We start from the raw sequence: 115343 nt of genomic DNA, 5'->3' as shown, positions 1-115343 counted from the left end.
CGTAGTTTACGAGAAGGTATGGAATTATTTGCTAAACTCAGTAAAGTGACAGATAGATTTCTAGATGTTGCATTGGAGTTGGTGGCAACCATTCCCTTTGATGAGAATTTACGTAAAGCAGTTCGTAAACAAAAACTAGTCGTTGAGGCTTATCCTAAATCACCTTCAGCTATTGCTTACCACGGATTAGCCAATAAAATTATGACTTGGCCTGTGCCACAGCAACCCGGTGGTCATTTAGAATTTTTTGTTGAACGTCTTGTACAACGTAAGCCGATACAAGAAGGAAGAACGGGTGAATAAAGCCGCAGCGTATACTCAGTTCGATAACAAAACGTCTATCATTGAACAGTATGCACCGTTGGTAAAAAGAATTGCTCATCATATGCTGGCAAGATTACCAGCATCGGTGCAACTTGATGACCTGTTACAAGCTGGAATGATGGGGTTGCTTGAGGCCTCATCAAAATTTGATAACAGCAAAGGTGCTAAGTTTGAAACTTTTGCTGGCATTAGAATTCGTGGAGCGATGATAGATGAAATTCGTCGTGGTGACTGGGTTCCACGCTCAGTTCACCGTAATAATCGTCGAGTTGCACAAGTAATTGATGAATTAGAGCAACAGCTTGGTCGTGATGCTTATGATACTGAAATTGCTGAAAAGCTTGAAATGTCGCTCGATGAGTACCATCATATCTTAAATGATGTTTCTGTTGGTAAAATCATAGGCATAGAAGATCTTGGTGTTTCACAAGATGTGTTAATCACAGATAATGAATCGCCAGATGAGGCCTTTGACTCGCTTGCTGAAATTCAATTCCAATCTGCATTGGTTGAAGCAATTAAGACATTGCCAGAAAGAGATGCGTTAGTGTTGTCGTTATATTACAACGAAGCATTAAATTTAAAAGAAATCGGTGCCATCCTTGATGTTAGTGAATCGCGTGTAAGCCAGATATTAAGTCAGGCAATGCTCAGATTAAAAGCTAAACTCAAGCATTGGACACAAGAATAATAACTTATTTAGAGCAAACGAGTGTCAGCTCACCGGAGGAAACCTTGGACAAGAATATGAAGATTCTTATTGTTGACGATTTTTCAACAATGAGGCGTATCATTAAGAACTTGTTGCGAGATTTGGGATTTAATAATACCCAAGAAGCAGATGATGGCTCAACAGCCCTACCTATGTTACAAAAAGGCGATTTTGATTTTGTAGTAACAGACTGGAACATGCCTGGAATGCAAGGTATTGATTTACTTAGAGCAATCCGTGCAGATGATTCGTTAAAGCATTTACCCGTATTGATGGTAACCGCAGAAGCCAAGCGTGAACAAATTATTGCTGCAGCGCAAGCTGGGGTAAATGGTTATGTGGTAAAGCCTTTCACCGCCGCAACGTTAAAAGAAAAGTTAGATAAAATCTTTGAACGACTCGCATAAGCAAGGATAAGTCATGCAGGCATCAATATCGGGGTTAATCACTCTCGAACAGGCCCAAGAACTTGTTGAATTGCTTACCTTAGGTCAGCAAGATAAAGCTGATGACGTCATCAGGGAGCTTGCTACACCATTGCAGCGTGAGCTTTTTGAAGAAGTGGGTAAGTTAACTCGACAACTTCATAGTGCATTAAAAGATTTTCAAATTGATAACCGTTTATCTGAATTAGCCAATACCGAAATTCCGGATGCTAAAGAAAGATTAAACTACGTTATCGATATGACAGAGCAAGCTGCTAATAAAACCATGGATGCAGTTGAAGAATGTCTACCTTTGGCCGATACCATTATCAGTAATATTCAATCAGTAACGCCAATGTGGGATAAATTGATGCGTCGTGACATCGAGTTGGGTGAGTTTAAATCACTTTGCCACGATGTTCAGCAGTTTATGCTACACAGTGAAAATGATTGTAATCGTCTTCGTGAGCTATTAAATCAAATTTTAATGGCGCAAGACTTCCAAGACTTAACTGGCCAAATGATCCGTCGAGTGATTGATTTAGTTCGTGAAGTAGAAAGTAATTTAGTTTCAATGCTAACGGTGTTTGGTGATCATATTACTGAGTCATCGCCAACGATAAACGATAATAAAATAGAAGCAGAAGGCCCCATCATGAATGCAGAACTGCGTGAAGATGTGGTGACAGGTCAGGATGAAGTAGACGATCTGCTATCAAGTCTGGGTTTCTAATTAGGAGTCAATTTAATGTCCTTTGATGTTGATGAAGAGATACTCCAGGACTTTTTAATTGAAGCTGGTGAGATTTTAGAGCTTCTACAAGAGCAGCTAGTTGCTCTTGAAAATAATCCTGATGACAGTGATTTACTTAATGCTATTTTCCGTGGATTTCATACTGTCAAAGGCGGAGCTGGTTTTTTAAGCTTAAAGCCGATGGTTGACGTGTGTCATGAAGCTGAAAATACGTTCGATTTATTGCGCACCGGAAAACGTGGCGTAAATGCAGAATTAATGGATATTATTTTGCAAGCGGTCGACGCCATTAATACTATGTTTGCTCAAACTCAACAGGGACAAGAACAAGACCCAGCAGATCCAATGCTACTTGCGAAACTCAAATTATTAAGCTCAGGTGCGCCATTACCCTCAGAGATGTCGGCTGCAGAACTTGAACCTATCGAAAATGTTGTTGAGGTTAACGAGCCTGAAGTTATTGAGGATGTGAGTCCTTTTACGGCAGAAACGTCTGATTCTGGCAGCATTGATGAAATTGATGAGTTAGAATTTGAAGCCTTACTTGATGCCTTACACGGTTCAGGTAACAGTCCTGTTGCATCTAAATCTTCTGCAATAAAGAAAGACAATATTGACTCAAAACCAGCACCAGCAAAAAGCAGTGACGAAATTACCGATGACGAATTTGAAGCACTCTTAGACGAGTTACACGGCTCAGGTTCATTTAAAGCCAAAGACGAACCTGTGGTTGCTGCTAAACCTGCAAGTACACCAGTTGCTCAACCCGCAGTAGACTCAGATGAAATCACCGACGATGAGTTTGAACGTCTTTTAGATGAATTACACGGTAAAGGCACTGCCCCAGTAGCGAAAGTGCAATCAACTCCGGTTGCTGCAGAATCTGCTAAAGTGGTTACTCCTCCACCGGCAGCAAAACCCGCTCCGACTCCAGTTGCTAAGCCAGTTATGCCATCGACTCCAGCCGTTGTGCCAAAAGTTGAACCCTTAGCAGATAAAGCCCCAGTCAAAGCGTCGTCTGTGCCACAAGGTGAAACCACAGTTCGCGTAGATACCGCTCGTTTAGATCAAATCATGAATATGGTTGGTGAATTGGTATTAGTCCGTAATCGACTGGTGAGCTTAGGCATTAATCGTGAAGACGAGGAAATGTCAAAAGCACTTGCTAACCTTGATTTGGTGACCGCTGATTTACAAGGTGCGGTGATGAAGACGCGCATGCAACCTATCAAGAAAGTATTTGGTCGTTTCCCACGGGTTGTTCGAGATTTAGCGCGTACATTAAATAAAGAAATTGATTTAGTGATGATTGGTGAAGACACCGATCTTGATAAAAATTTAGTTGAGGCTTTAGCCGATCCTTTGGTCCACTTAGTGAGAAACTCAGTCGACCACGGTATTGAAATGCCGGTGACTCGTGAAGCAAATGGTAAATCCCGAACCGGTACTATTACCTTATCGGCTAGCCAAGAAGGTGATCACATCCTGCTGAAAATTGAGGATGATGGCGCTGGCATGGATCCTGAAAAGCTAAAACAAATTGCGATAAGTCGTGGTGTGCTCGATGAAGATGCCGCCTCGAGAATGACTGATAACGAAGCGTATAATCTGATTTTCGCTCCAGGCTTTTCAACTAAAGTTGAAATCTCAGACATTTCAGGCCGTGGTGTGGGTATGGATGTGGTGAAAACCCGCATAAATCAACTCAATGGTACTGTCTACATTGATTCGATGAAAGGTAAGGGCACCACACTTGAAATTAAAGTGCCGTTAACCTTGGCTATCATGCCAACCTTGATGGTTGATGTGTCTAATCAAGTCTTCGCTCTGCCATTATCGAGTGTTAATGAGATCTTTAATTTAGATTTAACCAAAACCAATATTGTCGATGGTCAATTAACGGTTATTTTCCGTAATAAAGCCGTGCCATTATTTTATCTAGAACATTGGTTGCACAGTAAGAAATCGACATTTAAGCATGGTGATAAGAAGCATGGCCATGTTGTGATTGTTCAACTTGGTACGATGCAAATCGGTTTCGTTGTTGATGCATTAATTGGGCAAGAAGAAGTTGTCATCAAACCACTTGGCAGTATGTTACAAGGTACGCCAGGAATGGCGGGGGCAACAATTACATCAGATGGTGGTATTGCACTTATTTTAGATGTGCCAGGACTACTGAAACATTACGCCAAAAGCAAAAAATAAAAAAAGTTCCATTATTTAAGGAATTCAATGGCCATAAAAGTATTAGTTGTAGATGATTCTAGCTTTTTTCGACGTCGAGTCAGTGAGATTGTTAATAAAGATCCTGATCTCGAAGTCGTTGCTGTTGCTGTTAACGGTAAAGAAGCTGTTGAAATGGCTGCAAAGTTAAAGCCTCAAGTCATTACCATGGACATTGAAATGCCAGTAATGGATGGTATTACTGCTGTGCGTGAAATCATGGCTACTAACCCCACTCCAATTTTAATGTTTTCATCATTAACTCATGATGGTGCCAAAGCGACACTTGATGCGTTAGAAGCCGGCGCATTAGATTTTTTACCAAAACGCTTTGAAGATATTGCGACCAATAAAGACGATGCAATACTGTTACTGCAGCAGCGAATTAAAGCTTTGGGGCGACGCAGAGTATATCGCCCAAGTTCAGCATCAAGTTCATTATCGACTTCATCATCACCTGAACCTCGTAAAACATCGGTTTCCGCTTCGGATACCTATTCATCTCGTCGTCCATTTAGCAGCGGTTTAACTCCAACGCCTGCAGCAACCCACTCTAGTGCATCTCCCGATCGCCATACTCCCAATAACACGAGTTCATCAATATCGTCTATTCGGGCTAGTGGTAAACAATACAAAGTATTACTTATCGGGACTTCAACTGGTGGACCAGTGGCTTTGCAGAAAGTATTAACCGCTTTTCCTGCGAATTATCCTCATCCAATTGTATTGATCCAGCACATGCCTGCAGCATTTACTCCTGCATTTGCAGCACGTTTAAATACATTGTGTAAAATTGATGTAAAAGAGGCTGAAAATGGGGATGTTATGCGCCCTGGATGCGCTTATTTAGCGCCCGGTGGTATGCAGCTTATGGTTGAGCGAAATGGTATTACAGGCAGACTTAAAGTTGTTCCTGGTACCCCTGAAATGAATTATAAGCCAAGTGTAGATATTACTTTTGCGTCTGCATCTAAAGCTTTTGGTGGAGATGTTTTGGCTGTAGTGTTGACTGGGATGGGGGCCGACGGTAGAGAAGGGGCTAGAATGTTAAAGTCTGTTGGTGCAACCATTTGGGCACAAGATGAAGCGAGTTGTGTTGTCTATGGTATGCCACAAGCTGTAGCATCTGCTGGTATCTCGACTCACTCTATTTCGTTGGATAATATTGCTGAAGCTATTTTAAAAGAGTCTAGTCGTGGCTAAGTCGAGTTATTCCTCACAGACTAAGCACATGCTGGGTTTTTTTCTGTGTTTTATTGCCATCTTAGTACTAGCGGGTTTGTATGTTGATGCGAATAAAAAGATAACACTATTAAAGCAAGATGTGGCTCGTTTAACCGACTCTCAAGTACTTTTGATGGTTCCTGAGGAGCAAGCTGCTAATATTGCTAATTGGTTAACTCAGCATCCTGAACAAACTCAAGCAATTGTTGCGTCCGCAGGACAAGAGCAAGCTAAAAGTGTCTTGTTTGGACCTGGCGCTTTAGATGATGATCAGCCCACTAAACTTAAGCATCCCGAAGTTGTTAGTGAAGGCAATAATCAAGAAATCATAGTGTCAGAAGATGCTCAAGGGGTTAAGGTGATCCGTTTACCTAACGGCGGGATCCGTGTAACAACCCGTGATGATACACAACACAAGCAGTAGTCAATATTCCATAACAGCATCATTATAATGAGTTGAGAGGCTTTTTTTGAAAGTATGGACGGTAGCGAATCAAAAAGGTGGTGTCGGTAAAACAACCACAGTAGCCAGTTTAGCCGGAGCATTGGTTAAGCGTGGTCAACGAGTGCTGATGATTGATACTGATCCTCATGCTTCATTGGGTTATTACTTAGGTATTGATTCAGATGAAGTGCCATGTTCGCTTTATGATGTCTTTTTGAATCACCAGACACTGACTCAAGAGTTTATATTACAAAATGTCATCCCTACTCAAATAGAGGGACTGGATATTATTGCTGCTAATATGGCGTTAGCAACACTGGATAGATCCTTAGGTCATCAGGAAGGTATGGGCTTGGTGTTGCGCAATTTATTGGCGCTACTTGAAGATAAATATGATGTGGCTATCATTGACTGCCCACCTGTTTTAGGGGTGCTAATGGTCAATGCATTAGCTGCAAGTCATCACATTATTATACCGGTTCAGACTGAGTTTTTAGCCATAAAAGGCCTTGAACGTATGGTGAAAACCATGGAAATCATGGGGCGTTCTAAGAAAACACGATACAGTTTCACAGTATTACCGACTATGTATGACAAGCGAACTAAAGCCTCACCTATCGCACTACAATTTTTGCAGGATAAATATGGTTCATCACTTTGGCCAAGTGATGTGATTCCTGTGGATACTAAATTTAGAGATGCAAGCTTGGCTCATTTACCAGCATCACATTATTCAGCCAGTAGCCGAGGTGTAAAAGCTTACAATCGTCTGCTGGATTTTTTATTTTCTCAGGAGTTTAACCATGTCAAAATCGGTTGATGAAACTGTTTTTGATTATTTCAGTCTTTTACTACAGGAATCGTCAGAGTCGATTCCTGTGAATCCTGCTAATAATATTACTACTAAATCGCTAAATATTATCGAGGACAAGCTGGCTGATACCACCACAATAGCCGCATCTTCATCAGCTCATTATTCACCACCAACTTTGTCTAAGATTTCATCTGTTGTTGCGAGCCAGTGGGATTATGCCCAGCCGACAACCAGTGTAGATAAACTGGCGCTTGAAAAATTATTATCAGCAGTATCTACACCTAGTGCTGAAACAGATTTATCGCAACAGATCAAAAATAGCGCTGAACGTGTTCGTCAGGCAATTAGTGATATTGAGCCTAAAGCAGTCGTTAATAATACAAAAACACAAGAAATAGAGCTAACGGATAAAGAAATCAAGCCGTTAGTCGATATAAATAATAACGAAAGTTCACATGCTGTTATAAAAGACGCTATTATTAAGCATGAAGAGTTGGTGATGAATTCGGCGGAGCAAGTGCAAACGCCACCACAAACTCAGGTTGGGCATCAACCACCGAGTATCACCCATGATTTACAAGAAGTACTTGATGATGAGTTTCAGGTGCTATTCTTTAATGTTGCAGGGTTAACGTTAGCGGTACCACTAGTGAGCTTGGGGGGGATTATTAAAATTGACAAGATAAACCATCTTATTGGTAGGCCCTCTTGGTTTAAAGGGGTGCAAACCCACCGAGATACTAAAATTAATGTGGTTGATACATGTGCATGGGTAATGCCTGAAAAATATTCTCCAGCATTAGCACAAACGGTAAATTATCAATATCTTGTTATGCTAGAAGATAGTCAGTGGGGACTAACGTGCGAATCGTTAGTTAACGCCGTTAAAATAGATAAATCCCACGTCAATTGGCGTGAAAAACCGGGTAAGCGTCCTTGGCTTGCTGGAGTAGTAAAACAACAAATGTGTGGCATTTTACATGTTCAAGCATTAATCAAAATGCTTGATGCAGGTTTAGGTTGTCAGGATTCGATTGACCGAGGTTAACTATGAGCGATTCTAGAAGTGTAGCAGCGGTTGCTGCAAGTAAAGACGATGCAGTATTACAATGGGTAACATTTAAATTAGATAATGAAACCTATGGTATTAACGTAATGCAAGTTCAGGAAGTATTACGTTATACCGAAATAGCTCCTGTGCCAGGTGCTCCTGATTATGTGTTAGGGATTATTAACCTTCGCGGAAACGTAGTTACCGTTATCGATACTCGTTCACGTTTTGGCTTACAATCAGCAGAATTAGACGACTCGACTCGTATCGTGATTATTGAGGCAGAAAAACAAGTTATTGGTATCTTAGTTGATAGCGTGGCTGAAGTCGTATACTTGCGCCGTTCTGAAATCGATAACGCTCCTAATGTCGGCACGGAAGAAAGTGCTAAATTTATTCAAGGGGTGAGTAATCGCGACAACGAGTTATTAATCTTGGTTGATTTAGATAAACTATTATCTGACGATGAGTGGGTTGAATTAACTCAAATCTAGTCGTGTTGTAACCGAAAAGCCAACCGAATCACTGTTGGCTTTTTTGTTTGGCTTAGTGCTTTTGAGTAATAGCAACATAGGTATGTTAATGGGTGATGAATTTCTAATTGCAGCTTTAGTGTGTGCGATTGCATGTCTTGTTTTAGTACTTTACTTGCAAAAACAGTCGAGTAAATTAAAAACTAAAGTGGATGCCCTGACTGTGTTGGTTAAAGAAAGCGACCGTCAGCGTGAAGCTGTTAAGCGTGAATTACACGAATTACGCAGTGGTACTATTGGTGTTGGTAGGCGAGTTGTCGAACTAGAGAAAAAACTGTCTAAACAGTCTGATATGCTTGAAGAAGCTAGCCAGCAAGACCCACAAGCTAAATTATACTCGCGTGCGCTTAAAATGGTCGGTCTTGGGGCTGGTATTGAAGAGTTAATGCAAGAGTGTGAATTGCCAAAAGCTGAAGCGGAATTAATACTGCGGCTGCACAGAAAATAGCTCAATAGTGTTTGTCTGTGAACCATAATATAAAAGCCATCGAAAGATGGCTTTTTAGTGGAGCATTATTTGGCATTAGTGTTTGAGTCAGTGTGCTATTTACGACGCATCTTAGCAACAAACATCCCATCACTATCGGCTTGTTGAGGCCAAATCGTTAACATATCAAATTGCTCACCAGTAAAAGGATGTATGACTGGTTCAAGTTCAAACTCAGACGTTGCTGATAAAAAGTCTTTCACAATCTGTTCATTTTCACTTGGTGATAAAGAGCAGGTGGCATAAACCAATTTACCGCCCGATTTTACTGCAGCAGCGCTTCGACGTAAAATTGCTAATTGAAGTATAGGCTTGTCTGTAATCGCGCTAGCATCATCAAGCCAGCGCATATCAGGATTTCGACGCCAAGTGCCAGTGCAGCTGCAGGGTGCATCAACTAATACACCGTCAAAAGCATTAGCATCGACAGGCAATACCTCTCCTTTCCATGGCGCGACACTGATATGCTCAAAACCCGCACGTTTAGCTCTTTTACGCAGTTCTTCTAAAGGTTTATGGCGAATATCTGATGCCGTAATGCTACCGCTGAATTTTGTGCTTTGCTGTGACATTAATGAATGCAATTGCAGGGATTTACCGCCAGCACCACTGCACGCATCCCACCATTTTTCATGATTGTTTGGCTGGCAAATTTGGCCAATAACTTGTGAGGCTAAATCCTGAATTTCAAGATGACCTTGTTTATAAACCTCTATCTCATTTAGATTAATACTTTTATGCCCTAGACTAATGGCATCGGCAAAGTAGCCGCTAGTTTTAGCTTCAACACCCGCTTGTTTAAGTGACGTAATTAATTTGGCCGTTGATAATGTTTGTGCCCGAGCCCAAATGGGGGGGCGAGTCGTCATTGCGTTAACAAGCGCATATTGCTCTGTGCTATCTACTGGACAAAGTTGCCAAAACCATTGGGGTAATAACTGAGTGATTTGACAACTTTCTATCGCGCTTAAAGCAATATAAGCGGCTAATTTATCTTTTAATGTGGCTTGATTATCTAGGGTAGTTTGATCTGCGCGGGTTTGAGGCCAATCAGCAAAATCATTCCAAGCACCAGTGACATCATGCCATGGGTGTTGTTCTAACATTGCACAAGCGCTTAATTGTTGGAACCATGTACTGTGTTTTTGACTGGTCTCTAACTGGCTTAACCAACCCCACCAGCGAAATAAACCAAACAAACTTTCACGGATCACTCGTCTATCTTTAGAGCCATGTTTTTTATGCTCGCGAAAATATTGGCCAATGATTCTATCGGCTGGCATGCCGGTGTTCATCACTTGATTGAAGAGTGTTTCAATCGTTGTCGAGTAACTTAAGGCACGTTTTTGTGCTGGCGTGATCGCAGCGATTTCGGACGCAGATGTCTCAATTGATGGTGTTGTGTTAGACATGGCGGAAATATTATGGCTCATGAATTGACCTGGTAATAGGTGCAGCAACTAACAGAGTGCTGCACCGGAAACTATTTTTTGCTAGTTTAACACGGCTTATCTAAATAATGAGCTAAAACTATAACTGTGTAAAAATGAGTTAATATTTTCAACAACACCATGATTAACGTGTCGTTATGGTGCTTAAAGACTAAAAATCAAGCTCTAGGGCAAAACATAAGTAAGCCATTAATGCGCGAGTATGCTGATATTCTTGCGCACAAAACTCGACAAAATCAGCCTGGCATACTTGCTCAGGACTAATGGATTTTATGGCGATAAAGTCTTTACGCTTTAGCTCGTCAATCATGGGATGATGTTTATCAAATCCGCGTGGCGGTCTGGATAAGCTATCGCCTGTTAATTCAAATCCAGCCAGCCTCAATTGCGCTAATGCTTTTTGGTATGCATTAGGGTTTTCATCAATACAATGGCGAATTGCATTGAGCGTTTTTGATTCAGGATGCCAAATTCCAGCCGCAATAAAGCATTCATCATTGGCAATATGGACATAAAATCCAGGCGCATGCACATCTTTTGCTTGAAAGTGTCTAAACTGGATACCCACATTGGTTTTATAAGGCGTTTTATTTTTACTAAAGCGACTGTCGCGTTGTGGGCGCATTAGGCTACCCCCGACTTTTTTAGCCACAGCAACAAATCGTGGTGATAAGCCTAAAATGGGTCCTTGCATGGCTTCTATAAATCGTAATGCAGGGCTTCTAACCTGATCTTCGTATTGTTGCTGGTTGGCTTTAAACCATTCTCTATCATTATTGGCTGCTAGAGTGTTTAAAAAATCGAAACTAAGTTGACTGAGCATGACGATACCTTTTTACAATAGCGATGCAGATTATAATGTTATAATTTTACTAGTATGTTAAACAATGTCTGTAGTAAGTGACATGGCTAGGATTTATTTAAACTATTAAGATTGAATACCTTATGTTGACATCTCTATATTAACGCGGTGTTTTTTTGTGTTTTATCTAGAGTAAACATAATATTTTGATGCTTTTTAAATTACCGTATATCCATTGTAACTTACTGACATAGAAATTTTTTTTCTTTATTCTATGAATGTTAATTTGATATAAATAAAGTGTTGGTGTTAAAATCGCTTCAAAGGCTGGTTTATTGATGTAAACCTTGTGATTCATCTTTAATCAACAACATATATTGGTTGGCTAGTGCAAGACGTTAAACCGATTTTGCTATCTATTCAAACACTAATTCATTTAAAGATTACACTTTGGAATGAATAATTCCTCTACAAGAAAGGATTGACCATGACTGAACATTCCCTCGGTATTGTGGGTTGGCGTGAGTGGGGCACTTTTCCTGATATTGGCAACGAAAGAGTCAAAATCAAAGTGGATACTGGCGCAAAAACATCTTGTTTGCATGCGTTCAAAATAAAACCGTTTCAAAAAAACAACCAAAAATGGGTTCGAGTCTGGCTGCATCCTGACCAGGATTCTGACAGAGAAGTCGTGTGTGAGTTTCAAGTATTTGATCGCCGAGATGTCAGTGATTCCGGCGGCCATGTAACCAAACGTTACGTGATAAAAACCCCCATTCTTATCGGTACACAACTTTTTGACATCGAACTGACATTGACCAATAGAGATCACATGAAATTTAGGATGTTATTAGGTCGTCGCGCGTTAGAAGGGCGTTTTTTGGTTAATTCAGCAGAATCATTTTTAGCAGGAGAATAACAAATGCATATTGCAATAATGTCGAGAAATAAGAATTTATACTCGACCAGTCGCTTAAGAGAAGCTGCTGAAGCTCGCGGTCATACCATCAAAATTGTCGATCCATTAAAGTGTTACATGAACATCAACATGAATGCACCTAGTATTCATGTCCGCGGTGAAGAGCTGCCAAAATTCGATGCCGTTATTCCGCGAATTGGTGCGTCAGTGACCTTTTATGGCACCGCGGTATTACGCCAGTTCGAAATGATGGGCACTCATCCATTAAACGAGTCTGTCGCCATTACACGTTCTCGGGACAAATTACGTTCATTGCAACTGTTATCTCGCAAGAATATTGGTTTGCCCGTGACCGGTTTTGCCAGTAAGCCTGCTGATATTCCCGATTTGTTGGACATGGTCGGTGGTGCTCCTTGTGTGATTAAGTTACTTGAAGGCACTCAAGGTATTGGTGTGGTATTAGCTGAAACCCGTAAAGCCGCCGAATCGGTTATTGAAGCCTTCATGGGGTTAAAAGCCAACATCATGGTGCAAGAGTATATTGCTGAGGCTGGTGGCGCTGATATTCGTTGTTTCGTGATTGGTGACAAAGTGATTGCGGCGATGAAACGCCAAGCATTACCAGGTGAGTTTCGTTCTAATTTACACCGTGGTGGTTCTGCCAGCATTGTTAAACTCACTCCAGAAGAACGTTCAACGGCATTACGTGCAGCTAAAACGATGGGGCTAAACGTTGCGGGTGTAGATATTTTACGTTCTAAGCACGGTCCATTAGTGATGGAAGTTAACTCATCTCCGGGCCTTGAAGGCATCGAAAAAGCCACTGGTATTGATGTTGCGGAAAAGATCATTCAGTTTATTGAAAAAAATGTTAAATCTACTAGCTCGAAAACGAAAGGAGTTGGTTAATGGCAAGAAAGCACGAACCGTTTGTTATCGGTGATGTTAGCGTACCGGCAGGCACTCAACAAAGTGTTAAATTGCCCGCAGCAAAACTGTATAACGATACACCGATGGATCTGCACGTTGAAGTGTTTCATGGCACTAAAGCGGGACCTGTTTTATTGGTTTGCGCAGCGATCCACGGTGATGAGTTGAATGGCATTGAAATATGTCGACGCTTGCTCGGTCGTGTGAATGCTAAAACCTTAACCGGGACCTTACTCATTGTCCCTATCGTTAACGTATTTGGTTTTATTCAACAATCTCGCTATTTACCCGATCGTCGTGACTTAAATCGTTGTTTTCCGGGCTCAGCTAAAGGTGCGCTTGCCAGCCGTTTAGCGCATTTATTTAGCAGTATTTTAGTTAAACGTGCAACCCATATTATTGATTTACATACTGGCGCAATTCATCGCGATAACTTACCGCAGATCCGCTGTGATACCGACGATACAATGATGCTCGATATGGCTAATGCTTTTGGCGCACCAGTCATAATGTCTTCTAAAGCACGTGAAGGTTCAATGCGCGGTTATGCTAACAGCCTTAATATTCCTTGTATTTTATATGAGGCTGGTGAAGCACTGCGCTTTAGCGATATGTCGATTAAGTCTGGCGTAAATGGCGTTATCAATGTGATGCGTTGTTTAGGTATGACCAAAGGTAAAATTAACACTAAAACCACCAGTGTTAATGCAAGTCGCAGTTACTGGGTACGCAGTGAATCTGATGGGCTGGTAAATATTAAATTTAAACTGGGTGAGCGAGTATCTAAAGGCCAAGTGTTAGCCAATATTGTAAACCCTCTGGGCGGCGAGCCGATACCATTAAAGGCCCCAACAGATGGGATTATTATTGGCAACAGCAATATTCCGGTCACCAATGAAGGTGAGGGCTTGTTTCACATTGCACAATTTAGTGGTGATGAAATAGAAGTTATTAACGATAATCTTGATGATTTTATGCAAGAGTACGCTGAATAACGTTCTTGAATAGAAACCCTTTGAGAGTTTAATTGGATTGTTAATCAAGCTGTATAAAGCGATTATTAGCACTATGTTATTAGATAACTTAACCCTTGGTGATGACGAAGCTCGGGTTAAGTTTATAGATAGAGATGTGTTTTAAACTCGCAACAGGATGATTAACCTAATGTTGGATTTACTGTTTTAGGCTAAGTATCCTGAATTCAGCTCATTTTCAACTCGCTTCACGATAAGCCAATCAAGGTTAAGTTTAAAACGACGAGAGTAATGCTTGGTAATAAATCGACCAAAATTATTTTACAGATAGTTAATTAATTAATTGACAATTTTCAGATACATACCAAACTTATAATGACTTATCAAAATAAGTTTATATCTCGTTAAGTACAGTGATGTTATCAATCAACAAGCTCATTAAACGAAATTGTTATCTTTGCACCTTTGGTGTCAAAGATAATCTTAATGGATGCTTATTTTCCATACATTTAAAAGGATTTAGTGTCCATGCGCAATAACCAACCCGTTACTCTAAAGCAATATTACTTCGACGATGAAGTTCGTTTAATTTCAGGAACTGATCTACGCGGCCACATCACTTATTGTAATGATGCCTTTGTTGAAGTCAGCGGCTTTGAAAAAAGCGAGTTAGTCGGAAAACCCCATAATCTCGTGCGCCATCCCGATATGCCAAGTGAAGTGTTCAAAGAGATGTGGGCCTGTATTTCAGCTGGTAAAGTATGGATGGGGTTGGTTAAGAATCGTCGAAAAAATGGCGATTACTATTGGGTTAGCGCATTTGTCACCCCAGTGTTTGAAAATAATAAAGTAGCAGGATATGAGTCCGTCAGGATAACGGCATTACCTGCAGAAATTGCTCGAGCAGAGGCTGCTTATGCCAGGATTAAGGCCAATAAGTCCCCAAGGCCACTGCATGCTAAAATAACACATCGAGTACTTAAGTTGTTACCCGTTTGGTTACCTATGTTTGTTTTGTCAATGGTACTCTTTGAGTTCTGGGGGCTGATCCCTGGCTTGATAAGTTTAATCACACTCACTCTATCAGCTGCATGGTTAGGCTATAAACAACAGCAAGACTGGCTAGAAGTCGTCACACTCAATCCTAATTCGTTTACCGATCGCACTGTCGCAGAAACCTACTTTGCTGATTTTGGCGCCAAAGCACAGGCTAAATTAGCTCTTGGTTGTGAAATTGCTCGATGTCGTACCGCTATGACAAGGATCGAGGATGCAGCAGGATCTTTAGATGGTATTGTTGAGCATACCCAAGTTGAAGCAGAGTCAACCGCTAAAGCTGTTGGTCTTCAAAGCGCATCAATACAACAAATTGCTTCAGCCATTACAGAGATGTCTACAGCGATACAAGAGGTCTCTGCTAATGTCGAGCGTAATGCTGATAGTGCTAAAGATGCATTAGACAATGTGAGTGCAGGGGCTCTACTTGCAAATCAAGCCAAACAGTCTATTGATGAATTAAATCTCTCGGTTGCTGATATTGCGACTACCGTTCGCGAGTTATCGGAATCCACCAATGAGATTGGTCAAGCCGCCAGTATTATTTCCAGTATTGCCGATCAAACTAATCTACTTGCGTTAAATGCGGCCATTGAGGCAGCAAGGGCAGGTGAGCAAGGGCGAGGATTTAGTGTTGTTGCTGATGAGGTCCGCTCTCTGGCATTTAAAACTCGCGAATCAACCGATAAAATTCACAGTATTGTCAGTGTATTAACCAAACGTGCCAGTAACGCTGTCCAAGTGTCACTTAGGGGCGAGCAAGCGGCGAGTAAAGGTGTTCAAATTGTCGATGAAACTCGTAATGCATTAGCGTCGATTAATCAATCAGTCGAGCAAATTACCCAACTTACCTTGGATATGTCAGCCGCTGTAGAAGAGCAAGGCGCTGTCGCAGAACACATTAACCAACAGATTATTGATATTGCTGATTCAGCAGAGATAACTAAAATATCATCAGAAAAATCCTTACATAATAGTAGTGAGTTAGGTGAATCCGTAATGATGGTTAGATCAATTATCAGACGTTTTGCGGTTGGGGCCATAGGCAAGAAATAAATTAAACAGCAGATGTCAAAAAGGCCAGAAATTTGAACGTTTCTGGCCTTTTTATTCGCTTAATCATGATGGTATAAAACGTTCCACTGCACTGATACATGAAGTCAGTGGATCAGCTCATGGATCTAGCTGATAGTTTATTGAGTTATTGATACCGCCCCTCTGGCTTTTCCTCAGGTTTTTATTCGCTTAATGGTTATAGTTTAAAGCGTTCTACTGAGGTCGTCAGTGAATGAGCTAATTGGTTTAGTTGCTGGCTTCTTTCTGTCATTGATGCCGATTCTTGGGCATTTTGTTGCGCTGAGTCTGCAGTCTGAGTCATTGTTTGTTCTATTTGTTGACTGTAATTAACCTGTTCATTGGCCGCGTGAGTAATATTTTGGCTCATGCCACTAATGGTATTTAATGCGGTTTCTATATTTTCAATCGCATCATGTAAAGATTGGCTTTGTTCTACACATTCACTGGCTTGGTTTTGTCCTTGGGTGATCGCCTTAACGGCGTTTGTGGTTTCTTGCTGCAATGCATCTATCATGGTTTGAATTTCGGCTGTTGATAATTGAGTTCTAGAGGCTAATGAACGTACCTCGTCAGCAACGACAGCAAAGCCACGACCATGCTCACCCGCTCTGGCTGCTTCAATGGCTGCATTCAACGCAAGTAAATTGGTTTGGTCTGCAATAGCACTAATCGTTGTTAAAATCCCGCCAATATTGTTGCTATGCTGACTAAGCGTTGTCATGATCTTAACTGAGTCGTGCAAGCTACTTGATAAGGTCTCAATACGGATACGGTTATCATCGGCAATGGTTTTTATTTGTCCTCCTTGGACAGAGGCGGATTTGATATATTGTTCTGATTCAGAAGCTTGTTGATTAACCTGAGTTGAACTGTGATGTATTTGTTCGGCAAGCTGTTTGGCTTGGCTAATATTATCAATCTGTTGTGAAGCTGAATGAGATATTTTTTCGCTTTGTACTTGTGAGCGAATAGCAGATTCATCTAATTGATGGGCATCACTATTAATCGCTTGTAATAACTGGGTCAAATCATCAGATAACTTATTAGTGTTGTCTATCAATTCGCCAAATTCATCATTATTTCGTTTGCTTAATCGTTGCGATAAATCGCCACCCGCAATTCGCGATAATGCGATGTTTATTGCTTGTAGAGGGCCCAACATGGCTTTTGAGGTAAAGTAATAAATAAATATCGCCATCGATACAAATATCACTGCCATTGAAATGGCTAATGTTTGTGCTGTCGTCACTTCATCAACGGCCACCATCTGCAATAGGTGGAACCTTTCGTTAGCGAGTGTGACTAATTGATCTAACTGCTGATTAGTCGTATCAAAAAAGGTGTTAGCTTGCAGGTGACTTTGTTCTGCCAAGAGTTGCTTATTGATGACATTTTGTTGCGCGATGTACAAGTTACCAGGCTCATCTGTAAATTGTTTAATTGCTTGCAAGTGAGTGTTAAATTCTGCAAATAGCGCCGTAGCACCTAAGGGTTCAGCTTGTTGAGTTAAGTAGCTGCCATTAACGCTAATATTACCTAATAACATGGCAACATCTTGTTTGTGGATGTCTACGGCATCGGTAGAGGTTAATCGACCGAGTTCTGTCATGGTATTACCCAGAGTAAATAGCATGTCATCGATACGTACTCCACCACCAACCACTTCTTCTAATAATGAGGCCTCATTTTCTGGCGCTTCAATAAGCTCTAAATCAATCATGTTATTACTGGCGCTGATGCGCGCATCGTCGAACTGTTGTTTTAAAGTGGTGAAAGTGGCGCGGGTTTGCTCTATTTCGAGTTTTGCGTTGAACATAGTGCGAGATTGCTTAATGTACTGCTCATAAGCATTTTTGGCTTTGGTTAACGCCTGTTGCATCGTCGGCTGATCGGCGACTTTAACTAATAGTGTGCTTAATACGCTATCGAATTCTTGCTGTAATTGATTAAATTGTGTAAAGCTAAGATTAATATTGTCATTACCTGTTTGTGAATAAGCTAGGCTATCTATTTTTGCCATTTTTAATAAGGTAATTTGCAACCCGTTCGATTGATTTTGTACCGGGACGGCTAAGGTTTCAATATTATTATTTGCTGTTTGAATTTGATTTAGGGAACCATAGAAAAAACTACTTCCAACAAGCAGTAATAAGCCTATTGAGGAAAAACCTAGCGCTATTTTTTGTTTAATAGTGAATTCGAACATGGCCATTTGGTCTCTCTTATTGTTATTTACCTGACGTCATTCATACTATATTTATATGTGCTATTGCTTGTTTATTGTCTGATTAAGACTGACTCTAGACTAGAACGTTGTAAAAAAAATGTAAATGCACTTGTGCAAAAAATAGAAATATATCTTTGTTTTTATAGTAGTATTTCATTGTTTATAAGTAAGCAATATCTAGCTTGTAAGCAAGATGTGTATATTCTTGTTAAGTTTATATGGCTACTGTTCAACATCTATATCGTCAGTTAGCAGCAAGATTGATAGGCTATCGTCATGTTCACTAGACACCCAATAGTATTTTGCTTTAAGTCTAAAAAGTGTAGTTGTTTATATCGCTAAATCGATATTTTTTATCATTATTTTTCAACCATTCGAGGTTAATGTGAGTCAACAATCGGTAACGCTAATACAAGCCAGTGGCCAACAGAAAAATATTACGCCGTCGAAAGTGATATGTATTGGGCGAAATTATGCTGAGCATATTGATGAATTAGGCAATGAAGTACCCGATGATATGGTGGTATTTCTTAAGCCTAATTCAGCGATTACTGAGAACTTATTAAGCTATAAGGACGAAGTGTTGCATTATGAAACCGAGTTGTGTTTTATGGTGGCAGATGGTCAGTTTGGTGCAGTTGGCCTTGGGTTAGATATGACTAAACGCGAGCTCCAAGGTAAATTAAAAAAACAAGGCTTACCGTGGGAGAGAGCAAAAGCCTTTGATAGCTCAGCCCTGTTTAGTCAATTTATTCCAATCACTCCGGGCATGGATAATTGGTGTTTTCAGTTAACCATTGATAATGTCGTGACCCAACTTGGGCATCAGCAATTAATGATGTATCAGCCTCGAGCCATTTTTAATGCGCTTAGTGAGTTTATGACTTTAAATGATGGTGATATTGTTATGACGGGAACCCCAAAAGGTGTGGGAGCTGTCACTGCTGATACGCAATTTACGATCAGTTTATGGCCTAATGTGCCATTTAGTCAGTTTGAGACTGTACTCTCGGGTGCTCATTCGCTTGAACAGCTTTGTGGTAAGCCAATGATCCTCAAGCAGTGGCTTGCTCAATAATCTTAGTACTGGACATGGCGATAGTGCTGCATGTAAATAGATAGAGCGCGAAAAAAAATGACCATCTTGTTAAAGGTGGTCATTTTTTATTGGTCATTGTTGGCGAGTACTTACGCATTTATCTTTTCAATGAGTATTGCTTTTATGCGTACTATTTCATTAACGCTACCGCTTCCATGTCTAGCTCGATATCGGTGCAACCTTTAGCACAATAAATCCCAGGGGCTTTAGCTGCAGGTTTGGCCTGTTTAGTGTTAGGCGGCAATTGCAGTGTTAGCGGTTTATTGCAATCACTGCAAGTGGCATTATTACCTTTAAGCATGCGCTTAATCAGATTCTTTTGTTGATTAAATGACGCCAATGTAGGGGCATTAATCGCTGAGAAATCGAGTTTCTGGGTATCGCTCATCTTAGTTCCTATCTTTGTAGCTGATCTCGCGATGAACCGAGATCCACTTGAACAGCTATTTTATTTGATCAATTGGGCGCCAACGCTGTAATGCTACTGGAAGGCTAACGCCTTGCGCCGTCAATAAATTCACTCGGGCCAAATAAGCTGCCCCATGCATTAAATGTTTCGCTAAGTCTACTGCATGACGTAGGCTGTAGTCATCTAAATAACTATTTTTAGCCCAAGCGTTAAATGCACCTAATGCTGGGCCTGCCCAAATTTGATAATCCATTTCACGGCCGACTTCACCAGAGTTTGACCAGCGGCTTGATAAGCCAAGATACCAACGGAAAATCAAGGCCATTTTACGTTTTGGATTGTCTTTAGCACGTTCAATTTGCTTTGGGTCGCGCTCATTAAAATGCGCGACAGTACCAGCCCAAATATCATCTAGGCTTGAGCGGAATACTTGTTTTTCAAGTTTTTCGCGTTCGTCACTTGGAATCGCTTCTATTGAGTCATAACGGCTGTAAATTTCATACAACTTGTTGGCTCGCATCGGGAATAATGTGCCACGCTTGACCACTTGTAACTTGACCCCCATTTCGAACATATCAGCAGCGGGTGCCATAGTCACATCGGCCATTTCGGTCGTTGACAGTAATTTGCGCGTATGCTCGCTAGCCCCCGCTTCCACGCAGGCTTGGTTAATTGAACCGGTAACAATATAGGCTGCGCCCATATGAAACGTAGCCAGCGCGGCATCGGGTGTACCCACACCGCCACCCGCGCCAACACGGATAGGTGTTTTGTATTTGTATTGCGCTTGCACTTCATCTTTTAACGCCAAAATAGTGGGCAGTAACGTCACTAATGGACGGTTGTCGGTATGGCCACCAGAGTCGGCTTCAGCGGTAATATCATCTGCCATTGGTACAAGTTGTGCCAGTTCCATTTGCTCTGCGCTAATGAGGCCATCATCAACAAGTTGTTGCAGCATTTTAACGGGTGCTGGTTGCATAAACTTAATCGCGACTTCGGTGCGGCTAATTTTAGCAATCACTTTATTGTCGATTTGAATATCACCATGAGCATCGCGGCTTAAGCCTGCTGCGCGGTAATAGACTATTTGTGGGGTTAAGCCTAAAAAGGCTGAGGCCTCAACCGTGCGCACTTTATGTTTTAAAAATAGCTCAACACTGCCACGCTCAAGCGCTGGCTCACTCGGGCTGTGGATTAAGTTAAACGCATATGGCCCATTGGGCAGCGCGGCTTGGATGCGGTTTATCGCTTGTTCAACTCGAGATGGAATTAACCCAGCTGCGCCAAACGAACATAAAATACCCGCTTGGCCTAACGCGATAACCAATTCTTCCGAGGAAATGCCATTAGCCATCGCGCCAGCATAATAGGCATATTTTACCCCATGCACGCGGCGAAAATTACTGTCGCCTAAACTTTGGGTACCCAGTGCAGGTCCAAAAGCGCTTACAGGTAAAGTGTTAGGTGCATTAACTGCGTCGGTCACCACTTGAGCTTGTTGCGCCACGCCTAAGCCTTGTTGCGCGTCGTTAACCAAATAACACGCTTGTGATAAATCTTTGAGCTTTTTGTTCATCCCAGTTTGATCAAAGCTAACGTGTTGCTGGCTAACTTGCCATGGCCAAGGAGAAAGCTTTTCGTTGTGCACTTGTGTTGTCATTATTATTATTCCTTTTGGGCCTAAGCTTCTTCAATACAGATTGCGATGTCTTTGACTTCATAAATGCGTAGACCATCTTTACTGAGGTTTGCATCGCCTATTATGATGCGCTTACCGTCTTCATCTTTTACTGCACTGATATGCACATCAAGTGACATTTGTTTGTTAAGCGGATTAATTTGACCGCGATATTTCCACTTAATATCCGACAATATTTGACCAAATTTCGGATTGGTGAAACCTTTACCTAAGTCTGTAGAGATGGCGTAAGTTTGCATCAACTCGATCACGGCTTCAACACCTAATGAACCCGGCATAACCGGATCTTGATGGAAGTGAAATTGGAAGAACCAATCACTTGGGTCAATCGTGCGTGACGCAGCAAGATAGCCCTTAGCGTATTTGCCACCAGTGTTAACAATTTCGGCTTTATCGATAAAGTTAAGCTGGCCGCCCGCAAGGCGATAATGCGGTTGGCTCGCTGGTGCATTAAATACTCGCGACTGTTTATCCAGTAAGTTGACGCTAATGTCTGCCGCGACATTATTATCGATATGCCAAGGCTGGGTGATCCTGCCATTATCAATACCAAGCTGGTTCTTTAGCGCATCACCTTTGAAGTAACCAAATACCGCACTACCAGTGTAAAATGGCTCGTTATCAACACTTAATTCAAAGGTGAAGCTTTGAATAATGTTACTGCCAGCGATGACGGTTGATAATAGCTTTGAGTCATTGACTATGGTTTTACCGCGTAAATCCACATGGCGCAATAATTTACCGCTACCATCTAAATTACGGAAAAACAGCTCTTGCCCGGGGAAGCCAAGAGTGGTGCCCATATAGCCTGAGATAAAACCGTTAGGTTGTAGTGAAATTTCCATTAGCACTGAGTAAGGCATTACCGCTTGATGGCTGTTTTTTGCAAAGTACCAAGCATCTGCCGGCACTTCGTACTCTGCGATACACGATGATGGCTTTTTCAGTTCGCCGCGCTTACCGTTAATTTCAACGACGCGCGTGGTTAACTGTAAATCGCCACAGGGTGTACGCGGCGGGATCAATCCGCGGTAAATACTAAAGTCTGGGCCAAAGCACTTTTCGATATCGCCTGTGGCAAATTCGAACATATGGTATGGCGTAAATGGTACGGTATCAGGCACGCGATTAGCATACTTTGAATCGGCACTTACGATGGGCGCTTCAAGGTGTTTTAGCGGAATAACGCCCTTGTTACTCGGGGCATGTAAATCTGGAACTTGCGCCATTAATGGCGCTTTGCTGGCAATCACTTTACTGCTAGCGTCTGAATCAACGGCAGTGCTAGTGTTTGCTGTGTTTAACGAGATAAGTGGGTAACGGGTACATTCAGCCTCTTCTTTAATCATCACGCCTAAGTTTTGGAAATCGACCACAACTTTGCCATTAAGTAAAATATCAATATTAGCTTTGGCGTAAGGGCGAGGATGAATGCCTATTTCAGTCACTTCCATGCGATAAGTCAGTTCGGCGGTTTGTGGTAACACTTGGCCACGACAGCGGACTTTTTGTGAGGCGTTTTCCAGAGGCTGGAATCGGCCATTCTCGACGAGAGTATGCATGCCAATGTGGATCATATAGAACTGTAATAGTTGACCACAACCTTCTGCCATTAGCGAGCCGGCCATCACTTGGTCGCCTTGGAAATGACAAGGGAAATACCAATGATCTGGCGCAATATGCTTATGACCTTCGAGTAAGCCTAAGCCCCAAGCACCACCTTGAGTTTGTAATTGACTTACACGCTCAATCATTAAGAACTTTTCTGAGGCAAAACAAAGCGATTTTTGCATACCATTTTGTAACTGGTGGGCGACGTGTTCGCCGCCAAAACAGCTGCCAATATCGCCGGTCAGTAAATGATGAATTTGGCCATAATCAAATGCCGTTTGGCTACAGTGAAGTAATGGCGTGAAGGTCGGTTTGTTTGGATTATTGAGCACTTGTTGACGACGTTTTATTTCATCTTCAGTTTGAATAACCCCTTTACCATCGGCCAGTTCTTGGTCGGTAAAGAAGCCTGCGCAGCCGCCATCCATTTTGAGGATCATCTTGTCGCCTACGAAGCATTCGTAAGAGAAAAAGAATAATAACGTATCGCCATTGCTAGCAAAGTTATTGATTTTTATATCGTAACGCAGCGTGTCACCGCCACGAGGTAAATCTTCTAAGAAAGTCAAAGTACAATCTAATAAACGATAAACCCGTTCGCCCTTGTTTTCAAAATCGATGCCTAAGTAACTGATCAACATTAAATCACATTGACCCGATTCTACTGCTACAGCCCAAGGGATTTGACCATCGACTAAATACGGCGCATCGACTGGGATGTCGTATTCAGTGGTCATTGAACAGGGTTTGTATTGATTCATGGTCGCATCAAGTTTAGTGACGCGCGACACCAACAAATAATCTGTGGTGGGCAGTCTTACTCGACGAGAATAGCTGTCGATGATGGCATAATCTGGGCCAAATACCTTAGCGATATTGCCTTCGGCATACTCGACTAAATCAGCATAATTCCAAATACACGGTTTATCCGCTGGGATCGGCGCGGTGTAAGCTGGCACACAAGCATGATTAGGTTGAATTAATTCCACAGGTACAGCAGCTGAGGCGATAGGAGCTACATTTACAGCAGGCTGTGAAGCCTGCGACACATAAGAGATTTGCTGGCTGGTGAAACCGGCTAATTGTGAGCGTAATAAACTGTCGGCGACTTTTAACCCCGCATCTCGGCTGGATAAGTAGGCTAAGTGCGCTTGCTGCGCTAACCATTGATTTTGCTGAAATGCACTTAAATGTGCTGGCGATATGGTCGGGCTTGTCACACTGGCAACCTTAGGTTGCTCTGCTGTTGAAACGGTGTTTTCTGACATAAGAGACTCGGCGATATGCTCGCTATGATTGACACTAAAGTGGCTGCTGTCACAGGTGGTTTTTGGCTTAGTTCTGTCAATGATTTTAGCTATTGCTGAAGTGGTATCAGCACATTGATCTAGATTGCTGTCGGCCATTGTTGTGATATTGGCGCATTGAGCCACAATGCTGTCGAGACCTTCAAGTGAGCTATCAATAATATGTTGATAGATATCTCGGCCACCTAAACTAACTTGCTTAATTAAGCTTAACTTATTGCCTGTGGCTAATTGTTGCGTCAAATTGTTGCTCAGACGAGTACGCAATGCGTGTTGCTGCGGCGCCGAAACAGACAGATTAACCTGTGAGTATTGGGTTTCGCTGCTGGTGAATACACTGGCGTTGATGGCCGATTTATCAATATGGCGGCTTTGTACTAAAGCGTGCAGTAAACTGGCCATGCCAGAAGCGGCAAAGGTATGACCGAGAATATCTTGTGCTTTACTCAACAACGGCGCTGAGCTGACCGCTGCAGCAGCATCAGTTAATCCTTGGACAAACTGTTGGCCTTGAGTTGTTAATATGCATTCAGGCGATTGGTTTAATTCGATAAGATCTGCTGCAATGTTGGCCGGGCGTTGTGATAAGGAGTCAAAATCAATACTGTTTATGCTGGCATAGCTGTCAAGCTCTGGATGCGCAGCATTAGTTTGTTGCAACACTATTGCGCCAGCGCCTTCACCTACTTTCCAGTCGGTTGAGCTTAATCCTTTAGCATTAAGCTTGGCAGTATTGAATAACATATTTTCAATGCTGCCGGAAAGATCTACCGCGGCGATGATGATGGCATCCAAAGGCTCTTGTAACGAACCAAGAGCAAATAAGTTTTGCGCCACATCGATACAACGATTAACTGACTGTGCACCAGCTGAAATGGTAAATGCCGGGCCATTGAAATCCCATAATGAGGAGATCCGTGACGCCATAATGTTACCAATGAAGCTGGTATATTGATTTAGCTTGGCGGCATCTAAAACACTGTCCATCGCAATTGCTTCAAGGCTGGCATATTCAGCACTGGATAACTGGATCCCTTGGGCATTAAGGCTTTGCGCTATTTGGCTATGTAAGTTAACTCGACCGCGAAATTGGTGTAATTCAAGTTCGGTTTCCATGGCTACCAACACGGCTACTTTACTGCCAGGCGTTAGCTTAGCATTAGCAATGGCTTCATCTGCTATTTTGATTAATAACAGTTGTTGCGATATCAGGCGATCATCTTCATTAGGCGGCACTTTGAAACGTAAAAAATCAAAATCGAACTGTTCAATATACGCCCCTTGTGGCACCTGATGTATGCCATATTGAGCCAATAACTCAGGGTGCTTGTCTAAGCCTTTCCAGCGTTGATTGGGCAATGGGCTAAACAGTGGTTGCTTATTGATGATTTTATCAGCCAACGCATTGATGCTGCTGCACTGACCAAAGTGGGCTGCCATGCCGGTAATGTGCATTGGCGTTTCTGTACTGACTATTTTGCTGCGACTAAGCTGAGAGAGTTTACTGTCAGCATGGTTTATGCCTGCCTGATCTTGATAGGACTCAATCAGTAAATGGGCGTTACAACCGCCAAAACCAAATACTGATACACCTGCATGGCGGGCTTTATTACCGGCTTTATCGGGCCAAGGCAAGACCACATTGGGCAAAGTCGCTTGACCAAATAAGCCGTTAGGCGAGGTAATAGGGGAGCTGATATTAATACTCGGTGGCAACACGCCTTGGCGCATGGCAAAAATCATTTTCATGATCCCAGGCATGCCTGCAGCGGTGAGTAAATGGCCTAGATTAGATTTGGCTGAACCAATCAGTGGCGTCGCGCTGCCTTGAAGTTTATCTTCAAAAAAGCGTTCCATTGAGGTTAATTCTACTTTATCGCCTAATGGCGTTCCCGTGGCATGGCATTCAATCACTTCAATACTGGCAGGGGTAATACTTGGGTCTATTGCTGCCGCATCGCGATAAGCGCGCTCGAATGCTAGTACTTGGCCTTTGCTGTTCGGGCTTAACACAAACTGACCTTTACCGTCGTTTGATAAACCGATACCACTGACTAAAGCATAGATATGATCGCCATCACGCTCAGCGTCTTCAAGGCGTTTAAGCACTAATACACCCGCACCTTCGCCGGCGAATAAGCCTTTACTGTTACGATCAAAGGGCGCTGAAATTCCATGGTCTGGATAAGCATGAAATATTGAAAATCCCATATTGATGAAGAATGGATCTGCGCCAGACACAGCGCCAGCTAACATCATATCTGCCTTGCCAGTATGCAAGTAATCACAGGCGAGTTTTAAGGCGTAAACCGAGCTAGCACAGGCTGCATCTAAACTCAGCTGCGTACCGCCTAAACCCAAAGCATCGGCAACAATTTTCGAGGCATTATGGGCAATGGCACCATTACCTAAGTTAACCGTTTGAGCGGTGGCAGCGTGATTAGCTTGTGGCTGATCACAACTCTTGTTAAGGCTATTATTGAAACAGTGTAGGCTAAAGTTTGGCTGTTGCAGCTTGGTCTGTAAGGCTTTTTCGACCGCGCTGTGATACAGAGGTACAAACAGTTCATTAGATTTAGCCGTAGGGAATGATAAGGTTCCCATCACAATACCGGTGCGTTTAAGCAAGCTATCGTCAAGGCTAATACCGGCATCTGTTAACGCATTACGTGCTGTGTCGGTTGCCCACAAGAAGCTATCGTCTAAGCCATTAAATGCGCTGGGCTCAATGCGATAACCTTGAGGATTAAATTGAAAGTCTTGAATGTAGCCGCCTTTATCGCAATAAAAACGGTCCGATTCGCCTTGTATACCCAAGTAGTCACTCGGTGAAGCATTGAGTTTGCTGGCACTGATTTGGCTGCGCGAATCTTTTTTGTCTAATAAGTTTTGCCAAAATTTAGCGGGAGTATCCGCGTCTGGATACTGATTGGCTAAACCGACAATGGCTATTTTAGGGGTAGCTTGAGAACTCAATGAGGTTCTCCTTCTAATGATGTTTCACTATAACAAATGAGGGATGAGCCGTCGGCTAATGCCGCCTGCTGGGATAATGTATTAATGCTAGCGTCAAGGCTGCGAATAAAATGGCTTAATGACATGGGCACTCGATGAGCAATTAGTTGCCCTAGGCATTTAAGTAAACTGGTGACGTCATCGCCACCTTTAGCATTGACGGCCATTGCCATCGCTGAGACGCTATTGCTACTCTGCGCATTGATTTTGTCAATTAGGGTGGTAGTTTGCCGATCGGCACCTACTTCAACAAATAGTCGACAGCCTTGCTCTCGAGCATTAAGAATTAACTGAGTAAAATTGAGCTGATGACAAAAAGTATCGGCAATCGATTTTGCAATGGCTTGTGAGGTTAATACAACAGGCTGAGTCTCTGCTGCGGAGATAAACTGCAATTGGCTTGGTAAGTTTTCTACTAATGGTTGTTGATAAAATTGCCTTACTGATTCGCTGATGTTCAATGCCGCAGGCGTGTGCATTGCGGTGACGCGATTAGCGGCAATACCGCGTTTACCAGCTTGTTTTAGTAAGGCTTTACAACTGTTTTCACAGCCGGCAACAACACAGGTATCACCCTGAATAATAGCAATATAAGCCCGTGGGTAATTGGCTAAATGAGGCGCGAGTTCGTCAATGCTGGCTCGAGTAACGAAGCTATTCCATACAATGTTTTCGTCATCGGCTAATTGCCATTGTTGGCGAACACAGCGGAGCTCACCAGAAATATCTTGGGTAAAAATACTGCTGTTTTGCGTGGCTGCAATCATGCTGTGCGGTGTTTGCCATACGTTTAAACTCGCCCACATGGCCGCTTCACCCATGGAATAACCCAAAGCAAAACGAGGCTCAATGGCAAATTCTTGCTGCAACAGCTTGGTTAAAATATAACTGGCGCCAACACCAGCAATGGCTAATTGGCTCAGGCTCATCTGTGCGGCACGATTTTTATCTGCCGCATAGATAAAGTCCGTTTGTAACATCGATTGCATGTCACCTTGGTTTTCAAGTTCAGCATACAAATCTGGGAAAACCAGGCCTATTTGACTAAGCATGTTTGGGTACACAGTGCCAACGCCTGGATAAACAAAGCTCAAGCCATTATGACCCAGCGGCGCTGAATATAAGCAACTGCCCGCAGGCGTTTTATATTCTATCGGCGTATGACTATTCGCATCATGCTGCTGACGAGTGGCGATTATGGTCATCATCGCGCTGACTTCTTGTACTAATGCGCGGCGATCGGCTGCCATTAAGACTAGGGCTAGCGGTGCATCTGTTTGATAATCTAATAAACTGGTTTTGATAAGCTCGAGTAAGCTTATGTCGTTAATGGCTGAGTGTAACTGCGAAGAAAGGCCCATCAGCTTAGTGTGCAATTGCGCCAATGAAGCGGCGCTAAGCGGCAGCCATAAACGTTGAGTACTGATTAACGGCTTGGCGGCGATAAGTGCACGACCTTGGGTAAGGATGATTGCCTGAACACCTGATGCGGTTGGATAACATAAAGCTGCGACTCGACTTTGGTGAAATGCACTAAACCAATATTGACCGTTAGCCTTGTCTTGGGTTGGTATACAGCGACTCGCGATAGACTCGACTAGGTTGACCATTGCCGTCAGTGCTGTTTGTGCCGTCTCATTCGTATGGGGCGCACTCACATGAGGAGCGGACTCAGATCTAGAATCATTAGCTGGATCCGTCACTGCATCATCAGTGGCATTGCCATCAGAACTTGCACTAAAATTATAACAGCCATCTAGCGCGACTATCTGTGGCTGAGCATGCAGACGTTTTGCATGCTTAAGGGCAAGTGTTACCGCTTCAGTTTGGTTGTTACTCAGTGCAATACCATTGATATAAGCATGCGCATGAATACCGTTTTTAGCCGCAATTAACCCAGACATTATCCACAATCGATCGCCAATGTTGACCATGTCATTGCTGGTGGACGATAGGTGTTCGCAAGCGTGCAATAACGCCAATGCAAAGCCGTCGACACTATGAGTGTCGACAGTGGTCAGGTGTTCATTAATCGAGGCAATATTAGGCTTGCTGAGCAACAAAGCTAAACGCATAGGCTTAGTTTGTTGCTTTGCAATACGCTCACTCATCGTGTTTAGCGCCATGTTGCTTAATACCGTCACACTGTTTCCTTGCTGTGGTGAGACACACCAGTAGCCGCTTGATGTGGAATAAAGGCCCCATTCAAACTTTTACTGATAGTCACTTTAGCGTTGAGCATTTGGCAACTCAAGCGACCATCTTGATGGTATAAACTCACGTTAGCGATTAACATTCTGCCGCTGTGTTTAACAACATCCAGTTGAATATAACCTTTATCACCACTGGCAAATGGCCAAGCGGTAACGCATTCAGCCGTAGATGACGGTAAGCTTGCTGCACCGTATTTAAGTCTGGCCCATACCAGCATGGCTTGTAGCAGCAAATCTTCCGCGAAAACTTGGCTGCCACCTAATGCCGATGATGGGATAAAACGTTGACAGTCAGCGGTATTAATCTGCGGTAATTGCACTTGGCACAAGAGCTGAGCATCATCAAATGCCAACACTTGCTTAATGCCTTGCAAACGTGGGCCATGAAACAAGGTTCCGTTTTGATACAGTTCAACCCCTGAGCTCAACGGCGCTATATGCGACCACTTTGTCAGGCTCGCTGTATCAATCACGGGCTTGGCAATATCATCAGTCAAGACGGCGCGATTGATCACTAATGTTGCTTGATATTGCGGTTTCATTGCTGCACTTGGCTCATTTAACAAACGAGATGAGATCAGCGCGTTGATCCCAGCGTCAGTTTGCGTTAGTTCCAGTTGCAGCAAATGTGGCTCATTGGTGTCAAAAATAACCCCTTTAAGCAATTTATATTCAGCAATACTGACAGGCACATGACATAAGGTTTGTGCTGCATCACGCATCCATTGCATGGCACATACTGTCGGCAATACCGGATTACCAGCAATACAATGATCGCTAACAAAAGGCATTTCAGCCGGGGTTAAGACTCGAGTCACCGTCATGCTGATAAGATCAGAGGACTGTGTCTTAGCTGCAAACGTCAGCGAACCCTTGGCGATAAGCAAAGCGTCCGCATTAAGCTTTTTTACAGCATTACCCTGTTCTGATGAACCTTGCATATCAGAGCCAATAAGCAATTGTGCGCCTTGCTGACTTAATAAACTGTGGGCAAATAACTCGGCACCTGCTTGTAATGGAATCACGTAAACACCGCGATCAACAAACATTTTCTTTAATGCCGAACTGACCATTCCGCCATCCCAAGGGCCCCAGTTAAAACTCATTACTTTAGCATGCGCTAAGGTGTGTGCCAGTTTAAGGGCGGTTTTATTGAGGATTTCATTCGACATAGCATAATCGCTTTGTCCGGTATTTCCGTAGAAACCAGCAGCGGATGAAAACAAGGCAATCAGCTTGATCTGTTGTGGGTCGAGTGCATTAATTATGCTTGCAAGCCCGGTCACTTTGGTGTGGTAAACGCGGTTAAGTTCATCCAAGGTTTTGTCTTGAATATGCTTGTCGGCTAACACCCCTGCGCCGTGAATAATGCCATTAATGGTTAACGAGTCGCCCTTAGCATTCGTCAGGCTGTTAAGGCTGGCGGCTACCGCTGTGGCGTCGCTGACATCCATTGAGACATATTGCGCGCTGGCGCCGACCTTACTGAAAGCGGCTAACGCAGCATCGATTTCTAGGCTGCTGCTAATTGGCCACACTAATGCATCAATTTGTTTTGGCGTGGGTTTATTGCCTTTCGATTGAATATAAGCAATGGCCGCGGCTGTTAACTCAGAGGCTTGCTTGCCTTGTGCCCAAGCCGGTAAGTCGCTGCCAAAATGTTGGCTACGACCTGCTAACACAAAATGTGATTGGCATTGTTTGGCTAAGGTGAGGGCGCATTCAAACGTTACCCCTTTTGCGCCGCCGGTGACCAAAATAGTGTCATTACCATCAAGCGTTGCTGGCGCAAACTGCTCACTGGCATTGGCGGCGACTAAGGTTACTCGACCTTGCTGACTAATCCCCACTTCATTAATGCGATCTACGCTTGCATTGGCACCATCGATATCAAACAACTCAGCAACGATGGCATCGGCAAAGCTTGTCGCATCAATATTATTGCTAATGTCTAAGGCGCGGCAAAATACTTGTGGCCACTCATGGCTTAAGGTTTTGCTCAGCCCAGACAGGGCCGCTTGATTCAGTTCCGCTGTGGCTAATTGGTCATTATCTAAGTAGCCAAACCCGCCGTCTAAACGACTCACGGTAAAGTAGCACAGACGCGAAGACGTTGGTTTAGCAAATTCTGGGTGAAGATGCTTAGCCCATAAGAACGCGTTGTCGACAGCGGCTTTTGCAGCAAGAGTACACGACATTAATGGGTGATTATTTACTAGCGTTTGCGGCTGTAAATGAACAAAACCTGCAATGGCATGTTCAGCGCCCAAGTCGGCTTTAATATCGGCAATCACCTGAGCAATGTTCGCATCATCAATGCTGCTCAAGGTGTAGCTTTTAATATCACTGCTTAATGGTGAATGCGCTACGCTGATGGTTTGTGGGTTACGAATAACGGCGACGGTTAATCCCTTTGCAGTGAGTTTTTCAGCGAGTAAACCGGCGTTATGGCCATCATCTGTGATGACAATACAGTTTTTCGCTGAATAACAATCTACGAGTTTATCCGCCGCGGGTAACTTTTTTAGCGCTACCTCGCTGTGTGGCGGTAATGCTGCGGTGTTAACCTCAACCTTATTTGCCGTTGATGCTGGGGCGACAGCCGCAATCGCGGTTGAGGTCGCTGCAGGCAATTTGGTTTGCATGTAGCTGACGATTTCACCTAAGGTGCGACATTCGGCTAAATCTTCTGGGTTAAGCTCAGGTAAGCCAGGCAACTCATCTTGTACTGTGCCTAAAATCTCGACCCGTTTGATTGAGTCGATACCTAAATCCGCTTCCATGTCCATGCTCAGTTCAAGCATTTCAGCTGGGTAACCGGTTTTGTCGGCGACAACTGACATCATGGTGCTTAATACTGTATCAGCACTCAAGCCCGTTGTCGGTGCTGTAGATGAAGAGACGGTTGCTACTGGTGCCACGGTAATGGCTGCAGGCAGTTTGGTTTGCATATAGCTGACGATTTCGCCCAAAGTGCGACACTCAGCTAAATCTTCTGGGCTGAGTTCAGGTAAGCCTGGCAGCTCATCTTGCACTGTACCTAGAATTTCAACACGTTTGATTGAGTCGATACCTAAATCGGCTTCCATGTCCATGCTCAGTTCAAGCATTTCAGCAGGGTAACCGGTTTTGTCGGCGACGACTGACATCATAGTGCTTAATACCGTATCAGCACTTAAGCCCGTTGTTGGTGCTGTAGATGAAGATGAAGAGACGGTTGCTACTGGTGCCACTGTAATGGCTGCAGGCAGTTTGGTTTGCATGTAGCTGACGATTTCGCCCAAAGTGCGACACTCAGCTAAATCTTCTGGGCTGAGTTCAGGTAAACCTGGCAGCTCATCTTGCACTGTGCCTAAAATTTCGACGCGTTTGATGGAGTCGATACCGAGGTCAGCTTCCATGTCCATGCCAAGTTCAAGCATTTCAGTAGGGTAGCCAGTTTTATCGGCAACTACGGCGAGCATGGTGCGCTGGACGCTTTCTGCGCTTAAGCCCGTTGAGTTAACCGTTGCAGCCGCAACTGTTGGCAACGCAGAGGTTGCAGGTAATTTAGTTTGCATGTAGCTAACGATTTCGCCCAAGGTGCGACACTCGGCTAAATCTTCTGGGCTTAATTCAGGTAAGCCTGGTAGCTCATCTTGTACTGTGCCGAGAATTTCGACGCGTTTGATAGAGTCGATACCTAAATCGGCTTCCATGTCCATGCCAAGTTCGAGCATTTCAGTAGGGTAACCGGTTTTATCGGCAACCACAGCGAGCATGGTGCGTTGGACGTTTTCAGCTGTTAAGCCAGTTGATGCAGTTGCAGTGTTTGCCGCAACTGGTGCAGCAGACGCAACACTAACTGCATTAGCAGCAGGTAATTTAGTTTGCATGTAGCTAACGATTTCACCTAAGGTGCGACACTCGGCTAAATCTTCTGGGCTCAGCTCAGGTAAGCCTGGTAGCTCATCTTGTACTGTGCCGAGAATTTCGACGCGTTTGATAGAGTCGATACCTAAATCGGCTTCCATGTCCATGCCAAGTTCAAGCATTTCAGTTGGGTAACCGGTTTTATCGGCGACCACATTGAGCATAGTGTCTAACACTTGTTGCTGCGATAGTCCTGCTGTTGGGGCTGAAACTGCAAGCGAACTCACTTGCTGAGCTACAGGAGCCTGGACTGGTTTACTGGCAGTCTGTTGAGATTGAACCGCTTGAGCTGGTTGAACTTGAGTAGCAACAGGAGCTACCACAGTCGAAGGCGTCGTTGTGGCCTGAGCAACTTGGCTTTGGGGCACAAATGCAGGCTGCATAGATGCCGCAGCTACTGGTGCTGACGTCGACGCTGGCATTGGTGTTTGCCCTTGTAACATGGCTAATGCAGCTTGACTTGCTTGCGCTTGCAGCGTTAAAAATTGACTGTGACTTTGCAATGTTTGTGCTTGATGCTGGTGGAACAGCTCCATAGAACGTTGCAAGCTTTCAGGAATGGCTAATCCCGATGATGCCATTTGTGCTTGCGCTGTCATCAAATGAGCAAAGGTGTCGCCATATTGCTGTGGTATGGCTAAAAATTGCTGATGTAATTGCGCCGTTTGTTGCTGCGCAGCAAAAAATGCACCGATACTATCGGCCGACGCTGGCACATTTGCGCTAACTGGTTTAGCTGCTACGGCCGTCGTTGCCGCCAAAGGTGCGGCAACTGCAGAGGCTGGCGCTTGTGCTGATGTTGCAGGCACTTCAATGTATTCAGTTTTAATCACTTCTTTTTCCACAATTTTTTCCACAATTTTCTCGACCGGTACTTCTACTGTTTTGCTGGTAACTGTGCCAGTTTGTAGCGACTTGTTCATTTTGGCTTGGGTGGTGGCGCTAATATAATTACTCGCAGTTAACTTGACGTTCATCGGTGACACTTTTGCAAGTTCAGCAATGGGCGCTTGATAAGGATCAACCTCGGTTAATGCCAGCCCTAATACCGCAAGCTGGCAGGCTGCTTGACGCAGTTGAGTGTCGCTATTGCCTTTAGGATTTGGGTTCAAGCTCACTATGCTGACTGATTCGGCTTTGTTGCCCAAGGTCGCCTCAACCAATTTATGGAGGATGTTTTTAGGACCAAACTCAACAAATACTCGTGCGCCAGCGTCATACATAGCGGTTAATTGCTCGCTAAAACGAACTGACTGCAGCATATGATCAGTAAATGCTGCCTTGATTGCTTTAGGATCATTTGGATGTGCTTTACCTGTGCCATTGGCATAAAGGCTTAGTTTTGGCTTAGCAAATTTAACCTTATCGATGGCTGCAGCAAAGGGTTGTTGCGCATGCGCCACTAATGGCGTGTGGAATGCGCCAGAAACCGGCAAGGCGATTGCTTTAAAGTCAAGTTCAGCGGTGATTGCTTGTGCCGCTAAGGTACATGTTGCTGTTGGGCCTGCAATAACCAGTTGGGTTGGTGCATTGTAATTAGCCACTTTGACGCCCTCAAATGCACTAATGCACTGTTCAAGCTTTTCAACACCTTGGTCAGCAGCTTGAGCGGGGACAATAATGGCGTACATCACGCCAGCATCTTGATCTTTAGGCGTTGCCGCCATTGCTTGGCCACGAGCAAAGGCCAATTGATAATAATCAGCTTGGCTAATGACCCCCGCAGCACATAATGCTGACAGTTCACCAAAACTATGACCGGCCACCATATCGGCTTTAAAACCTGCTTGAGTCAATAATGCATATTGGCCCATGCTCACTGCACCAATAGCACTTTGGGCATTGGCAGTATTGGTTAATGCTGCGTGTTGTGCGGCAATATCTTCGGCTTCAAAAGCCGGGGTAGGGTACATTATTTGCGATAGTGGCATTTGTTTATGTTGCGCAAATACCTTATCTGCTTGCATCAATTGTTGACGCATTTCTGGATAAAAACAGGCTAAATCGACGCCCATGTTCAGATACTGCGCCCCTTGTCCGGCAAATAATGCCGCCACTTTATGGCTTGCTGATTCAGGATGAATTAATGCTGCTGAGCGATAACTGGTGCCAGAAGGCAGTTGCCAGCTGTCGGCAGTATTCGAACTCAATTGCGCCAGCGCTTGAGTCAGCTGAATGGTTAAGTCTGCTAATGATGCCACCACTAAGCCTATGCGCGCGGCTTTAGGGGCTATGGTCGTTAAGGCAAAACGTTTACCAAAATCAGCCAACACAATTTCTTGACGATTTTGCTGTGTGGTATCAACAGCACTAATTTCAGCTTGCAGTGCGCTTAATTGAGTCTGTAATGCAGCTTTATTTTCAGCATGGATTAACAGACTTTGCGGCACGGAACGTTGACGATATTTATCGCCTCGAACATGTTCTTGGCGGTATTCTTCCAACACAATGTGGAAGTTGGTGCCACCAAAACCAAAGGCACTAATACCCGCGCGGCGCGGCGTATTGTCTGTACGAGGTAACCATGGACGGGTTTCGGTGTTTAAATAAAACGGCGAGTCCTGAATGTTTAATTTAGGATTGGGTTTACTGACGTTAATGGTCGGTGGCAACACTTTATGATGCAAAGCCAAAGCAACTTTAATGACCCCAGCGGTTCCAGCGGTCGATTTAGTGTGGCCGACTTGTGATTTTACTGACCCAAGAGCAATGTGCTGTTGGGTATCATTATCTTCGGTAAACACCGATTTTAAACCATTGAACTCTGCCACATCGCCAGCGGCAGTGCCTGTTCCATGAGCTTCAATTAAGCCAACCGTGTGCGGTGCAAAACCCGCATCATCATAAGCGCGTCTTAATGCTTTAGCTTGGCCTTCTGGGCGCGGGGCATAAATACTTTTAAACTTACCATCAGATGATGAGCCAATCCCTTTAATAACAGCATAAATTCGGTCACCATCGCGCTCAGCATCGTCAAGACGTTTAAGCGCCATCATGCCAATGCCTTCACCTATCATCATGCCTTTAGAATCGATATCGAAAGGTTGAATGGTGTCATTAGTGGTAAATGCCGGTGTTTTTGAAAAGCTCATGTACATAGATGGTGAGTTATCGGTACACACACCACCGGTGATCATCATGTCACTGCGGCCTTCAACTAATTCTGTTATCGCCATGCGCATCGCCGCTAAAGAACCTGCACATGCCGCGTCAACCACGCAATTCATGCCGCCTAAATCAAAGCGGTTAGCAATACGCCCAGCAATCACGTTACCAAGTGAGCCTGGAAATGAGTTTTCTTCCCAGTGGATATATTGATCTTGAAACTTTTTGATCAACATCTCAGTGTCTGCGTCGCTTAGACCACTATTTTTAAATACTTTTTTGAGTATAGGATACTGTAAACGACCGCTGAGACTGTGATTGATTTTTTGACCACCGCCGACGCCTAATGTAATACCGATGCGATCGGTATCGTACTGCGCATCAATACCTGCATCGGCCAGCACTTCTTTGGCGACCACTAAAGATAAGAGTTGTGAGGTGTCTGTCAGTTCGAGGATATTCGGTGGCAAGCCAAATTCCATTGGATTGAAATCGACTTCGGGTAAAAAACCACCGCGTTTACAGTAGGTTTTATCGGCCATTGATTTATCGGCATTGTAGTAATCTTCAGCGTTCCAATGGGTTTCTGGAACGTCGATAATGGCATCAATTTTTTCGCTGATTAAATCCCAAAACTTGTTTAGGTAACGTGAGTTAGCAAAAATACTCGCCATGCCGACAATCGCGACTGGCATATCTTTTAAGCGTTTGTTTAAACGCTTATCTTTATTACTGGATTGGCTCATATGAGTCTCCGTTTGATAACTGAGGTTCAGTTATCTGGTGTTGGGATCCAGCTGCATCAATGGTGCTAGTAGATACTGCGGCTGGTTGACTTGCTCCAGGAAAACGAGCAAGAAAAGTGTGATAGTTGCGAACCAATAACTTACGTAAATGAAATGGCCCGTGCTTTAAGACATGGGTTATATAGCGATTACTCGCTTGGGTATGGCTGTCTTGATAAATATCGAGGTAAACCCAGTCAGACTTAAAATCAACGCCAAGCAAAACAGAATAGGCTTGCTGCTTTGTTAATTGAGGCGGAATACTTAACGACACCACTTGCACGACGTTGTCCGGATCTGGACTTGGCAGGGCTAAAGTATCGGCTAAGGTTTGCGGGTTAACGGTATAGGTTTGAATATCGGCTCCCTGAGTGATCGGCAGCTGATTGAAAAATTTTTCTGGCACAAAAGGAGTATCAAACTCGTCGAGTTTTGATACTCCAAAGCGCTTTAAACAGCGAGCTAGGCCAGATCGGGATACATTAGGGTTGATAAATTCTTGGGTAACTTTTAATAACCTGTCTAAAGGCATTTTTAATTGATAACGCAAGCCCAGCATCACGTACTCTTCCATCGGAGAGAGTGTTGTGTTGAGTTTGTGCGGGGTATTTGGCGTGTTATCGATGGAGTCACGTTTACGCCACTTACGAACGGTGGCCTCGCTAATATTCAGGATTTTGGATAATTGACTGACACTATAATCGGATTGCTGAATAAATTGACGCATTTCCGGCGTCGTGGTCGCATTACGGTGATAAACCGATTTTGGACGAGGCTTACTCTTCAATAGTTCAGGTGCTAAATGTGTGGTTATCTTTTTTGTCATCTAGACCGGTATTCCAAATAATCTATTGGGACTTTAGCGCATTTAAACTTACCTATACTTACTTAATTCATACTTAAATAAGCTAAAAAATGAGTCCAAATATCCATTTATGCTTTTTTTAGCACAAAGCAGATTACCTGAGGTTTCACTCCGATACAATCACCCGAGACTAAAAACAAGATCTGAGCGGTAAAAACGATTATTAAGGCTATGTTTCAATGCTTACATCGTCGCTGTAATTGCCCTGAAACCGCGTTATTTTGGCAATTATTTAGCCATCAATTAAGCGGTATATTATTTGAGTAAAAAGCCGCTAACGAGCTGTCTCATTAACGGCTTGGGAACAATTTTATCGGTTTTTAAAGCCAATTAACTTGGAAAGAAATCAATGGCCCAGATGGTGGTCATTACAGCGACACTTTCGGCAGGGAAGTTGATTAAACGCAATACTAAGGTTAATTGACGCTCTAACTTGGGGTTATTGAGTTCGCTTGATTTAATCGCCACTTTGCTGATGGTGCCATTGGGCAAATGCAGCGTTTGAGCTGAATAACGCTAACAATAATATAATGACTAGGCTGACTATGCGCATAAATGTTCAAGCTTTCGATGTTGTGGTCGTGATGATTGTTGATGAATTAGCACTAATCATCAACAGTAAAAGTTAACATAACGATTATCAGGTTAACTATACTGACTTGTACCCGTCGTGATACAGGGAGTTTGACAAATTCCTCGCTGAATCGAGCTTATTGAGGTAATTTAACGGTATTAACCTTTAATAGAGCCTTGTTTGTTTTAATGTCTGTTTCATCTCCTATAAACTCATCTCAGCCGCTTTTTCAGCCACATATTTATTTTGTGCCACTGGATGGCGCGCTTTGTGCTGCAGATTATGAGGCTGGTTTAGCCTTAAATTGGTTAACCGATGACGAGGTTGCTAAGGTTAGTCGTTACAGAAGTGAATCGGCGCGCAATACTGGTTTACAAGTGCGTTTAGCGCTTCGGGCTATTATGTCACTTCATAGTGATTTAAAACCTTTTGAGTGGCGTTTTAGCTATGGTGCTAAAGGTAAACCGGCGCTTAGCGAAGACTTATTGGTTCAAACTGGGCTGCATTTTAATTTGAGCCATAGCGGCGATTGGCTAATGATCGGCATTGTCAGTAATAAGCAAGCATATGCCGCTGAAACAGCCTTGTCATTTGGTGTTGATATTGAGCGTGAACGCAGCAGTACCAAAATAGAAGCTATTTTGAATCACTACTTTTCTGCTGTTGAAATAGAAGATTTGATGGCATTGCCGCTTGAGTTACAACGCCAACGTTTTTTTGATTTATGGGCGTTGAAAGAGGCCTTTATTAAAGCAACAGGCAAAGGGCTGGCGCAGTCGTTAACCTCTTTTGGGTTTACATTTGCTGCTAATAGCGTGTTTGAAGCTGTTAATGAGCAATATCCTACTATCGCAGCGAGTGATTATATCCATTTTTCAGCGCTCGATTATCACGAGCCGCAATGGCAGTTTTACTTTGGCCGATTAAGCCCATATTACCGCTTCAGCGTGTGTATTGGTGATATGCAATCTCAGTCTTTGCTGCACATAAAAGCGCCAACGATGTCGATAATATCCTTGGCGCAATTAATACCTTCTTCACACGACTAGTATTTTGCCGCTTGTTGTTCTGTTGGTAATGTGGAGTTAATAAATTGGCGCAAATCTTGATTTGATTGCTTTAAGTCATCGTGACGAAGATACATCATGTGGCCACTGCGATAGCCTTTAAATGATAACCTGTCTTTCATTAAGCCACTGCGGTCAAGCTGCCACATGGTGTATTTAGCATCAAAATAATTAGTTGCACCATCATAATAACCCGATTGGATCATCACATTGAGGTATGGGTTTTGCGCCATTGCCATGCGTAAATTTTCACCGGTTTTATTACCGCTTCTATCCCACGGATGAACTGGTCCGAACATATTGTATTTTATATCAGTTTTATAGTTCAGTTCGGTACGCAGGTAATCATTAATTGCTGGAGTAAAACTGTGAAGCCAAGAGGTAAGCTCTGCATTATAGTCAGGACTTGCGCCAACGACTTTTTCATCGATACCGATATAACGTGAATCTAAACGACCTATGGTTTGCTTGCGGTCACGCAATAAGGATTTCCAAAAGTAATCAGTGTCGATATCTAAATTACTTTGCAGTACATCCGTTAGGCTAAGCCCTGAATAATGAGCAATTTGTTGGGCAATGCGCAGCTTTTCATCTGGATCAATAAAACTGCCTTTGGCGAGTGCTGGTAGATATTGATTTAAGGTAAATTGCTCTACCTCAGCTAAAATCGGTGTTAAATCTTGTTGCTGTAAATCAGTATCAAGTGCTTTGTGGTACCAAGCTGCAGCGGCAAAATAGGGTAAGCGATTAGCTGCCTTTACAGGACCATTTCGCTCAATACCAAGATCTGTGGGTGAGACTAAGATAACCCCATTAGGATACATCCATTGATTGTTCTGCAGTTCAAGGGCTAAACCGGAAACCCTTGCAGTACCATAACTTTCACCAATTAAATACTTAGGTGAGCGCCAGCGTTCATTTCTAGATACAAATGTGGTGACCCATTCTGCTAAGTATTTTATATCGGCTTTAACTCCAAAAAACATTTTTTGTTGCTCATCTTTTGAAGGCATTTTGCCTTCATCATTTGGCAATACTCTTGAGTAACCGGTGTTAACAGGATTAACGTAAACGATATCGGCAATATCCAGTATTGAGCTGTCGTTATTTTTGACGCCATAAGGTTGTAGTGGGTAACCTTCGTCGTCCACATTTAATACTCTAGGTCCAGTATAGGCAATGTGCATCCACACCGAGGCAGATCCTGGGCCACCATTAAATGAAATAATTAACGGTCTTTTAGTGTCGTCTTTAACGTCAGTACGTTGGTAATAAGTGTAAAACAAGGTCGCGGTCGGATGACCTTCTTCATCCCATACGGGTTGAGTTCCTGTCGTGGCTTTATAGGGGATGGTTTTACCATTGATCTTCGCTTTATGCTCGGTCACTACTTTTTCATCAATGGGTATTTGTCTGATATCGTTAGCAAAAGCGTTTGATGAGATGCAGGCGCTTTGTAAAAAAAGCACGATTAAACCTGTATGTAAAAGTGATTTGAGCATAAGAACTCTCTGGTTATGTTAGTCATTTGTGGTCGAGTAGACTGCAGATTAGCATAGCGATTGTTCAAATGTGTTGTGAACAACAAGGCTATATTGTAAAAGTTTGTGCCATATTAAGTGATGTCTGTGATGTGTATTATCAATGTGTGTAGAAGGTATTATGCTCATGATATACCGATCGATTTAGGCCTTATATTCATTTAAACCTAGGCTTAATGGCATTGAGTACTGCTCGAAAAGTGTTATTAAAAAGAACCTAGTGCAAGTATTAACACCTCACTGAGAATGGCGAAGAATGAGCATATGGCTTAAAAAGATCGGTAGATTAATTAAAAAAGCCTTTATCAAAGATAAAGGCTTTTTTGCAGTCAATTCAAAAGCAATTACTGTCTTGCTAGACGGTTCGACTCTGGTGGATTTTCAAAATCACTGCGATAAGGGTTGATGTCTAAGCCGCCACGGCGGGTATAGCGTGCGTATACGGTTAGCTTAGTGCATTGGCAATATTTCTTTAAGTCGACAAAGATACGTTCAACGCATTGTTCATGAAATTCATTATGCTGACGGAAAGAAATTAAGTAGCGCAGCAGTTTTTCACGGTCAATTTTAGGGCCTTGATAACGGATCATCACGCTGCCCCAATCAGGCTGTGAGGTGATTAAACAATTAGACTTTAATAGATTAGAATTTAGTGTCTCAGCGACATTCTTATCTGCGTCTGTGCTGTCTAATAAATGATCTGGGTTAAAGGCGTACTCATTAACTTCAATGTCTAGCTCATCAATACAGCTACCCGGTAAATCAATGATACGTTCAAGATTAAAAAACTTAGGCTCAATGACTTTTACGCTTAGCTCACCTTGGGCGCAAGTGCTTAGGTCACGGCTTAAGGTTTCTTGTACGGCTTCTACACTGTCAAATTTAGTTTGGTTAAAACTATTCAAGTACAGTTTAAAAGACTTAGATTCAATCAAATTGACACTGTTGATATCTAACTGAACTTCCAAAATAGCAACAATAGGCTTGCCTTTGGCATTAAGCCAAGACAATTCATACCCTGTCCAAATATCGGTACCATGAAAAGGCAGTTCACCGCTTAATTCAATAGCATCTCGGTTAAGTTTTCGAGGAACCCCTTGCAGCAGTGACGCGTCATACTCAGCTTGATAAGCAGTTGCACGGCCTAATGTTAGGCCTTTTAATGCTGCAGCGTCACTATAAGGGTCGTGATTGTGTGTCATCTAATCGGTTTCCGTGTCAAAATATGGTTTTATTATAAACTACGAGTGGCTTAAGTGTCTTGTTCATCTGCATTAGATTGCTTCATTAAAAAATATCTTAATTCTTATCAAGATACCCTATCTGAATTTCCGCGCTATTATCCTTTGGGCGAGGATTCGGTATGTATTCAAGGTGCATTTGATACGAATAACGATAAAATCGTATTCTGGCAACCTGTTAAACGGGATGATACAGGCGACTTTAGTAATGTAGAGCATGCATTAAATATTCAGTTACACCAAGATATTCATGCATTTTATGGGCAATATTTTTCAGCGCCATTGGCGTTTACTGCATCGTTTGGCGAAGGTGAATTAATCCAAGCGTGGAATCAAGCTGACTTTGAAAATTTGCAACAAAATGTAATTGGTCATTTGATCATGAAGCAAAAGCTTAAACAACCAGCAACTTGGTTTATCGGCGTGTTAGGTGATGGTGACGAAATGCTAACCGTAAACAATGATGATGGCAGCGTATGGATAGAAATACCAGGCGAAAAACAAACTACTCAGATTGCACCATCATTAACTGAATTTCTGCAGCAACTCTCTCCGTTAATAACCCCACCAGTTAAACCCATAGAAGAAGCTGAGATTGTTGCTGAGCATCCTGGGATCTGGCTGCGGATCAAAACCATGGGACGACATTTTTTACGTAAAAAATAACCATCAGCAGTATTGAAATGCTCTTTTGAGTGTTTCAATACTTAATGCATCCACAGTGGTTAATCCTATAAATCATCCCCGCTTAGCTTTTCTCGTCATGGTAATAACAGCGTAGACTTTATTTTATCAATGCATGCTTGCTTATCGACAACCCACAGACCATAGCTTAGTGGCAGTATTTCAACTCCTGCTCTTTCAAATAACCTGTAGGTTGTCAGTTCGAAAAAATTAGCCCATGGTCCAGGAAAGCCAATAAGATCGATGGCAAGGTACTTGTTAGCATAACGGCATAAAATATCTATTTCTGTGCCAACAATGGCATAACCCGGCCATGTTTCTATTTGTTGCTCTTGTAATGCTGCAATGATTTGTTGTTGAAATGCGTCTATTTCTGAGGTGACGCTATGCTCGGCATGAAAAGTGGTCATTGATGCTATATAGCGCCGCAGTAGATTATTTTCTGGCAATTGTGAGTCATCAATTGACAGGTATAACGACTGTTTTTGACGTGCTCTGGTAATGGTGACATTAAATACATCGGCCTTGTTTAGGTAGGCTGCTGCATGTTTACTGTTATTATCAATTGCAAACGAAATCAACATAATATCTCGTTCTTCACCTTGAAAACCAAACGGCGTAGCAGCGCGAATACTGTGTTTAATGATATCGGCTTGAGGAATATGCTGTTCAATCAGTGCGGCAATCTGTTCTGCTTGAGCGCTGAAAGGTGAGATGACTCCGATACTGTGGGCTATGCCAGTGTTATTGTCGGTTGTTATTTGAGCTTGAATATCAGCTAGGATGCATTGTGCTTCTTGATGATTTACGCCGGATGTGTCGCGGATCCCCTCTAGTCGATGAAGGTGCAAATGGCCTGAGCTCGTACAAGGCCGGTGTTGCATGACTTTTAATCTTGAATGATAAAAAGACTGATTACTAAAATGGATGAGTTCAGGTTTACTTCTAAAATGTTCATCTAGAAAGGCCAGCTCTTTATCGGTTTTTAAGGTTTTTAGGGCTAAATCTAAGATAGAATTATCTCGATAACTGATGGCGCTCTGGTTGTTTTCAGGCACATTGTTTTTGCTTAATAATTGATTCTGCTTAGCTCTGGCTAAAAATGAATAGTGTTTTAATTGTTTGGTATCGCCAACAATCAGTGCCCGTTTTGCACGATATAAGGCCGGTAAACAGCTGCTAATATTGCATTGCGTGGCTTCATCAATAATCACTAAGTCAAACATTTCACTGTTAAGCGGTAATACTTTGTGCAGGCTATTTAAGCTCACCAACCAGATGGGAAATGCAGCAAATAACTTGGCATATTCAATCTTCGCAAACTGGGCGAGTTGTTTACTGGAGGTCCGACTGCGTATTGCTTGGTTAAATGCTTGAAGATACTTTCGGTGTTGGCTGACTAATGTTTTTAAGTTGTTTTTTTTAAGTGCATTGAGATAGTCAGAAGCAAGCGTTTCACGTTCAATGGTGCGTTTGTTAATGGTATCTAATGCATGCCATTGATGGTGCCATTGGTTTATTGATCCTTGAATAAAAAACAGATAAGCGCGTTTTAACCACTTTGATTGTTGTAACTCAAGTTGGTGCAACCGCAAGCCTCGGCTGATGGCTTTTTGGCTGAAAGCCATAAAACGATGTTCTAATTTACCTAGCAATCGATTTAGCTGGTTAATTTCCTGTTCATTTGCTTTGGGGCTGTTGTCCAAGTCATCTGCAAAGTAACCGGCTAACAAATCGGCGGTATAGTCTTTTAGCTGCTTTAAAAAGGCTTTTTGTCCGGCCTTAATTGAAACATCGCCTAAGGTAAAGTTACTCGCCAATTTGTCTGCAATAACATCAAGGGCCACTTCATTATTGGCCACAATTAACACCGACTCTCCGCGAGCCATATGTTCCGCTGCAACGGCAGCAATAGTATAGCTTTTACCTGTGCCGGGTGGGCCAGACACACAACCTAGACTGTTGTTAGCGGCGATAGCGATGACTTTCTTTTGTGGGCCAGATAATAGTCCAGGCAAAAAGTCGTACTTGAGCTTCGCAGGTTTGGAATCCTTGTTCGACTTTGCCATTGTATGGTTAAAGAGCTTACCGATAGGGGCTGATAGCTGATTAGCATTGATGATAGTGTCTAATTCGTGAAGTACGCCGCGGCTACTTTTTGATCTTTCAACAAAAATTAACATGGAAATGGGTAATAAGCTGGGGATCTTTTTTGTCAGTGCTTTTTTGATGTCACTGTATTGAGCAAGCTTCGGATATTGGAGTAATTCAAGCGAGCTTATTTCAATATGATTATTACTAAAATATGAGGTCCAAAATGATGCGGAGCGAGTCTCTTCAGTAAAAAGCGATTCTGCTAGCGCATTATCTTCTGGGAGTAATTGTTGCAGTAAGGCTTCATTGATTTCAGTTTCATCGGCTTGGGTAGAAAAATAGCAATTACCATTATCCTGCTCAATGGTGGCTTCGCTAAAGAGCAAAGGCGATACCACCGTTTTAAGCTCGCCTTTTATGGTGACTTTGCCGACAAACAAGAACCGTGCATACAGTAATACTCTTTCTCTTTGATACATTGCTACCCGTTTTAACATTGGGGCGGCAAATTCTTCGGGGATAGGTAGCCGAGGTAAAAAACCTGTGCCTAGTTCATCTTTACCTTGAAGAATTAAACGGTCTTCTTGTTTAAGTTTATTGACGTTCCAAAGATTAATGGAGGCACTATCTTCCTTGTAGCAATCTCGGTAATAAGAAATAATTTGTTTGTAACTCAATGAAGTAATTCCATTTACTGATGGTCCCAAGATATATTAGACACTATGCGGCATGGCTCGCAGCGAAAGTGAAACATGTCTAACAAAGGCTGTTCAAGTTTCCAATGATGTGAACCACAACGTGGGCAAGCTCGGTTTAATTCGCTTTCTAACGACTCACCACCGACACGATACAGATAATAGTAAGTTGGTATTTGCGTTAAAAACTCTATTCTGCCACGTAAATCCCAACCTCGTCTAAACAGGTCGCTGTCTACCCGAGTGATTTCATCTAATGCGGCAAATTCAGCTTTAGTGGCAGCCGCCATTTGTAGCTCATCACATGCTTGCCATTCTGTTTGCCATTTTATAATGCGTTTATGATCGCCATTGAAGGTCGCAGGTAATTGATACAGGGGGATAGGCAAGAGATTATCGCCATTACGTAGCGGTGAGCACATATGAACATAACTGGTATACAACACCTGCCATGATGGTGTCTCTGTGCTGCTAACTTCAGAGTTAATGTCTTGGCCGATGAACTTTTCTCTAGGAGCCAATAGTTTGGCCGCGGTTAATCCGGCTAAAGTGACCTTTACCCACGGGCTATGATAACGATTTGCCAGGCTGGTTTTTTCGGGTAACAACAGGCGAACTCTAAATTCACCATCATTAAAAGCGACGGCAAACTCCCTGCCTAAAATTTGTCCATTCGCCCTTAGGGCTTCAAGAAAAGCGTTGATGGCTTTTTCTACGGTATCAATTGTTGTGTCGGCAAAACATTCAAAGCGCAGTTCAGTAACAAACATCTATTGGTCTGCCTTATTAATAATGATATTGCTTTGAATGGCATTGTCTTGTAATTGATTTTCTAGCTGTTCGACTCGCTTAGTGAGCAGTGTGACGTGTTGTTGCAGACTCATGACCTGCTGAATAACATCGGTAAGATCCACGTTATTATCTGCAGGTTGGTCAGCCACAGCGGCAATATCGGCTAATTCTGGTATGTGTTGCCACTCGGATTTTGGCAACGCCTTAAACTGTTGTAAACCTTGGATTAGGGTAGGCATTGGAATGCTATTTCCTAAACGGCTTTTAATCAGTGCCAAACAGGGAGTATTTCCATTGTTAGCAATCGATTTAGCCGCGGCAAGTACTTGCTCAATTGGACTCATTGTTGGTTAAATTCCTTAATTCGGTGGTGTGAGATTAACTAATTCTTATTAAATATAAAAATAAAGATATATAAATCAGCGTTTTAATTTTTGGCACGATTCTGGCTTAAAGGAACTGTAAATACAATGCGGATTTTATTTTAACAAAAAGGATGCAACATGAAATTAAAACTTATCACAGCTGGATTAATTATTGCCACATCAGTAGGGCTAAGTGGTTGTGTTATCAGTGTCGGTGATCATGAATCGGCTAAAAGTGCTGACTATTGGCAAGTTCAACAAGATAAGAATCGTGAACTGTTGAGCAAACTGTCTATGGGGATGACGAGTGATCAAGTGATAACTCTAATGGGCACCGCCGATTTCAGCGAAGCTTATATTAAGCCGACTGAAAACCAAGGGGAACAGTCTATCAAGGTCATGTTTTACCGAACGCAATGGGCGCAAGGCGATGGTAAAACAACCAAAGATGAATGCACGCCCATTGTGTTTCGCGATGATGTTTTAGTCGGTTGGGGTAACACCGCCTACAAACAAATCTGATGAGATAATGGCGCTGTTATAAGGTCAAAAATTAATTACATTTCAGCGCGCATCATTACGTCCAATTGGTCAATCACTTCTGACCATTGGGCGTCTTCTCGTAATGCTTCTTTTAAAAATGCTTTTTGGCCTGGATTCCAGCAATCTGCATCGGTTATTAACGTATGCTTAGCAAGCTTATTTTGCATAACAAAGTCATCGATACCCACTTGATCATGCGGTAAACCTAGTTGCATAAATAAATGGCTAAGATCATTTGATGTAGTGTCCATTTAAAGGATTCCTTGTAATGGTGTGGTAAACAAATTCAGTATCAGCGTTGATGAGGTAAATAGCAAACAACTGGCAATGACAACCGCGAACAGGCTAAATGCGTAAACAAAACTTGTAGAATGTTTCAAACTTGTTAAGTTAGATTGAGTTTAGAGAGTCAATAACAAGGAATAAAAATGGACAATCACACCTTGGAAACTATTCGTGCAGTGTATTTGACCGCAGAAGACCTGAGAGTCGCAGCTTCCATTCTCTACAACGCATATCATGATGACCCCTATTTTATTGACGTGCTTGCTCAAGATGATGAACAACAATATGAGCAAAAGCTTCGGGCAGCCATTCGTGAAGAGTTAAATGAGTTATGGCAACAAGAACAAGCTTTAATCGGTTTATTTGATGGTGAGCGTTTAATCGGAATTGCGTGTGTCATTTCTGATCTCATTCCTTTGGGTGAGGGACGATATTGGCACTGGCGTTTCAAAATGATGCTGGGTACCGGATGGAAATCGACCCAAGGATTAATGCAAAAAGAAACCTGCATTCTTGAACATCTGCCTTCTCAAAAGTGTGGTGTTTTACAATTTATTGCTATATCACCAAATGAGCAGCAAAAAGGTTATGGGGCTAAGTTAATTCAAGCGGTATTGAGTTGGTGTGATGAACAACCTGATCTCGATGGAGTCGGCGTGTTTGTTAGTAATCCATCACATCATCGGGCTTTGGTAACACAAGGGTTTAGCAGTATTGCTAACGTTAGCATCGGTAATATAGAAGGTGAAATTCTGTTTTACAGTAAAGTGTAAAGCCAGCGTAAAATAATTGAATACTCATCGGGCCATATCATTTGCGGATTATCAATTAAGGAGTGAATAGTGGAACCTAAACGTTATTCTTCATTTACAGAATTTTACCCATTTTATCTGTCGCAACATCAAAACCCTATTTGTCGAAGGCTGCATTATATTGGCAGTAGCATTATTTTGGTTATCATTGTGAGTACCTTGATTAATCAGCATTGGTGGCAATTATTGTGGCTGCCCGTTGTGGGTTATGGCTTTGCATGGTTAGGGCATTTTCTATTTGAAAAAAATAGGCCTGCTACATTCACTTATCCGCTTTATAGTTTGTGGGCTGATTGGGTCATGTTTGGGCAGATGATAATGCGCCTGTGGCGAAAATCAATCCGATAGTAATAACCTGCTCATGCTTTTGTAAGCCATATCCTACAAGCATGTAAGGGATCTTATCTAAAGTTGTCAGCGTTTAACGTCATTAATTATATTTAATATATAAAAATCATAGTATTACATGTTTTTTCTTGAGTGTCGGTATGTTAAGCATCTATTTCAATGATGTTGAGTGACTTTTCATCGAGCTGGTTTTGATTAGAATGTAGTTATCGAAAGCGAGTTATTTGTTGGTTTTCTTAGGATGAGAAATAAGACAATTAATGCTTAAGAATATCATGGATGTTATTAGGACACGCTCACGGATTGAGCATAAGCTCGGCAAATGGATAGCCGAATCAAGGATGAGTGAAAACAGTCATGCTGTTGACACAAGGATAACAAGGATAGGGCTGCAGGATGCAGCATGGATAGATTCAACGGATTGAATAGATTTACCGCTCAGTCAATGGATAGGCTGTTCAAAGGAGTGACACTCATGAGTTTGTTTGTATTACACAAATAGACAAGGAAATGAGAACAGGGAAAAGGACTGCAGGAAGCATGTTTACATGGATGGTGTGCAGGGAGCAAATATTCAGCAGGATGCTGACAAAAGTGTTAACGGGCACAACCTTATAACTTAAGGTTGTGCCTTTTTGCATCTAAAACTCATATTTGAGCCGCTACGGAATTCTATGGTCGGACTGGTTGATGATGTGCTAGGTTAACTGGCTTTAGCTTATCTAAATCGCTAATCTCAATATTCATAATAAGTCCTATCGATATCGTTCAGTTTTCGCGATGTTTTTATAATCCTGTGATGTAATTGAATACTTATTTGAACGATTATCTCGTCATCTTTGTGACACTAATGTTCGCCAATATGACCCAATATCAACTGAATCTGCTAATGCCTATATTGATACTCTCAATTTATCCCGAGGGCATGTTCAAGCATGTCATTGATACTCTGAAAATGCTGATGATTATCTCAATGACCTTTTGTCTAAATAATAAACTCAATGTAATAGTGACAGCTTTCTGCCATAGTGAACCTCCACATTATTAACTTCGTAGTGCACATATGTTTGATGCAAGCAGGCCATCATCTCGAAAAATAAGGAGGGTGTTATGAAAAGTATATTAATGCTAACAATATTGGCAGCAAGCTTATTGTCCTATGCTTCTAACGCCACGGCAGATAAGACCATTTTAGCCGGAGGATGTTTTTGGTGTATGGAGTCCGATTTTGAAAAGCTTGATGGTGTTAGCGATGTGATATCAGGGTTTACTGGTGGAAGCTTAAAAGATCCCACCTATAACGGTAACCATGCAGGTCATTTTGAAGCGGTACAGATAACCTATGATCCTAGCAAAGTGAGCTACAAAGAGTTATTAGATTATTACTGGGTAAATATTGATCCCTTTGATGCAAGAGGGCAGTTCTGTGACAAAGGTACTAGCTATTTAAGCGCAATTTTTGTGGCAAACGATAAAGAAAGGCAAATTGCCGAACAGTCTAAAAGCAATATTGAAAAACAATTTCCTAACCAGAAAGTGGTTACGCCAATTTTAGCATCGAGTGTTTTTTACCCTATCAAAGGCGATGAAAGTTACCATCAAGATTACTATAAGAACAATCCTATTCGCTACCATGCTTATCGCTGGAATTGCGGTCGTGACCAAAGGTTAGAGGAAATTTGGGGAGATAAAGCGACACATTAATCAGGTTGTTTGGCACAACACATATGAGATTGAAAGTGAATCAGCTATTCACTGCTTATATTTAGAATAAAGTAACGATTTTTAGTGGCTATTGCTTGATGTTAATGCCGTAAAAATTGTAACTATTAAATAAAGTGGATTATTTGACTGTGGCTATTGAGACGATTAATTATTTGAAAATCAATAACCATTAGTCACAAGTTGATTTACCCCATTTGCAACTGTTTCCTTTATCAGGATCAGATCTTTATTGTGTTCGGCGGTCGATGATTGTTTAGCTTCTTTTGACGATAACCTGCTCTGTTTATTTGTTTAATTTCACTATCAAAAAATATAGTTTGGAGTAATAGGCGGACATCAGCTGATTTAAGCCGTTAATAAGCCAAGTTTATGACTGATGCCCTTTATGCCTAGATTGCCCATGCGTTGCTGATGCCTTCTCGTTATTTGAGTAGAAGGACGCTGTTATCTGCAGCGTCTAATCAATGACCTACTCTTTGCCATTGTTTTATTTAAGCGCGAGAAGTCGTATTAACTTACTCATTCACTTTTTCTAACGTCGCAGCATCGGTATGTGAGAAATCTTTACCGTAGATATTGAGTTTGGTGGTTTGTGAGTAGGACAGGGTTTTTTCACCAATTTCCATTGTCATAGAGAATTCTTGGGTCGTCGCATTCTCGGTCATATATGTCGATTCACCTATACCTCTACTTGGCGCTGTCAGGGTCATTTTTTTGCCTGCTTTTCCTTCTGCGGTCACACATACCGCTCTTGGCACACAGTATGAGTTATATACCATTTGATTCTTTTGGTCGTAAATCATATAACCACGCTGATCATGAAACTTGGCATCGTCTCTTTGTCTAAACACCTCTAGTTTGTAATAGATAGCGACTAGAGATTGATCACTGGCATTAACAGCGTCGGCAGCGGCTTCATATGTTCTTATTTCATAGAAAGCTTCTACAGCTGTGCCACCTTCACCAACATTTGACCCTGTTCTTCCAGGTGCGATGTCAACGCCGGGACTAACCGTTTTCCACGATCCAATTAACGGCTGAAGTGGACCAAAATCAACATTTTGAGCTACAGCTTGCCCAGTAAAAGATAATGAAAGGGCGATTGATGTCAGAATGATTGCGGGTAGATAGTTAAGATTTTTCATCGATGTTTCCATTTATATTATTAACAGCAAGTGTCGATTGGGATCCGTTAGGCTTGAGTCAATATGCACAGATGAACTCAAGTCATCATCACCTCAGGTAACGCCGATGATAGGCCTGGTTGAATCATTGTTATATGGGCGTAATGTCCCGATCTCTGTTTCTGTATAAAAATAAGGGTTAATTTTCAGTACGTAGGACATATGTCGCATACCCAAAAAAGCAATGAGTGAGACAATTAACAAGGAACTAATTTTAGGGAAGTAATGATGCACTATATTCGAAATGTGATGATTGACGCTGGAAAGTTAAAATTTCTGACTATGCTATTTTTTTTGATCGTTATCATCACCAGTATTTCGGATTTTTTTGCCGATATGGGGCGGGGGGCTAATATATTGCATATATTACAAGAAGCTACAGTTTCTGTTTTTTCGCTATCTTCACTGTTGATGTTGCTATGGAATGAGAAAGTGACCACACGAAGAAACGCACAGTTGCTCAAAGAGCGTGATCAAGCGATCATTTACTCAATGCAGGCATCGAAAGAATTGATAAGTGCCAAGCGACATTTTGGCGAGGAAATAGTAAAACAATTTTCTAGATGGGGGTTAACTGATAGCGAGTCTGACATTGCTTTGTTTACTCTCAAGGGATATAGCGCTAAGGAAATCGCTAATTTTAGAAACGCTTCAGATAAAACCGTACGCAATCAGTTAACGAGTGTATATAAAAAATCTGCGACTACGAGTAAAGTTAGCTTTATTGCTTGGTTCATGGAAGGCTCGTTGTAACGCTCTATATCTCAAAAGCTCTCAATACGAATGTTTGTTTAATGGGACTTGAATGTGAAAAGAAATATAACGCTAGCTTCACTTTGGTGAATAATCTAGTGTGATGAATTTGTCAGCCTTGGTTGTATAAATGACAATCAATATGGTTTATCGATGTTGTTGATGAATAATAAGCTTAATCGGCTGACAAACTGTTTCGCACTGTTATAGACAGCATTACCCTGCGCATAAACCTAGAGAGTCAATCTTATATAGGAACAAGTTAGCGATATTGTTAACTTGTTCCTGGTGATATCAACTTAAGCAAAGTGTTTGTGAGTTGACTATGAAATCAGTATTTGCATCGGCATTGTGTCCTCGGGATTATGCTACTGATTGCTGTTCAACCGGATGGGTAATGCCATCGTGCTCTGGACTATAAAGCTTAGCAAACATTTGCATGAAGGTTTCACGACGAATAACCCCACATAAACGACCGTTTTCAACAACTGGGTAAGTACTTGGTACTGTTGCAGATGCATCACGCAGACGTTCTTCATAGCTTTGATAGCCACCGCTAATGTACATACCTGAATCTGTCACAGGGAATAGTTTGTTTTTATCAACCACCATAAACTCTAGCAATTGAACAATTTTCTCTGTTGGTGCGACAGTGAGTATTTTAGTTTGCATAATATCTTTGACTGAAATAGGCAATGTAGATGCAAACTCCTCAGACCAAAGTGAGCGCATAAGATCTTGCTCTGATACAAAGCCTAATAGCTGATTATCTTTATCGATCACAGGTGCACTGCGGACATTATTTTTTGCTAGCAGGGTAAGCGCTTGATAAATACTTGTATCAACTGAAAGAGTGGTCGGTTTAGTGTCCATTAGTTCACTGACAATAAGTTTTTGGATTTTATTTTTCATGGCTAAGTCCTCTTGACTTGGTTGATATTGAGTTTGTTGAGCAATACTTGAACCTTGGTACTTTTTTGAAATTTGCATCGGAGTTTTTGTGATGGTGCTAATGTGTCGTGATGCAGCTTCGCCAGGGACTTTCATCGCGGTATTATCTATCCAATAATAACCAAGACCTACAAACACGGCACCACCGACGATATTGCCCAGCGTTACCGGAATAAGGTTGTTAAACAGGAAGTTACTTAAGGTAAGGTCTGCAAAAGTTTGTCGCATTACTCCCAATGCACTGAAGTATTCATTTCCAGCAAAGTGTTGAATGGCAATACCCAGCGGCACCATGAATAAGTTGGCAATGCTATGTTCAAAACCGCTGGAGACGAACATAGCAACTGGTAATATGAGCAGTAACGATTTAGCTAAAGCATCTTTGCAGCTAAAGGTCATCCACACACCTAGGCAAACTAACAAATTACACAGTATCCCAAGAGCAAAAGCCTGGCTCCAATCATGGTGGATCTTGTGTTGTGAAACATGCAGTGCATTAAGTCCCCATTGATTACTGTCCATTGCGTACATTTTTGACATCATTACCAGTAGCAGTATCAACATCGCGCCACATAGGTTGCCTAAATAGACGCGCGTCCAACAGCCCAGTAATTGTTTGGTCGAGACCCGTTTTTGTGCCCAAGCAATCGCACTCAATACCGTGCTGGTAAACAGTTCTCCACCCAGAACAACTACGAGAATGAGTCCTAAGCTAAAAGCGATACCACCACTAAATCTGACTAAGCCCCATGAATCCGCTGATGAGCCAGTCGTTACCGTAAGATAAAATACAAATGCCAGAGCAATGAAGGCGCCTGCAAATACAGATAGACCAAATGACTGCCCAAAGTGCTTAGTGACTTTAGCGTGTCCATATTCCGCAGCCTTTTCAAAAGGGCTGATTACAATATGTTCATCTACCACGCAGAAATGGTTTTTTTGCTTGGCTGTTAATAAGTATGGGTTCGCCTCTGGGGCGTGATCCTCCCTCATGATGTCTTCCGTAATGTGTTACGGACTCCAAATCGAGGTGGACTTAAATATGCTATGTACATCGATAACTCCTTGAATGTGTTTATTGTGTCGTTAGTGCAAATTTAAATTACACAATAAATCGCATAAATAATATTGAGACTTTTTTAAGCAAGCTATCAATTAAATTGATAGCTTGCTTGTCGTAGATGAGCGTACTTTTTTAGCGTTTTAGGCTGATTAGAACCGCTTTTTGTCCTTTACATATGACACGCTGTGCCATTATGAGGAGCAGGCCGTATGGTCGTTTAGGCCTTGCTATACACAAAAAATAAAAATTGATAGTGAGTATCAATTTACTCGGGGCGAGAATGATGTCATTGGGCTTAAAGATTATTTAGGTAGTAAAACTGTCACCGCTCAACATACAAACAGCCCATATAAGCAAAATCTAAATAGGATGTTAAAATTTAGGTTTAATCCACTCATGCTTAAAACCTATCTATTGGGATTGGCTAATATTGCTCATAAATTGGCATGAACCAGTGTCAATGTGGTCATTTATGTATAGAACTATTCGGGTAATATCTGCGAGTCCTGAAATGATGCTATTTGGGTAAAATGACCATAAAAGCGAGTTGAGGCGAGTATTCGTGCTATTTACTCAGAATAAATGTTTGATTAGTGTTAAACGTTAACCTGATGTTTACCTTTTTAGCTTGCATTTTTGTGAGATATATCTCACAAAGCATGTGAGATGAATCACCTAATTAATGGTGATTATTTCTTTTTTAAATCTAAGCTTATGATTTTGTTATAAAGTTTATTTTTCATTATCCGCGGGATATTTTAATCATTTAGAGGTACCTGTTTAGGTTGAGGTAAATGAACTATTATTTATCTCGTACCTAGGAAGGGGACATTACAAGGTAGTAAATAGGTCTAGGAAGACCATGACTATACGGACATAACGGACGATATTAAGTTTCAGGATGAAACGCTAAGCTTGCTCAATGGACGCACTAGCGGATTAAGCAGGTTTTATAACATTATCAGGATGATAATGTGCAGTGGATGCAAGATGCTACGCAAATGATTTGCGACAGGATATGTTAAGAATTTCATGGATGATATAAGGACACGCTCAGGATGGAGCAGGCTCGGTAAAAGGATAATCGAGTAAGATGGAAAGTACTTAATTGTACAAGGAACATCAAGGATTGAACAAGGACATAGCAGGAAGCAAGCGATACGCATGGATGGTGCAGGGAGCACATTTATAGCTGGAAAGCTTAACAAGAGATCAAGAGGCCGCGGCAGTTAATGTCGCGGCCTTTCTTTTGTGTTTTTTTCGCTATAATCGGAACTTATCTTGGTAATGTTGTCAAATTGTAAACAGTTGATGTGAGTTTAGTATAAGAGGGAATAGTATGAATGTGTTTACGTTGGCTTTAGTGATCAGTATTGCTTTTACGTGTTACAAAGCTAATGCCGAGGTGACTCCTGAGGAGTTGCAATGGGTTGAGCAGGCATTAAGTGAGATTAACCATAACACCGATGATGCAAATGTACGTTGGCAATATGTTCAGCATACTGTTATGCCTGACTTAACACGAGTTGAACGATTTGATGCTTCACAGCCTGAAATGCAGCGATGGACCTTGGTGTCTGAAAATGGTGAAAAACCTGATAAAAAGCGCACAGACAAATATCAGCAACATCAACAAGATCTTAAAGAGGATAAAGATGAGAACAGCCATGAGTTAGCATTTTCTGATCTTATTGATTTAACCACACTTGTTTTGGTGGCTGAAGATGAAACGAGTGTAGCGTTTAAATTTGTTCCTAATATTGAAGAACTTGATAATGCTGCTCTTACTGGAATGCTTTATTTAGATAAAGCATCCAAACAGCTGAAAAAAATTCTGATCAGTAATACCGATGATCTGAATCCGGCATTTTCAGTCACCTTGACAAAATTTGAATTAGAATTAGGGTTTGCTGTGTTCGAAGGTTTAGCGATGCCAGAACATACATCAACCACTATCGAAGGAACGGCGGCAATTTTTAAATCGCTTGATAGTATCCAAACGGTGACTTATCACGATTATAAAATGATTAACAAACCTCAAGCTTAATGCTGGTAAGAGCAATGCTATTAACAAATAGATGAACAGTAATGTTTAGTTCTCGGGCATTGAACAACAAGAAAACGCTATTTTGCTCAAGAGTGCAAAATAGCGTCAAGTTAACCTCATTAATGGCATTTGCCTGAATCGCAACTTTTACTGCTGCCGCATCCGCCAAATTTACCACTTGCCATAGGGGCATCCATCCATTCTGGCTCCGGGAAAATAGGCCATTCAATCTTAGTCGCACGATTACCATGCATCATGATGTGTCCACGATATTGGTTTAAACCGTCGGTGCTAAATTCGAACATAAAAGTTGCTTTCCAACAAATGCCTGTCGTGCCACCAATACTCGGACGAGCAGATTCCATTGCAATGGCGAGCAATTGTACGTTCTGTTTTTTACACGACTGCTCTACGACAGTTCGGCTAAGTTCGGCCATTTGTCTTAATTGCCAAAAAAAAGCGCCAACAACAATTAAAGCAACAAATATTAAAAAATCACTCATCATAGGCTGGTTGCCCTAAATAATCCGCCGATAGCGGTCGCTAGTTGAATGCTTCTGTCTGGATGCCTTAAGTCAGCTAATAATCCCGGACGCAAGCTGGGTATTGCCACGATATCAGCAAATACTTGATTAAAGAAGTGCTGCGGCTGCTTTGCAAGTGCTTCTAAATAGTGTTTACGAGTGTCATCATCTTTTAGGGCTAACCAGTTACGAGCCGCAATGGTGATTAAGGTGTTTTCATCCAGAGCTTGCTGGTCATTTAACTGATTAATCGCTGCCATGCTGTAGTGCACATTGGACGCTAATGCCGCTAAATACATGACCTTTAGATGATCTTCAGCTTGTTGTAATTGACTAAACAAGTGTTCAGCAAGGCGCTTATCAAGATTAATGTGCTCCAAGCTTTGGCAAAGTGCAGCTTTTACTTCAATAGGAGCATTATCAAGGGCGTTGATTATGTCATCAAGATGATTAAATTGGTGTGCGCGAACGCAAAGATCTGCTAAACCTTGAACACCCAGTTGTGGCCATGTGTCATGCGCTGCTTGTCCAGACAAATACTGTGCGGCAAATTCGTATTGACTCGATGCTGGTTGATTAAGCTGAAGCCTCACTAAGGCATTAAATAATGCCAGTTTATGTTGATTTGGCTTAAAGCTAAATGGATGATTGGCTAATTGCTCTTGCTGTTCATCAGTTAATGCTTGGGTTGGGTTACGACCCAAGGCCTCTAAAATCATTTTAATAAACTGAGTTCGCGGCGCAGGTGATAATAAACCTTGCTCATCTAAAGGTAATTTTACAAACCAGATATAGGGTAATTGTGCTTGTTGCCAAAATACGATTGCAAACTGCGCATGGCCTTGAATGGGATAAGGATACGGCGCCAATAAAGAGTCAATTTGCTGAAAGGCTAACATATCGATATGTTGCACTCGGCGACCTAAATCGTATATTTGGAATTGAGTATTTGCGGTCGTCAGAAACTGGCTTAGGGTAGTTATCTCGGTCATGGGTGTTGTCACTAAATCACATATGTTGGATGGGTATTCAATGCGCTAAATGATATCATATTCCGACTTAGCCTTGATGTTGTCGTTCACTTTTATGCTTTATTTAACCAGCCAAAATCATTTAATTAAATTAGAACAATTGCTTAAGGAGTTTCAGCTGTGGTCTGATATTTTACCTCCTGTATCAGCAATGACCAGTACGGCACCATTTTGCTGTGATGTAATGGCATTTGAGCAATGGTTGCAGTTTATTTTTATTCCAAAGATGACCGAGCTTGTTGTACAACGACATCCTTTGCCAAGCAATATGGCGTTAGCCCCTATGGCTGAGCACGTATGGCAAAGTAAGCCCCATGGTGAGGTGATGATTGCCCAGTTACGGCAATTTGATATATTGCTCAGCCAGCGTTAAGCGAACAATAAACGTCAGCCACATTAATCCTATACCCTATGCCAACAAAGCTTGACCCAATAGGCTTAGCCCAATACAAAATAAGTAAAGTGATAAAGATGACAAAAGATAACGATGCTGAATACTCATTGGATAATGATGATTTATTTGGGCAAATAAGCTCTGATGACATGAATTATAGTGCTGAAGACACTGACTTAGACGACGTACAGCCTCCTCATGTCGAGATATTATTTGAAGACGAGCATATTGTTGCAATACATAAACCCGCAGGTTTATTAGTCCATCGCAGTTATTTAGCTCGAAGAGAGCGTTTTTTTGCGATGCAGATGACCCGTGATTTAGTCGGTTGTCATGTGTTTCCAGTGCATCGCTTAGACCGTCCGACATCTGGCGTATTGCTGTTTGCTAAATCGAGTGAGGTGGCTCGGGCATTATGTGAGCAATTTGCCGATCACAGTATTAAGAAGCAATACTTAGCCATTATTCGTGGCAATATGCACGAGTCTGGCAGGTTAGATTATGCCCTGAAACAAGAATTTGATGATTTGGGGGACAAGCATGTCGATCCCAATAAAGCAGCACAACAAGCGGTAACGGATTACCAACCACTATTGAATGCTGAAATCCCCTTTAGCTCAGGTCGTTATCCTTCTAGCCGTTTCGGATTAGTAAGATTAAGTCCTCATACTGGGCGTAAGCATCAATTACGCCGTCATATGGCGCATTTACGTCATCCCATCATTGGTGATACTACTCATGGTGATGGTAAACAAAATAAGTTTTTTCGTGAGCATTTCGGTATTAATCGTTTATGGTTGATAGCAAAAAGTTTGCAGTTTACCCATCCGGTGACACAGCAACCGATGCATATAGAAACTGAGTTAGAAGCAGAATGGCTAGATATTTTCGCTGCATTTGGCTGGGATGATGATCAATTATCATCTATGCCAAGTATGTTACTTAGTTAACACCCTAAGACGCTGATTTATTCTATATGATCGGCAATCGCTTTTTTGAGCTTTTCGAACTCAGCAATAGGGGGAATAAGCTTATGATTTTGTTGTTCAATATGAAAATAGTAATTACGGCGTATGTGGGCAGATTTATGCTGGAGTTTGAGTTTTCGCTTTCGGCTCACTTGTCGCATGGTCTAGATTCCATTGTGGCGTTATTTCACTTTGAGCCAACCTGCTTTGACCCTATTGATTTAACCTTAGCAGCATAAAGACACTTGCGAGAGACTAAAAGAATACAGTAAGGTAAGTCATTAACACTCAAGGTATTTTACATAGTATTTAATTTAAGGGGAAAGTATACCATGAAAATGGTCAATATTGTTTTTGGTACTGTTTATGGTAGTGCACAATTTACTGCTGAAACAGTGACTAAGGAGATTGCAAAATTAGGTTTTACCGCTAAACTTTGGCAACCTAATGAATTATTAGGTTTTGTGCCACCACAGAATGAGCTACTAATAGTCGTATCGTCCACTACTGGACAAGGTGATTTACCTGAAGATATTGCGCCTTGGTTTAATGAACTTAAATCCAACGCACCGTATCTGCCCTCATTGCAATACAGCCTTATTGGCTTAGGTGATTCAAGCTACGAAACCTATTGTGGTGCGATAAAACAATTTGATGAATTATTTACTGAATTAGGTGCAAAACCCCTGACTGAACGGTTAGAGATCGATGCCTGTGAAACGATGGAACCCGAAATAGAAGCTAAAACATGGATAGCCACTTGGCACAGCACCGTTATATCGGTAAACGTAGCGTAAGTTTTATTACGCAACAATGGTTTAAATTTGCCCAGCGTCTTAGTCAAGCTCTGCTGATTCCAATTGCTATTTTACCTGCTGCTGGGGTGATGTTAGGGTTAACGTTTAATCCGCTGCCATTTATCCCAACAGAATTAAATACTGTCTTGTCTGCAGTCGGTAACTTAGTGTTTACCATGATGCCATTGTTGTTTAGCGTCGCAGTAGCCATTGGATTTTGCCGTGATCAAGGTATTGCTGCTTTTTCTGCAGTCTTTGGTTTTGGTGTGTTTTTATCTACCATGGGGGCCCTCACAGATATTTATGGCCTGGTTTCGCGGCCATTGTGGGGGATGCAAACCATTGATACTGGCATCGCTGGCGGTATGTTAGTTGGTGCGATCACTTGTTTAGCGGTAAACATTAGTCATCATGTTAAATTACCAGCTATTTTTTCATTTTTTGAAGGTCGCCGCAGTGCGCCCATCATTGTTATTCCTCTCTCTATGGCGTTGGCTTATCTTTTAATCCATGTATGGCCACCGTTATCTCGTGTTATCGAACATCTTTCTGATTGGTCCGTGTATCAAGATCCTGCTATTGCTTTTGGGGTCTATGGTACGGTTGAACGTTTATTAATTCCGCTTGGGTTACATCATATTTGGAATGCGCCATTTTATCTTGAAATAGGCCAATACATTAACCAAGGTACAGTAGTGCGAGGTGAGGTGGCTCGCTATCTCGCTGGTGACCCATTAGCAGGAAATCTCGCTGGCGGCTATTTGATAAAAATGTGGGGCTTACCTGCCGCCGCATTAGCTATCTGGCGTTGTGCTGATAAAGCTGAGCGCAATAGAGTGGCAGGTATTATGTTATCCGCTGCCACGGCCAGCTGGCTAACTGGGGTGACAGAGCCGATTGAATTTGCCTTTATGTTTGTTGCGCCTATCTTATTTATTGTCCATGCATTACTCACTGGTATTGCCTATAGCGTGTGCATTTTGCTCGACATTCATCACAGTATTGTGTTTTCTCATGGATTGGTGGATTTTACGTTATTGTTTTCTCGCTCTGCCAATACGCATTGGATTGTGGTATTAGGTCCGCTCACAGCTGTGATCTATTACGCTATTTTTAGGGCCAGCATTTTAGCATTTAACTTAAAAACCCCAGGGCGAATAGAACAAAGCGATATACCCGCAAAACCCAAAGAGAGCTTAAGAGCGATGATTTCGGCATTAGGTGGGCGCGATAATATAGTTGAAATTAACGCTTGTTTAACCCGCTTACGTATTAGTGTTAACCAAGCGCATTTAATTGATAAAGCCAGACTGATGCGCTTGGGCGCTAAAGGCGTGGTGGTAATGGGTAAAGGTGTTCAAGTTGTCTATGGGACTAAGGCGGAAACACTGCGTAAATTACTGCAAAAATATTTAGATTCTCGACGCTAATGATAGCCGTTATATGTAGTTGTGTTGAATTTTGGCTTAATTTGGCGGCCATTTTTTAGAACATGGGATTAAAAGGAGATAATTTTCATTTTATGAAAATTTATCACTAAAAACCTCACCCAAAAATCTTTTTAAATGGCACACTGTTGAACAGTCTTTAAAGAGGAGTTGTACGCGTGAGCCAACAAGATCATACCATTAATAACCCACCTGTTTTACAGCGAAAAGTGCTGATAACCGATTGTGCCGATGCCCAAGGCTTGATTGCCAAAATTACCAGTGTATGTTTCGCTCATCAATTAAACATTATTAAAAACACCGAATTTGTAGACCACACACAAGGGCGCTTTTTTATGCGCGCAGAACTTGAAGGTCAGTTTGATGATGAACGGCTATTAAGTGAGTTACGCGCGGTATTGCCTACCCAGAATCGGATGAAATTGGTCGATATGGGTAAAAAACGTATTGTTATCATGGTGACAAAAGAAGCCCATTGTTTAGGTGATATTTTGATGAAATCCTATTACGGCGGCTTAGACGTTGAGATTGCTGCTGTAGTGGGGAATTATGATGTGCTGCAGCCGTTGACTGAAAAATTTGATATTCCATTTCATTATGTTAGCCACGAAGGGTTAAATCGTCAGGAACATGAGCAGGCGATGTTGGCGGTAATTCAGCCTTATGAGACTGACTTTTTAGTGTTGGCTAAATATATGCGAGTGTTAACGCCTGAATTTGTGTCAGCATTTCCAGATAAGATTATTAACATTCATCATTCATTTTTGCCGGCTTTTATTGGAGCATCTCCGTACAAGCAGGCTTGGGATCGCGGCGTCAAAATTATTGGTGCAACAGCACACTTTGTGAATAATCTTTTAGATGAAGGGCCGATTATCAAACAAGATGTGATTTCAGTTGATCATAGTTACAGTGCTGAAGAGTTAGCACATAACGGTCGTGATGTTGAAAAAAGCGTATTAAGCAAAGCGCTACAATTAGTATTAAATGAACAAGTTGTGGTGTACGGTAATAAAACGGTAGTCTTTTAACGTCGTTATTTATCGGTCATATACTACAAAAAAGCGCCCAAGTAAGGCGTTACATAAACTGTGTAGCCTTACTTGAGTGTTGGTCTTACAGAGCGGAATATGGATGTTGCAGTTATTCAGTTTAAGCGAGTAACACGCTTTGAACTAGTCAAAAATAATCGTTAGGATTGTTTGATATTATCAATGGTATGCTGTCGTAATTCCTGTCGCTATTGTATCTATTTGGTGTTGAAGGGCGATACGCTATTTAAACAATATGCGTCATAGCGTAAGGTCAATTTTAGGGAGACATATTGAAATCCTCGACCTCGCTAAGTTAAACCACTTCCTATGCCGATTGAAAATATTAAATAGGGCCCACCATGCTACACAAAGCTGACTTATTCTTAAAACCATCTGAATTGCCTAAAACAGCCAAACTGTGTTGGGGTATTTTTAATGACAGGCTTGAATTAATTAAGCTGAGTGAGCCATTGTATAAATTAGTCAATAAACCTATAGCGGCTATTTTAAAACAACCGCTTTCGCATGCCTTTTCCGCTCTTACATTAGACAACATCGATTTTAACAATCGCCATATCGATCATGTTATCAATTTTGTTGATGATAAAGGCAATGCACTTCAAGCTACCATGACTCCTATAGAAGAAAGTGATCAGCATTGGTGTATAACGGTGATTGTAATCGAGTTAGACAAAGCGTGGTTGTCACAGCTCCATCCTGATTATCATCAAGCGATACTTTCAAGTGATGATTGGCTTAATCAAATAGAAGAAGTCATTAATGCTCGTCCTGATTTGGTATTTACCACTGCGATAAACCAAGGCTTGTCGTTAACCCATTCTAAAGTGGGTTACTTACACAAATTTGATGAAAAAAAGAATCAAATCGTTAGCACTGCGTGGAATGAAGCGGTAGCTGATTATTTTACACTCTCCAAGGGCCAAGAGTACAAAGCCAATTCTGGTATTTGGGCCGAAACTATTCGTTCTGGCAAACCCGTTATTCATAATGATTTAACTGTGTTGTCTAAAAATAACACCCAAGAAGATGGCTTTTTTGCCTTTAAAAACCATTTATGCGTCCCTATTCATTATCGCAAAAAATTAGTCGGTATTATTGGGGTGGGTAATCGGGACACCACCTATACCCAAGTTGATGCAAAATCCTTGAGTATTTTTGCTACAATTTTATGGCACTGTATCGAATTACCTCGCACCATGAAGGCCGTCTCTCGGCAGTCGAGCATCATTAAAATCCAAAAAGAAAAGATGACCTCGATTTTAGTCCAACTTATAGGGGCTATTTCCGAGGCGCTAGAGCTTAAAGATGCTTACACCGCAGGGCATCAAAAGTCAGTGGCACAATTAAGTTATCTTATTGGTGAGAAAATGAGTTTACCTCCAGATCGTTTAGAAGGACTTAAACTGGGCTCATTGATCCATGATATTGGTAAATTGGCCATCCCTAGTCAGATCCTGTCTAAAACATCAAAACTGAGTGATGCTGAATTTGGCTTGGTTAAACAGCATCCCGAGCAAGGGGCGCTGATTGTTAGTGAAGTCGATTTCCCATGGCCGATCAAACAAATGATCCTCCAGCATCATGAACGTTTAGATGGCTCTGGTTACCCTAAAGGATTAAAAGCTGATGATATTATACTTGAGGCTAAGATCATTGCCGTAGCCGACGTTGCCGAATCAATACTTAGCCATCGACCTTATCGCCCCGCCCTTGGCATGGCAGTGCTAACCCAAGATTTACTAAAGGGCAGAGGTAAAATATACGATGAGGTTGTTGTTGATGCATGCTTGGATATTTTAGCGAGTAAAGACTTTAAAGACGCGGGAGTCGTGAGCGGTTTGCTATTAGCTCCGGTTGTATTTCTTGAGGAGTACCATACTCTTGAGCATGCAGAAGCGATGATGAAAAAGGCTAAAATGGATGTGGCTGTGGTACTGTCAGAACAACATCGTACGCCCATTGGTGTCATCGATAACAATACCTTGGCATTTTGGCACAGCCCTTTTTTAGATACCGCGGCAGAGCGCGCAGTGGATAGAAGCCTGCTTAATAAGCGTGTGCATCAGGTAATGATGCATAAGGTCGATATGATATCTGACAGTACGATTTTGAATGATGCCAAACTCATGATGGAAACAACCAATGCAAACTATTTGATTGTTCACAATGACAAGCATCAGGTTATCGGTATGCTCACCTGGAAAATATTAGCTAATGCATTATTGGTTAACGCCTAATACGCCGATGCATTAACTTATTACAGATTTAATTCATCTAGGTTATTGATGAGAGTCGATGCTTTCTGTCAATTTGACTGGTTAAGTGAATTTGTTCAGTAAATATTATCAACGCCATAAAAAAGGCTCCTAGGAGCCTTTTATCTATTTATCGCTGTTGAGCAAGATTAATCAACAATACGTAATAGTTCATTAATACCCACTTTACCACGGGTTTTAGCATCGACTTTTTTAACAATAATGGCTGCATATAAACTGTATGTGCCGCAAGCTGATGGTAAATTACCTGATACTACAACCGAACCTGCTGGCACTCGACCATAATGTACTTCACCGGTTTCACGGTCGAAAATCCGTGTGCTTTGGCCAATGTAAACGCCCATTGAAATCACACTGCCTTCTTCAACCACCACACCCTCAACGATTTCGCTGCGAGCACCAATAAAGCAGTTATCTTCAATAATGGTTGGTCCGGCTTGTAATGGCTCTAATACACCACCAATACCCACACCACCTGATAGATGAACGTTCTTACCTATCTGCGCACACGAACCTACCGTTGCCCATGTATCAACCATAGTGCCTTCATCAACATAGGCACCTAAGTTAACGTAAGATGGCATTAATACGGTATTTTTACCGATAAATGACCCTTTACGAACGGTGGCTGGTGGCACAACGCGAATACCTTCAGCTTGAAAACGAGCTTGATCATAATCGGCAAATTTTTGTGGGACTTTGTCGAAATACTTAGTGTCGCCACCTTCAATCACGCCATTATCAAAAATGCGGAAAGACAGTAGCACCGCTTTTTTAAGCCATTGATGCACATGCCATTCGCCATCAATTTTCTCTGCAACACGTACTTGGCCTTTATCGAGCATACTGATCACTGTCTCCACATCGGCGCGAACACTAGGTTCAACACTTGAAGGTGAGATGTCTTGACGTGTTTCGAATGCTGCTTCAATGCGTTGGCGTAAAGCCTCCATTGTTTTCTCCCGGTATTAAATGATTAGTAGCGTAAAAATTAAGGTTAAAAAAATTAGTTAGATGATTTTAGCGCCAGTGTAAGCGCATCAGATAATTGTTGCTGCTGTTGCTCATCTAGGGCTGTCGCATTTTGGTTTTGTAAAATAAAGAAGTCTTCTGCACGTTCACCGATAGTGGTAATTTTTGCCGCTAACAGTGTAACGTTACAACGATAAAAGGTATCACCGACTTTGGCCAGCAGACCTGGCGTATCTAAGGTAATTAATTCCATCATACTTGTACCATGACGGGCACTGGGTAAGAAACTCACATGAGTCGCAACATTAAAAGGTTTCATGATCCGGGCTAATTTTCTAAATTTTGGTAATTTAGGGTTTTCACTGGCTAGGGCTTTTTCGAGCGCCTTGCGGATACTTTGAATGCGAGATAATTGCACAATAGGTTCGCCATCTTGTTCTAAAATAACAAAGGTGTCGAGTGCATAATTATCTTTTGATGTCATGATGTTGGCGTCATGAACATTGATGTTTTTATTGTCTAAAACGGTCATTACAGTAGCAAAAAGTTTTGGTTTATCTTTACTGTAGACGAACAGTTCAGTGCCACCACGAGTAGTATGTTTTGACATTAACACTAATGGATCATCGTGATGATGTTTTAAAATCGCTTCTGCATGCCAAGCAACTTGGGTTGGTTGATGACGTAAAAAATACTCCGACTTAAACCGTGACCACAGCGTATCCATGTCTTTTTCTTTCAACCCGCGGCGGATCAGTTCTTTTTTCGCTTTGGCTTGGATCTCTTGTACTCGCGCTTTTACGTCGATAGGTTTTTCTTTACCCCGAGCTAATACCCGTTGGGTGGCAAAATACAAATCCCGCAGCAATGATCCTTTCCAATTATTCCATGTTTTTTCATTGGTGGCGCAAATGTCGGCAACGGTAAGGCAGTATAAATAACTTAAATGTGCGGCATCGCGTACTTTTTCAGCAAACAGTGCTATGACCTCTGGATCTGAAATATCTCTTCGTTGCGCAGTGATCGACATTACTAGATGATTTTCAACTAACCATGCCACCAAACGTCCGTCGTGATCATTCATGCCATGCAATTTGCAAAAATCGATTGCATCTTTGGAGCCCAGTTTACTGTGATCACCGCCGCGGCCTTTGGCGATATCATGAAAAATGGCCCCGAGCACCAATAAGCCTTTTTTCGGCAATTGATTAATTAAGATGGCGCCCAGTGGGAATTCATCTTTTTGTTCTGCTTGTGAGAAACGTTCAATATTGAGCAGTAATCTGTGGGTGTGCTCATCAACGGTATAGGCATGAAATAAATCAAACTGCATCTGGCCTTCAATTTTGCGCCAAGCAGGTAGGTAAGACGATAAAATGCCGTGTCGATGCATTAATGAAAATGCCGCTATGCCGCGAGGATGTTTTAAGATCTCCATAAACACTTTACGACAGGCAGGGTTTTCTTGTAACGGTGTCGTTAACGCTCTACGGGCATTGCGTAATAACCTGAGAGTGGGCGCGTAGATTTCTTGAATATTAGAGTTTTTAGCCACCAACAGAAATAAGCGTAATATCTCTTCGTTGTGGAGACTAAATAAATCATCATCCAATACTTCGATGTAACGCCCGCGACGTTGGTAAACATCGCTAATAGGCTGTATCTCAAGCGCTTTTGTATGGCCCAAAGTCGCGCGCTTAAACAATTGCAACAGCATTTGATTGAGCTCCATCACACGGCGCACCGTGCGATAGTAGCGTTTCATCATTTGCTCAACAGCTAATTGAGTGGCATCTTCGTAACCTAATAAACTGGCTATTTGGCGTTGCAAGTCGAATAGTAGGCGGTTTTCGTTGCGATTAGCTGTGATGTGCAGGGCAAAGCGAATTTCCCACAGAAAATTTTGGCACTCAATGAGTTCGGCTAACTCTGCCGGTGACAAAAAATCGTATTCGACCAGTTCTTCTAATGTCGCCGCGTCAAAGTGGCGCATCGCGACCCAGGCTATGGTCTGAATATCGCGTAATCCGCCAGGGCAAGTTTTGATGTTAGGTTCTAAATCAAAGGCACTGGCTTTGCTGTGGCGTGCCGATTGTTCGTCTTTTTTGGCGTTATAAAAGTCATATGAGGGCCAAAAGTCTTGTTGACGAATGGCGTCATATAATACGTCAAACAGAAATTCACTGCCGGTAAGCAATCTGGCTTCAATCAGATTCGTGGCAATGGTGATGTCTGACTTACCTTGTTCAATGGTTTGCGCTATGGTGCGAACACTGTGGCCTATTTCAAGCCCTGTATCCCAAAGGTAGGTAATAAATTGACTCAGCAGAGTTTCAGTTTCTGGCGATAATGGTTCATCGTCGACCAAAAACAGTAAGTCTACGTCTGAATGAGGGTGCAGCTCGCCGCGACCATAACCGCCAACAGCAACCAAGGCAATGTGGCCATTATTGAGGCCAAAATCTTGCCAAGTTTGTATGAGTAAAGCATCAACAAATTGACTACGGTGTTTAACAATATCAGCAATTGGGTGTTTTGCAGTGTACTGCTCAACTAAGCGCTGGTTTAGGTCAATTAATGTGTTTTTGGCGGCCAGCGCAGTATTCATTGATGTCCTTACTCTTTTAATTTTTAGTGATTAATAATACGAGGAAAGTCTTCTTCTTCACGCAAAGTTAACACTTCTACACCAGTTTGGGTCACTAAAAGCGTGTGTTCCCACTGTGCCGAATTTTTACTATCTGAGGTGGTGACGGTCCAATTATCACTTTTATTCAATACGGTGGTATGACGACCCGCATTGATCATCGGTTCAATCGTAAAGCACATCCCTGGTCTTAGCACGGTTTTATCATTATTTTTATAATGAACAACTTGAGGCTCTTCGTGGAATCCAGTGCCAATACCATGACCACAATAATCTTGCACGATGGAATACTTATCAAGCCCTGTTTTGCTTGTTTTGATGAATTTTTCGATAGTCGTGCCAATTTCGCCTAATTTTAACCCAGGACGCACTTTGCGAATGGCTAAATATAAGCTTTCTTGGGCAATGCGGCTTAAACGTTTGTCTTTTGCTGACACTTCACCAATCAGAAACATTTTAGAGGTATCACCATGATAACCGTCTTTAATAACCGTAATATCGAGGTTAATCATGTCGCCTTCTTTTAACACGTAGTCAGAAGGAATACCGTGGCAGACGACTTCGTTTACCGAGGTACAAATAGACTTTGGAAATCCGTGATAATTCAGTGGTGCAGAGATAGCACCTTGCTCTTCGGTATATTTAGCACAAATGTCATTTAATTCATTTGTGGTGACTCCAGCCTTAACATATGGAGCGACTATTTCTAAGACTTGCGCTGCTAATTTACCCGCTGCGCGCATTTTTTCTATTTCGTCTGCATTTTTGATCACTATACTCATGAAAACTCTCTATCTTTTGACGGTCAAAATAGGCATGTTTTATCCAAGGATTTTACGGCAAAAATTTGTATTTACTTGCCGTTTATGGTATAAAGCGCGCCGTTATGTGTAAGTTCGTTGTTGTACGGTTCGAGTAAATATAATGTCAATCGACGCTTTTTAAGCGAGATGTACATCATGTTCGGCAAATCGTAAAATATGGCGGCTATTATACATGGCAATTAACTTAAATACTAAATCACACACGTATCGACACATTTTTCGGGGTGCTTTCTCATTCTTAACGGAAGTTAGAAAGTCGAAAACATGGGATGCGTGGAGGTCTAACCCCTTACATTAAGGTATATACAATGACTACTGTTACAATGCGCGAAATGCTACAAGCTGGTGTTCACTTCGGTCACCAAACTCGTTACTGGAACCCAAAGATGAAGCCTTTCATCTTCGGTGCTCGTAATGGTGTACACATCATTAACCTTGAGCATACAGTACCAATGTTCAACGAAGCTCTAGCTTTCATTAGCAACATTGCTTCTAAGAAAGGTAAAGTATTATTCGTAGGTACTAAGCGCGCTGCTGGCGAAGCCATCAAAGCATCTGCACTTTCTTGTGATCAGTATTATGTTGATCACCGTTGGTTAGGCGGCATGTTAACCAACTGGAAAACTGTTCGTCAGTCAATCAAGCGTCTTAAAGAGCTAGAAAGCCAGTCTGTAGACGGTACTTTCGACAAGTTAACTAAGAAAGAAGCGTTAATGCGTTCACGCGAATTAGACAAATTAGAAAAGTCTTTAGGCGGAATTAAAAACATGGGCGGTTTACCTGACGTATTATTCGTTATCGGTGCTGACCATGAGCATATTGCTATTAAAGAAGCTAACAACCTAGGTATCCCAGTTGTTGCAGTTGTTGATACCAACTCTGCACCAGACGGTGTTAACTATATCGTTCCTGGTAACGATGACGCTATGCGTGCTATCCGTTTGTACACTTCTTCTGTTGCTGCAGCTGCTAACGCTGGCCGTGGTCAAGATTTAGCTGTTCAAGCAGAGCAAGACGGTTTCGTAGAAGCTGTTTAATAAGGCGTGATGCTTAGCATCCCCCTTATTTGCCAATAAGATAATTGGTGAACAGGGGCCTATTGGCCCCTGTTTTATAAATGCAATATTAGACGAATTAAATTAGAGGATTTAACAATGGCGATTACTGCTGCCCAAGTTAAAGAACTTCGTGACCGCACTGGCGCTGGCATGATGGACTGTAAGAATGCACTGACTGAAACTGACGGTGACATCGAACTAGCGATTGATAACATGCGTAAAAGCGGCGCTGCGAAGGCTGCTAAAAAAGCAGGTAACATCGCTGCTGACGGTACAATTCTAATCAAGAATGGCGAAGGTTTCGCTGCACTATTAGAAGTTAACTGCCAAACTGACTTCGTTGCAAAAGATTCAAACTTCTTAGCATTTGCTAATGCAGTGTTAGACGTTGCTGCTGCATCTAAAGTTACTATTGAAGAGTTAAAAACACAGTTTGAAGAAACTCGTGTTGCTCTAGTGACTAAAATCGGCGAAAACATCAACGTTCGTCGCGTTGAGTACATCGACGGTGCAAACCTAGCTTCTTACCGCCACGGTGAGCGCATTGGTGTTGTTGTAGCCGGTGAAGCTGATGAAGAAACATTGAAGCACATCGCAATGCATGTTGCTGCTTCTAAGCCAGATTTCGTCAACCCTGAAGATGTTCCTGCTGAACTTGTAGAAAGAGAGCAAGCACTTCAAATCGAAATCGCGATGAATGAAGGCAAGCCTGCTGATATCGCTGAGAAGATGGTTGTTGGTCGTATGAAGAAGTTCACTGGTGAGATCTCTCTTACTGGTCAAGCTTTCATCATGGAACCAAAGAAAACTGTTGGCGAAGTACTGAAATCTAAAGGCGCAACAGTAACTAACTTCGTACGTTTAGAAGTTGGTGAAGGTATCGAGAAGAAGGCAGAAGATTTTGCTGCTGAAGTAGCTGCGCAAATTGCTGCTACTAAAAAAGCGTAATCGCTTTTATCTAAATACCCTAAGACCGCAGCAACCGCTGCGGTTTTGTTATGATCAGGATGAAAATTATGAGCACCAATCCAAAACCAGCGTTTAGACGCATTCTGCTTAAATTAAGCGGTGAAGCATTAATGGGTGAAGAAGGCTTCGGCATTGACCCTAAAGTACTTGATCGTATGGCTCAAGAAGTGAAAGAGCTTGTTGAACTTGGTATCCAAGTTGGCGTGGTTATTGGTGGTGGTAATCTGTTTCGTGGTGAAGGCTTAGCAAAAGCTGGTATGAACCGCGTGGTGGGCGATCACATGGGTATGTTAGCAACCGTAATGAATGGCTTAGCCATGCGTGATGCCTTGCACCGTGCATATGTTAATGCTCGTCTTATGTCTGCTATCCCGCTTAAAGGTGTGTGTGATGATTACACCTGGACAGAAGCAATTAGTTTATTAAAGTCTGGCCGAGTAGTGATTTTTGCTGCGGGTACGGGTAATCCTTTTTGTACAACTGATTCTGCAGCCTGTTTACGTGGTATTGAGATTGAAGCTGAAGTGGTATTAAAAGGCACTAAAGTCGATGGTGTATACTCTGCTGACCCAATGAAAGATCCTGAAGCGGTTAAATATGACGCACTTAGTTATGCTGAAGTTCTTGAATCAGAATTTAAAGTAATGGATCTTGCTGCATTTACTATGGCTCGTGATCATAATATGCCTATTCTGGTATTCAATATGAATAAGCCAGGAGCACTTCGCCGCGTGATTATGGGTGAGAGAGAAGGTACGATTATTAGCAGTAAACAATCTGCTTAATCACAGACACAGAAAATATTTACATTATATCATTTAACTGTTTGAGCGGTTTTATTGCATGTGTCATTCTTAGGCTAATGCTCAAACACACGTGAATTTGTGACAAAAAGGAAACTATTGTGATTGATACTATTATGTTAGATGCGCAAGAGCGCATGGGTAAATGTGTAGATGCGACTAAAAATCAAATGGCGAAAGTTCGCACCGGTCGCGCACACCCAAGTTTATTAGATTCTATCCAAGTGTCTTGTTACGGCTCTATGTCACCGCTTAAGCAAGTGGCAAACGTAGGCGTAGAAGATTCTCGTACCTTAACGGTTAGTGTGTTCGATAGAACTATGGTTCAAGCGGTAGAGAAAGCTATTATGAGCTCTGACTTGGGCTTAAACCCAATGACAGCGGGTGCTACTTTGCGTATTCCATTACCTTCGTTAACTGAAGAACGTCGTAAAGACTTCATCAAAGTGGTTCGTAACGAAGCTGAAAACGGCCGAATTGCAATTCGCAACGTTCGTCGTGATGCTATTAGTGAAGTTAAGAAGCTTGAAAAAGCCAAAGAATGCACAGAAGATGATGTCCGTCGTAGTGAAGATGAGGTGCAAAAGCATACTGATGCATCAATCAAAAATATTGATCAGATCTTAGCAGCGAAAGAAAAAGAGTTGATGGAAGTATAATCTGTCAATTTAGACGCTAGAGTTAACACGCCGTGTAAGGGTATACTACACGGCGTTTGTTTTTATAAAGGATTGTCGTAGATGTCGTCTACAGTTGAGTTTGGATCAGACCCTAAAGCCGATTCGGAGCATATGACTTCGCAAGTTTTGCCGGGACAATTATCTGATGTAGTAAAACAATCTCTGCCCAAGCATGTTGCGATTATTATGGATGGTAATGGCCGCTGGGCGCAACTGCAGGGTAAAGCTCGGGTTTTTGGTCACAAAGCAGGTGTTAAAGCGGTGCGCCGTGCAGTTAGCACAGCAAGTCAACTGGGTATTGAATCATTAACCTTGTTTGCCTTCTCCAGTGAAAATTGGCGCCGACCAGATAAAGAAGTCAGTTTGTTGATGGAACTGTTTTTTACCGTGTTACATCGTGAATTAAAATTGCTCGACAAAAACCAAGTTAGGCTCAATATTATTGGTGATACGAGTCGCTTCTCGACTCGTTTGCAGAAACAAATTGCCGCAGCCCAAGAGAAAACCACAAACAATACTGGATTGATATTAAATGTGGCGGCGAACTATGGTGGCCGTTGGGATATCTTACAAGCTGCACAGAAATTAGCCGAAAAAGTGGAAAGTGGTGAAATCAGCAGCAGTCAGATGACCGAAGAGGCCTTAAATGAACATTTGTGCATGCAAAATCAGAGCGAAGTTGATTTAATGATCCGTACTGGCGGTGATTACCGCATTAGTAATTTTGTTTTATGGCAGGCCGCTTATGCCGAATTGGTGTTTACTGACACCTTATGGCCTGATTTTGATGAGCGAGCATTTCGCGATGCTATTGCCATTTTTGCCAGTCGGCAGCGCCGTTTTGGTTTGACCGGGAGTCAAATTGAAGAGATACGCGCAATATAAATATTAAGAGGATTAGTTTTTGCTAAAACAACGAATAATAACAGCATTGTGGTTAATCCCAATTGTACTCGGGGCAATATTTTTACTCCCAGCAAATATTTTTGCTTGGGTGTTAGTCCCAGTGTTTTTAATTGCAGCAAAAGAGTGGGGCAGTTTTATTGACCCAAGCTGTAACGTTACGCAGTGGTCTTTTACTGCAACACTGGGCTTGTTACTTATCGCGCTTAATTTGGCGGTACCAATTGATGTGTTGTGGTTTAAAGGGCAATTACACCCTATGTACCTCGCCATTATCACCATCGGGGTATTTTGGTGGATAGTGAGCAGTGCATTGGTGTTCAGTTTCCCCAAAAGCGCTAAAATATGGAAAGACAGCCCAATGCTGAAATCCATGTTTGGTCAGTTAACGCTTATTCCGTGCTTTGCTTCATTGATTGCCCTCAAATCGTTAAGCAGCAATGTGCATCCGTATTATGGCGGTGCTTTAGTGTTTATCGTCATGTTAGTAGTGTGGGCTACCGATACTGGAGCTTATTTCGCTGGCCGTAAGTTAGGTAAGCGTAAATTAATGCCAAGTGTCAGTCCTGCTAAAACCCTTGAGGGTTTAGTTGGTGGCTTGGTGACCACTATGGTTGTGGTCGCGGGTATTATGTATGTTGCCCCAGAGCAAGAACTGGGTTTACTTGTTGTAGTTACCTTAATTACAGCACTTGCATCTGCATTTGGTGACTTGTCTGAAAGTATGTTTAAACGTGCAGCCAATATCAAAGACTCTGGCACCATTTTACCCGGACACGGTGGGATTTTAGATCGCATCGACAGTCTAACGGCTGCATTACCTGTATTTACGTTTATCTACATAACTATGTGGATGTGATGCCAATGCAAAATATGGTGATTTTAGGGGCGACAGGCTCGATTGGTGCAAGCACCTTAAGTGTGGTGGCAAACAATCCTGCTGATTTTCATGTCTATGGATTAGTGGCTAATACCAGCGTGCATAACATGCTGGCCTTGTGTATCAGTCATCAACCTGAATATGCTCACATGGTCGATGAGCGCGCCGCTATGGAGCTTAAGTCGTTATTGCCGAGCAACAGTATTACTCAAGTGACAACCGGTGCTGAGGCGTTAAACGCTTTAGTGACCGACAGTCGAACCGATACCGTGATGGCGGCCATTGTTGGTGCGGCGGGTTTAGTGCCAACATTTGATGCTGTTAAAGCTGGCAAAAGGGTGTTGTTAGCCAACAAAGAAGCCTTAGTGATGTCGGGTGAGTTATTTATGCACACGGCAAAAACATCGGGCGCAATTGTGTTACCTGTCGACAGCGAACACAATGCGATTTTCCAGTGTTTACCCACACAAGTTCAAGCCCAATTAGGTTACTGTGATTTAGCCGCTTCAGGTATTGCTCATATTTTATTAACAGGTTCCGGTGGGCCATTTCTAAACACCGATTTAACCACGTTAAGTGCGATGACGCCGACTCAGGCGTGTAATCACCCCAACTGGTCTATGGGCCCTAAAATCTCTGTTGATTCCGCCACTATGATGAACAAAGGCTTAGAGTTTATTGAAGCTCGCTGGTTGTTTAATACTCAAGCTGAGCAACTGAAAGTGGTGATTCATCCTCAAAGTCTCATTCATTCTATGGTGCAATACCGAGATGGCTCTGTTATTGCGCAAATGGGCAACCCCGATATGCGTACGCCGATTGCTCATTGTATGAGCTATCCGCAAAGAATTGACGCTGGCGTTGAACCTTTGGATTTTTTCAAAGTCGGACAATTAAGCTTTTGTGAACCTGACTTTGACCGTTTTCCCTGTTTACGCTTAGCGATGCAGGCTTGCGAGCAAGGGCAAGAAGCCACTACTGTGCTGAACGCAGCGAATGAAGTCGCTGTTGATGCGTTTTTAAAAGGCCAGATGCGCTTCACTGATATTGCCAATGTAAATGCTCGCTGTTTAGAACTGGTACAACAGACGCGCTTAGCGAGTATTGACGATATATTACAGCTTGATGCTCAAACCCGTGCGACAGCAATGTCTGCCATTAAAGCACTTAATTAGTTCAGGGAAATAATGATAGATTTTTTGTGGAGCCTAGGCTCTTTTATTGTTGCATTAGGTATTTTGATTACCGCGCATGAGTACGGACACTTTTGGGTTGCCCGTCGCTGTGGTGTCAAAGTAGAGCGCTTCTCTATTGGCTTTGGTAAAGCAATTTGGCGAAAAGTCGGTAAAGACGGAACTGAATATGTGGTTGCGATGATACCACTGGGTGGCTATGTCAAAATGCTCGATGAGCGTGTTGAAGAGGTCCTCGCCGAGTTAGTTGATCAAGCGTTTAACCGTAAAACTGTATGGCAACGGATTGCGATTGTGTCAGCCGGCCCTATCGCTAACTTTATTTTTGCTTTTGCAGCCTTGTATCTCATGTACCTTATTGGCACTCCGTCGATTAAGCCTGTGATTGATACTACTAAATTAGACAGTCCTGCCAGTGTTATTCAATTGGTTGAGCCGCAACAGATTATCGCGGTGTCAGGACAAAAAGTGCGCACTTGGGAAGAGGTTAACTTGGCCCTAGTGGGGCATATTGGTGATGACAGTATTGAATTAACCTTGGCGTCACTACCTGAGTTATCTGGGATGGACATGCCAGTTCGCACGTTCAAGCTCGATACGCGTAACTGGGTATTTGATCCTGAAAAAGAATCACCGATTACAGCTCTTGGATTAGGCATTTTTCGCCCAGGTATTGATCCAACTATAGCTGCAGTGAGCAAAGACAGCGCAGCTGAGCAAGCAGGCATTATTGCTGGCGATAAACTGGTCAACATTAACGGTACACAATACAGCAATTGGAATGCGTTTGTTGATGTGATACAAAGCTCTGCTAACAAAAATATTAATATGACATTGCTGCGCCAAGGCGAACTTATCAATGTTGATGTTGTGCCAAAAGCACAACAAGATCCTGAAGGTAAGACTATCGGGATTGTCGGAATTAGCCCAACTCAAGCTCCATGGCCTGATAATATGCGCTTTGAACTTGAGTATGGCATAGTAGATTCTGTTGTCGCTGCAGCTGATAAAACATCGCAACTTGTTGTGGTCAGCTTCAAGATGATTGGAAAATTATTTACCGGCGATGTGTCGGTGAAAAATCTTAGTGGTCCTATTTCTATTGCACAGGGCGCAGGCGCCAGTGCGAGTTACGGTTTAGTGTACTTTCTAGGATTTATCGCGCTCATCAGCGTTAACTTAGGCATTATTAACTTAATGCCTTTGCCAGTGCTCGATGGTGGACACTTGCTGTATTACTTTATTGAAGTGATTACTGGTAAGCCTGTACCCGAAAAGGTTCAGGAAATAGGTTTCAGGTTTGGCGCAGCTTTGCTGCTAATGTTGATGGGCGTAGCCTTATTCAATGATTTTGCCCGACTCTGAGCAAGGACAGACTAATAATTAGAAGTGCTCTATGAGATTTAATAAAATTTTTGCCTCGATGTTATTCGTCGGCGCGTCTTTTTCAGGGAATGGTTGGGCAGAGTCTTTCCAACCTTTTGAAGTGACCGACATCCAAGTAGAAGGTTTGCAACGAGTTGCTCTCGGTGCAGCACTATTGAGTTTACCTGTGAAAGTAGGTGACACGGTAGATGAAGTTAAATTACAGCAAGCGATTAAGAGCCTATACGGTTCAACCAATTTTGAAAACATCAGTGTCAGTCACGAAGACGGTATACTTTTTGTAACGGTTAAAGAGCGTCCAACTATCAGTATTATCTCGTTTGAAGGTAATAAAGATATTAAAGACGAACAGTTACAAGAAAGTCTTGACGGTTCTGGTGTTAAAGCGGGCGAGTCACTTGATAGAACCATGTTGACAGGCATTGAAAAAGGCCTGCAAGATTTCTATTACGGTGTGGGTAAGTATGGGGCTAAAGTTGAAGCGCAAATCATCAACTTACCGCGTAACCGTGTTGAGCTTAAGTTTAAATTTACCGAAGGGTTAGCGGCTGAAATCCGTCAAATCAACGTGGTAGGTAATACTGTGTTCTCAGATTCTGAGATCATCAGTATGCTGGAACTCAAAGATTATGTGGCTTGGTGGGATTTGTTTGGTGAGCGTCGCTACCAAAAGCAAAAGCTGCAAGCCGACTTAGAAACCATCAAAACCTATTACCATAACCAAGGTTATATTCGTTTTGAAGTCACCTCAACACAAGTGGCGATGACACCGGACCGTAAAGGTTTGTACATCACTATCAATGTTAATGAAGGTGAAAAGTATAAAGTAAAAGAAGTTAACTTAATTGGTGACCTTATGGGCCGCGAAGAGTTAATGAAATCTATTTTACCTATCAAAGCGGGTAATATGTACAACGGTGCCGATGTCACATTCACCGAAGAAATGTACAGTAAATACCTAGGCCGTTTCGGTTATGCTTATCCGGAAGTAAAAACTTACCCTGAAATTAATGATGACACCAAAGAAGTGGTGCTAAACATTAATGTTAAACCGGGTAAACGCGTCTATGTTCGCTCAATTAACTTCACCGGTAACACGGTTACCAAAGATGAAGTTATGCGTCGTGAACTTCGTCAAATGGAAGGGGCATGGTTAAACTCAGCCCAAATTGAGCAGTCTAAACTTCGCCTTAACCGTTTAGGTTATTTTGAAACGGTTGACGCAGAAACGATTCAAGTGCCGGGCAGTGACGATTTAGTTGATGTTGCAGTAACTGTGAAAGAACAGCCGTCGGGTTCGTTTAACGCAGGTGTCGGTTATGGTACTGAATCTGGCGTGAGTTTGCAGTTTGGCGTTGAGCAAAACAACTTCCTTGGCACCGGTAACCAAGCGGGTATTAGTATTAACACTAATAAATATTCCCGTAGCGCTAACTTGTCTTTCACTGACCCTTATTTCACCAAAGATGGTGTTAGTTTAGGTGGTAGCGTTTACTGGAACGAGTTTGATGCTAACCAGGCTAACCTTGAACGCTATAAGAATAAATCTTATGGTGTGGCGTTAAACTCAGGCTTCCCGATCAACGAATATAACCGTTTGAACGGTGGTATTGGTTATCGTCATAATACCATTTCAGAAATCTCTGCTTATGAACAAGCATTGCGTTTCTACAATGTGTATCGTGAAACGGACGATCCAAATTCAGACTTAAGTTTTGATAACTTTGAATTGAATGCTGGTTGGTACCGCAGCACACTTAACCGTGGTACGTTCCCTACAGATGGTTCATCGCAACGTTTAAGCGGTAAAATGACGGTTCCGGGTTCTGACTTGCAGTACTTTAAAACGGATTTTGATACCAATTTCTACTTCCCGCTGACACCTCAGCATGGGTTTGTATTATTGGCTCGCGCCCGTTTAGGTTACTCAAACGGTTATGGTCAATATAACGACAATGACCAAATCTTACCGTTCTGGGAAAACTACTATTCAGGTGGTAGCAGTTCGTTACGTGGCTTCAAGTCAAATTCAGTCGGTCCACGCTCGTTCTATTTATACCGTGGTAGTGAGCAATGTGCGCCTGATGTTTCTGGTGATGGTTGTAGCTTACCTGGTGACCCAAATACGATTCAGGTCAGTTCAGGTCGCTCAATTGGTGGTAATGCTATTGCAACCGCAAGCTTTGAAATGATCGTTCCAACGCCATTCCTTGATGAAGCTTACACCAACTCAGTGCGGACCAGTTTCTTCGTGGATGCCGGTAACGTATGGGATACAGAGTTTGATTATGAATCTTATCGAAATCTGCCTGCGGATCAGTTCTCTAAGTTAGAAGATTACAGTGATCCAGCTCGTTTACGTGCCTCATGGGGTATGAGCGTTCAGTGGCTATCGCCAATGGGTCCTATGGTATTCAGTTTAGCTTGGCCGCTGAAAGAATACGCAGATGATGAGACAGAGATTTTCTCGTTCAATATTGGCAAAACGTTCTAAAACAAATACACTCGGCAAGTTTTGCTGACAACAACAAGTTCAACAAGGAGTCTACTTTGAAAAAGATGGTAAATCGCGCATTAATTACATTGGCATTGTTTGCTACCCCTATGCTAGTTCAAGCAGAAAAGCTTGCTGTAGTCGATATGGGTCAAGTGTTCGAGCAGTTGCCACAGCGCGAACAAATTTCTAAATCGTTAAAAGCTGAGTTTGGTGATCGTGTTGCTGAAGTCCAAAAAATGCAAGAAGACATGCGTTCTATGGTTGAAAAGCAACAACGTGATGGCGCGTTAATGAGCGACACACAAAAAACTGAATTAGTCCGTAAAATGGAATCATTGAAATCTGAATTCCAACTGAAAGGCAAAGCTTTAGACGAAGACATGCGTCGCCGTCAAGGTGAAGAGCAGAACAAGCTATTAGTTCAAGTTCAAAAAGCAATTAATACCATTGCTGGTAAAGAAAACTACGACATGGTTCTTCAACGTGGCGCGGTAATTTTTGTTAAGCCAGAAGCTGATATCAGCAGCAAAGTGGTAGAAGCCTTAAGCAAAGGCAAATAATAAGTATGCAAAAAGTGACTTTAAAAGAGCTTAGCCAATTATTGGGTGCAACAGTCAAAGGTGACGATACGCTGGAAATTACCAGTGTGGCTACTCTTGAACATGCAGTCCAAGGCCAACTCTCTTTTTTAGCCAATAGTAAATACCGTGCAATGCTTGAGGCAACTCAAGCTAGCGCGGTTTTACTTAGCGAAAAAGAAGCAAGCAATTATCAAGGTAATGCCCTAATTGTCAGTGACCCTTATGTTGGGTTCGCTCGCGTGGCGCAATTACTTGATACCACACCAAAAGAGAGCCTTGGTATCCATCCTTCAGCCCAAATAGAAGCCTCAGCCATTATTGGTGACGGTGTTGCTATTGGCGCAAATGCGGTGATTGGTGCCAATGTTATTTTAGGTGAAAATGTTCAGATTGGTCCAGGTTGTGTGATCGGTGAAACCAGTATTATTGGTTCAGATACACGTCTTTGGGCGAATGTAACGATTTATCATGATGTGCATATTGGTCACCACTGTATCGTTCATTCAGGCTCTGTTATTGGTTCTGATGGTTTTGGTTATGCCAATGAACGTGGTAATTGGATTAAAATCCCTCAAACAGGTGGTGTACGTATTGGCAATCATGTGGAAATTGGCGCATGTACCAGTATTGACCGTGGCGCGCTGTCGCATACCGAGATTCATGATGGTGTGATTATCGACAATCAAGTTCAAATTGCCCATAATGTTGTTATTGGACAAAATACCGCGATGGCGGGTGGTTCCATCATTGCAGGTAGTTCTACTATCGGTAAATACTGCATTATTGGTGGTGGTAGTGCTGTTGCAGGACACCTTAGTATTGTGGATGGTGTCCATGTCTCTGGCGGTACCAATATAACGAGTATTATTCGCGAGAAAGGCGTGTATTCATCTGCTACAGTTGCCATGGAAAACAAACTTTGGCGTCGAAATACTGTGCGTTTCCGCCAACTAGATGATTTATTTAGTCGAGTGAAAAATCTCGAGAAAAGTGCTAAGGGCACAGAATAATTGTAATTCTGCCTTATTAAAGGAATGTAGTGTGTCAAACCAATTAAACACCATGGATATTCAAGAGATACTTAAATATCTACCCCATAGATATCCATTTTTGTTAATCGATCGTGTATTAGACTTTACTGTAGGTGAGCAATTACATGCGATTAAAAATGTCACTATTAATGAACCATTTTTTCAGGGACATTTTCCAATACAACCTGTGATGCCAGGTGTACTAATTTTAGAAGCTATGGCACAAGCCACAGGCTTGCTTGCATTTAAAACCATGAGTACAGAGCCGTCTCCTGACGTATTGTATTATTTCGCCGGTATTGATAAAGCGCGTTTTAGACGTGTAGTTGTACCAGGCGATCAAATACATTTTCACGTTAAAATGATTAAAGAGCGTCGTGGCATTGGTGTGTTTATTGGTGAAGCCCTGGTTGATGGCGAACTGGTTTGTTCCGCTGAAATCATGTGTGCACGTAGAGAGATTGAAAAGTGATAGATAAATTAGCATTTGTTCACCCAACAGCCAAAATTGGCCATAATGTCACTATTGGTCCTTGGACTTATATCGGTGAAAATGTTGAAATTGGCGACGACACATGGATAAGCTCGCATGTTGTGGTTAAAGGTCCAACGGTTATTGGTAAAGGTAACCGTATTTTTCAATTCTCTTCAGTCGGTGAAGAGTGCCAAGATAAAAAGTATGCCGGTGAGCAAACTCGGTTAATTATTGGTGACAATAATATTATCCGTGAGTCAGTCACTATTCACCGAGGCACTACCCAAGATCATGGTGAAACACGCATAGGTTCAAATAATCTATTTATGGCTTATGTTCACATCGCCCATGACTGTGTTGTAGGTAATAACGTCATTATGGCTAACAATGCATCTATCGCTGGCCATGTGCATGTTGGTGATTGGGTTATTTTAGGTGGCATGACAGGTGTACATCAGTTTGTTCATATTGGTGACCATGCATTCACTGCTGGTGCTTCGCTGATTTTAAAAGATGTACCTCCATTTGTGATGGCTTCGGGATCTCCTGCTGCACCACGTGGATTAAATTTAGAAGGTTTAAAACGCCGTGGTTTTACTAAAGAAAGCCAGCGTGCAATCTTGAATGCGTATAAAGCGATATTTCGTAAAAGCTTAACCATTGAAGAAGCCAATGCTGAACTGGCTGAGTCTGCTAAAAATGACGCCAATGTAAAAATGTTAGTAGATTTTGTAAACCACTCTGCTCGTGGCATTATTCGATAGACGGAAACGATGACCAACTCTTCTTCAAAAGTATTTGCCATTGTCGCCGGAGAAATCTCCGGCGATATTTTAGGTGCCGGTTTAGTTCATTCACTCAAACAACGCTACCCTGATGCGCGATTTATCGGTATTGGTGGCCCGCGCATGCAAGCCCTAGGATTTGAAAGTTTATTCTCAATGGAAGAGCTTTCAGTGATGGGGTTAGTTGAGGTGCTTTCGTGTTTACCCCGGCTTATGCATATTCGTTCCAGTTTAGTGAAACAGATTACTGAATTAGCTCCAGATTGCTTTATCGGTATTGATGCACCTGACTTTAACATTGGCTTAGAGCTTAAGTTAAAAGCTAAAGGAATAAAAACGGTCCATTATGTTAGCCCGTCGGTCTGGGCTTGGCGTCCAAAGCGTATTTTCAAAATTGCCAAAGCCACTAATATGGTGTTGTCGTTACTGCCATTTGAGAAAGCCTTTTACGACCAGTATCAAGTACCCTGTACCTTTGTCGGTCATACACTTGCTGATGACATACCTATGTACAGCGACAAGCAGGCAGCGCGTCAATTATTAGGATTAGATGCCGATGCTGAATACTTGGCGGTATTACCAGGGTCTCGTGGCGGTGAGTTAAAGCAATTAGCTGAACCTTTTATCAAAGCAGCCCAGTTGGTTAAACAAGCTTATCCGGACATTAAATTTGTCACGCCAGTGGTTAATGATGCTCGTCGGCAACAATTTCTAACTGCGCTGGAGGAGTTTGCGCCCGATTTAGAGGTCACTCTTATCGAAGGTCAATCTCGTGAGGTGATGGCTGCTGCTGATTGTATTTTGTTAGCGTCAGGCACTGCAACTTTAGAGGCAATGCTGGTAAAACGCCCAATGGTGGTGTCTTATCGTGTTAGCCCTATTACTTACGCCATTGCGATTCGTATGATGAAAATCAACAACTATTCGTTGCCTAATCTGTTAGCAAACGAGACCATAGTGCCTGAGCTCATGCAAGCAAATTGCCAGCCTCAGTTAATTGCAGACGCGGTAATTAACCAACTCAATCAAGATTTTGCACCGCTAAATGCCCGTTTTGAGCAATTACATGGTTTACTTAAATGTAACGCCAGCGAACGAGCTGCAGATGCTGTAGTGGCATTGTTACATGCGTCTTAGGTTTACAGGATAAAACAGATGACATCTCTTGATTCTCTTCCTGTGGTGATTAAAAATATTACCCCAGAACACGTCGCCATGATTTCACAAGGTGTGGTTGCCGGTGTTGATGAAGTCGGCCGTGGTCCATTGATTGGTGATGTGGTCACCGCCGCGGTGATCTTAGATCCGAGTAAACCAATTGTTGGCCTTAATGATTCTAAGAAACTCAGTGAGAAGCGCCGTAACGCTTTATATCAACAGATTATGGGTAACGCGTTAAGTGTCAGTATTGGCCGTGCCAGTCCACTTGAAATCGATGAGCTTAATATTTTGCATGCCACTATGCTGGCGATGCAACGCGCTGTGGCAGGTTTGGCCATTTTACCTGAGCGAGTATTAGTTGATGGTAATCGTGTGCCTCATTTTGGTATTGCCAGCCATGCTATCATCAAAGGTGATGGGCTCGTTGCCGCCATCAGCGCAGCATCTATTATTGCTAAAGTGACTCGTGATGCCGAGATGGATGCCTTAGACATCCAGTATCCCCAGTATGGCTTTGCTAAGCACAAAGGTTACCCAACCAAAGCACATTTTGAAGCCCTGGCATTATATGGCGTGTTACCTGAACATCGTAAAAGTTTTAAACCTGTTGCTGAGCGTATTTTACTTCAGGATCCATTGTGATAATCACCAAACTAAGTGAGTTTATCATTGGATAAAATCACTTAGTTTGGTAGTCTAAATTCCGCATTTTCGTGTTGTTTCATTCATCTTTTTCGAAGAAAAATAATCTATGTCCGATCCTCGTTTTGTTCATTTGCGCGTCCACAGTGATTATTCAATGTCAGATGGCGTTGCCAAAGTTAAACCTATTATTGCTGCTGCTGAAAGTCAGGGCATGGCAGCTATAGCGTTAACTGATCAAAACAACTTTTGTGGTTTGGTCAAGTTTTACGGTGCCTGTCATGGCGTCGGGATTAAACCTATTATTGGTGCCGATTTTTGGGTACAAACGCCTGGTTTTGAAAAAGAGTTTTGTGCGTTAACCATTATTGCGATGAACAATGACGGTTATCAAAATCTGACCCAATTAATCAGCGAAGCTTATCTTCGCGGGCATATCGATAACCGCGTAGTGATTGATCAAGACTGGCTGATCAAATATAACAGCGGCTTGATCATTCTTTCTGGCGCCAAAGACGGTGATGTGGGCAAAGCCTTATTAAAGGGCAATCAAAATCAAGTTGAGTCACTGATTGCTTTTTATCAACAACACTTTGAAGATCGCTATTACCTCGAACTTATTCGCACCGGCCGGGCACACGAAGAACGCTATTTACACATGGCGGTTGAGCTTGCGTCAATTAAAGGTTTACCCGTTGTGGCCACTAACCAAGTGGTATTTTTAAAGCAAGACGATTTTGAAGCTCATGAGATCCGTGTTGCGATCCATGATGGTTATACTTTAGTTGACCCACGTCGCCCTAAAACCTACAGCGATCAACAATATCTGCGCACCGAAGATGAAATGCTTGCGCTGTTTAGTGATATTCCGTCGGCGATTCAAAACAGTGTTGAAATTGCTAAACGTTGTAATGTCACCATCCGCTTGCATGAATACTTTTTACCTAATTTCCCCACCGGTGATTTATCGATTGAAGACTTCTTAGTCGCGGCCTCCGAAAAAGGCCTCGAAGAGCGTCTGGCGTTTTTATTCCCCGACCCACAAGTTCGTATCGAAAAGCGTGGCGAGTATGACGAACGCCTTGCGATTGAGCTGAAAGTCATTAACCAGATGGGGTTTCCTGGCTACTTCCTTATCGTAATGGAGTTTATCCAATGGGGTAAAGATAACGGTATTCCGGTTGGCCCAGGTCGTGGTTCAGGTGCCGGTTCATTAGTGGCATACGCACTTAAAATTACCGACTTAGATCCACTCGAGTACGACTTACTGTTCGAACGTTTCTTGAACCCTGAACGCGTATCCATGCCCGATTTCGACGTCGACTTTTGCATGGACCGACGCGATGAGGTCATTGATCACGTAGCAGAGCTGTACGGCCGAGAAGCGGTATCGCAAATTATTACCTTTGGCACCATGGCGGCTAAAGCGGTTGTGCGCGACGTTGGCCGTGTTTTAGGTCATCCATACGGCTTTGTTGAACGTCTCACTAAAATGATCCCAGCAGAGCCTGGAATGACGTTAGCTAAAGCGTTTGAAGTTGAGCCATCGCTACCAGAAGCCTATGACAGCGACGAAGATGTTAAAGAGCTCATCGACATGTGTCGGCGCCTAGAAGGTGTGACGCGTAACGCGGGTAAACATGCCGGTGGTGTGGTTATTGCGCCCACTCGGATTACCGATTTCGCGCCACTGTATTGCGATGCAGAAGGTCTAAACCCGGTTACGCAATTTGATAAAAACGATGTTGAAACCGCGGGTTTAGTTAAGTTCGACTTCTTGGGTTTACGTACCTTAACCATCATTGATTGGGCATTGCAGATGATTAATCCGCGCCTAGCCAAAGAAGGTAAAGAGCCGGTACTGATTGAAGCCATTCCACTTGCCGATCCTGCTTGCTTTAGATTACTGCAACGGTATGAGACCACTGCGGTATTCCAGCTCGAATCTCGCGGCATGAAAGATTTGATCAAACGTCTGCAACCAGACTGTTTTGAAGACATGATTGCGCTTGTAGCGTTATTCCGCCCAGGTCCTTTGCAATCAGGCATGGTGGATAACTTTATTGAACGTAAGCATGGGCGTGAAGAAGTCTCATACCCAGATGCCGAATATCAGCATGAATCGTTAAAAGAATTATTGTCACCAACTTACGGCATTATCTTGTATCAAGAGCAGGTGATGCAGATTGCGCAAGTATTGTCGGGTTATACCCTAGGTGGTGCGGATATGCTCCGTCGTGCCATGGGTAAGAAAAAACCCGAAGAAATGGCCAAGCAGCGCGGCACGTTTAAAGAAGGGGCGATTAACAACGGTATCGATGGCGATTTGTCGATGAAGATCTTTGACTTGGTGGAAAAGTTTGCCGGTTACGGGTTTAACAAATCTCACTCAGCCGCTTATGCACTCGTCTCGTACCAAACCCTGTGGTTAAAAACCCATTTTCCGGCGCAGTTTATGGCGGCGGTAATGTCTGCCGACATGGACAACACTGATAAAATTGTCACCTTAGTGGATGAATGTGAGCGCATGGGCTTACCGTTAATTCCGCCCGATGTGAACAAAGGCCAATTTAAATTTACCGTCGATGACGACTTAAATATTGTTTACGGTATCGGCGCGATTAAAGGCGTAGGTGAAGGTCCGGTTGAGTCCATTTTAGAGGCCCGAAAAGACGGCCCATTTATCGACTTATTTGATTTCTGTGCCCGTGTTGATTTGAAAAAACTCAACAAACGAGTGATTGAAAAACTGATCCTTGCGGGTGCACTAGATACCTTAGGCCCGCATCGCGCATCAATGATGGCAACTTTGCCAGAGGCTATTAGTGCTGCCGCGCAACATGCTAAAGCCGAAGCCATTGGCCAGCATGATATGTTTGGTTTACTCAACTCTGAGCCAGAAGACAGTAAGCAAAACTTTGTTCAGTGTACCCCTTGGCCAGACAAAATTTGGCTTGAAGGGGAGCGTGAAACATTAGGTTTGTATCTAACGGGCCACCCGATTAACCAGTATTTAAAAGAGTTGAAGCAATACACTAACGGTCGCTTAAAAGACATTCACCCAACAGAACGTGGTAAAACCGTTAAAGTTGCTGGTCTAGTGGTCGCTACGCGGGTAATGATCACCAAGCGTGGCTCTAAAATGGGCCTAGTCACCTTAGATGACAAAAGTGCCCGTTTAGAAGTCATGCTGTTTACCGAACCGTTTGAAAAGTTTGGCCACATGCTTGAAAAAGATCGTATTTTAATTTGCGAAGGTGATGTCAGTTTTGATGATTTCTCTGGTGGTAACCGGATGAACGCCCGTAATATTATCGAAATTGGTGAAGCTCGTAGTCATTTTGCTAAAGCGGTTGCAATAAATGTTCATGGCAACGATGTTACCCAAGCATGGCTGGAAACCTTTGAACAAACCTTAACCCCTTGGCGAAATGGTGTGGTTCCGGTGACCATTAATTATGCACAAGACCATGCTAGCGGTAAAATTACTTTAGGTGATGAATGGCGAGTTAATCCCAGTGATGAGTTGATGTTAGCACTCGAAAGTATGCTCGGGTCAACCAATGTTAAAATTGTTTTCTAGGTACATACCATGACAGTGAAACACTCGACTTTAGCTCAACTCAGCGGCCAACAATTGCTTAGTTTGCTTGAACAAGCGGTAATGCCACTTTATCAACAGACGAGTTTGCAACATGAGCGCACACCTAAGTTAGTGCTGGCTTACAGTGGTGGAGTTGATTCTGAAGTATTAGCTTATGGTTTGAGTGCGTTCGCCCAAAAATACCCACATATTGCGTGTTTACTTATCCATGTTCATCATGGGCTCAGTCCCAATGCCGACACTTGGGTGCAACACTGTATAACGCGCGCGGGTTATTACCAATTACCCGTGCAAATTGAGCGCGTTAATGTTGACAAAGGTCCAAGGCAAAGCCTTGAGGCACAAGCGCGTGACGCCCGTTATCAAGCGTTTGACCGCTACCTTAATCCGGGGGATATCTTACTCACTGCCCATCACCAGGATGATCAACTTGAAACGTTATTGCTGGCATTAAAGCGTGGCCAAGGGCCTAAAGGGCTTGGTGCGATGGGCGCCATACAAGCTTATCATCACGCTTGGTTGGTTAGGCCACTATTAGATGTCAGCCGAGAGCAAATAGAGCAATTTGCACTGCAACAGCGTTTAACTCATATTGAAGATGAAAGTAATCAAGACGACAGTTATGATCGTAACTTTCTGCGTTTAGATATTATTCCCCGCTTAAAACAACGCTGGCCAAGTATCGCAGTAACAGCCGCCAGAAGTGCGGCATTGTGTACTCAGCAACAAGACGTTATTGATGACGAAGTCAGTCATCGCTTACCTCAATGGCTAATATTAGCCAATGATGACAATGCATCAATAACCGAATCAAGCGGATTTAAGCTTAGCGGTTTTGGTCAATTAAGTGCCGCTTGGCAAGCATTACTATTTCGCGGATATTTAAGCCATTGTGGCGTTAGTTTACCTTCGCAAGCGCAATTACAGCAGATACTGTCACAACTGCTGGCTGCTAAAGATGATGCTAATATGGCGATCCAATGGGGTGGCTACCAAGTAAAACGCTATGCAGGGGTGGCCTATGTACTGAGCAATAGTGATCTTAACACGCCCGATCCGCTCTCATTAACCGCTGATTTTATTCGTCTATTAAAGGGTGATATTACCGAGTTGCAGATAGATATCGGCCAGCATCAATGCCTTTTAAGCCAACAACTATCTGCTGATAAGCCTCTATTAGCGTTAGCGCCAACTAACAGTAAAGTGACGATTCGCTATGGCGCAGCAGGCTCTATTAAGTGCCAACCACAATTTGCTACCTCACAACGGCCAAAACCGCGTGAGTTAAAAAAACTATGGCAAGAGTGCAATATCCCACCTTGGCGTCGGCAACATATTCCGTTAGTTTTCTATGATGAAGTATTAGTTGCTGCTATCGGCCTATGGGTAGACAAACGCTATTTAGCGCAAACAGGGCACCAAGGCATTAGTTTGCTTTGATGTTAATGCGTTATCGGGTTGCAAATATTGCCCTTTGCCAACATATTTTTGGCGATTGTTTCAATATCTTCGTCTGATTGGGTATGACCATAATTAAATTCGATAGCAAACCATGAGGCGTCAAATTCGGCTTTATTTTTTAATGCAATAGGCAGTATCGAACACAGCTTGTTGACTACCATATCGGTTTGATTTGATTCAAGCAGCTGTAAGGTACTCGCCGACATTTGAATTTCTGCAGCGGCTACGCTTTGACCTCCATAGGCAAAAAATTTAAGTGCAATCATACCCGCGCCAGTTATGCCCAGTGTAAAACTGATTACACCAACGATGATAAATTTCATATATTTCCCTTTATATTTCGGTATTGTCACTATTCACCTCGGGTGTTTTATTAACACAAGCTCATACACGTTAAATCATCAAAATGGCAAACAGACCCTCGATGACATTTTATGTCTCACTATAGAACGCTGCGACATATTATGTCAATAGGTGTTGTTGTATTACAAATGCATGCCGATCATTTTTAGTCAGATAGCTATGCATTTAGTTAGAGGTGGCCGTATGCAAAGCGTCTTAATTATCCCTACCATGTGTTTTTTGTGTAAAGCCAGCTGGGGTTATTTATTAAGCTGCGTTAACGACTTTCGCTTTAGCTGCTTGCTGTTACAATGGTTGCTCTCAATACTCAACAGGGGACCTTGTCCGTGAATACCTTTCGTTTATTAGCTGTGTTTGGTGTGTTGCTTCTGCCAAGTGTCAACGCTACGCCATTTCAATTTGATCAAAAAACCTATCGTCAAGATGTCCAAACCTTAGCCAGTGATGAATTTGAGGGCCGTGGGCCGTTATCTCATGGCGAAAAGCTAACCGTTGAGTATTTAGAAAACGCATACAAAGCAATGGGACTCGCTCCAGGTTTCGGTGACAGTTATCGTCAAGCTGTGCCGATGGCTAAGATTACCGCGGATCAAAGCATGCAACTCACTATTGGCGATTTAGTGTTTAATAATGGCACTGATTTTACTGCACGTACTGAGCAAGTTCTACCTCAAGTGAGTGTAGATAACAGCGATATAGTGTTTGTTGGCTATGGTATTAATGCGCCGGAATATCAGTGGAATGACTATGCCAACATTGATGTTAAAGGCAAAACCGTCATTGTATTAGTTAATGATCCAGGCTTTGCCACTCAAGATCCCGCTATCTTTAAAGGCAATGCCATGACCTATTATGGCCGTTGGACCTACAAGTACGAAGAAGCAGCCAGGCAGGGCGCCAAAGCGGTGTTTATTGTCCATGAAACTGCACCTGCAGCCTACGGCTGGAATGTGGTAGAAAACAGCAACACCAATACTAAATACACCTTAGTTGATGATCACAAAAACCAATCACATATTGGTGTCATGGGCTGGGTGCAACATCAAACCGCGCAAAAGGTGTTTCAAGCAGCAGGCCTAGACTTTGATAAAGTGAAACTCAGTGCAGCAAAAGCGGGTTTTAAATCTATACCACTTAAACTCAAAGCCAATTTAGCAGTAAAAAATACCATCGAATTAGCCACATCTTATAACGTAGCAGGACTCATACCAGGCACTAGCCAAGCCGATGAGTGGGTAGTCATGCATGCCCACTGGGATCACTTAGGTAAAACCGTGCAAGACGGTAAAACGGTAATTTTAAACGGTGCCGTCGACAATGCCTCTGGGGTTGCAGGCGTATTGCAACTTGCGCGTCATTTTAAACAGCAAAACAAAGCACCTAAACGCTCTATTTTATTTACTGCATTCACCGCAGAAGAAACTGGCCTTATTGGCGCGCAATACTTTGCCGCGAATCCTCCTGTACCGACTAAACAACTGGTATCGTTTTTAAACATAGACGGCATGAACGTAGGTAAAGGGGTTAATTACATCTTGCGTTACGGCCAAGGTGTATCACAACTTGAAACCTATTTAGATGATGCCGCCAAAGCACAAGGCCGCACTGTAAAGGCTGATCCTCGCCCACAAAATGGTTTAATGTTCCGTTCAGACCATTTTGCCTTAGCCCAACAAGGCGTCCCCGGTTTAATGTTCATGAGCCTAGGCGACACCGATCCAGACTACATCGCCCATAAGTACCACCAAGGCGCAGACGATTACGATGCCAGCTGGAATTTAGGCGGGGTAGAGCAAGACTTAGCCTTGATCAGCGACATTATTGAAAAGCTCGCCAATAACAACGACTGGCCAAAATGGATCGAAGATTCAGACTTCAAAAAGCGTCGAGCACAAGACGGTAAGTAGTGTTAGCTAGTTGGATAAAGAGAGGAGGCGAAAGCCTCCTTTTTTATTAGTTATGGCCTACGGCCACCAACGTCGTGGCGCTTCACCCACACCAGACCAAGAGGAAACCAAGGGCTGTTCCCTCTTGGAACTCCCAGCCGCCCCGCAACATTTTCAAACAGCGAAAAGGTCGCCATGGGGATTGATCCAGCTTTGGGCTTTATTTGGAATCGGCCTCGGACTTATTCGAAAATGCTAACGCTTCCGATGGTACATCCTGTACCGCGAAAGCTAGCCTGACGTCCTGTCAGGCTCACGCTATTTTCTTCAACGTCCTCAAGTTCAGAGTTGAATCACACCAATTGAAAGCAAGGTATGCAAATCATTTATGCCCCAAAGCTTGTTACGCTTTAATGAGTAAGCTGTCCATTGGCAGGTGATTTTAAGTGTATTTAGCGTGTGCTATCTCATTATTACGATTTAGATGTATTCATTTACTATTGAAAACAGCAAAACTACGTTACTAAATCTGTACTCTCAGAAACATACATGCTGACTTTGTTTGTTGAGAAATATTTACTTGAAGTATTGAGTAGGCTTTTCGATAAAGACCATTATTTACTGGCTAGGTTGTGCTTAACCGAATGAACTGATTTTATATATAGGTTTAAATAGATTTAACTTAATTAAAATCAACTAATTCATGAAGTAAGCCAAAATTTCATTAAGTAAGTCTAAAGTCGTAATATGGATTTATTTTGAAAAGTATAATTGATTGATAATATTGCAAATAAATTTCACCGCTTGTTTTTTTAACGACATTAACGTGCAACCTCGGTTTGTTTTGGGAGGTTGAGAGTGTTTTATCACTTTACATCAAAGACATAGAGAATGTAGGATGATTTAAATCAATAACTTGAACAGCCGACTTATCGGGCGATACGTTCAATAAGCGTTAGCAGTACAGAAAAGGAGTTCAGTTTGAGTTCGATATTAGAGATCATAAATAGCTATACACCATTTGAACAAAGCTTGATTGGTTCAGCTGTATTTTTATTTTCCTCTTGGTTGTTTAGAGTTATTTTTAATAAAGCTAAAAGTAGTGGCAAGGTTTTCTTTAAAGAGTACTCAAAAATTGATGTGGTTAAACATATCCTGCATAAAGAATATATAAATACTAATAACATGCAGCTTTCTACTTTTGGTTCGGCTATTGCTCTACTCCACGCTAGTAGTTGGTTAATCAGAGCTTTATTAATCTTTATATTTTTCTCTGGGTTATTATCAATTTTAAATGGTGACTGGCTGTTTGTTGCTGCATCTTGGTTTTGTTTTAACTGTGTTCTTGAAGCAAATAACTGGGTAAAAGACTCTAGTAGTGAAAGTAGTGTTGCACATGTTCCTGAAGATATTAAAAATGAGCTTTACGATAAGTTTAAGCCGCAACTTAATAATGAAGTGCAAAGTACTGCTCACAAGAAAATCAACAAGGACACGTAACAGTTGGTTACGTTTCGCTTCGCTACACAATTTTAGCCAACCATTACTTAGCCTGTTATTTGGGCGTTGAGGCTGTAGAATTTCTATCTTTTAAGAAAAATAGCCTATTTTATGGGTTCCAAATGCATTACCTAGTGTCTTAAAAGCGCTTAGAATTGATTTCAGGAGCTCGTTTTTTAATTGGATTTGGCTGTTAGAGTTATTCTACAGTCTCGTTAAATGCCCATCATGGAATAAAAGAATGAGTGAAATATCAGAATTACTAAAGGCAATAGCTACTCTTTTATGGCCTATCTTTGCTTTTGTGGTGTTACTGGTATTTAAAAGTCAGTTAGCCGAGGCTATCGGAAGGCTGAAAAAAGGTAAGTTGCTTGGCCAAGAAGTAGAATTAAGTGACTCATTAGCAGATCTTCAACGCTCAGCATCTAAGTTGTCCGAAGAGGTTTCAGAAATCCCCGTAAGTAATACTGATAGTTTCGACGGGAATAACACTGAAAAAGAAGATGAATCAAGTATCAAGGCAATTATTCATGAGGCAGCAAGGTCTCCTAAAGCTGCACTGATATTGCTAGCTACTGACATTGAGAAAGAGGCAAAGCAGACTCTCGCGAGCATTGGAAAACTGGAAGGCAGAAAAAACGTTAATGTTCGTCAAGCAATTGATGAGCTGGATAGTCATTACGGTTTGCCGAAACATATTTCTAACAGTTTGCGTCTTTTTTGGGAAACTAGAAATAAAATAATACATGGTGGTGAAACGGACGAGCGTAATATCTTAAGCGCATTAGATTCAGGGGTTAGTATTCTAAAATCATTGCATGCTCTCCCTAGAGAGACTAACTGGGTTCATCATACAGCTGTTGATATTTATTCAGATCCTAAATGCAGTATTCCAATTGAAAATGGTAAAGGGGTGATTTTAAAGAGTGCATCTTCTAGTGGGGCAAAAATATTCTATCGCATATTTCCAACCACACGCTCACATTTCCAAAAAGGGAAAAAGGTGGCTTGGGAGTGGAGTTTTGATAATACGTGGTCTGATGCATGGTACAAAGACCCGGAAACAAATGAGATAAAGTTGGCTTGGAACAGCTCTGCGGAGTTTATTGGTCGCCATTTAGACGAGGTTTAGCACTTAACAGTATACAAACCCAGCTGCCTAACAAGAGACTATGGCTCAATAACTATGATTAAGCTTTATCACTTGAGGCAGAACATCATTCTTCTGACGATAAATAAAACAACAGTTTGGTGTAACAATCAACTCATTCAATACTCGTACAACCCGCGTATACAGGCGTCTTAGAATTAGGGGGGGGAGGGTTCAAATCTCTACCCCCTTCGTCACATAAAGAAATTAATATTTATAATTACTGATCCTTAACATTGAGGAACTCGTTTAAAGGGTTTAATTAGCCCGTGAGCTTTATTAGTCTCCCAATAACGTTTACTGAACATGTATTTATAGTCATGAATATAACTTCATTTTGGCAGCTAGAGCTAACTCGTTTCTGTCCAAAAACGAGTTGGTCTCAGCTTTCAAATGGTTAAATTCAACTCTGAACTTGAGGCTGTTGATGAAAATAGCGTGAAGCTCACATGGATGTGAGCTTAGCTTTCGAGGGGAAGGGACGCCCCATCGGAAGCGTTAGCATTTTCGGATAAGGCCGAAGCAGGCTATAAATGCAGTTAAACGCTAGATCAATTTCCGTCGCAATTTTTTCGCTGCTGTTGTTTGGTTAAAAAGCGAAAATGTTGCCGGAACGGCAGGGGTGATCCAAGAGGGGATTGCTGTTGATCCCCTTTTGGCCCGTGCAGGGTGGAACCTTGCGATGTTAATCTGGTGTGGGTGAGCGCCACGACGTTAGTGGCCGCAGGTCATAAGTACAAACAACAAAAGAAACAGCTGGATTCCGGCTTAACAGCATTACCGGAACGACGTGAAATAAAGCTGGATCCCAGTTAAACAACACTACCGAGATGACAGTAAATTTGACTCATGCAGGGTGGAACCTTGCGATCTCAATTCAAACGAAGTGTGATAAATCGGGTGTGGGTGAAGCGCCACGACGTTAGTGGCCGCAGGCCATAAAAGCTTAACCATCATTAAGCCAAAGATGACTTCACCACTAAACAAGAAACCTGTTTCTGCTTCCCATACTGCATCACTTGCGCCAGCTCCGATTGGCTAATCGGTACATACGCCGCATTAATCGCATCTTTCTGTGCTTCAACAAACGGGTCGTGAATAAACATAAACTGTTCGTTGTAACCACTTAATACCACCCAATGTGGGCCTTTTTCGCCATTAAATCGATAGGTGCTGATCATCAATAACACAGCATAACCGCTGTCAATCCAATGTCGAAGTTGAGTCAGACTGGGTGATGCATTGTGGATCTGAATTCCTAGTGAGGCTAATTGCTGACAAAAGTCGTCATGCACTATGGTAATGACGGCTTTTTTATTGCTGTCACGAACGCTATCAATAAAGGGGACTGACGTTGACTGGCTGTACATCTCAATCTGTAATCCGCGCTTTATGGCTGCTAAAGCCAAACCATGCACACTGCAACCACCATGACCGCTGGTCATAAAAATAGTGGTGGCTTCGCGCCAAATACTCAACTCATCAACTCGGCTCGGATTATAGTGCGTTTTTACCGCACTCATGGCCATCATTAAGCAAGCGGCGCCACACGTAAAGGGTGTGGTTTGCACATACAAAGGCATCTTGATGACTTTGCTTGGCCCTGGCGGGTCTAAGCGTTTGTGCATGCGCACGCCATCAGCTAAGTCATCGTAATAATGCACTAAGGTTTTGAGTACTTTATAACCCATTTTTAAATAAAGATTTTTGGCCGCGATGTTGTCGTTTCGCACTTCTAGGCGTAATGTAATGAAGCCGCGCTCGACCACGGTATGTTCACATTTTGTGACCAGTTCAAAGGCAATGTTGCGACCTCTAAATTCGCTCGCAACAGCAATAGAGTATAGCCTTGCTAGACGTGTGCCACGATGAAATAGCACCAATGCATAACCAGCAAGGGTGCCGTCTATGTCGGCGACTAATAAGCTGTCCAGTGGCGAGTTTATAAAGCGTTTCATCTGCCGAGAGCTGATTTTATCACCACTAAAGGCATTGGATTCGATTTGGTTAAGCTGGGATAAATCGCTGGGAATAGCTTGACGAAGCAGCATGAGTTGGCTCGAGTTGGCAAACATGATAGTGACTTAATTTACGCGCTAAACCGCACAAGAGGCAATCGATATTTATGGCTCATTTTTTAATTGTCACCGACGATGTTAATGATTGGCGTCCCTATTTACCCAGTGACCATATGGTCACAGTGCATGATTATTTAGAAATGGGTGCGTTTTCCGAGCAAAGTGCCATGCAAGTGATTAACTTGTGTCGCAGTTATGATTATTTAAGCACTGGTTATTACTGTTCGTTAATGGCTGAAGCACGCGGTCACCGGGTGATCCCGCGCGTGATGACCATTAATGATTTATCTCAGGACCGTTTTTTTAGTTTACCTCAAGCTGGTTTAGATAAGCTGCCTGATACTGTGACTGAAATATCCATGAAGCTCTATTTTGGCTATTGTGATAATCCGTCGCTTGACAAGCTTGCTCGCAAAATTTTTGAACGTTTTACTGTGCCGGTATTGCAAGTGAGTTTGTTAAAAATGTCAGGAAAGTGGCAGGTTGGCTCCATTGAGCCTGCGGCTTTTCAAGACTTAACCGAATCAGAACAAGATTTATTCGCTAAGTATTTAGAGGTGTTTTCACAAAAAGTATGGCGTTTACCTAAACCGTCGAAACGCTATCGTTATGAAATTGCCATGCTGGTGAATGAGCATGAGAAAATGCCACCATCAGATAAAGCGGCGCTGAAGTTATTTACTAAGTCGGCTAATCGTATCGGCATGGATTTAGTCCAAATTGGTTCTCACGATCTGGCGCGGTTAAGTGAGTTTGATGGCTTGTTTATTCGCTCTACCACTAATATCAGCAACTTTACTTATCGATTTGCGAAAGCGGCAGAGCAACTTGGCTTGGTGGTAATGGATGACCCTGAATCCATTATGAAGTGCACTAACAAGGTGTTTTTGACCGAGCTATTAAACAAACATAAAGTGCCAGTGCCTAAAAGTGTCATCTTTAAAGCCTCGGATAAAAACTGGGCCGATAATGTGATTAATACCATAGGATTACCGATTGTACTTAAAGTACCCGATGGGGCATTTTCCCTTGGGGTTGTTAAGGTGAACGACCGTGAAACCTTACTTGAACAAGCAGCGATTATCTTTGAGCACAGTGCGTTAATTTTAGCGCAAGCGTTTATGCCTACCGATTATGATTGGCGCATTGGCGTGCTAAATCGCCAACCTATTTATGCCTGTCGTTACTTTATGAGTCGTGGTCACTGGCAGATTTATCAACATCATCAAAGCGGCCGTGTCAGTAGTGGTGATTTTGACTGTATCGATTTAAAAATGGTGCCGCAAAATATTGTTGATGCGGCGGTTAAAGCATCAAACTTAATTGGCGCTGGTTTGTATGGTGTCGATTTAAAAGAAATTGACGGTAAGGCTTATGTCATTGAAGTGAATGACAATCCGAGTATTGACCATGGCGTAGAAGATTTGTTTTTAGGGGATTTAGTTTACGACAGGGTGATGACTGAATTTTTAAGGCGTATTCAGCTTCGCGGAATGTAATCACGATAGCGTAGGCCATGGCAAAAAAGACCTGTTAAGGTCTTTTTTGGTTAATTAGTTGTGTACTGTATTACGCATTTGCGGCGTTATATTATGCTGTTTTCACAGACCCGAAAACAATTACGTCCGGCTGCTTTTGCTGCATACATGGCTTTATCCGCTCGCTCATATAAGTTTTCTGCTTGTTGCTGTGGTAATGATTGCGCAATGCCTAAACTGCATTGAATATTATATTCGGTCAGTTCAGAATGTTTTGGCATCATATCAATAATACGTTGGCAAATAATTGCCGCTGCATCTGCATTTCCTTGAGTAATAATCACAAACTCATCACCACCAATTCTGAAAGCTTGGTCCGTATTACGGATCGCTTCACTAATTAATGCTGCAAACCCTACTAAAACGTAATCACCGGCTTTATGGCCGTGTACGTCATTGAGTTGTTTAAACTTATCCAAATCTAATATCACTAATGATACCTGACCTTGTTTGCGATTCGCTCGGGCTAATGCAATATCAAGAGCTTGACGATAATAATATCGATTACCTAAGTTAGTTAGCGCATCAAACATGGCTTGATTAGACATTGCTTGATATTTTAATGCATTATTAAACGGTTGAATGAGCATGTTTTCAAGCCGTTGTAATAATTTCTTCTGCGCCGAGTTGAGTGGCACAGACAACTGATAAGTGATAGCAAAGCTGTCATTGTTATCGTTAATAGTATGTTTTAATTCGATACCGTAATGACGTCCCCAAACAAATTTTTGTTTATCTAGGGTCAACTGCAGTCCTTTAATCGGCAAATGTTGTCCTAGGACTTTGCCAAAACAGGCAAAAACTGTCCGAGGATCTAAACTTCCATGTAGTTGTTGAATTACTTGAACAAGGTCTAGATCAGACTCTCGATTCAAGTAAGCGTCTGAACGGTACCAGTAATCATCAGGATAGAACTCTGTTGCTAGCGCGAAATCCATATTATTTACTCCAGTACGTTACAACTAATTGTCAATTTATTAGCAAAAACCGTGCCTATGAAAATTTTTCTATAGTTATTAGTTGCTTGTTGTTTTACTGTAGTATTTAGAAAACGTTTTATTTCCCTTTCGACACTTTTTTGACGAGGAGCCAAAGCCATAATGGAACACAGCATTTTTATCCATATTTTGTCGATGCTTGTGATTGCGATTGTGGCGATTGCATTATTACGCCGTCTCGGCTTACCTGCCATTTTAGCTTATCTACTCACTGGGGTGGTCAGCGGTCCCAGTGGTTTCCATTGGTTTACTCAGTTACAAATGCAGTCTGTGGCTGAGTTAGGTGTCGTGCTATTGATGTTTACTTTAGGGCTGGAGTTTTCTGTGCCTAGATTGTGGGCCATGCGCCGCACAGTGTTTGGCTTGGGCAGCGCCCAAATGTTGATAACGGCTTTTGTGGCTGGCGGCATCGCCATGTTGGTTGGCCAGGATTTAGTGGCCGCAATAGTGATTGGTTCAGCCATTGCCTTGTCGTCAACGGCGATTGTATTAAAGTTGCTAAACGAACAAAACTGGTTAAGGCGCAGGCATGGCGAATTATCCGTCAGTGTGTTGTTATTTCAAGACTTAGCCGTAGTGCCGTTATTGATTTTAATGCCGCTGTTAGCCAAAGGCGATGTGGAAATGAGCTTCAACAGTATTATGTGGGAATTGCTCACTGGTATTTTGGCTTTTGTCGGCTTAATGTCATTTGGTAAGTGGATACTGCCACGTATTTTCGATGAAGTGGCTCGCTCACGCTCAAATGAGTTATTTGTATTATCGACCTTGGTTGTGGCCTTAGTGACGGGCGCGTTTACTCAATGGCTTGGACTGTCAATGGCATTAGGGGCGTTTATTGCTGGTATGCTACTGGGCGAAAGTCAGTATCGACGTCAGTTAGAGGCTGATATTAGGCCGTTTCGTGATTTATTAATGGGCCTGTTTTTTATCTCAATCGGCATGCTACTGGATTTCAATCTGGTGATGCAATATTGGTGGCAAGTGCTATTAATTTTAGTCGCAGTGGTACTGACTAAAATTTTGATCGTGCATGGTTTACTCAAGCTTGTAGGCGAAAATACTAAGGTATCACTCAGTACGGCAATCAGTTTAGGTCAAGTGGGTGAATTTAGTTTTGTGTTATTGGCATTGGCGGTGAATTATCAATTGCTCAATAACGAAGTCAGCACAGTATTAGTTGCTGTGGCAGTGATCTCTATGTCTATGGCACCTTGGTTGATCCGCCATAGCCTTGATATTGCTAAAAAGGTTAGCGGTAACAAGTTAGCAGCTAAATCTGAGCCTATTGAGGTTGTTTTACCTCATTCTGATGAAAGTGACGTGGTGCTTATTTTAGGTTATGGCCGAGTAGGGCAAACAATAGCGCGCTTTTTGAAAAAAGAAGCCGTGCCATACATGGTACTCGATTTAGACCCCACCCGCGTGTCAGAGGCCAGAGCGGCGGGCGAGAACATTCATTTTGGTGATGCTTGCAGAATGGCACTGTTAAAGAAGATGGGCATCCGTGATGCCAGTTTAGTGGTGGTGACATTTTGTGAACCACGCCAGTCTGAAGAGTGTTTAGCCGTAGCACGCAAGCTTGCTCCTGATGTAAAAATACTCGTGCGTACTCGCGATGATGCTAACTTGCATGAGCTTAAAGAAGCCGGCGCAACCCAAGTGATTCCTGAATCCCTTGAAGGCAGTTTGATGCTGGTTTCGCAAGTCTTGTTTAAATGTGGAGTACCATTAGCGCGTATTATTAAGCGTTTAGAATCAGAGCGACGTAACCATTACCAATATTTACACGGTTTTTTTTCGGGCACCGAAACTGATTTCACTCTGGATTTACTCCATGCAGTATCACTGGCGTCAAGAGCCAGTGCTGTGGGGAAAACCGTTGCTGATATTCCATGGCAAGCATTAGACGTTGAACTTAGAGCTGTGCGTCGTAAAGGGGAGGAGATTAATCCTCCGCCACCAGAGTGGGTGTTAAGGCGTAATGATATTTTAATGCTGGTGGGTAAACCGCGCAGTATCGAAAAAGCTGAAGAGTACTTGCTGCAGGGATAGTGGTTCCCTGTTTGCATCACTTTTCTGGAGTATAACTCTTCTATTTCATCAATTTTCCCAATCATAGGATCAGTATATTAAAGGGCGCTGCTCGTTTTTTATTAAACTTGCATCCAATTAGCAGGCTGTAACGTATACACTCTGAAGGGCTTTTTTTATTCTATATATGCAGTAACAGCCCGTATTAACGAAATCGAATCATTACCGGGAAGCGTGGCATATTATGGATCAAGACACATTACTTAACTTATTGAGTGCCAGTGCGGATGGAGATAAACAAGCTTTTGCTGATTTATACCAGTCGACTAGCAGTCAATTATTTGCGGTTAGTTTGAAAATGCTCGGTCGACGGGAGCTGGCTGAAGAGGTGCTGCAAGAAGCCTACGTAAAAATTTGGCATAACGCGACCGAGTATCAACATGGCAAGGGGTCGGTACTCACTTGGATGATCAGCATAGTGCGTTACCGAGCATTAGACATGCTGCGTTATCAAAAAGTCAGAAAAGAAGATCCGCTTGAAGAGGGCCAAGAAGCGATTTTTGATGAGCCCAGCAATGACGACGGTCCGCAAGTGCATAAAAATCAACTCGATCAATGTATGAGCGAGCTTGAACCGCAACAAAAACAAGCGATTCATTTAGCGTACTACAATGGTTTATCGCATCATGAAGTGGTAGGGCATCTAGACTTACCTTTGGGCACGATTAAGAGTTGGATCCGCCGTGGTTTACAGCAATTACAGAGGTGTTTATCGTTATGAATTATCATGATCCTCAATTGAAAGATGCCTTGGCTGCAGAATATGTGCTGGGCACATTGCGTGGCCAAGCTAGACGTCGGTTTCAAAAATTAATGATGCAAATACCCAGCCTGCGCGAAAGCACTTGGTTATGGGAGCAACATTTGCATGGTATGAACCAGTTATTACCTCCGGTAAAGCCTGATGATCGTGTGTGGCAAAATATTCGTCATACGCTGGGTTTTGTTGACAATTTGAGCCACACTCCAGCACCAGAGACACCCAATGTCGTGCCTTTAACAACTCGCCATCGCGTCTGGAAAGGCCTGGCCTCCATGGCAACAGCCGCAGCCATTATTATGGCGGTCATCCTGGTGAATAACCAACCTGTGCCCGTCGCTGCGCCGCAACAAGTTGCCGTTGTGCAAAGTGCGCAAGCTAAAGCATTATGGCTTATTGAAGTCACGGCCAATACTATTGAAGTTCGCTCTACCAGTAACCTAAAACCTTTACCGAACAAAGATTATGAGTTGTGGATGGTGGCGAAAGGTGTTGAAAACCCCATCTCATTGGGCTTGTTACCTAAATCGGGTAAGCTGAGTTTAGCTAAAAATAGTCAGTTTGATGATGTCGATATTGTTGCTTTGGCGGTCAGTTTAGAGCCTTTAAACGGTTCACCGAATGGCATGCCTACTGAAGTGTTGTATACCGCAGAGCTGGCAATTTTATAATCCATTAATGGGTCTGTGAATGCGGGATAACAATGATGTGTAAATACTTATTCACGCGACAATAAGCTGAAGCATAAATCGAGACGGCCAAAGGAGATATCCTTGGCCGTTTTTTATGGGGAAAGATTTTATTATCGCGAAATTATCACTCTAGCAGGAATTGATCATGACGAACCGTGACGGGGTGAATGTACTCAGGTTTACTGAGTATCAAGCTGCATTATTGATGCAAAATCGATAAGGTTTCAGATGATTATCAACAAATATTCAAAAATCATCAAAAATAATTCAAATTAAGCACGGGTTTATAATCTTTATAATTCAGTATCTTAGTGTTAATTTATTTTTGTTTTAAAATTAATGCAACAATAATGGCTAAATTCTGCATCCAAAATGGAACCTGAGCCGTTTACTTACATGACTCTACTACACAATAAGGAAATGGTCATGAAAGTACTAAAAATATCCCTAATCGCCAGTATGGTATGCAGCACTTTGTTAGGCGCTAATGCATTTGCCTCAAGTCATCGAGAAGCACCGAATATCACGCGTTTTCCGACATTAGATTCTACCGATTTTTATGCATTTAACAGTTATGAAGCAGGACGTGAAGACTACGTCACTCTTATCGCTAACTATATTCCATTGCAAGACGCCTACGGCGGACCTAACTATTATGCGATGGATCCTGCTGCGGTATACAGCATTCATATCGATAACGACGGTGATGCAGTAGAAGATTTAACCTTTCAATTTAACTTTACCAATGAGCTTGCCAATAATAATCAAGGTATTGCGTTAACGGTTGGTCCAGCTGGAAATCAACGCAGTGTGTCAGTCCCGCTTAAAAATATTGGTGGCATTACAGCAGCAGATCAAAGTGCGGCAAACTTTAGCGAGTCGTATCAGTTAACACTTGTTAAAGGACCACAAAATAGCGGTAGTGCAACAGTGTTGAGCAATACTGCTGGCGGGATGTTCCATAAACCTCTGGATTATATTGGTAATAAAAGTTTCGGTGATAGCAGCGCTTATGCAAGCTATGCTGGACAATTCATTTACGAATTTAACCTCGACGGTTGTGCCAGTCCTGGTAAGGTGTTTGTCGGTCAACGTAAAGACCCTTTCGTGGTTAACTTAGGCAAAACTTTTGACTTAGTAAACTATGTACCAGTGGAAGGTGATAGTGCTCCGGGTGCTGGTGATCAAGGCGGTTTTCCAGGTGGTATTACCCAATCAGCCGATAATGATGACTTAATGGATAAAAATGTTACAGCCATTTCAATTGAAGTACCAAAGACATGTTTAACCACTCAAGGTAACGGCACTATCGGTGCATGGACTACCGCCAGTTTACCGCAAGCGCGTATTTTAAATCCAAATGCAAAAGTAGGTAAAACTGAAGTTAACGGTGGGGCATTAACTCAAGTCTCTCGTCTAGGTAATCCGCTGGTGAACGAGTTAGTGATTGGCCTAAAAGACAAAGACACCTTTTCGACTTCACAGCCTAAAGATGATACTCAGTTTGCTGATTATGTCACCCACCCAAGCTTACCTGAATTGCTCAATATTTTGTTTAAAGATGCAGTTAATCAAACTTTAGGCACAAATATTGAGACATTAGCACCAACCAATTTCCCTCGTAATGATCTCGTTACTGCATTTCTAACAGGCTTTGCCGGTGTTAACCAACTTGAAACGGTGACGCCATCAGAAATGTTGCGTCTTAATACCGGTATTCCAGCAAAACCTCGCGATATGCAGTCCGCTTTTGGTGTTGCAGGCGATGATTTAGCTGGTTTCCCTAATGGTCGTCGTCCTGGTGATGATGTCGTTGATATTGCCCTGCGCGTGGTCATGGGACGTTTATGTTACCCGATCCCAGTTAATGGAACAGATACTGATTTAGGCCTTTGTACTAGTGATGATGCCAGTGTTGGTACTGTGCCATTTACCGATGGCGCACCGGTTGATGCGACTATGATGATGGATCACTTCCCCTATTTAGCGACGCCACTTTCTGGCTCAAAATAAGGAACACAAGATGAATACTTCTATCCAATATGCGACTCGCCAGCTTATTAACGCTATGGCTAAGCCAGTGGTATTAGTCAGTGTGATCAGCTCAGGATTATTAGCTGGGTGTAACTCAGATGATGATCCAATGGCAATGGTTAAAAACAGTGCGCCTATGGTAAGTGGTTTGATGCTGTCTACTGTGACTGAAACTGCGGTAACCGATCAAGTAGCTGCCACCGACAAGGACGGCGATAGCCTGACGTTTACGCTAGTGAATGAACCCACGCTGGGATCGCTGAGCTTAATGGCAAATGGTGAGTTTACCTATACTCCGGCAAATGAAGTCACTGGCATGGACAGTTTTACCTTGGCTGTGAGCGATGGCGTAAATGATCCTGTTACTGCGCTGGTAAGCATTACTATTGATGCTGAGCAAGTGATGTTTTCAAGTTTAAGTCGTCAGGCATTTTCACAACCAAGCCAAGCAGCACCTTTGCGTGTTAATGGCCGTGTGGTTGACAACGATGTATCAACGACTGATTTTTACGATGACTTATTACTCGACTAATAGTGCGTTTGTTATTAGCTCAGGTAACAATATAAATAGGACAATATACCCTGCTATTGCAGCGATTAATCATCTTATTAACAGGGGGTTAGCGGTGTATTACAGGGTATAAATGACCAAGGATGGCATTTTGGAGGCGTTATGCAAGTGACAACAGGGCGGTTAACACAAATGATAAAGTACCGACACTCTATGGTTAATATGGGCATGTTTGCCAGCCTATGCTTATTGTTTATCGGTAATAGCCTTGCGGCGCCCTATACACCTAAGGATAACAACGAAGTTGTTGCAACTTGGAAGGTGTTTAATGATACCGATCAACAGATGAGTTTAGATGACATCAGTGATTTTATTGAACAAGGACAATATCCTGGTGAGGCGGATTACCGTTATGGCCGCGCAAAAGCTTGGTTACAAACCAAGATGGCTAATGCCAGTCCCAATGCGCAAACCTATTACTTATATGCTCGGGTATTACAACATCAGCATCAATTCGATCGGGCATTAAAAGCGTTAGATCGCGCTATTGAATTAAAGCCAACCGCGGTTAACAGTTGGTTATTAAAAGCCAATATTCATCTGGTACAGGGGGATATTGTTGCAGCAAGACAAGCGTGTTTAACGTTAATCGGTAAAGCCGATATTTTATTGATTTCTACCTGTGCTCTAGAGGTCGCTAGCCAAAATGGCAAACTGGCCGAAAGCTATCAAGAATTGGCTCGTTTGTATCGCTTGTATCAGCCGGCGAATGAACCAGAAAAAACTTGGCTTGTGCAAATTCTTGCAGATATGGCATTAAAGCAAGATTTAGCAGAAGCAGCATTAGGCTATTTAGATCAGGCGAACATGGATAATGCGCCAGTCAGTTTATTAGCCTTATGGTCAGATGTGCAGTTTTCACTTAATCAGCATCAAGTTGTGTACGACAAACTGTCTAACGTCATTGAGCAACATCCTGTGCAGGATGATGCATTACTGTTGCGCCTTGCCATAGCGGAAAAATACCTTGGCAATACTGTAAAATGGCAATGGGCTTTTGCTCAACGCGTGACACTGCGCGAGCAAAGACATGACAGCTTGCATGCATCCGATTTAGCACAATATTACTTAAAGGTTGATGTACAGCCCAAAAAAGCACTTTACTGGGCTAAAATAAACTGGCAGGTAGCACGTCAAACTAATGACAGAATGCTATTAGAGCAAGCTAAGGCATTGTTCAGTCAGGCTAAAAATGATAAAAAGTCAGTACAAGCTAGTGGCAATCTTACTGTCGACAATTTAGCAGGCTAAGGATAAATCAGTGAAAGCATTAACAGGATTTTTTTCGATGATAAAAGGCGGTTTATTATTGCTACTGTTGCTGTTCAGTCATGTCAGTTTTGGCCATCAAATGAGCACCAGTTATTTGGCTGTTAACTTGGATAAGCAAGGGCAAGTTGACGGGACTTGGCAAGTGCGCCTTTTCGATATCAACCAAATCGTTTCTATTGATGACAATCAAGATGGCCAACTTACTTGGGCAGAGTTACAAGCTCATCAAGTGGCGGTGATGGATTATTTACGCGCATCATTAATGATCAGTAGGCAACAAGATTGTCCGCTCAGTTTCAATCCAATCCAGCAAATTGATCAGCATTTTAGTGAAGGGTATTTGGTTAGTTCATTTAACGCTGCCTGCGATAGCTCTGGTCCGTTATCGATAAATTATAATGCTTTTTTTAATATCGACTCCGATCATAAAGCTATCACGACAATTATCACGTCCGATCATCAATATGCTCGTGTGATCAGCAATGATAACCGCATAATATTGATTAACTTAGGTGAAAGTCAGGTGAGTGACACATTTACTGAATATGTGTATCAAGGGATTATTCATATTTGGAAGGGCACTGACCATGTTCTATTTCTGCTGGCGTTATTATTAACCTGCGTATTAGTGCGTGAGCAGAGAAAATGGAATCCGATAGACAATCCTAAGCAAATATTTAAAGACACAGCATGGATTATTACCGCGTTTACACTAGCGCATTCTGTGACATTAACGGCCACAGCATTAGGGATACTCAATTTTAGTAGCCATTGGGTTGAGCTGGGTATTGCATTATCGGTATTGTTTGCCGCACTAAATAATGTTTGGCCGATTGTGTTGCGATTAGGCTGGATTACCTTTGCATTTGGTTTATTGCACGGTATGGGGTTCGCGGGAGTATTAGGTGAACTTGGATTGCCAGAAAATCAAAAACTATTAGCGATTTTAGCTTTTAATGTCGGCGTTGAAATTGGCCAACTGGCGATTCTAGCTCTAGTGCTGCCGTTGTTAATCTTTTTACGCCACACAAACTGGTATCGAAACTGGGGCATGCAGCTTGGATCTATCGCGATTGGCTTGATGGCGATTCAGTGGTCGGTAGAGCGTTTCTAATATTGATTTAATAAACAAGTCGCCAGCGCTTATCTGTGGCGACTTGTTATTAAGATTACACTCTCGGCAATGGATTAAACTGCGTGGCGTTAGCGCTTACTGGTATTGGTTATACAGAAATGCGCCAACATGACTGTCTGTTCACTAGCCTTTGACCTACCCATTAAGCAGCAGTGTTAACCCAGTAGCATTGGACTAAGCCCAATGTCTTTCAGCCATATCTCTAAGTACTATCCCTTAGCAACAATAGGCACACTCTATGGCCATCTTTTCATCGCCACAACCTGATAGCCAATACTGATGGTTCATATTGATTGGCGATACATTACCCGTTAAAAAACCTCTAGGTTATTGCTCGTCTCAATTGCCGTTTAATGGCACAGTATTATAACAATGGTCGCATAAAACCAGTTTGCCACTGGTTTTGCTAATTTGTCGCAAACATAAGTAAAACTTTTTTACGGGTTAATTCGTATGATGATTCGGTTTGCTGCTGTATCTGTGTATTGATAGCAACGCTGAGTGCGTAATCTCAATAATATAGTGTGTTTGAACGAGTTTTTTGTCCGAAACACCAGCTAAGCCTAGATATTGCCCGCTTTCTTCCATAGAATGGCAAGTTAACTTTTTTATCAGCAGCCAGTGTTTATTTTGCTGCGGTTTTATTAGGTATATTGATGTCGGCGAAACTGTTTAATCTTCCCATTAAGCTTTCATTAGAGATGATTGCGAAACTGTTTTCGGCCACGCAAATTCAAAAAGCGCAAAACTATTTGATCCAAGGCCGGGTACTCGAAGTTACTGCCAGCAGTAACAACCATGATATTGAGGCCTATGTAGAGGGATCTGCTGTTGAGCCTTATCGTCAAGAAATTACCCTAGTCAACGTTAATCACAAAATTGTGATGCGATCTCATTGCACTTGTCCGGTCAGAACCAATTGTAAACACGTTGCTGCAGCTATGCTGGCACTGGTGGATAAAAAACCGGTTGAAGAACAGCGCATTCATCAATGGTTACGCCAACTTGATGAACAAAAAACGGTAGCAGAATTTGAAGATGAAGAGGAAGAAAAAGACCGCATTATCTATGTGTTATCTAATGATCCTCACGGCATATTTGTCGAATTCAAACGCAGTAAATTAAATAAAAAAGATCAATACAATAAAGGCAGTAAGCTGGCATTAGCCGATATTCGTTATAGCATGCCTTGGTGGATAGATCCTGAAGATAAACAAATTATTAGCTTGCTATTATCATCTAACAATCAAGGCTCAAAAATTTATATCGATGGCGAAATTTCATTTTTAGCCCTGACAAAAATGCTTGCCGCCGAAGTGTGTTTTTGGGAAGAAAATCGCACTCCATTGACCTGGGCCAAAGCCATTACCCCAGAGTTTATCTGGTGTGAGATAGATAAAAAACATACTCAAATGCAAATGCGCATGCCTGGGCTTGAAAATTGGGAGTTTATTGCCACCGAGCCCCCTTTGTATGTGGAACTAGACTATTTGCATTTAGGCCGAATAGACACAGATTTACCCGTGAAAAAACTCAGTTTGTTACAGCATATGCCGCCGGTGCCATTGGCTCAAGTTGATGCGATTAGCCATAAAATGCTGCAACATTTTTCACCTAAAACCGTGCCTGTTCCAAGCGAGATTGATTTTTGTGAGATAACCGCGGAACTGGTTACGCGTTTAACCTTTACGCGTGAGTTTTTCAGCAGCAGTCAGATCATGCAACCGGTTATTCGAGTCGATCATTGTTATGGTGAAATTACTTTTAATGCCTCGACTAAGCCAGAACGGATTAGCTTAGTTAAAAAGGATCAGGTGCAATATCAAGTGCATCGACAGGTAGATCATGAATTAGCCGCGCTGCAATCATTAACCGATATTGGCTTAGTGACGCTTGAGCCCGACCCTGTCTTAGTCAGTTCACATAAACCCTATTATGTCAGTGTCGGTTTATTACCTGAGTCTATTTTTGAATGGTCTGAGTTGACCAGTGATGGTCTTGATGCGTTAAGTGCATTGGGCATGGACATTCACTTTGATGATGATTTTGACTTACAAATTACTGATGCACAACTTGATGTCGACTTGGTTGACGATGATGAGTCGGGTTGGTTTTCGTTATCACTCAGTGCCGACATTGATGGGCAGAGTGTACCGTTATTGGCTTTAGTGGCTCGTTGGTTACAACAAAATGGTGAACCAGCAGATGACGATGAATTGCTGTTACCTGGTCCTAATGGCGGCTTTATTAAAATTAAAGCCAAAACCATTAAGCCACTGATCAGCATTATCCAAGAGTTATTTAACCGCCATTCTGGTGATGTAATTGCAATACCTCGTAACCGTGCACATATTTTAAATGATTTGTCTGCTAGCGATGTGCGTTTGCTTAATGGCGAGCGAGTGCGCAACTTAGCCACGAAACTGGCTGAGTTTAAAGGGGTTGTTCCGGTTGAATTACCCAATGGTTTACATGCGACATTACGTGATTACCAAAAACAGGGTTTTGATTGGTTGTGTTTCCTCAAGGAATATCAACTGGGCGGCATTTTAGCCGATGACATGGGCCTTGGTAAAACAGTTCAAGCTTTGGCATTTCTACTCAAAGCTAAACAAGAAGCGACTGAACATCGCACCAGTTTAATTGTCTGCCCGACCAGTTTAGTTGGTAACTGGTTAAAAGAAGCCAACAAGTTTGCACCATCGCTCAATGTAGTGGTGATCCACGGTAATAAACGCCAACCATTATTAGACCAAATTAACCAGTTTGATGTGGTCGTGACCACTTATCCTTTAATGTTGCGTGATGAAGCTATTTACTGTGAATATGTGTTTGAACACATTATTTTGGATGAAGCACAACAGATTAAAAATGCCCAAGCCAAAGTTACTCAAGTCATTAAAACCCTCAAAGGTAAGTTCCGCTTGTGCTTATCTGGTACGCCACTTGAAAATCATTTAGGTGAATTAAAATCGTTGATGGATTTTTGCTTACCAGGTCTATTAGGTCAGCATACTTACTTTAATAAACAGTTTCGTGGTCCGATTGAAAAGCAGGCTGATGTCGAAAAATCCTTGTTACTGAGCCAGCGTATTGCGCCCTTTATGCTGCGACGCACTAAACAGGAAGTGGTATCTGAGTTACCTGAAAAAACGGTAATTATCCAAACCTTGGAGCTTGAAAAAGACCAACGTAATTTATATGAATCTATCCGCTTAGTGATGGAGAAAAAATTGCGTGAGTTGTTTGCTAAAAAAGGCGTATCGAGCAGTCATATTGAGTTTTTAGATGCGTTACTCAAACTTCGCCAAGCCTGTTGCGACCCTCGTTTAGTTAAGCTTGAACAAGCTCAGCAAGTAAAAGATAACGCTAAAATGACTTGGCTTATCCAAAACCTGCCTGACATGATTGAAGATGGCCGTAAAATTCTTATCTTTAGCCAATTTACTGGCATGTTAGCGCTGATTGAAGATGAGTTAAAACGCTTGGCGATTACTTACAGTAAGCTGACAGGGCAAACACGCGACCGTCAAACCCAGATTGATGCGTTTCAAGAAGGCGGCAACTCAGTGTTTTTGATCAGTTTAAAAGCTGGCGGCACCGGGCTTAATTTAACCACTGCGGATACCGTTATTCACTTTGATCCTTGGTGGAACCCAGCCGCAGAAAGGCAAGCAACTGATCGTGCCCATCGTATTGGTCAGTTAAATCCGGTCTTTGTGTATAAGCTGATTGCCCAGGGGACTGTTGAAGAGAAAATTCAAGAAATGCAGCAGCATAAGCAAGGTTTAGCGGACAGTATTTTATCGGATGGTACTCAAGGTCCATGGCAGGGCAGTGCCAATGATTTATTGGCTCTATTAAGTTAACTCACGGTGAAGTTAATTGAATAACATATGGTTAATGAGGTAACGTGATTGCCAGCAGTGTACTTTAAACGAGGTTCGTCGCAGCCAAGACAACGGCGCTCAAATCGGGCTACACCTGTTCAACATATGGCGTATTTTGAGCAAGTGTTTGCCGAGCTTCGGCTTCATCCTGAAAAAATAGCGATTGTGAGACACAATATTGCTGAGTTTCAGGCTCAGCCATACTTGAAGAAAGGTCTGCATACGGCAATCGACAGATTGTTGTTAGTGTTTGAAGATGATGACGACATTGAACGTTTGTATCGACAAGTGATGAGTGATGATATTGGTCAGAGGGTTAGGCGTTATCCGCTTATTTTTAAAGGTATTATCTCAATATCGTCAGACCTGATTTAAGTGCATTGTGCCTATGCCCATATCATGTTTGCTCCAATCGATATGGGCGTTAACTCATGCTTAAAAGTAGCCTTAGATTAACGCCCTGCTCAGCACGCTGTGATCCAATGACCGCTTATTTTATTACTCCTTTTGGCTTCATTGAGCCATGATCTCAAAACCATCACTTCAACCCTTTTCCTCTCAGCTTACTCATTTTATTAGGTCAATTTATTTACCTGGAACAATTGCAGCATAGTCGATTGCATTTACCTGATGGCATATTACAGATAATCGCGATTGCTGGTGAAAAGACGGGCTTTATCGTTAAGCCAAATACCGTTGGAGTATTAAAGATGATTCATATTGTAGGGGAAATACATAAAACGATTAAGTTTTTCTGCTATTAATAACTAGAAGCTCTACTATTAATAAATAGAAGTTTATGTTCAAACGACTTGGTTTCACTCTCTTGCAAAGCTGAGCCCATGTTGTCGTGATAAACCCAGTACAAACAAGGAACCTTAAATCGGGATAATATCGGATATCAAGCCGTCCTTTGTCCTGACATTGTGATGAGTAAAACCCATATTCAAATTTGGCTCGTTTATCCCATTGCTTAACCCAATCTGAGGTTAAGCCGATATCAATGATCTTCGATTAACGCCTACCTCGATCAACATTATTTCCGATTAATAGCAGAGGGTCAGTTCAGTTACTAGTGCGATATTGTGATGTTATTTTGTGAATGCTCAATTAAGGAGTTTTATATGTTAAGGACTTTGAATCTGTTTTGCGATTCACCGGTTAAACAAAGGATTTATGACCAATTGTCTGTCAAAGGTTTTCTTAACCTTGTCGTATTTGTGTTACTCGTCTCATGGACAAACCTTGTTAACGCTCAGACAACAATACCCAAAACGGATGGTAAGGCCTTCTCCCATGACACAGTCGTCGAGATTGCACGTAAATTGTCGCAGAAACCTTTTATTGAACCTAAACAAGCCCCTGAAGCGCTGACTAAAATAGATTATTCCACCTATCGCCAAATTAATTTCCAGCAAGATGCCGCTATTTGGGGCAATGCACCCACACCTTTTTCTATACAACTATTTGCGCCTGGCTATATCTATAAACAGTTAGTCGACATTGATGTGGTCGAAAACGGTAAATCATTTCCGGTTGCCGTGTCTGAATCATCATTTAGAGTGCCAGATGAGTCAATTGGTCAGTTACTGCAACAAGTCGGTAAATATGCCGGCTTTCGTCTGCATTACCCCATTAATCGCGATGATTATAAAGATGAGTTCTTAGTGTTTCAGGGGGCCAGTTATTTTCGGGGAGTATCTAAAGGGCAAGCTTATGGTTTGTCGACCCGTGGACTAGCCATTAATGTTGCCGATCCTAAAGGCGAAGAATATCCGCTGTTTAAAAAATTCTGGATCGAACGTCCATCAAGCCACCAAAAGGCGATAGTGGTTCATGCGTTGCTTGACAGTGTTAGCGTAACCGGCGCCTATCGTTTTGCTATTTACCCTGGCGATCCAACTCGAATGGGGGTCGATGTAATGCTTTTCCCAAGGCGAGATGTGCAAAATGTGGGTCTGGCGCCGTTAACATCAATGTTTATGCATGGCGGTATAGACCGTGCTGATACAGCTGATTACCGTCCAGCGGTGCATGACTCTGAAGGCTTGCTGATGGAGAAAGGTAATCGTGAGAAAATTTGGCGACCACTGAATAATCCACGGGGATTGCAGGTGAGTTCTTTCATGGACGAAAATCCTAAGGGCTTTGGTCTGATGCAGCCACATCGACAAGTTGATTACTATCAAGATCTTGAAGCCAAATACCATCAACGTCCATCCGCCTGGGTTGAACCAACAGGTGATTGGGGCAAAGGCAGAGTAGAACTGGTTGAGATCCCATCGGATTCGGAGGCCAATGACAATATTGTTGCTTATTGGAAACCAGAAAATGGATTGAAAAAAGATCAGCCATTTGCATATTCATACCAACTCACTTGGGTAGATAATATTCCCAAAACTGAGGGCAAAGTTAAAGTCGTTCGAACGGCTGGTGGTCGTAAGTTATTTACCGATAAAAACGAGATCGTTATCGATTATAGCCATCTTAGTGCAAATGATGTTAGCAACATTAGCGTTGATGCGAGTATCAGTAGTGGCGCGATTTTAGAGGCCCGTATTGAGCCCAATCCTAATGTTGATGGTGCAAGAGTGTTTGTTACTTTTGATCCAGAAGATGCCGATGTAGCTGAATTGCGTGTACAGCTGAGGAATAACGATAAACCGCTTGGCATGACGTGGTTGTATCGATTTACGTCGGAGGACTGGCCATTATGATACAACAAGATAATGCTTTGTCGGCGGCAATGACCGAAAAAAATCATCGTAAACGAGCCTTGCCTGACGAATCGCCATTGGTTATGAATCGTCATGAAGTTTCTGAGGCTGGTCATCGATTGAATTCCAGTCAACAGACTATGTGGTTTAGACTTCGCACGTTTGTTGCCCAATTATTTGTGTTTATGGTCACTGCGGGCTTATCTACTTACGGTATAAGGGAAATGTATTTGGTGCTAAACACCAATAACATTACCAATTTACAGATAGTCTTTTTAGTGTTGTTTAGTATTAACTTTCTTTGGGTTGCTTTTGCTTTCTCGCAGGCCTTATTGGGTTTTCTATTGCATCTCAAGCCGCGGTTAGTAAAAGAGAGCGAGATAGACCCCAGCTTTAAAACGG

Annotated in this window: 90 protein-coding genes (2 of these 90 cut by a window edge); 63 read left to right on the top strand and 27 right to left on the bottom strand. The window is 42.3% G+C overall.

The window, feature by feature from the left end; translation table 11 throughout:
- The 11 genes from H5114_RS00685 to H5114_RS00635 form a co-directional block, all read left to right on the top strand.
- Nucleotides 1-303, top strand: the final stretch of a protein-coding gene (locus H5114_RS00685) for a MinD/ParA family protein (protein WP_124017021.1). It extends 579 nt beyond the left edge of the window; only the last 303 of its 882 coding nucleotides appear in the window; its start codon lies off the left edge, out of view; it ends in the stop codon at nt 301-303.
- Entirely contained in the window at nt 296-1015 is a 720-nt protein-coding gene (locus H5114_RS00680; protein WP_182698022.1) for an RNA polymerase sigma factor FliA, read from the top strand. The genes H5114_RS00685 and H5114_RS00680 overlap by 8 nt, the downstream gene beginning before the upstream one ends.
- Nucleotides 1016-1059: 44 nt before the next feature.
- Nucleotides 1060-1443, top strand: coding sequence for a chemotaxis response regulator CheY (gene cheY, locus H5114_RS00675; protein ID WP_011919599.1), 384 nt, complete (start codon nt 1060-1062; stop codon nt 1441-1443).
- Nucleotides 1444-1456: 13 nt separating this feature from the next.
- On the top strand, nt 1457-2194 hold the full coding sequence (locus H5114_RS00670; RefSeq protein ID WP_124016941.1) for a protein phosphatase CheZ: 738 nt from the start codon (nt 1457-1459) through the stop codon (nt 2192-2194).
- Between the two features lie 15 nt (nt 2195-2209).
- Nucleotides 2210-4423 carry a chemotaxis protein CheA gene (locus tag H5114_RS00665; RefSeq protein ID WP_182721939.1) on the top strand — a complete coding sequence of 738 codons (2214 nt, stop codon included), beginning with the start codon at nt 2210-2212 and terminating at the stop codon, nt 4421-4423.
- Between the two features lie 27 nt (nt 4424-4450).
- Nucleotides 4451-5644 carry a chemotaxis response regulator protein-glutamate methylesterase gene (locus H5114_RS00660; RefSeq protein ID WP_124016943.1) on the top strand — a complete coding sequence of 398 codons (1194 nt, stop codon included), beginning with the start codon at nt 4451-4453 and terminating at the stop codon, nt 5642-5644.
- Nucleotides 5637-6089: a membrane anchored protein in chemotaxis locus gene (locus tag H5114_RS00655; RefSeq protein WP_310736137.1), complete on the top strand. Its 453-nt coding sequence runs from the start codon at nt 5637-5639 to the stop codon at nt 6087-6089. The genes H5114_RS00660 and H5114_RS00655 overlap by 8 nt, the downstream gene beginning before the upstream one ends.
- A 46-nt stretch (nt 6090-6135) precedes the next feature.
- Complete coding sequence (locus H5114_RS00650; RefSeq protein ID WP_124016944.1) at nt 6136-6930, top strand: ParA family protein; 795 nt, start codon at nt 6136-6138, stop codon at nt 6928-6930.
- A complete protein-coding gene (locus H5114_RS00645) occupies nt 6914-7972 on the top strand; it encodes a chemotaxis protein CheW (RefSeq protein WP_124016945.1) in 1059 nt (352 codons plus the stop codon). Before H5114_RS00650 ends, H5114_RS00645 begins: the two co-directional genes overlap by 17 nt.
- Before the next feature lie 2 nt (nt 7973-7974).
- A complete protein-coding gene (locus tag H5114_RS00640; RefSeq protein WP_124016946.1) occupies nt 7975-8469 on the top strand; it encodes a chemotaxis protein CheW in 495 nt (164 codons plus the stop codon).
- Between the two features lie 88 nt (nt 8470-8557).
- Complete coding sequence (locus H5114_RS00635) at nt 8558-8956, top strand: DUF2802 domain-containing protein (RefSeq protein WP_124016947.1); 399 nt, start codon at nt 8558-8560, stop codon at nt 8954-8956.
- Between the two features lie 95 nt (nt 8957-9051).
- Here H5114_RS00635 and H5114_RS00630 read toward each other — a convergent pair whose 3' ends face one another.
- A complete protein-coding gene (locus H5114_RS00630; RefSeq protein ID WP_182721938.1) occupies nt 9052-10428 on the bottom strand; it encodes an RsmB/NOP family class I SAM-dependent RNA methyltransferase in 1377 nt (458 codons plus the stop codon).
- Nucleotides 10429-10597: 169 nt separating this feature from the next.
- Nucleotides 10598-11269, bottom strand: a complete 672-nt coding sequence (locus H5114_RS00625; protein WP_182721937.1) for a DUF2461 domain-containing protein — start codon at nt 11267-11269, stop codon at nt 10598-10600.
- A gap of 466 nt (nt 11270-11735) precedes the next feature.
- Here H5114_RS00625 and H5114_RS00620 point away from each other — a divergent pair, with 466 nt between their 5' ends.
- From H5114_RS00620 to H5114_RS00605, 4 genes are all read left to right on the top strand, one after another.
- A complete protein-coding gene (locus H5114_RS00620; protein WP_124016950.1) occupies nt 11736-12167 on the top strand; it encodes a RimK/LysX family protein in 432 nt (143 codons plus the stop codon).
- Between the two features lie 3 nt (nt 12168-12170).
- On the top strand, nt 12171-13076 hold the full coding sequence (gene rimK / locus H5114_RS00615; RefSeq protein ID WP_124016951.1) for a 30S ribosomal protein S6--L-glutamate ligase: 906 nt from the start codon (nt 12171-12173) through the stop codon (nt 13074-13076).
- On the top strand, nt 13076-14092 hold the full coding sequence (locus H5114_RS00610; protein WP_124016952.1) for a succinylglutamate desuccinylase/aspartoacylase family protein: 1017 nt from the start codon (nt 13076-13078) through the stop codon (nt 14090-14092). The genes rimK and H5114_RS00610 overlap by 1 nt, the downstream gene beginning before the upstream one ends.
- Nucleotides 14093-14599: 507 nt before the next feature.
- The gene (locus tag H5114_RS00605; RefSeq protein ID WP_182721936.1) at nt 14600-16183 is read left to right on the top strand and encodes a PAS domain-containing methyl-accepting chemotaxis protein; all 1584 of its coding nucleotides are present in this window, start codon (nt 14600-14602) and stop codon (nt 16181-16183) included.
- A gap of 196 nt (nt 16184-16379) precedes the next feature.
- Here H5114_RS00605 and H5114_RS00600 read toward each other — a convergent pair whose 3' ends face one another.
- A complete protein-coding gene (locus H5114_RS00600; RefSeq protein WP_259395200.1) occupies nt 16380-18416 on the bottom strand; it encodes a methyl-accepting chemotaxis protein in 2037 nt (678 codons plus the stop codon).
- 400 nt (nt 18417-18816) lie between these two features.
- Here H5114_RS00600 and H5114_RS00595 point away from each other — a divergent pair, with 400 nt between their 5' ends.
- On the top strand, nt 18817-19509 hold the full coding sequence (locus tag H5114_RS00595) for a fumarylacetoacetate hydrolase family protein (protein ID WP_182721935.1): 693 nt from the start codon (nt 18817-18819) through the stop codon (nt 19507-19509).
- Between the two features lie 151 nt (nt 19510-19660).
- Here H5114_RS00595 and H5114_RS00590 read toward each other — a convergent pair whose 3' ends face one another.
- The 7 genes from H5114_RS00590 to H5114_RS00560 all read right to left on the bottom strand — a co-directional run bounded on the left by H5114_RS00590 (nt 19661) and on the right by H5114_RS00560 (nt 38922).
- A complete protein-coding gene (locus H5114_RS00590) occupies nt 19661-19918 on the bottom strand; it encodes a hypothetical protein (RefSeq protein ID WP_124016955.1) in 258 nt (85 codons plus the stop codon).
- A 55-nt stretch (nt 19919-19973) separates the two neighbouring features.
- Complete coding sequence (pfaD, locus tag H5114_RS00585; protein WP_182721934.1) at nt 19974-21602, bottom strand: eicosapentaenoate synthase subunit PfaD; 1629 nt, start codon at nt 21600-21602, stop codon at nt 19974-19976.
- Nucleotides 21603-21622: 20 nt separating this feature from the next.
- Nucleotides 21623-27535, bottom strand: coding sequence for a beta-ketoacyl synthase N-terminal-like domain-containing protein (locus tag H5114_RS00580; protein ID WP_220492408.1), 5913 nt, complete (start codon nt 27533-27535; stop codon nt 21623-21625).
- Nucleotides 27532-29718, bottom strand: coding sequence for a PfaB family protein (locus H5114_RS00575; RefSeq protein ID WP_310736373.1), 2187 nt, complete (start codon nt 29716-29718; stop codon nt 27532-27534). Before H5114_RS00575 ends, H5114_RS00580 begins: the two co-directional genes overlap by 4 nt.
- Nucleotides 29715-37550: a type I polyketide synthase gene (locus H5114_RS00570; RefSeq protein ID WP_182721933.1), complete on the bottom strand. Its 7836-nt coding sequence runs from the start codon at nt 37548-37550 to the stop codon at nt 29715-29717. The genes H5114_RS00575 and H5114_RS00570 overlap by 4 nt, the downstream gene beginning before the upstream one ends.
- Nucleotides 37534-38415: a helix-turn-helix domain-containing protein gene (locus H5114_RS00565; protein WP_124016959.1), complete on the bottom strand. Its 882-nt coding sequence runs from the start codon at nt 38413-38415 to the stop codon at nt 37534-37536. The genes H5114_RS00570 and H5114_RS00565 overlap by 17 nt, the downstream gene beginning before the upstream one ends.
- A 369-nt stretch (nt 38416-38784) precedes the next feature.
- Nucleotides 38785-38922: a hypothetical protein gene (locus H5114_RS00560; protein ID WP_182721932.1), complete on the bottom strand. Its 138-nt coding sequence runs from the start codon at nt 38920-38922 to the stop codon at nt 38785-38787.
- A gap of 294 nt (nt 38923-39216) precedes the next feature.
- Here H5114_RS00560 and H5114_RS20630 point away from each other — a divergent pair, with 294 nt between their 5' ends.
- A complete protein-coding gene (locus H5114_RS20630) occupies nt 39217-40077 on the top strand; it encodes a 4'-phosphopantetheinyl transferase superfamily protein (RefSeq protein WP_182721931.1) in 861 nt (286 codons plus the stop codon).
- Here the strand turns inward: H5114_RS20630 and H5114_RS00550 are convergent.
- Both H5114_RS00550 and queF read right to left on the bottom strand, forming a co-directional pair.
- Nucleotides 40074-41597, bottom strand: a complete 1524-nt coding sequence (locus tag H5114_RS00550) for a S10 family peptidase (protein WP_182721930.1) — start codon at nt 41595-41597, stop codon at nt 40074-40076. The two genes, H5114_RS20630 and H5114_RS00550, sit on opposite strands and share 4 nt — an antisense overlap.
- 383 nt (nt 41598-41980) lie before the next feature.
- On the bottom strand, nt 41981-42838 hold the full coding sequence (queF, locus tag H5114_RS00545) for an NADPH-dependent 7-cyano-7-deazaguanine reductase QueF (protein WP_124016962.1): 858 nt from the start codon (nt 42836-42838) through the stop codon (nt 41981-41983).
- A 54-nt stretch (nt 42839-42892) separates the two neighbouring features.
- Here queF and syd point away from each other — a divergent pair, with 54 nt between their 5' ends.
- The gene (syd, locus tag H5114_RS00540) at nt 42893-43543 is read left to right on the top strand and encodes a SecY-interacting protein (protein ID WP_182721929.1); all 651 of its coding nucleotides are present in this window, start codon (nt 42893-42895) and stop codon (nt 43541-43543) included.
- A 95-nt stretch (nt 43544-43638) separates the two neighbouring features.
- Here the strand turns inward: syd and H5114_RS00535 are convergent, their stop codons facing one another.
- From H5114_RS00535 to H5114_RS00525, 3 genes are read right to left on the bottom strand one after another with little or no spacing between them, the layout of a single operon-like run.
- Entirely contained in the window at nt 43639-46332 is a 2694-nt protein-coding gene (locus H5114_RS00535) for an ATP-binding protein (protein WP_182721928.1), read from the bottom strand.
- Between the two features lie 14 nt (nt 46333-46346).
- Nucleotides 46347-47120, bottom strand: a complete 774-nt coding sequence (locus H5114_RS00530) for a Zn-ribbon-containing protein (protein WP_124016965.1) — start codon at nt 47118-47120, stop codon at nt 46347-46349.
- Nucleotides 47121-47486 carry a hypothetical protein gene (locus H5114_RS00525; RefSeq protein ID WP_182721927.1) on the bottom strand — a complete coding sequence of 122 codons (366 nt, stop codon included), beginning with the start codon at nt 47484-47486 and terminating at the stop codon, nt 47121-47123.
- A 159-nt stretch (nt 47487-47645) separates the two neighbouring features.
- On the opposite strand from H5114_RS00525, the gene H5114_RS00520 reads away from it, so the two are divergent.
- Nucleotides 47646-48029, top strand: coding sequence for a DUF3192 domain-containing protein (locus tag H5114_RS00520; protein ID WP_124016967.1), 384 nt, complete (start codon nt 47646-47648; stop codon nt 48027-48029).
- 35 nt (nt 48030-48064) lie between these two features.
- Here H5114_RS00520 and H5114_RS00515 read toward each other — a convergent pair whose 3' ends face one another.
- Nucleotides 48065-48301 (bottom strand): DUF2789 domain-containing protein, encoded by a 237-nt coding sequence (locus H5114_RS00515; protein ID WP_124016968.1) that lies wholly within the window; start codon nt 48299-48301, stop codon nt 48065-48067.
- Nucleotides 48302-48478: 177 nt separating this feature from the next.
- On the opposite strand from H5114_RS00515, the gene H5114_RS00510 reads away from it, so the two are divergent.
- From H5114_RS00510 to msrA, 3 genes are all read left to right on the top strand, one after another.
- Nucleotides 48479-49108: a GNAT family N-acetyltransferase gene (locus tag H5114_RS00510; protein ID WP_182698037.1), complete on the top strand. Its 630-nt coding sequence runs from the start codon at nt 48479-48481 to the stop codon at nt 49106-49108.
- A gap of 69 nt (nt 49109-49177) precedes the next feature.
- Nucleotides 49178-49495, top strand: a complete 318-nt coding sequence (locus H5114_RS00505; RefSeq protein ID WP_124016970.1) for a DUF962 domain-containing protein — start codon at nt 49178-49180, stop codon at nt 49493-49495.
- A gap of 1110 nt (nt 49496-50605) precedes the next feature.
- The gene (msrA, locus tag H5114_RS00500) at nt 50606-51199 is read left to right on the top strand and encodes a peptide-methionine (S)-S-oxide reductase MsrA (RefSeq protein ID WP_182721926.1); all 594 of its coding nucleotides are present in this window, start codon (nt 50606-50608) and stop codon (nt 51197-51199) included.
- Nucleotides 51200-51735: 536 nt separating this feature from the next.
- Here msrA and H5114_RS00495 read toward each other — a convergent pair.
- Nucleotides 51736-52365 carry a heme-binding beta-barrel domain-containing protein gene (locus tag H5114_RS00495; RefSeq protein ID WP_182721925.1) on the bottom strand — a complete coding sequence of 210 codons (630 nt, stop codon included), beginning with the start codon at nt 52363-52365 and terminating at the stop codon, nt 51736-51738.
- 267 nt (nt 52366-52632) lie between these two features.
- Here H5114_RS00495 and H5114_RS00490 point away from each other — a divergent pair, with 267 nt between their 5' ends.
- On the top strand, nt 52633-53157 hold the full coding sequence (locus H5114_RS00490) for a LuxR C-terminal-related transcriptional regulator (RefSeq protein ID WP_182721924.1): 525 nt from the start codon (nt 52633-52635) through the stop codon (nt 53155-53157).
- Between the two features lie 363 nt (nt 53158-53520).
- Here the strand turns inward: H5114_RS00490 and focA are convergent, their stop codons facing one another.
- A complete protein-coding gene (gene focA, locus H5114_RS00485; protein ID WP_182721923.1) occupies nt 53521-55101 on the bottom strand; it encodes a formate transporter FocA in 1581 nt (526 codons plus the stop codon).
- 1409 nt (nt 55102-56510) lie between these two features.
- Here focA and H5114_RS00480 point away from each other — a divergent pair.
- Nucleotides 56511-57218 carry a hypothetical protein gene (locus H5114_RS00480; protein ID WP_124016975.1) on the top strand — a complete coding sequence of 236 codons (708 nt, stop codon included), beginning with the start codon at nt 56511-56513 and terminating at the stop codon, nt 57216-57218.
- A gap of 119 nt (nt 57219-57337) precedes the next feature.
- Here H5114_RS00480 and H5114_RS00475 read toward each other — a convergent pair whose 3' ends face one another.
- On the bottom strand, nt 57338-57724 hold the full coding sequence (locus H5114_RS00475) for a DUF3301 domain-containing protein (protein ID WP_124016976.1): 387 nt from the start codon (nt 57722-57724) through the stop codon (nt 57338-57340).
- The gene (locus H5114_RS00470) at nt 57721-58734 is read right to left on the bottom strand and encodes a DUF3549 family protein (RefSeq protein WP_182698042.1); all 1014 of its coding nucleotides are present in this window, start codon (nt 58732-58734) and stop codon (nt 57721-57723) included. The genes H5114_RS00475 and H5114_RS00470 overlap by 4 nt, the downstream gene beginning before the upstream one ends.
- Nucleotides 58735-58783: 49 nt before the next feature.
- Between H5114_RS00470 and H5114_RS00465 the strand changes: the two genes are divergently transcribed.
- Both H5114_RS00465 and truC read left to right on the top strand, forming a co-directional pair.
- Nucleotides 58784-59146, top strand: coding sequence for a YqcC family protein (locus H5114_RS00465; protein ID WP_124016978.1), 363 nt, complete (start codon nt 58784-58786; stop codon nt 59144-59146).
- 170 nt (nt 59147-59316) lie between these two features.
- Nucleotides 59317-60117 carry a tRNA pseudouridine(65) synthase TruC gene (gene truC / locus H5114_RS00460; RefSeq protein ID WP_404716461.1) on the top strand — a complete coding sequence of 267 codons (801 nt, stop codon included), beginning with the start codon at nt 59317-59319 and terminating at the stop codon, nt 60115-60117.
- A 17-nt stretch (nt 60118-60134) separates the two neighbouring features.
- Here truC and H5114_RS00455 read toward each other — a convergent pair whose 3' ends face one another.
- On the bottom strand, nt 60135-60296 hold the full coding sequence (locus H5114_RS00455) for a hypothetical protein (RefSeq protein WP_165870116.1): 162 nt from the start codon (nt 60294-60296) through the stop codon (nt 60135-60137).
- 171 nt (nt 60297-60467) lie between these two features.
- On the opposite strand from H5114_RS00455, the gene H5114_RS00450 reads away from it, so the two are divergent.
- The 4 genes from H5114_RS00450 to H5114_RS00435 all read left to right on the top strand — a co-directional run bounded on the left by H5114_RS00450 (nt 60468) and on the right by H5114_RS00435 (nt 65672).
- A complete protein-coding gene (locus H5114_RS00450; RefSeq protein ID WP_124016979.1) occupies nt 60468-60932 on the top strand; it encodes a flavodoxin in 465 nt (154 codons plus the stop codon).
- Nucleotides 60884-62362, top strand: coding sequence for a PTS transporter subunit EIIC (locus H5114_RS00445; RefSeq protein WP_182698044.1), 1479 nt, complete (start codon nt 60884-60886; stop codon nt 62360-62362). The genes H5114_RS00450 and H5114_RS00445 overlap by 49 nt, the downstream gene beginning before the upstream one ends.
- A 176-nt stretch (nt 62363-62538) precedes the next feature.
- Nucleotides 62539-63411, top strand: coding sequence for a formyltetrahydrofolate deformylase (gene purU, locus H5114_RS00440; protein WP_182698045.1), 873 nt, complete (start codon nt 62539-62541; stop codon nt 63409-63411).
- Between the two features lie 362 nt (nt 63412-63773).
- The gene (locus H5114_RS00435; RefSeq protein ID WP_182698046.1) at nt 63774-65672 is read left to right on the top strand and encodes an HD domain-containing phosphohydrolase; all 1899 of its coding nucleotides are present in this window, start codon (nt 63774-63776) and stop codon (nt 65670-65672) included.
- Nucleotides 65673-65839: 167 nt separating this feature from the next.
- On the opposite strand, the gene dapD is transcribed toward H5114_RS00435, so the two are convergent.
- From dapD to map, 3 genes are read right to left on the bottom strand one after another with little or no spacing between them, the layout of a single operon-like run.
- Nucleotides 65840-66664, bottom strand: a complete 825-nt coding sequence (gene dapD / locus H5114_RS00430) for a 2,3,4,5-tetrahydropyridine-2,6-dicarboxylate N-succinyltransferase (RefSeq protein WP_182721922.1) — start codon at nt 66662-66664, stop codon at nt 65840-65842.
- Between the two features lie 53 nt (nt 66665-66717).
- Nucleotides 66718-69291: a bifunctional uridylyltransferase/uridylyl-removing protein GlnD gene (gene glnD / locus H5114_RS00425; protein WP_124016984.1), complete on the bottom strand. Its 2574-nt coding sequence runs from the start codon at nt 69289-69291 to the stop codon at nt 66718-66720.
- Nucleotides 69292-69314: 23 nt separating this feature from the next.
- Nucleotides 69315-70112 (bottom strand): type I methionyl aminopeptidase, encoded by a 798-nt coding sequence (gene map, locus H5114_RS00420; protein ID WP_124016985.1) that lies wholly within the window; start codon nt 70110-70112, stop codon nt 69315-69317.
- Between the two features lie 350 nt (nt 70113-70462).
- On the opposite strand from map, the gene rpsB reads away from it, so the two are divergent.
- From rpsB to tilS, 17 genes are all read left to right on the top strand, one after another.
- On the top strand, nt 70463-71191 hold the full coding sequence (rpsB, locus tag H5114_RS00415) for a 30S ribosomal protein S2 (protein WP_124016986.1): 729 nt from the start codon (nt 70463-70465) through the stop codon (nt 71189-71191).
- Nucleotides 71192-71308: 117 nt separating this feature from the next.
- On the top strand, nt 71309-72160 hold the full coding sequence (gene tsf, locus H5114_RS00410; RefSeq protein ID WP_124016987.1) for a translation elongation factor Ts: 852 nt from the start codon (nt 71309-71311) through the stop codon (nt 72158-72160).
- A 68-nt stretch (nt 72161-72228) separates the two neighbouring features.
- A complete protein-coding gene (gene pyrH, locus H5114_RS00405; protein ID WP_124016988.1) occupies nt 72229-72966 on the top strand; it encodes a UMP kinase in 738 nt (245 codons plus the stop codon).
- Between the two features lie 134 nt (nt 72967-73100).
- Entirely contained in the window at nt 73101-73643 is a 543-nt protein-coding gene (frr, locus tag H5114_RS00400) for a ribosome recycling factor (RefSeq protein WP_220487623.1), read from the top strand.
- 81 nt (nt 73644-73724) lie between these two features.
- Complete coding sequence (uppS, locus tag H5114_RS00395) at nt 73725-74549, top strand: polyprenyl diphosphate synthase (protein ID WP_124016990.1); 825 nt, start codon at nt 73725-73727, stop codon at nt 74547-74549.
- 19 nt (nt 74550-74568) lie between these two features.
- Nucleotides 74569-75426, top strand: a complete 858-nt coding sequence (locus H5114_RS00390) for a phosphatidate cytidylyltransferase (RefSeq protein WP_182698048.1) — start codon at nt 74569-74571, stop codon at nt 75424-75426.
- Between the two features lie 5 nt (nt 75427-75431).
- Nucleotides 75432-76622, top strand: coding sequence for a 1-deoxy-D-xylulose-5-phosphate reductoisomerase (ispC, locus tag H5114_RS00385; protein ID WP_182698049.1), 1191 nt, complete (start codon nt 75432-75434; stop codon nt 76620-76622).
- A gap of 12 nt (nt 76623-76634) precedes the next feature.
- Complete coding sequence (rseP, locus tag H5114_RS00380) at nt 76635-78005, top strand: sigma E protease regulator RseP (RefSeq protein ID WP_182721921.1); 1371 nt, start codon at nt 76635-76637, stop codon at nt 78003-78005.
- Nucleotides 78006-78036: 31 nt separating this feature from the next.
- Nucleotides 78037-80520: an outer membrane protein assembly factor BamA gene (bamA, locus tag H5114_RS00375; RefSeq protein WP_124016993.1), complete on the top strand. Its 2484-nt coding sequence runs from the start codon at nt 78037-78039 to the stop codon at nt 80518-80520.
- A gap of 65 nt (nt 80521-80585) precedes the next feature.
- Nucleotides 80586-81083: an OmpH family outer membrane protein gene (locus H5114_RS00370; protein WP_124017027.1), complete on the top strand. Its 498-nt coding sequence runs from the start codon at nt 80586-80588 to the stop codon at nt 81081-81083.
- A 5-nt stretch (nt 81084-81088) separates the two neighbouring features.
- Nucleotides 81089-82114: a UDP-3-O-(3-hydroxymyristoyl)glucosamine N-acyltransferase gene (gene lpxD, locus H5114_RS00365; RefSeq protein ID WP_124016994.1), complete on the top strand. Its 1026-nt coding sequence runs from the start codon at nt 81089-81091 to the stop codon at nt 82112-82114.
- Between the two features lie 31 nt (nt 82115-82145).
- Nucleotides 82146-82607, top strand: a complete 462-nt coding sequence (gene fabZ / locus H5114_RS00360; RefSeq protein WP_124016995.1) for a 3-hydroxyacyl-ACP dehydratase FabZ — start codon at nt 82146-82148, stop codon at nt 82605-82607.
- Nucleotides 82604-83374: an acyl-ACP--UDP-N-acetylglucosamine O-acyltransferase gene (gene lpxA / locus H5114_RS00355; protein ID WP_124016996.1), complete on the top strand. Its 771-nt coding sequence runs from the start codon at nt 82604-82606 to the stop codon at nt 83372-83374. Before fabZ ends, lpxA begins: the two co-directional genes overlap by 4 nt.
- A gap of 9 nt (nt 83375-83383) precedes the next feature.
- A complete protein-coding gene (gene lpxB / locus H5114_RS00350) occupies nt 83384-84532 on the top strand; it encodes a lipid-A-disaccharide synthase (RefSeq protein ID WP_182721920.1) in 1149 nt (382 codons plus the stop codon).
- A gap of 18 nt (nt 84533-84550) precedes the next feature.
- Nucleotides 84551-85198, top strand: a complete 648-nt coding sequence (gene rnhB / locus H5114_RS00345; protein WP_182721919.1) for a ribonuclease HII — start codon at nt 84551-84553, stop codon at nt 85196-85198.
- Between the two features lie 109 nt (nt 85199-85307).
- A complete protein-coding gene (gene dnaE / locus H5114_RS00340; RefSeq protein ID WP_124016998.1) occupies nt 85308-88781 on the top strand; it encodes a DNA polymerase III subunit alpha in 3474 nt (1157 codons plus the stop codon).
- 9 nt (nt 88782-88790) lie between these two features.
- Complete coding sequence (gene tilS, locus H5114_RS00335) at nt 88791-90242, top strand: tRNA lysidine(34) synthetase TilS (RefSeq protein ID WP_182721918.1); 1452 nt, start codon at nt 88791-88793, stop codon at nt 90240-90242.
- A gap of 2 nt (nt 90243-90244) precedes the next feature.
- On the opposite strand, the gene H5114_RS00330 is transcribed toward tilS, so the two are convergent.
- The gene (locus H5114_RS00330; RefSeq protein ID WP_124017000.1) at nt 90245-90586 is read right to left on the bottom strand and encodes a hypothetical protein; all 342 of its coding nucleotides are present in this window, start codon (nt 90584-90586) and stop codon (nt 90245-90247) included.
- Nucleotides 90587-90916: 330 nt separating this feature from the next.
- Here H5114_RS00330 and H5114_RS00325 point away from each other — a divergent pair, with 330 nt between their 5' ends.
- The 4 genes from H5114_RS00325 to H5114_RS00310 all read left to right on the top strand — a co-directional run bounded on the left by H5114_RS00325 (nt 90917) and on the right by H5114_RS00310 (nt 95978).
- Nucleotides 90917-92533, top strand: a complete 1617-nt coding sequence (locus tag H5114_RS00325) for a M28 family metallopeptidase (protein WP_259395199.1) — start codon at nt 90917-90919, stop codon at nt 92531-92533.
- A gap of 960 nt (nt 92534-93493) precedes the next feature.
- Nucleotides 93494-94012: a V3/V1b-type arginine vasotocin receptor gene (locus H5114_RS00320; RefSeq protein ID WP_182721916.1), complete on the top strand. Its 519-nt coding sequence runs from the start codon at nt 93494-93496 to the stop codon at nt 94010-94012.
- A 241-nt stretch (nt 94013-94253) separates the two neighbouring features.
- Nucleotides 94254-95144 (top strand): hypothetical protein, encoded by an 891-nt coding sequence (locus tag H5114_RS00315; RefSeq protein WP_182721915.1) that lies wholly within the window; start codon nt 94254-94256, stop codon nt 95142-95144.
- A 687-nt stretch (nt 95145-95831) separates the two neighbouring features.
- Nucleotides 95832-95978, top strand: a complete 147-nt coding sequence (locus tag H5114_RS00310; RefSeq protein WP_182721914.1) for a hypothetical protein — start codon at nt 95832-95834, stop codon at nt 95976-95978.
- A 140-nt stretch (nt 95979-96118) separates the two neighbouring features.
- On the opposite strand, the gene H5114_RS00305 is transcribed toward H5114_RS00310, so the two are convergent.
- Nucleotides 96119-97237, bottom strand: a complete 1119-nt coding sequence (locus H5114_RS00305; RefSeq protein WP_259395198.1) for a GNAT family N-acetyltransferase/peptidase C39 family protein — start codon at nt 97235-97237, stop codon at nt 96119-96121.
- 50 nt (nt 97238-97287) lie between these two features.
- Here H5114_RS00305 and H5114_RS00300 point away from each other — a divergent pair, with 50 nt between their 5' ends.
- Nucleotides 97288-98739 (top strand): RimK family protein, encoded by a 1452-nt coding sequence (locus H5114_RS00300; RefSeq protein ID WP_124016257.1) that lies wholly within the window; start codon nt 97288-97290, stop codon nt 98737-98739.
- Nucleotides 98740-98825: 86 nt separating this feature from the next.
- Here the strand turns inward: H5114_RS00300 and H5114_RS00295 are convergent, their stop codons facing one another.
- Nucleotides 98826-99716: a GGDEF domain-containing protein gene (locus H5114_RS00295; RefSeq protein WP_182698883.1), complete on the bottom strand. Its 891-nt coding sequence runs from the start codon at nt 99714-99716 to the stop codon at nt 98826-98828.
- A 162-nt stretch (nt 99717-99878) separates the two neighbouring features.
- Between H5114_RS00295 and H5114_RS00290 the strand changes: the two genes are divergently transcribed.
- From H5114_RS00290 to mdoH, 11 genes are all read left to right on the top strand, one after another.
- Entirely contained in the window at nt 99879-101831 is a 1953-nt protein-coding gene (locus H5114_RS00290) for a monovalent cation:proton antiporter family protein (protein ID WP_124016255.1), read from the top strand.
- 223 nt (nt 101832-102054) lie between these two features.
- Complete coding sequence (locus H5114_RS00285; RefSeq protein ID WP_124016254.1) at nt 102055-102591, top strand: sigma-70 family RNA polymerase sigma factor; 537 nt, start codon at nt 102055-102057, stop codon at nt 102589-102591.
- A complete protein-coding gene (locus H5114_RS00280; protein ID WP_182721913.1) occupies nt 102588-103301 on the top strand; it encodes an anti-sigma factor domain-containing protein in 714 nt (237 codons plus the stop codon). The genes H5114_RS00285 and H5114_RS00280 overlap by 4 nt, the downstream gene beginning before the upstream one ends.
- A gap of 447 nt (nt 103302-103748) precedes the next feature.
- Nucleotides 103749-105335: a DUF4331 domain-containing protein gene (locus H5114_RS00275; protein ID WP_182721912.1), complete on the top strand. Its 1587-nt coding sequence runs from the start codon at nt 103749-103751 to the stop codon at nt 105333-105335.
- A gap of 10 nt (nt 105336-105345) precedes the next feature.
- Nucleotides 105346-105888, top strand: a complete 543-nt coding sequence (locus H5114_RS00270; protein WP_310736372.1) for an Ig-like domain-containing protein — start codon at nt 105346-105348, stop codon at nt 105886-105888.
- A gap of 141 nt (nt 105889-106029) precedes the next feature.
- Nucleotides 106030-107178, top strand: coding sequence for a lipopolysaccharide assembly protein LapB (locus H5114_RS00265; protein WP_182721911.1), 1149 nt, complete (start codon nt 106030-106032; stop codon nt 107176-107178).
- A 10-nt stretch (nt 107179-107188) separates the two neighbouring features.
- A complete protein-coding gene (locus H5114_RS00260) occupies nt 107189-108313 on the top strand; it encodes a HupE/UreJ family protein (RefSeq protein ID WP_310736371.1) in 1125 nt (374 codons plus the stop codon).
- Between the two features lie 677 nt (nt 108314-108990).
- Nucleotides 108991-112203: a DEAD/DEAH box helicase gene (locus H5114_RS00255; protein ID WP_182721910.1), complete on the top strand. Its 3213-nt coding sequence runs from the start codon at nt 108991-108993 to the stop codon at nt 112201-112203.
- A 48-nt stretch (nt 112204-112251) separates the two neighbouring features.
- Entirely contained in the window at nt 112252-112599 is a 348-nt protein-coding gene (locus tag H5114_RS00250) for a hypothetical protein (RefSeq protein ID WP_182721909.1), read from the top strand.
- A gap of 749 nt (nt 112600-113348) precedes the next feature.
- Nucleotides 113349-114941 carry a glucan biosynthesis protein G gene (locus H5114_RS00245; protein ID WP_182721908.1) on the top strand — a complete coding sequence of 531 codons (1593 nt, stop codon included), beginning with the start codon at nt 113349-113351 and terminating at the stop codon, nt 114939-114941.
- On the top strand, nt 114938-115343 hold the beginning of the coding sequence (gene mdoH, locus H5114_RS00240) for a glucans biosynthesis glucosyltransferase MdoH (protein ID WP_259395197.1). Its footprint extends 1733 nt past the window's final position; the window shows 406 of its 2139 coding nt (coding positions 1-406); it begins with the start codon at nt 114938-114940; its stop codon lies off the right edge, out of view. Before H5114_RS00245 ends, mdoH begins: the two co-directional genes overlap by 4 nt.

It is taken from the genome of Shewanella sp. SR43-8, from assembly GCF_014163775.1.
Classification (GTDB): Bacteria; Pseudomonadota; Gammaproteobacteria; order Enterobacterales; family Shewanellaceae; genus Shewanella; species Shewanella vesiculosa.
This window is presented reverse-complemented; position numbering and strand designations above follow the sequence as displayed.

What these genes read in the sequence shown, in the direction of transcription:
- H5114_RS00445 (WP_182698044.1), top strand. Translation starts at nt 60,884, where the DNA reads ATGGATAGCCACTTGGCACAGCACCGTTATATCGGTAAACGTAGCGTA.
- glnD (WP_124016984.1), bottom strand. Translation starts at nt 69,291, where the DNA reads ATGAATACTGCGCTGGCCGCCAAAAACACATTAATTGACCTAAACCAG.
- H5114_RS20630 (WP_182721931.1), top strand. Translation starts at nt 39,217, where the DNA reads ATGTCTGTTTCATCTCCTATAAACTCATCTCAGCCGCTTTTTCAGCCA.
- H5114_RS00550 (WP_182721930.1), bottom strand. Translation starts at nt 41,597, where the DNA reads ATGCTCAAATCACTTTTACATACAGGTTTAATCGTGCTTTTTTTACAA.
- H5114_RS00255 (WP_182721910.1), top strand. Translation starts at nt 108,991, where the DNA reads ATGTCGGCGAAACTGTTTAATCTTCCCATTAAGCTTTCATTAGAGATG.
- H5114_RS00465 (WP_124016978.1), top strand. Translation starts at nt 58,784, where the DNA reads ATGATATCATATTCCGACTTAGCCTTGATGTTGTCGTTCACTTTTATG.
- H5114_RS00245 (WP_182721908.1), top strand. Translation starts at nt 113,349, where the DNA reads ATGTTAAGGACTTTGAATCTGTTTTGCGATTCACCGGTTAAACAAAGG.
- H5114_RS00600 (WP_259395200.1), bottom strand. Translation starts at nt 18,416, where the DNA reads ATGGCCATGTTCGAATTCACTATTAAACAAAAAATAGCGCTAGGTTTT.
- H5114_RS00435 (WP_182698046.1), top strand. Translation starts at nt 63,774, where the DNA reads ATGCTACACAAAGCTGACTTATTCTTAAAACCATCTGAATTGCCTAAA.
- lpxD (WP_124016994.1), top strand. Translation starts at nt 81,089, where the DNA reads ATGCAAAAAGTGACTTTAAAAGAGCTTAGCCAATTATTGGGTGCAACA.
- H5114_RS00565 (WP_124016959.1), bottom strand. Translation starts at nt 38,415, where the DNA reads ATGACAAAAAAGATAACCACACATTTAGCACCTGAACTATTGAAGAGT.
- H5114_RS00495 (WP_182721925.1), bottom strand. Translation starts at nt 52,365, where the DNA reads ATGAAAAATCTTAACTATCTACCCGCAATCATTCTGACATCAATCGCC.
- H5114_RS00510 (WP_182698037.1), top strand. Translation starts at nt 48,479, where the DNA reads ATGGACAATCACACCTTGGAAACTATTCGTGCAGTGTATTTGACCGCA.
- rpsB (WP_124016986.1), top strand. Translation starts at nt 70,463, where the DNA reads ATGACTACTGTTACAATGCGCGAAATGCTACAAGCTGGTGTTCACTTC.
- frr (WP_220487623.1), top strand. Translation starts at nt 73,101, where the DNA reads ATGTTAGATGCGCAAGAGCGCATGGGTAAATGTGTAGATGCGACTAAA.
- H5114_RS00660 (WP_124016943.1), top strand. Translation starts at nt 4,451, where the DNA reads ATGGCCATAAAAGTATTAGTTGTAGATGATTCTAGCTTTTTTCGACGT.
- H5114_RS00610 (WP_124016952.1), top strand. Translation starts at nt 13,076, where the DNA reads ATGGCAAGAAAGCACGAACCGTTTGTTATCGGTGATGTTAGCGTACCG.
- H5114_RS00470 (WP_182698042.1), bottom strand. Translation starts at nt 58,734, where the DNA reads ATGACCGAGATAACTACCCTAAGCCAGTTTCTGACGACCGCAAATACT.
- H5114_RS00635 (WP_124016947.1), top strand. Translation starts at nt 8,558, where the DNA reads ATGGGTGATGAATTTCTAATTGCAGCTTTAGTGTGTGCGATTGCATGT.
- focA (WP_182721923.1), bottom strand. Translation starts at nt 55,101, where the DNA reads ATGAGGGAGGATCACGCCCCAGAGGCGAACCCATACTTATTAACAGCC.
- H5114_RS00625 (WP_182721937.1), bottom strand. Translation starts at nt 11,269, where the DNA reads ATGCTCAGTCAACTTAGTTTCGATTTTTTAAACACTCTAGCAGCCAAT.
- dapD (WP_182721922.1), bottom strand. Translation starts at nt 66,664, where the DNA reads ATGGAGGCTTTACGCCAACGCATTGAAGCAGCATTCGAAACACGTCAA.
- H5114_RS00270 (WP_310736372.1), top strand. Translation starts at nt 105,346, where the DNA reads ATGAATACTTCTATCCAATATGCGACTCGCCAGCTTATTAACGCTATG.
- H5114_RS00285 (WP_124016254.1), top strand. Translation starts at nt 102,055, where the DNA reads ATGGATCAAGACACATTACTTAACTTATTGAGTGCCAGTGCGGATGGA.
- H5114_RS00590 (WP_124016955.1), bottom strand. Translation starts at nt 19,918, where the DNA reads ATGAGCGATACCCAGAAACTCGATTTCTCAGCGATTAATGCCCCTACA.
- msrA (WP_182721926.1), top strand. Translation starts at nt 50,606, where the DNA reads ATGAAAAGTATATTAATGCTAACAATATTGGCAGCAAGCTTATTGTCC.
- tsf (WP_124016987.1), top strand. Translation starts at nt 71,309, where the DNA reads ATGGCGATTACTGCTGCCCAAGTTAAAGAACTTCGTGACCGCACTGGC.
- ispC (WP_182698049.1), top strand. Translation starts at nt 75,432, where the DNA reads ATGCAAAATATGGTGATTTTAGGGGCGACAGGCTCGATTGGTGCAAGC.
- tilS (WP_182721918.1), top strand. Translation starts at nt 88,791, where the DNA reads ATGACAGTGAAACACTCGACTTTAGCTCAACTCAGCGGCCAACAATTG.
- map (WP_124016985.1), bottom strand. Translation starts at nt 70,112, where the DNA reads ATGAGTATAGTGATCAAAAATGCAGACGAAATAGAAAAAATGCGCGCA.
- queF (WP_124016962.1), bottom strand. Translation starts at nt 42,838, where the DNA reads ATGACACACAATCACGACCCTTATAGTGACGCTGCAGCATTAAAAGGC.
- truC (WP_404716461.1), top strand. Translation starts at nt 59,317, where the DNA reads ATGAATTATAGTGCTGAAGACACTGACTTAGACGACGTACAGCCTCCT.
- H5114_RS00520 (WP_124016967.1), top strand. Translation starts at nt 47,646, where the DNA reads ATGAAATTAAAACTTATCACAGCTGGATTAATTATTGCCACATCAGTA.
- H5114_RS00630 (WP_182721938.1), bottom strand. Translation starts at nt 10,428, where the DNA reads ATGAGCCATAATATTTCCGCCATGTCTAACACAACACCATCAATTGAG.
- uppS (WP_124016990.1), top strand. Translation starts at nt 73,725, where the DNA reads ATGTCGTCTACAGTTGAGTTTGGATCAGACCCTAAAGCCGATTCGGAG.
- H5114_RS00670 (WP_124016941.1), top strand. Translation starts at nt 1,457, where the DNA reads ATGCAGGCATCAATATCGGGGTTAATCACTCTCGAACAGGCCCAAGAA.
- H5114_RS00530 (WP_124016965.1), bottom strand. Translation starts at nt 47,120, where the DNA reads ATGTTTGTTACTGAACTGCGCTTTGAATGTTTTGCCGACACAACAATT.
- H5114_RS00450 (WP_124016979.1), top strand. Translation starts at nt 60,468, where the DNA reads ATGAAAATGGTCAATATTGTTTTTGGTACTGTTTATGGTAGTGCACAA.
- H5114_RS00370 (WP_124017027.1), top strand. Translation starts at nt 80,586, where the DNA reads ATGGTAAATCGCGCATTAATTACATTGGCATTGTTTGCTACCCCTATG.
- H5114_RS00265 (WP_182721911.1), top strand. Translation starts at nt 106,030, where the DNA reads ATGCAAGTGACAACAGGGCGGTTAACACAAATGATAAAGTACCGACAC.
- pfaD (WP_182721934.1), bottom strand. Translation starts at nt 21,602, where the DNA reads ATGACAACACAAGTGCACAACGAAAAGCTTTCTCCTTGGCCATGGCAA.
- H5114_RS00330 (WP_124017000.1), bottom strand. Translation starts at nt 90,586, where the DNA reads ATGAAATTTATCATCGTTGGTGTAATCAGTTTTACACTGGGCATAACT.
- pyrH (WP_124016988.1), top strand. Translation starts at nt 72,229, where the DNA reads ATGAGCACCAATCCAAAACCAGCGTTTAGACGCATTCTGCTTAAATTA.
- H5114_RS00300 (WP_124016257.1), top strand. Translation starts at nt 97,288, where the DNA reads ATGGCTCATTTTTTAATTGTCACCGACGATGTTAATGATTGGCGTCCC.
- H5114_RS00305 (WP_259395198.1), bottom strand. Translation starts at nt 97,237, where the DNA reads ATGTTTGCCAACTCGAGCCAACTCATGCTGCTTCGTCAAGCTATTCCC.
- H5114_RS00295 (WP_182698883.1), bottom strand. Translation starts at nt 99,716, where the DNA reads ATGGATTTCGCGCTAGCAACAGAGTTCTATCCTGATGATTACTGGTAC.
- H5114_RS00525 (WP_182721927.1), bottom strand. Translation starts at nt 47,486, where the DNA reads ATGAGTCCAATTGAGCAAGTACTTGCCGCGGCTAAATCGATTGCTAAC.
- H5114_RS00280 (WP_182721913.1), top strand. Translation starts at nt 102,588, where the DNA reads ATGAATTATCATGATCCTCAATTGAAAGATGCCTTGGCTGCAGAATAT.
- H5114_RS00325 (WP_259395199.1), top strand. Translation starts at nt 90,917, where the DNA reads ATGGTTGCTCTCAATACTCAACAGGGGACCTTGTCCGTGAATACCTTT.
- lpxB (WP_182721920.1), top strand. Translation starts at nt 83,384, where the DNA reads ATGACCAACTCTTCTTCAAAAGTATTTGCCATTGTCGCCGGAGAAATC.
- rimK (WP_124016951.1), top strand. Translation starts at nt 12,171, where the DNA reads ATGCATATTGCAATAATGTCGAGAAATAAGAATTTATACTCGACCAGT.
- rnhB (WP_182721919.1), top strand. Translation starts at nt 84,551, where the DNA reads ATGACATCTCTTGATTCTCTTCCTGTGGTGATTAAAAATATTACCCCA.
- dnaE (WP_124016998.1), top strand. Translation starts at nt 85,308, where the DNA reads ATGTCCGATCCTCGTTTTGTTCATTTGCGCGTCCACAGTGATTATTCA.
- H5114_RS00315 (WP_182721915.1), top strand. Translation starts at nt 94,254, where the DNA reads ATGAGTGAAATATCAGAATTACTAAAGGCAATAGCTACTCTTTTATGG.
- H5114_RS00275 (WP_182721912.1), top strand. Translation starts at nt 103,749, where the DNA reads ATGAAAGTACTAAAAATATCCCTAATCGCCAGTATGGTATGCAGCACT.
- H5114_RS00605 (WP_182721936.1), top strand. Translation starts at nt 14,600, where the DNA reads ATGCGCAATAACCAACCCGTTACTCTAAAGCAATATTACTTCGACGAT.
- H5114_RS00570 (WP_182721933.1), bottom strand. Translation starts at nt 37,550, where the DNA reads ATGAGCCAATCCAGTAATAAAGATAAGCGTTTAAACAAACGCTTAAAA.
- rseP (WP_182721921.1), top strand. Translation starts at nt 76,635, where the DNA reads ATGATAGATTTTTTGTGGAGCCTAGGCTCTTTTATTGTTGCATTAGGT.
- H5114_RS00620 (WP_124016950.1), top strand. Translation starts at nt 11,736, where the DNA reads ATGACTGAACATTCCCTCGGTATTGTGGGTTGGCGTGAGTGGGGCACT.
- H5114_RS00490 (WP_182721924.1), top strand. Translation starts at nt 52,633, where the DNA reads ATGCACTATATTCGAAATGTGATGATTGACGCTGGAAAGTTAAAATTT.
- H5114_RS00640 (WP_124016946.1), top strand. Translation starts at nt 7,975, where the DNA reads ATGAGCGATTCTAGAAGTGTAGCAGCGGTTGCTGCAAGTAAAGACGAT.
- H5114_RS00515 (WP_124016968.1), bottom strand. Translation starts at nt 48,301, where the DNA reads ATGGACACTACATCAAATGATCTTAGCCATTTATTTATGCAACTAGGT.
- bamA (WP_124016993.1), top strand. Translation starts at nt 78,037, where the DNA reads ATGAGATTTAATAAAATTTTTGCCTCGATGTTATTCGTCGGCGCGTCT.
- H5114_RS00455 (WP_165870116.1), bottom strand. Translation starts at nt 60,296, where the DNA reads ATGCGACAAGTGAGCCGAAAGCGAAAACTCAAACTCCAGCATAAATCT.
- H5114_RS00475 (WP_124016976.1), bottom strand. Translation starts at nt 57,724, where the DNA reads ATGATGAGTGATTTTTTAATATTTGTTGCTTTAATTGTTGTTGGCGCT.
- H5114_RS00645 (WP_124016945.1), top strand. Translation starts at nt 6,914, where the DNA reads ATGTCAAAATCGGTTGATGAAACTGTTTTTGATTATTTCAGTCTTTTA.
- H5114_RS00665 (WP_182721939.1), top strand. Translation starts at nt 2,210, where the DNA reads ATGTCCTTTGATGTTGATGAAGAGATACTCCAGGACTTTTTAATTGAA.
- H5114_RS00290 (WP_124016255.1), top strand. Translation starts at nt 99,879, where the DNA reads ATGGAACACAGCATTTTTATCCATATTTTGTCGATGCTTGTGATTGCG.
- H5114_RS00480 (WP_124016975.1), top strand. Translation starts at nt 56,511, where the DNA reads ATGAATGTGTTTACGTTGGCTTTAGTGATCAGTATTGCTTTTACGTGT.